This window comes from Enterocloster aldenensis, from assembly GCF_003434055.1.
Taxonomy (GTDB): Bacteria; Bacillota; Clostridia; order Lachnospirales; family Lachnospiraceae; genus Enterocloster; species Enterocloster aldenensis.
On sequence record NZ_QVEX01000016.1, the window covers coordinates 1 to 115,343 of the forward strand.

At 49.9% G+C, this 115,343-nt stretch carries 109 protein-coding genes and 4 tRNA genes (1 of these 113 running past the window's edge); 82 read left to right on the plus strand and 31 right to left on the minus strand.

Going from position 1 to position 115,343, the window contains the following annotated elements:
- Positions 1 to 128: 128 nt before the first annotated feature.
- From DWX59_RS22575 to DWX59_RS22600, 6 genes are all read left to right on the plus strand, one after another.
- Positions 129 to 202, plus strand: a tRNA-Met gene (locus DWX59_RS22575).
- A gap of 25 nt (positions 203 to 227) precedes the next feature.
- A tRNA-Lys gene (locus DWX59_RS22580) sits at positions 228 to 300 on the plus strand.
- Between the two features lie 6 nt (positions 301 to 306).
- Positions 307 to 379 (plus strand) — tRNA-Phe (locus DWX59_RS22585).
- Between the two features lie 66 nt (positions 380 to 445).
- Positions 446 to 601 carry a helix-turn-helix domain-containing protein gene (locus DWX59_RS22590; RefSeq protein ID WP_235845148.1) on the plus strand — a complete coding sequence of 52 codons (156 nt, stop codon included), beginning with the start codon at positions 446 to 448 and terminating at the stop codon, positions 599 to 601.
- Positions 602 to 941: 340 nt separating this feature from the next.
- A tRNA-Phe gene (locus DWX59_RS22595) sits at positions 942 to 1,014 on the plus strand.
- Between the two features lie 124 nt (positions 1,015 to 1,138).
- Positions 1,139 to 2,986 (plus strand): DUF5050 domain-containing protein, encoded by a 1,848-nt coding sequence (locus DWX59_RS22600; RefSeq protein ID WP_117561724.1) that lies wholly within the window; start codon positions 1,139 to 1,141, stop codon positions 2,984 to 2,986.
- Here DWX59_RS22600 and DWX59_RS22605 read toward each other — a convergent pair.
- The 7 genes from DWX59_RS22605 to DWX59_RS22635 all read right to left on the minus strand — a co-directional run bounded on the left by DWX59_RS22605 (position 2,905) and on the right by DWX59_RS22635 (position 7,868).
- Positions 2,905 to 3,996, minus strand: coding sequence for an alpha/beta hydrolase (locus DWX59_RS22605; protein WP_235845140.1), 1,092 nt, complete (start codon positions 3,994 to 3,996; stop codon positions 2,905 to 2,907). The genes DWX59_RS22600 and DWX59_RS22605 overlap by 82 nt on opposite strands.
- 40 nt (positions 3,997 to 4,036) lie before the next feature.
- Entirely contained in the window at positions 4,037 to 4,279 is a 243-nt protein-coding gene (locus DWX59_RS22610) for a hypothetical protein (protein ID WP_117561727.1), read from the minus strand.
- A complete protein-coding gene (locus tag DWX59_RS22615; RefSeq protein ID WP_117561730.1) occupies positions 4,276 to 4,689 on the minus strand; it encodes a DUF3842 family protein in 414 nt (137 codons plus the stop codon). The genes DWX59_RS22610 and DWX59_RS22615 overlap by 4 nt, the downstream gene beginning before the upstream one ends.
- Before the next feature lie 259 nt (positions 4,690 to 4,948).
- Positions 4,949 to 6,205 carry an FAD-dependent oxidoreductase gene (locus DWX59_RS22620; protein ID WP_353626783.1) on the minus strand — a complete coding sequence of 419 codons (1,257 nt, stop codon included), beginning with the start codon at positions 6,203 to 6,205 and terminating at the stop codon, positions 4,949 to 4,951.
- A 125-nt stretch (positions 6,206 to 6,330) separates the two neighbouring features.
- Entirely contained in the window at positions 6,331 to 6,879 is a 549-nt protein-coding gene (locus DWX59_RS22625; protein ID WP_117561735.1) for a YeeE/YedE thiosulfate transporter family protein, read from the minus strand.
- 18 nt (positions 6,880 to 6,897) lie between these two features.
- Complete coding sequence (locus tag DWX59_RS22630; RefSeq protein WP_007870707.1) at positions 6,898 to 7,125, minus strand: sulfurtransferase TusA family protein; 228 nt, start codon at positions 7,123 to 7,125, stop codon at positions 6,898 to 6,900.
- Between the two features lie 26 nt (positions 7,126 to 7,151).
- Positions 7,152 to 7,868: a YeeE/YedE thiosulfate transporter family protein gene (locus DWX59_RS22635; RefSeq protein WP_117561737.1), complete on the minus strand. Its 717-nt coding sequence runs from the start codon at positions 7,866 to 7,868 to the stop codon at positions 7,152 to 7,154.
- Between the two features lie 223 nt (positions 7,869 to 8,091).
- Between DWX59_RS22635 and DWX59_RS22640 the strand changes: the two genes are divergently transcribed.
- Positions 8,092 to 8,991, plus strand: coding sequence for a LysR family transcriptional regulator (locus DWX59_RS22640; RefSeq protein ID WP_117561740.1), 900 nt, complete (start codon positions 8,092 to 8,094; stop codon positions 8,989 to 8,991).
- A gap of 6 nt (positions 8,992 to 8,997) precedes the next feature.
- On the opposite strand, the gene DWX59_RS22645 is transcribed toward DWX59_RS22640, so the two are convergent.
- On the minus strand, positions 8,998 to 9,216 hold the full coding sequence (locus DWX59_RS22645; RefSeq protein ID WP_117561742.1) for a sulfurtransferase TusA family protein: 219 nt from the start codon (positions 9,214 to 9,216) through the stop codon (positions 8,998 to 9,000).
- 92 nt (positions 9,217 to 9,308) lie between these two features.
- On the opposite strand from DWX59_RS22645, the gene DWX59_RS22650 reads away from it, so the two are divergent.
- From DWX59_RS22650 to DWX59_RS22670, 5 genes are all read left to right on the plus strand, one after another.
- Positions 9,309 to 10,499 (plus strand): aminotransferase class V-fold PLP-dependent enzyme, encoded by a 1,191-nt coding sequence (locus DWX59_RS22650; RefSeq protein ID WP_117561745.1) that lies wholly within the window; start codon positions 9,309 to 9,311, stop codon positions 10,497 to 10,499.
- Between the two features lie 27 nt (positions 10,500 to 10,526).
- Complete coding sequence (locus DWX59_RS22655) at positions 10,527 to 12,503, plus strand: glycosyltransferase (RefSeq protein ID WP_117561747.1); 1,977 nt, start codon at positions 10,527 to 10,529, stop codon at positions 12,501 to 12,503.
- Between the two features lie 72 nt (positions 12,504 to 12,575).
- Positions 12,576 to 13,514, plus strand: a complete 939-nt coding sequence (locus DWX59_RS22660) for an ABC transporter substrate-binding protein (RefSeq protein ID WP_117561994.1) — start codon at positions 12,576 to 12,578, stop codon at positions 13,512 to 13,514.
- A gap of 61 nt (positions 13,515 to 13,575) precedes the next feature.
- On the plus strand, positions 13,576 to 14,349 hold the full coding sequence (locus DWX59_RS22665; RefSeq protein ID WP_227117213.1) for an ABC transporter permease: 774 nt from the start codon (positions 13,576 to 13,578) through the stop codon (positions 14,347 to 14,349).
- Positions 14,350 to 14,365: 16 nt separating this feature from the next.
- Positions 14,366 to 15,088, plus strand: a complete 723-nt coding sequence (locus tag DWX59_RS22670; protein WP_117561752.1) for an ABC transporter ATP-binding protein — start codon at positions 14,366 to 14,368, stop codon at positions 15,086 to 15,088.
- Here the strand turns inward: DWX59_RS22670 and DWX59_RS22675 are convergent.
- Positions 15,057 to 16,673 (minus strand): hypothetical protein, encoded by a 1,617-nt coding sequence (locus DWX59_RS22675; RefSeq protein ID WP_117561755.1) that lies wholly within the window; start codon positions 16,671 to 16,673, stop codon positions 15,057 to 15,059. The two genes, DWX59_RS22670 and DWX59_RS22675, sit on opposite strands and share 32 nt — an antisense overlap.
- 255 nt (positions 16,674 to 16,928) lie before the next feature.
- Between DWX59_RS22675 and DWX59_RS22680 the strand changes: the two genes are divergently transcribed.
- The 6 genes from DWX59_RS22680 to DWX59_RS22705 all read left to right on the plus strand — a co-directional run bounded on the left by DWX59_RS22680 (position 16,929) and on the right by DWX59_RS22705 (position 24,833).
- On the plus strand, positions 16,929 to 17,843 hold the full coding sequence (locus DWX59_RS22680; RefSeq protein ID WP_117561758.1) for a sulfurtransferase: 915 nt from the start codon (positions 16,929 to 16,931) through the stop codon (positions 17,841 to 17,843).
- A 78-nt stretch (positions 17,844 to 17,921) separates the two neighbouring features.
- Positions 17,922 to 18,929 carry a rhodanese-like domain-containing protein gene (locus DWX59_RS22685; protein ID WP_117561761.1) on the plus strand — a complete coding sequence of 336 codons (1,008 nt, stop codon included), beginning with the start codon at positions 17,922 to 17,924 and terminating at the stop codon, positions 18,927 to 18,929.
- A 481-nt stretch (positions 18,930 to 19,410) separates the two neighbouring features.
- Positions 19,411 to 21,165: a threonine--tRNA ligase gene (gene thrS / locus DWX59_RS22690; RefSeq protein WP_117561763.1), complete on the plus strand. Its 1,755-nt coding sequence runs from the start codon at positions 19,411 to 19,413 to the stop codon at positions 21,163 to 21,165.
- Positions 21,166 to 21,626: 461 nt separating this feature from the next.
- On the plus strand, positions 21,627 to 22,349 hold the full coding sequence (locus tag DWX59_RS22695; RefSeq protein WP_165641888.1) for a GntR family transcriptional regulator: 723 nt from the start codon (positions 21,627 to 21,629) through the stop codon (positions 22,347 to 22,349).
- Between the two features lie 160 nt (positions 22,350 to 22,509).
- The gene (locus DWX59_RS22700) at positions 22,510 to 23,874 is read left to right on the plus strand and encodes an MFS transporter (protein WP_235845142.1); all 1,365 of its coding nucleotides are present in this window, start codon (positions 22,510 to 22,512) and stop codon (positions 23,872 to 23,874) included.
- Complete coding sequence (locus tag DWX59_RS22705; RefSeq protein WP_117561768.1) at positions 23,871 to 24,833, plus strand: alpha/beta hydrolase; 963 nt, start codon at positions 23,871 to 23,873, stop codon at positions 24,831 to 24,833. Before DWX59_RS22700 ends, DWX59_RS22705 begins: the two co-directional genes overlap by 4 nt.
- Before the next feature lie 21 nt (positions 24,834 to 24,854).
- Here the strand turns inward: DWX59_RS22705 and DWX59_RS22710 are convergent, their stop codons facing one another.
- Positions 24,855 to 25,562, minus strand: a complete 708-nt coding sequence (locus DWX59_RS22710) for a Crp/Fnr family transcriptional regulator (RefSeq protein WP_117561771.1) — start codon at positions 25,560 to 25,562, stop codon at positions 24,855 to 24,857.
- Between the two features lie 122 nt (positions 25,563 to 25,684).
- Between DWX59_RS22710 and deoD the strand changes: the two genes are divergently transcribed.
- The 3 genes from deoD to DWX59_RS30120 all read left to right on the plus strand — a co-directional run bounded on the left by deoD (position 25,685) and on the right by DWX59_RS30120 (position 28,282).
- Positions 25,685 to 26,407 (plus strand): purine-nucleoside phosphorylase, encoded by a 723-nt coding sequence (deoD, locus tag DWX59_RS22715; protein WP_117561773.1) that lies wholly within the window; start codon positions 25,685 to 25,687, stop codon positions 26,405 to 26,407.
- Positions 26,408 to 26,413: 6 nt separating this feature from the next.
- Positions 26,414 to 27,607, plus strand: coding sequence for a phosphopentomutase (locus DWX59_RS22720; RefSeq protein WP_117561777.1), 1,194 nt, complete (start codon positions 26,414 to 26,416; stop codon positions 27,605 to 27,607).
- 495 nt (positions 27,608 to 28,102) lie between these two features.
- A complete protein-coding gene (locus DWX59_RS30120) occupies positions 28,103 to 28,282 on the plus strand; it encodes a DUF6783 domain-containing protein (protein ID WP_117561782.1) in 180 nt (59 codons plus the stop codon).
- A gap of 300 nt (positions 28,283 to 28,582) precedes the next feature.
- Here the strand turns inward: DWX59_RS30120 and DWX59_RS22735 are convergent, their stop codons facing one another.
- Positions 28,583 to 29,221, minus strand: a complete 639-nt coding sequence (locus DWX59_RS22735; protein WP_117561784.1) for a GntR family transcriptional regulator — start codon at positions 29,219 to 29,221, stop codon at positions 28,583 to 28,585.
- A 342-nt stretch (positions 29,222 to 29,563) separates the two neighbouring features.
- Here DWX59_RS22735 and DWX59_RS22740 point away from each other — a divergent pair, with 342 nt between their 5' ends.
- The 9 genes from DWX59_RS22740 (at position 29,564) to DWX59_RS22780 (ending at position 37,360) form a co-directional block, all read left to right on the plus strand.
- On the plus strand, positions 29,564 to 30,061 hold the full coding sequence (locus tag DWX59_RS22740) for an L-2-amino-thiazoline-4-carboxylic acid hydrolase (RefSeq protein WP_117561787.1): 498 nt from the start codon (positions 29,564 to 29,566) through the stop codon (positions 30,059 to 30,061).
- 29 nt (positions 30,062 to 30,090) lie between these two features.
- Positions 30,091 to 31,269, plus strand: a complete 1,179-nt coding sequence (locus DWX59_RS22745) for an ABC transporter substrate-binding protein (RefSeq protein WP_117561788.1) — start codon at positions 30,091 to 30,093, stop codon at positions 31,267 to 31,269.
- 112 nt (positions 31,270 to 31,381) lie between these two features.
- A complete protein-coding gene (locus DWX59_RS22750) occupies positions 31,382 to 32,269 on the plus strand; it encodes a branched-chain amino acid ABC transporter permease (RefSeq protein WP_117561791.1) in 888 nt (295 codons plus the stop codon).
- The gene (locus tag DWX59_RS22755; RefSeq protein WP_117561793.1) at positions 32,266 to 33,276 is read left to right on the plus strand and encodes a branched-chain amino acid ABC transporter permease; all 1,011 of its coding nucleotides are present in this window, start codon (positions 32,266 to 32,268) and stop codon (positions 33,274 to 33,276) included. Before DWX59_RS22750 ends, DWX59_RS22755 begins: the two co-directional genes overlap by 4 nt.
- Positions 33,273 to 34,094, plus strand: coding sequence for an ABC transporter ATP-binding protein (locus DWX59_RS22760; RefSeq protein ID WP_117561796.1), 822 nt, complete (start codon positions 33,273 to 33,275; stop codon positions 34,092 to 34,094). Before DWX59_RS22755 ends, DWX59_RS22760 begins: the two co-directional genes overlap by 4 nt.
- The gene (locus tag DWX59_RS22765; protein WP_117561799.1) at positions 34,087 to 34,797 is read left to right on the plus strand and encodes an ABC transporter ATP-binding protein; all 711 of its coding nucleotides are present in this window, start codon (positions 34,087 to 34,089) and stop codon (positions 34,795 to 34,797) included. Before DWX59_RS22760 ends, DWX59_RS22765 begins: the two co-directional genes overlap by 8 nt.
- Before the next feature lie 54 nt (positions 34,798 to 34,851).
- Positions 34,852 to 35,718 carry an SDR family NAD(P)-dependent oxidoreductase gene (locus DWX59_RS22770; protein WP_117561801.1) on the plus strand — a complete coding sequence of 289 codons (867 nt, stop codon included), beginning with the start codon at positions 34,852 to 34,854 and terminating at the stop codon, positions 35,716 to 35,718.
- Positions 35,715 to 36,722 carry a dihydroxyacetone kinase subunit DhaK gene (locus tag DWX59_RS22775; protein WP_117561803.1) on the plus strand — a complete coding sequence of 336 codons (1,008 nt, stop codon included), beginning with the start codon at positions 35,715 to 35,717 and terminating at the stop codon, positions 36,720 to 36,722. The genes DWX59_RS22770 and DWX59_RS22775 overlap by 4 nt, the downstream gene beginning before the upstream one ends.
- 29 nt (positions 36,723 to 36,751) lie before the next feature.
- Positions 36,752 to 37,360: a dihydroxyacetone kinase subunit L gene (locus tag DWX59_RS22780; protein WP_117561805.1), complete on the plus strand. Its 609-nt coding sequence runs from the start codon at positions 36,752 to 36,754 to the stop codon at positions 37,358 to 37,360.
- 108 nt (positions 37,361 to 37,468) lie between these two features.
- Here DWX59_RS22780 and DWX59_RS22785 read toward each other — a convergent pair whose 3' ends face one another.
- Positions 37,469 to 37,774, minus strand: a complete 306-nt coding sequence (locus tag DWX59_RS22785; RefSeq protein WP_117561808.1) for a helix-turn-helix domain-containing protein — start codon at positions 37,772 to 37,774, stop codon at positions 37,469 to 37,471.
- A 189-nt stretch (positions 37,775 to 37,963) separates the two neighbouring features.
- Between DWX59_RS22785 and DWX59_RS22790 the strand changes: the two genes are divergently transcribed.
- Together DWX59_RS22790 and DWX59_RS22795 are read left to right on the plus strand one after the other, a co-directional pair.
- A complete protein-coding gene (locus DWX59_RS22790) occupies positions 37,964 to 40,102 on the plus strand; it encodes a methyl-accepting chemotaxis protein (RefSeq protein WP_165641891.1) in 2,139 nt (712 codons plus the stop codon).
- A gap of 333 nt (positions 40,103 to 40,435) precedes the next feature.
- A complete protein-coding gene (locus DWX59_RS22795; RefSeq protein WP_117561812.1) occupies positions 40,436 to 41,473 on the plus strand; it encodes a DUF3829 domain-containing protein in 1,038 nt (345 codons plus the stop codon).
- 29 nt (positions 41,474 to 41,502) lie between these two features.
- On the opposite strand, the gene DWX59_RS22800 is transcribed toward DWX59_RS22795, so the two are convergent.
- Positions 41,503 to 42,231 (minus strand): 4Fe-4S binding protein, encoded by a 729-nt coding sequence (locus DWX59_RS22800; RefSeq protein WP_117561814.1) that lies wholly within the window; start codon positions 42,229 to 42,231, stop codon positions 41,503 to 41,505.
- Between the two features lie 319 nt (positions 42,232 to 42,550).
- Here DWX59_RS22800 and DWX59_RS22805 point away from each other — a divergent pair, with 319 nt between their 5' ends.
- The 11 genes from DWX59_RS22805 to DWX59_RS22855 all read left to right on the plus strand — a co-directional run bounded on the left by DWX59_RS22805 (position 42,551) and on the right by DWX59_RS22855 (position 54,509).
- Positions 42,551 to 42,997, plus strand: coding sequence for a DUF2975 domain-containing protein (locus tag DWX59_RS22805; protein ID WP_117561816.1), 447 nt, complete (start codon positions 42,551 to 42,553; stop codon positions 42,995 to 42,997).
- Between the two features lie 15 nt (positions 42,998 to 43,012).
- The gene (locus tag DWX59_RS22810; RefSeq protein ID WP_117561820.1) at positions 43,013 to 43,243 is read left to right on the plus strand and encodes a helix-turn-helix domain-containing protein; all 231 of its coding nucleotides are present in this window, start codon (positions 43,013 to 43,015) and stop codon (positions 43,241 to 43,243) included.
- Positions 43,206 to 44,987, plus strand: coding sequence for a DUF4153 domain-containing protein (locus tag DWX59_RS22815; protein ID WP_235845143.1), 1,782 nt, complete (start codon positions 43,206 to 43,208; stop codon positions 44,985 to 44,987). Before DWX59_RS22810 ends, DWX59_RS22815 begins: the two co-directional genes overlap by 38 nt.
- Positions 44,988 to 45,016: 29 nt before the next feature.
- The gene (gene add, locus DWX59_RS22820) at positions 45,017 to 45,991 is read left to right on the plus strand and encodes an adenosine deaminase (protein ID WP_117561822.1); all 975 of its coding nucleotides are present in this window, start codon (positions 45,017 to 45,019) and stop codon (positions 45,989 to 45,991) included.
- 310 nt (positions 45,992 to 46,301) lie between these two features.
- Positions 46,302 to 47,195, plus strand: coding sequence for a nucleoside hydrolase (locus DWX59_RS22825; protein ID WP_117561824.1), 894 nt, complete (start codon positions 46,302 to 46,304; stop codon positions 47,193 to 47,195).
- A gap of 107 nt (positions 47,196 to 47,302) precedes the next feature.
- Complete coding sequence (locus DWX59_RS22830) at positions 47,303 to 48,490, plus strand: BMP family ABC transporter substrate-binding protein (RefSeq protein ID WP_117561827.1); 1,188 nt, start codon at positions 47,303 to 47,305, stop codon at positions 48,488 to 48,490.
- An 18-nt stretch (positions 48,491 to 48,508) separates the two neighbouring features.
- On the plus strand, positions 48,509 to 50,059 hold the full coding sequence (locus DWX59_RS22835) for an ABC transporter ATP-binding protein (protein WP_117561829.1): 1,551 nt from the start codon (positions 48,509 to 48,511) through the stop codon (positions 50,057 to 50,059).
- A complete protein-coding gene (locus DWX59_RS22840; protein WP_117561832.1) occupies positions 50,056 to 51,099 on the plus strand; it encodes an ABC transporter permease in 1,044 nt (347 codons plus the stop codon). Before DWX59_RS22835 ends, DWX59_RS22840 begins: the two co-directional genes overlap by 4 nt.
- Positions 51,096 to 52,013, plus strand: coding sequence for an ABC transporter permease (locus DWX59_RS22845; RefSeq protein WP_117561835.1), 918 nt, complete (start codon positions 51,096 to 51,098; stop codon positions 52,011 to 52,013). Before DWX59_RS22840 ends, DWX59_RS22845 begins: the two co-directional genes overlap by 4 nt.
- An 88-nt stretch (positions 52,014 to 52,101) precedes the next feature.
- Positions 52,102 to 53,601: a YjjI family glycine radical enzyme gene (locus DWX59_RS22850; protein WP_117561838.1), complete on the plus strand. Its 1,500-nt coding sequence runs from the start codon at positions 52,102 to 52,104 to the stop codon at positions 53,599 to 53,601.
- The gene (locus tag DWX59_RS22855) at positions 53,598 to 54,509 is read left to right on the plus strand and encodes a YjjW family glycine radical enzyme activase (RefSeq protein WP_235845144.1); all 912 of its coding nucleotides are present in this window, start codon (positions 53,598 to 53,600) and stop codon (positions 54,507 to 54,509) included. Before DWX59_RS22850 ends, DWX59_RS22855 begins: the two co-directional genes overlap by 4 nt.
- On the opposite strand, the gene DWX59_RS22860 is transcribed toward DWX59_RS22855, so the two are convergent.
- A complete protein-coding gene (locus DWX59_RS22860; protein ID WP_117561841.1) occupies positions 54,502 to 54,876 on the minus strand; it encodes a hypothetical protein in 375 nt (124 codons plus the stop codon). The genes DWX59_RS22855 and DWX59_RS22860 overlap by 8 nt on opposite strands.
- Positions 54,877 to 54,882: 6 nt before the next feature.
- Entirely contained in the window at positions 54,883 to 55,584 is a 702-nt protein-coding gene (locus tag DWX59_RS22865) for a Crp/Fnr family transcriptional regulator (RefSeq protein WP_117561844.1), read from the minus strand.
- A gap of 199 nt (positions 55,585 to 55,783) precedes the next feature.
- On the opposite strand from DWX59_RS22865, the gene DWX59_RS22870 reads away from it, so the two are divergent.
- Entirely contained in the window at positions 55,784 to 57,298 is a 1,515-nt protein-coding gene (locus DWX59_RS22870; RefSeq protein WP_117561846.1) for an aminotransferase class I/II-fold pyridoxal phosphate-dependent enzyme, read from the plus strand.
- A 12-nt stretch (positions 57,299 to 57,310) separates the two neighbouring features.
- The gene (locus tag DWX59_RS22875; RefSeq protein WP_117561849.1) at positions 57,311 to 57,829 is read left to right on the plus strand and encodes a hypothetical protein; all 519 of its coding nucleotides are present in this window, start codon (positions 57,311 to 57,313) and stop codon (positions 57,827 to 57,829) included.
- 175 nt (positions 57,830 to 58,004) lie between these two features.
- Here the strand turns inward: DWX59_RS22875 and DWX59_RS22880 are convergent, their stop codons facing one another.
- From DWX59_RS22880 to DWX59_RS22940, 13 genes are all read right to left on the minus strand, one after another.
- On the minus strand, positions 58,005 to 58,820 hold the full coding sequence (locus DWX59_RS22880) for an HAD family hydrolase (RefSeq protein WP_117561851.1): 816 nt from the start codon (positions 58,818 to 58,820) through the stop codon (positions 58,005 to 58,007).
- A complete protein-coding gene (locus DWX59_RS22885; RefSeq protein ID WP_207660460.1) occupies positions 58,820 to 59,842 on the minus strand; it encodes a bifunctional heptose 7-phosphate kinase/heptose 1-phosphate adenyltransferase in 1,023 nt (340 codons plus the stop codon). The genes DWX59_RS22880 and DWX59_RS22885 overlap by 1 nt, the downstream gene beginning before the upstream one ends.
- Positions 59,843 to 59,858: 16 nt before the next feature.
- Positions 59,859 to 60,803 carry a GSU2086 family protein gene (locus tag DWX59_RS22890; protein WP_235845145.1) on the minus strand — a complete coding sequence of 315 codons (945 nt, stop codon included), beginning with the start codon at positions 60,801 to 60,803 and terminating at the stop codon, positions 59,859 to 59,861.
- A 56-nt stretch (positions 60,804 to 60,859) separates the two neighbouring features.
- Positions 60,860 to 62,017, minus strand: coding sequence for an ROK family protein (locus tag DWX59_RS22895; RefSeq protein WP_117561859.1), 1,158 nt, complete (start codon positions 62,015 to 62,017; stop codon positions 60,860 to 60,862).
- Positions 62,018 to 62,047: 30 nt separating this feature from the next.
- Positions 62,048 to 63,073 carry an ROK family protein gene (locus DWX59_RS22900; protein ID WP_117561861.1) on the minus strand — a complete coding sequence of 342 codons (1,026 nt, stop codon included), beginning with the start codon at positions 63,071 to 63,073 and terminating at the stop codon, positions 62,048 to 62,050.
- 13 nt (positions 63,074 to 63,086) lie between these two features.
- Positions 63,087 to 66,218, minus strand: a complete 3,132-nt coding sequence (locus DWX59_RS22905; protein ID WP_117561863.1) for an alpha-mannosidase — start codon at positions 66,216 to 66,218, stop codon at positions 63,087 to 63,089.
- A gap of 32 nt (positions 66,219 to 66,250) precedes the next feature.
- Positions 66,251 to 67,105 (minus strand): carbohydrate ABC transporter permease, encoded by an 855-nt coding sequence (locus DWX59_RS22910; protein WP_180215666.1) that lies wholly within the window; start codon positions 67,103 to 67,105, stop codon positions 66,251 to 66,253.
- A 14-nt stretch (positions 67,106 to 67,119) separates the two neighbouring features.
- Positions 67,120 to 68,028, minus strand: coding sequence for a carbohydrate ABC transporter permease (locus DWX59_RS22915; RefSeq protein WP_369911036.1), 909 nt, complete (start codon positions 68,026 to 68,028; stop codon positions 67,120 to 67,122).
- Positions 68,029 to 68,122: 94 nt separating this feature from the next.
- Positions 68,123 to 69,484: an ABC transporter substrate-binding protein gene (locus tag DWX59_RS22920; protein WP_117561866.1), complete on the minus strand. Its 1,362-nt coding sequence runs from the start codon at positions 69,482 to 69,484 to the stop codon at positions 68,123 to 68,125.
- A gap of 360 nt (positions 69,485 to 69,844) precedes the next feature.
- Positions 69,845 to 70,171 (minus strand): EthD family reductase, encoded by a 327-nt coding sequence (locus DWX59_RS22925; protein WP_117561868.1) that lies wholly within the window; start codon positions 70,169 to 70,171, stop codon positions 69,845 to 69,847.
- 4 nt (positions 70,172 to 70,175) lie between these two features.
- The gene (locus DWX59_RS22930) at positions 70,176 to 70,520 is read right to left on the minus strand and encodes an EthD family reductase (RefSeq protein ID WP_117561871.1); all 345 of its coding nucleotides are present in this window, start codon (positions 70,518 to 70,520) and stop codon (positions 70,176 to 70,178) included.
- Between the two features lie 15 nt (positions 70,521 to 70,535).
- On the minus strand, positions 70,536 to 71,513 hold the full coding sequence (locus DWX59_RS22935; protein ID WP_117561874.1) for an NADH:flavin oxidoreductase: 978 nt from the start codon (positions 71,511 to 71,513) through the stop codon (positions 70,536 to 70,538).
- Between the two features lie 18 nt (positions 71,514 to 71,531).
- A complete protein-coding gene (locus DWX59_RS22940; protein WP_117561878.1) occupies positions 71,532 to 72,653 on the minus strand; it encodes a Gfo/Idh/MocA family protein in 1,122 nt (373 codons plus the stop codon).
- A 358-nt stretch (positions 72,654 to 73,011) separates the two neighbouring features.
- Between DWX59_RS22940 and DWX59_RS22945 the strand changes: the two genes are divergently transcribed.
- From DWX59_RS22945 to rsmI, 11 genes are all read left to right on the plus strand, one after another.
- Positions 73,012 to 74,145, plus strand: a complete 1,134-nt coding sequence (locus DWX59_RS22945; RefSeq protein ID WP_165641898.1) for an ABC transporter substrate-binding protein — start codon at positions 73,012 to 73,014, stop codon at positions 74,143 to 74,145.
- Between the two features lie 90 nt (positions 74,146 to 74,235).
- Positions 74,236 to 75,051: an ABC transporter permease gene (locus tag DWX59_RS22950; protein ID WP_235845146.1), complete on the plus strand. Its 816-nt coding sequence runs from the start codon at positions 74,236 to 74,238 to the stop codon at positions 75,049 to 75,051.
- Positions 75,052 to 75,054: 3 nt separating this feature from the next.
- Complete coding sequence (locus DWX59_RS22955) at positions 75,055 to 75,831, plus strand: ABC transporter permease (protein ID WP_117561884.1); 777 nt, start codon at positions 75,055 to 75,057, stop codon at positions 75,829 to 75,831.
- Positions 75,804 to 76,580 (plus strand): ABC transporter ATP-binding protein, encoded by a 777-nt coding sequence (locus DWX59_RS22960; RefSeq protein WP_117561886.1) that lies wholly within the window; start codon positions 75,804 to 75,806, stop codon positions 76,578 to 76,580. Before DWX59_RS22955 ends, DWX59_RS22960 begins: the two co-directional genes overlap by 28 nt.
- 13 nt (positions 76,581 to 76,593) lie before the next feature.
- Entirely contained in the window at positions 76,594 to 77,340 is a 747-nt protein-coding gene (locus DWX59_RS22965) for an ABC transporter ATP-binding protein (protein ID WP_117561888.1), read from the plus strand.
- 4 nt (positions 77,341 to 77,344) lie between these two features.
- A complete protein-coding gene (locus DWX59_RS22970; protein WP_117561891.1) occupies positions 77,345 to 79,147 on the plus strand; it encodes a sensor histidine kinase in 1,803 nt (600 codons plus the stop codon).
- Positions 79,134 to 80,669, plus strand: coding sequence for a response regulator transcription factor (locus DWX59_RS22975; protein ID WP_117561894.1), 1,536 nt, complete (start codon positions 79,134 to 79,136; stop codon positions 80,667 to 80,669). Before DWX59_RS22970 ends, DWX59_RS22975 begins: the two co-directional genes overlap by 14 nt.
- Before the next feature lie 97 nt (positions 80,670 to 80,766).
- A complete protein-coding gene (holB, locus tag DWX59_RS22980; protein ID WP_117561896.1) occupies positions 80,767 to 81,756 on the plus strand; it encodes a DNA polymerase III subunit delta' in 990 nt (329 codons plus the stop codon).
- Between the two features lie 176 nt (positions 81,757 to 81,932).
- On the plus strand, positions 81,933 to 82,862 hold the full coding sequence (locus DWX59_RS22985; RefSeq protein ID WP_117561898.1) for a PSP1 domain-containing protein: 930 nt from the start codon (positions 81,933 to 81,935) through the stop codon (positions 82,860 to 82,862).
- Between the two features lie 48 nt (positions 82,863 to 82,910).
- A complete protein-coding gene (locus tag DWX59_RS22990) occupies positions 82,911 to 83,639 on the plus strand; it encodes a tRNA1(Val) (adenine(37)-N6)-methyltransferase (protein WP_173906040.1) in 729 nt (242 codons plus the stop codon).
- Positions 83,640 to 83,668: 29 nt separating this feature from the next.
- Positions 83,669 to 84,514 carry a 16S rRNA (cytidine(1402)-2'-O)-methyltransferase gene (gene rsmI / locus DWX59_RS22995; protein ID WP_117561903.1) on the plus strand — a complete coding sequence of 282 codons (846 nt, stop codon included), beginning with the start codon at positions 83,669 to 83,671 and terminating at the stop codon, positions 84,512 to 84,514.
- Positions 84,515 to 84,588: 74 nt separating this feature from the next.
- Here the strand turns inward: rsmI and DWX59_RS23000 are convergent, their stop codons facing one another.
- On the minus strand, positions 84,589 to 84,852 hold the full coding sequence (locus DWX59_RS23000; protein WP_008726624.1) for an AbrB/MazE/SpoVT family DNA-binding domain-containing protein: 264 nt from the start codon (positions 84,850 to 84,852) through the stop codon (positions 84,589 to 84,591).
- 276 nt (positions 84,853 to 85,128) lie between these two features.
- Between DWX59_RS23000 and DWX59_RS23005 the strand changes: the two genes are divergently transcribed.
- The 12 genes from DWX59_RS23005 (at position 85,129) to DWX59_RS23065 (ending at position 97,067) form a co-directional block, all read left to right on the plus strand.
- Positions 85,129 to 86,091, plus strand: a complete 963-nt coding sequence (locus DWX59_RS23005) for a beta-ketoacyl-ACP synthase III (RefSeq protein WP_117561906.1) — start codon at positions 85,129 to 85,131, stop codon at positions 86,089 to 86,091.
- 51 nt (positions 86,092 to 86,142) lie between these two features.
- Positions 86,143 to 86,376 (plus strand): acyl carrier protein, encoded by a 234-nt coding sequence (gene acpP, locus DWX59_RS23010; protein WP_008726620.1) that lies wholly within the window; start codon positions 86,143 to 86,145, stop codon positions 86,374 to 86,376.
- A 149-nt stretch (positions 86,377 to 86,525) separates the two neighbouring features.
- Positions 86,526 to 87,452 (plus strand): enoyl-[acyl-carrier-protein] reductase FabK, encoded by a 927-nt coding sequence (gene fabK, locus DWX59_RS23015; RefSeq protein ID WP_117561909.1) that lies wholly within the window; start codon positions 86,526 to 86,528, stop codon positions 87,450 to 87,452.
- A gap of 13 nt (positions 87,453 to 87,465) precedes the next feature.
- On the plus strand, positions 87,466 to 88,386 hold the full coding sequence (gene fabD / locus DWX59_RS23020) for an ACP S-malonyltransferase (RefSeq protein WP_117561911.1): 921 nt from the start codon (positions 87,466 to 87,468) through the stop codon (positions 88,384 to 88,386).
- A 48-nt stretch (positions 88,387 to 88,434) separates the two neighbouring features.
- Positions 88,435 to 89,175 carry a 3-oxoacyl-[acyl-carrier-protein] reductase gene (gene fabG / locus DWX59_RS23025; protein ID WP_117561914.1) on the plus strand — a complete coding sequence of 247 codons (741 nt, stop codon included), beginning with the start codon at positions 88,435 to 88,437 and terminating at the stop codon, positions 89,173 to 89,175.
- Between the two features lie 22 nt (positions 89,176 to 89,197).
- A complete protein-coding gene (fabF, locus tag DWX59_RS23030; protein WP_117561916.1) occupies positions 89,198 to 90,436 on the plus strand; it encodes a beta-ketoacyl-ACP synthase II in 1,239 nt (412 codons plus the stop codon).
- A 15-nt stretch (positions 90,437 to 90,451) separates the two neighbouring features.
- Positions 90,452 to 90,940, plus strand: coding sequence for an acetyl-CoA carboxylase biotin carboxyl carrier protein (gene accB, locus DWX59_RS23035; protein ID WP_117561918.1), 489 nt, complete (start codon positions 90,452 to 90,454; stop codon positions 90,938 to 90,940).
- A gap of 16 nt (positions 90,941 to 90,956) precedes the next feature.
- A complete protein-coding gene (fabZ, locus tag DWX59_RS23040) occupies positions 90,957 to 91,382 on the plus strand; it encodes a 3-hydroxyacyl-ACP dehydratase FabZ (RefSeq protein ID WP_117561921.1) in 426 nt (141 codons plus the stop codon).
- A 38-nt stretch (positions 91,383 to 91,420) separates the two neighbouring features.
- Complete coding sequence (locus DWX59_RS23045; protein ID WP_117561923.1) at positions 91,421 to 92,773, plus strand: acetyl-CoA carboxylase biotin carboxylase subunit; 1,353 nt, start codon at positions 91,421 to 91,423, stop codon at positions 92,771 to 92,773.
- 15 nt (positions 92,774 to 92,788) lie between these two features.
- Positions 92,789 to 94,570, plus strand: coding sequence for an acetyl-CoA carboxylase carboxyltransferase subunit alpha (locus tag DWX59_RS23050; RefSeq protein WP_117561925.1), 1,782 nt, complete (start codon positions 92,789 to 92,791; stop codon positions 94,568 to 94,570).
- A complete protein-coding gene (locus tag DWX59_RS23055; RefSeq protein WP_117561928.1) occupies positions 94,570 to 95,718 on the plus strand; it encodes an NAD(P)H-dependent flavin oxidoreductase in 1,149 nt (382 codons plus the stop codon). Before DWX59_RS23050 ends, DWX59_RS23055 begins: the two co-directional genes overlap by 1 nt.
- A gap of 512 nt (positions 95,719 to 96,230) precedes the next feature.
- The gene (locus DWX59_RS23065; RefSeq protein WP_117561934.1) at positions 96,231 to 97,067 is read left to right on the plus strand and encodes a MerR family transcriptional regulator; all 837 of its coding nucleotides are present in this window, start codon (positions 96,231 to 96,233) and stop codon (positions 97,065 to 97,067) included.
- Positions 97,068 to 97,082: 15 nt separating this feature from the next.
- Here the strand turns inward: DWX59_RS23065 and DWX59_RS23070 are convergent, their stop codons facing one another.
- Positions 97,083 to 97,763: a YitT family protein gene (locus DWX59_RS23070; protein ID WP_117561937.1), complete on the minus strand. Its 681-nt coding sequence runs from the start codon at positions 97,761 to 97,763 to the stop codon at positions 97,083 to 97,085.
- Positions 97,764 to 97,898: 135 nt separating this feature from the next.
- Positions 97,899 to 99,326, minus strand: coding sequence for a PspC-like choline-binding domain-containing protein (locus DWX59_RS23075; protein WP_117562007.1), 1,428 nt, complete (start codon positions 99,324 to 99,326; stop codon positions 97,899 to 97,901).
- Between the two features lie 93 nt (positions 99,327 to 99,419).
- Here DWX59_RS23075 and DWX59_RS29705 point away from each other — a divergent pair, with 93 nt between their 5' ends.
- The 14 genes from DWX59_RS29705 to DWX59_RS23140 all read left to right on the plus strand — a co-directional run.
- A complete protein-coding gene (locus tag DWX59_RS29705; RefSeq protein ID WP_268878123.1) occupies positions 99,420 to 99,548 on the plus strand; it encodes a hypothetical protein in 129 nt (42 codons plus the stop codon).
- Between the two features lie 147 nt (positions 99,549 to 99,695).
- The gene (locus DWX59_RS23080) at positions 99,696 to 100,334 is read left to right on the plus strand and encodes a nucleoside recognition protein (protein ID WP_117561939.1); all 639 of its coding nucleotides are present in this window, start codon (positions 99,696 to 99,698) and stop codon (positions 100,332 to 100,334) included.
- A 179-nt stretch (positions 100,335 to 100,513) separates the two neighbouring features.
- Complete coding sequence (locus tag DWX59_RS23085; RefSeq protein ID WP_117561942.1) at positions 100,514 to 101,203, plus strand: DUF554 domain-containing protein; 690 nt, start codon at positions 100,514 to 100,516, stop codon at positions 101,201 to 101,203.
- A 401-nt stretch (positions 101,204 to 101,604) separates the two neighbouring features.
- Entirely contained in the window at positions 101,605 to 102,774 is a 1,170-nt protein-coding gene (locus DWX59_RS23090; protein ID WP_117561943.1) for a MalY/PatB family protein, read from the plus strand.
- Positions 102,775 to 102,821: 47 nt separating this feature from the next.
- Positions 102,822 to 104,192 carry an APC family permease gene (locus tag DWX59_RS23095; RefSeq protein WP_117561946.1) on the plus strand — a complete coding sequence of 457 codons (1,371 nt, stop codon included), beginning with the start codon at positions 102,822 to 102,824 and terminating at the stop codon, positions 104,190 to 104,192.
- 199 nt (positions 104,193 to 104,391) lie between these two features.
- Entirely contained in the window at positions 104,392 to 105,672 is a 1,281-nt protein-coding gene (locus DWX59_RS23100; RefSeq protein ID WP_117561950.1) for an NAD(P)/FAD-dependent oxidoreductase, read from the plus strand.
- Positions 105,669 to 107,810, plus strand: coding sequence for a molybdopterin-containing oxidoreductase family protein (locus DWX59_RS23105; protein WP_117561952.1), 2,142 nt, complete (start codon positions 105,669 to 105,671; stop codon positions 107,808 to 107,810). Before DWX59_RS23100 ends, DWX59_RS23105 begins: the two co-directional genes overlap by 4 nt.
- Before the next feature lies 1 nt (position 107,811).
- Positions 107,812 to 108,324, plus strand: coding sequence for a 4Fe-4S dicluster domain-containing protein (locus DWX59_RS23110; RefSeq protein ID WP_117561953.1), 513 nt, complete (start codon positions 107,812 to 107,814; stop codon positions 108,322 to 108,324).
- A complete protein-coding gene (locus tag DWX59_RS23115; protein WP_235845147.1) occupies positions 108,321 to 109,229 on the plus strand; it encodes a DMT family transporter in 909 nt (302 codons plus the stop codon). The genes DWX59_RS23110 and DWX59_RS23115 overlap by 4 nt, the downstream gene beginning before the upstream one ends.
- A gap of 118 nt (positions 109,230 to 109,347) precedes the next feature.
- On the plus strand, positions 109,348 to 110,025 hold the full coding sequence (locus tag DWX59_RS23120; protein ID WP_227116662.1) for a FadR/GntR family transcriptional regulator: 678 nt from the start codon (positions 109,348 to 109,350) through the stop codon (positions 110,023 to 110,025).
- 172 nt (positions 110,026 to 110,197) lie between these two features.
- On the plus strand, positions 110,198 to 111,088 hold the full coding sequence (locus tag DWX59_RS23125) for a glycoside hydrolase family 25 protein (RefSeq protein WP_227116679.1): 891 nt from the start codon (positions 110,198 to 110,200) through the stop codon (positions 111,086 to 111,088).
- A gap of 122 nt (positions 111,089 to 111,210) precedes the next feature.
- Positions 111,211 to 112,143 (plus strand): cysteine synthase A, encoded by a 933-nt coding sequence (gene cysK / locus DWX59_RS23130; protein WP_117561958.1) that lies wholly within the window; start codon positions 111,211 to 111,213, stop codon positions 112,141 to 112,143.
- A gap of 15 nt (positions 112,144 to 112,158) precedes the next feature.
- Positions 112,159 to 114,267, plus strand: a complete 2,109-nt coding sequence (locus tag DWX59_RS30125; protein ID WP_117561960.1) for a sigma-54 interaction domain-containing protein — start codon at positions 112,159 to 112,161, stop codon at positions 114,265 to 114,267.
- Positions 114,268 to 114,566: 299 nt separating this feature from the next.
- Positions 114,567 to 115,343, plus strand: partial view of a dicarboxylate/amino acid:cation symporter gene (locus DWX59_RS23140; RefSeq protein WP_117561963.1) — the 5' portion only. It continues 480 nt past the right edge of the window; 777 of the gene's 1,257 nt are visible here — the first part of the coding sequence; the start codon lies at positions 114,567 to 114,569; the stop codon falls past the right edge of the window.

The window sequence follows — 115,343 nt, forward strand, 5'->3', positions numbered from 1 at the left end:
AATTCCCGAGTGGCCAAAGGGGACAGACTGTAAATCTGCTGGCAATGCCTTCGGTGGTTCGAATCCACCTTCGCCCATTAAAATGTTTATTGACAAAACATTTTAAAACATTTATAATTATATATTAGCGCGGGGTGGAGCAGTCTGGAAGCTCGTCGGGCTCATAACCCGAAGGTCGTAGGTTCAAATCCTGCCCCCGCAATTTTTTATGTAAAAACTTAAATCTTGGGTGTGTAGCTCAGTTGGTAGAGCACTTGACTTTTAATCAAGTTGTCCCGGGTTCGAACCCCGGCACGCTCATCAGATGCCCAGATAGCTCAGTTGGTAGAGCAGAGGACTGAAAATCCACGTGTCGCTGGTTCGATTCCGGCTCTGGGCACTAAGGCACTTATCTGTTATGGATAGGTGCCTTTTAAATGTTTGATTTTTGATAATACATTATCTAGTGATTTCTGGTTCATATAATTATGAAAATGGTACGCGTTCGTTGCCTTTAGAAGTTTTGATAAAATTAGCTGGGTTGTACAATGTCAGTACAGATTATATATTAGGGATAACGGATGAAAAAGACCCATATCCAAAACCTAAGAAAAGGAAGTAAATATAGTATAATAGGTTTGCTGTCTACCCTATACCGCACAGCGGAAAGGGGGTGTGCAACATGTCCGATGTATTAAACTTCCTGGTTTCGGTCATGGCAAGTGCAGCTGGTTACTACATATGCAAATGGTTAGACCGGAACCGTAAAGACAGCTAACCAAAAAGAAGCCCCAAAGACTGGTACTCTTTGGGGCTTTGTTTAGTGCAACATATGTATTAAACTTCCTGGTATTATTATATTATACCAATCCTGCAAATATGTCAAGTGGCGTTAAATGACTTAAATATACTGCCTTTTAATCAAGTTGTCCCAGGTTCGAACCCCGGCACGCTCATCAGATGCCCAGATAGCTCAGTTGGTAGAGCAGAGGACTGAAAATCCACGTGTCGCTGGTTCGATTCCGGCTCTGGGCACTAAGGCACTTATCAGTTATGGATAGGTGCTTTTTTATTTATTGTAAGATTTCCTCCATTGTAAAAACCAGGAAAGTCTGATACTATAAGTTATTATAGAAAAAGAGGTTCAGAGGAAAAGCAAATGAACAGACGCCGTAAAAAGAAAGAATCGCCCATAAAGATGGTATTTCTTATCATGATTGCCGTACTTGTGATGGTTGCAGCTATTTATGTGGTTATTTCCGTTTTTGGGAAAATAAGTTCGGATTATAAGCAGCTGGACTTTTCCAAGGAGGAGGAAACCATGGATCTGACCATTGACACAGATGAGGAGCCATCTGTGGGATGGAATGAGACAGACCAGGGATGGATGTATTATCTGGATGAGAAAAGTTTTGTTGAGGATCAGTGGAAGGATATCGATGGTTTCCTGTATTATTTTAATGACGACGGGTTTATGGTGACTGGGCAGTTAAAACAGGATGGGCAGATATATACCCTTCACGATACCAAGGGGTATCTTAAAAATATTGAGGTGGATTTGGATTATGTTCCTGAGAGTACAGGAGAGAACCTGGACAGCCTTGTAAGGACCAATGCGTTCTGGTGTTTTCTGAAAGAGGAGGAAGGAACAGGCCTGTTTAAGACAATCCTTTACAGGAAGACTGTGGAGAATAAAATCATGGTCCTAGGAGGGGAAACATCTCCAGAGAAGACCACAAGGAATTCTATGCGGGCTTATGGTGACTATGTATATTATCTGCCTAAGGTGAAGGAAAGCCAGCTGACGCGCCTTTCAGAGGCAGAGAAAGGACTTTGTGATAAACTGTTCCGCATGAGGCCGGGAAGTGATGTAAAGGAATTGATTGCCGAGCAGGTGGATGGTTATATGGTGCTTAATGATACTATTTACTATGCACAGGCAGGATCAATCCATTCTGCTGTATCCGGAGTGGAAATAGCGGCCGGGGAAGGTAAGTACACAGTTGAAATAAAGGATGACAGTTGTTATCTGGTGGATGAACTGGGAAATCCGGCTGTTTCTGATAATGGAGACAGTGTTGCTGTCGGTGACCGGATATACAGGATTGAGGAAGATGGGAAGATTAAATATGTGAAGCATGGGCAGCTTACCATTGATGGAAGCACATATTATCTCAGCGGCAGCGGTACAAAGGCAACTGTTAATTCAAAAAAGGACAGCAATGATACGGTTCTTATCAGGGAAACGTACGGTGTACAAAGTTACTGTATTGTGGATAATCAGATTTATTATAGCAGTTATGTGGATAAAGGATCTGGCGGTGAATGGTACAGCAGGATATTCAGGACGGATTTAAACGGACAGAATAAACAGGTCTTGTCAGAGCCCTTCCCCGGTGTTATTCAGAACATGTATTATTATGAAGACGAAGGAGAGATATTTGGGGAGTACCATCCTTCCATATGGAGTAGTTCTTATGGAGTTGCAGCTGTTATATCAAGGGATGGGACTATTTATAAGATAAATGATGAATCGGCCAGGACAGGTAAGCATGTGGATGGGAATGATATGCTGGAGATTGTGATGGCAAAGGACGGAAAGGTCATCTGCCTGTGGCATGACTGTGAATGGAATAAGGGCAGCGGTGTAACAAAGGTGCTTTGGAGTAAGGCGGTTGAATTAAATGGGTCTGACAGAAGTCTGATTGATATGGCGTCTGTAGATGCATCAAATGAGGAAGAGGGCAGTCAGGACGGGAATGAGGTGATTGTACCGATAGAGACACTGCCTGGAGAGGTACCTGCACCGACAATGGCACCAGGAAGTCCGGCTGGGAATCCAAGCAGCCCGGTCATGAATCCGGGTGGTCCGGTTTCAGATCCGGCCACTCCAGGCGGCACGGTGACCGGAACCGATAAACCGGGTCAGGAGGTTACGGTTCCGGTACCCACAAACCCGCCGGCGGCAGAACCTACATCTGAAATCAGGATTGTACCAATTGGATAGGATGATAAACCAATGAATCGGAATACCTTATCCCAGTAGGCTGGGCCGTACACCATGGCAGATTTTACATGGGCCGCGCCTTTTACTGCAAGGTATTCCTTTTTGCTGTTACAGGCATTATAGAGTGTCCATAACATCTCAAAGGGGACGAACCTGTCTTCTGTGCCATGGATGAAGAGAATGGGGATTTTTGCCCTTGAGACACATTTGACGGCATCGGCGTCTTTTAACCAATATCTGTTTTTGAGGAAATTGACCAGACCGGCACAGGTAAGCGCTGGAAATGCAGGCAGATGGAACTGTTTTTTCAGCTGGTATTTCAGTACATCCCATGCAGATGTGTATCCGCAGTCTTCCACGGCTGCTTTTACATTAGACGGCAGAGATTCACCTGCAGCCATCATGACGGTGGCTGCTCCCATGGAAACACCGTATAGGATGATTTCTGCCTGGGAATCATTTTCAATAATCCAGTGAATCCAGCTTATGATATCCAGGCGGTCATGCCAACCCATTCCAATATAGGTGCCCTGGCTTTTGCCATGTCCCCTGGCATCGGGAAGCAGCAGATGGAAGCCCTGTCGGTAAAAGGCCAGGGCCTCTTCATGGAACCACAGGCCAGAATCTGCGTAACCGTGTACCAGGATTACCCAATGGCTTCCTGTGCCGGTCTGGCTTCCTGTGCCGGTCTGGCTTCCTGTGCCGATATGGGTATCTGTCTGCTTTGGATTGCCTGATTTCCCATTCATGCACAGATAAGCATGGAGTTTTAGATTGTCAAAGGAATACAGATACCGGTCCTGGTATTGGCGGGTCAGACGGCTGCTTTCCTCAAGGGCCTTCCTGTGCCGCAGAAGGGCCTGATTGTCAGGCTGTATATGGTCTGGAGATGGTTTTAACAGGGATGATTTGTCTGTTTTGGCATCCAGGGCCATGTGGTACAGATATCCGCCGGTTAAAAGACATGCGGCACCTGCAGCAGCTGGAATCGCCTTTAGATATGATTTCATTTGACATGTCTCCTTACTGTCTTTTGGCTGGAAGATCCAATCAGGTTGGTTCATCCTCATCAAAATCCACAATTACATAAAATCCCCTGGAATTTTCCCGGATTTCCTTTATAATGCCATATTCGGATCTGATGCGGTACCTGGAAGGAAAGCAGCCGGACATGGCTACAGCTGGTTCAATAATATAACTGTAGCTGCTGGTTCCTTCCCGTTCAATGATTTTGACTTTGTCGCCTTCCTGTACAAGGCCCTGGCGCTCCATTTTAAATTCTATGGTCCTCAAATGGATTTCACTTCCTTCCCTACTTCATCACATACCATGTTGATATAATCGGATAAGGTATTGTTCTGGCAGCCCACGATATAATGATTGCAGCGGTTTACCGGAATCAGTATCTTATATGCTTTGCTGGATCCTATGGAGGCTGCCATGGCCGGGGTGATTTCTCCCAACAGGGAATTGGCCATGACAATACCGATGGGGCCTATGATGATATCCGCGTCCTGGGCATTGACAATGACAGGATTCTCGCCGGTTGCCCCATAGGTTGCCCCTGCCTTTAACATGGCGGAGGTGGCAATGCTGTTGGTCCCGATTGCATATGTCTCCAGTTCAGGAAAACGTTTCTTCAGCTGTTCAATTACAGATTTGCCCATCTTGCCGCCCTGACCGTCAATAATAACGATTTTCATTAATTCACCTTCTTTAATGTCTTATGTGATTGTATCTTGTGACCTGCCATATTATCGCCTATATAAGTGTGACATATATCTTTGTACATGGTCCTGATGATATATTTTAACAGAAATGATGTGGAAAGTAAATGTTATCCACATTTTGATGGATGAATATGTGGCATGGGTGGATAACTTTCATCAGGCATCGTGGGAGGTAAAATAAAAAATCCCCCGGTCCTATGTTGAAAGGAAGGATCAGGGGACTGAGGGGGATTTACATATGGATTAAACCGTCTTCCAGGGCCTGTCTGGTGATTTGTCCGGTCAATACGCCGGCAAGCTTACCGTTTTGTATGAATGCAACGCTTGGGACAGCACTGATGCCCAAACGGCTGGCAATGCCTGTGGATTTGTAGATATCTACCTTGGATACCTTAATATTACTGCCGTGTTCTTTTTCAAAATCCTCGATTACAGGTAACAGGTCGCGGCTGGCTGTATCAACTGCATTCCAGATATAAACAACACCTGGAACGGAGGCGTCCATGATTTGATTTTCGAAGACTTCGCTTTCTGCCAGATATTTTTCTGCTGCGTATCCGGCAATGGCCCCATCCCCAACTGCAGTTGCTACCTGCTTTAAAAATTTATCCCGGACATCGCCGGCTGCAAATACGCCGGGGATGTTGGTTTCCATCTTCTCGTTGGTAAGTACATAGCCGGCGCGGGTCATATTGATGATGCCTTTAAATATCTCTGTGTTCGGTACATAACCAATAAACAGGAAACAGGTATCCACAGGTATATCCAATATTTCATTGGTCTTTAGGTTCTTGAGCGCAACACTGCGCAGATGTTCCTCATCGCCCCTGAACTCAGCCGGAAGTGTGTTCCAGATAAATTCCATTTTGGGGTTGGCCATGGCTTCTTCCCTGGCTATTTCGTTGCAGTCCATCTTGCCTTCCTCATGCATGACACTGACGATGACCTTGCTGGCAAACTTGGTTAAGAACATGCCTTCCTCTATAGCGGCGTCCCCGGAACCGATAACCATGACAGTCTTGCCTGTATTAGCTGCGGCATCGCAGGTGGCGCAGAATGAGATTCCTTTGTCATAGAGGAAGTTTTCCTCGCCGGGCGCTCCTGTCAGCCTTGGCTTGCCGCCGCTGGCAATGATGACACTCCTGCATTCATAGTTGGTGCGGAAGGTTTCCACTACCTTTGTGTCGCCTTCCAGCTGAACGGCGCGTACATCGGTGAGTTTGAATTTAACGCCGAATTTTTTGGCCTGCTTGTGGAACAGTTCCATCAGTCCAAGGCCTGTGCTGCCCTCCGGAAAGCCCGGATAGTTTTCTATTTCATTTGTATAGGTTGCAAGGCCGCCTACCAGGGCCTTTTCAATCACCAGGGTCTTTAAGCGGGCGCGTCCGCAGTAGATGGCGGATGTAAGGCCGGCGGCGCCTCCGCCTATGATGACAACGTCATATTGTTCTGTCTTTTTTTCCAATTTAAGAACCTGCCTTTCAATTATTTTCCACTAAAACCGTATAACGCGTAATGAAATACAGACACAAAATATAGCGTTTACGTCCTATATCCTGTGTCTGCATGGTAATCCCAATATCACAAAGCATGGACCGCTGCGGTCCGGAATATTTACATGAAGAATTTCGCCAGAAGTTTGCTTCCTATGAATGCTCCTATAAAGAGAAAGAAGGCAAAGACCCAGCCGGATACGGACATGGATGAAATGGCTGAGAACAGCGCGCCTATATTACAGCCGCCGGCAAGCCTGGCGCCGTATCCCATGAGCAGGCCCCCAAGGGTTGCGGCAACTACCTGCTTTAAGGATTTTATTTTCTTGAATTTAAACTGGGAAGCCAGCAGCGCTGCCACAAGGGCTCCTGCAATGATTCCAAAGTTCTGCCAGGAACCCGGATGGTTCATGATTCCTGCATTCAGTGTGGCCTGTGCGCCTTCAGAGGAGAAGTAGTACCATTTATCCACATTGCCTCCTACCAGACGGTACAGCCATGCCCCCCAGTTTGCAAAGATTCCGGAAACACCCCATGGGGAACCGGAGGAGGCAAATAAGGCTATCTGGAGAATAGATAAGAGCACAGCTCCGGTAACATATGTAAATGGATTTTTGAAAATTTGTTTGTAATATGGGTTAGAGCTTAATTTATCCCAAAAAGCTTTCAAAATACCACCTGCGCCTTTCTACTTTGTCTTTTCGATAACAATCTCCCATTCGCCGTCGTCTACTTCTTCGATTTCAACGTTATAACCCTGGTTCCTTGCCCATTCCGGAACATTTTTCATTGCACAGCTATGGTCAATCTGAGCTACCAGTACATCGCCAACCGCCATTTTTTCTATCTGCTTCTGTACTTTCATTAACGGTACCGGGCAAGCCTCGCCTAAACAATCAATTGTAAATTCTGCCATGATAATCTCCTTTCATGATCACAGGGTTAATCCTCTGTGATTCCCATACGTTTTTTTTCATATAAATCAGCAGCAATATATAACATGCCGATAATTAATAGCTGCAGTATGACTGCGCCGGCCCAGCCGAATATATCGGGCAGGAAAATCCTAGGGGCGGTTGCTATGAAGTTTTCTGTCCACCATCCCATGTGGTTTGCACCAATCAGGGACCCGATGACAAAAAATAACAGGCTTAACATCTGCATGGCAAAACCTTCGCCCACACGCATCAGGGTTCCGGATGCACATCCGCCGGCAATAACCATGCCGATACCGAACATGATGCCGCCCACTGCCGTGGCAAGGCTGATTGGCATGATGTAGCTTTGTCCGGGAATTTCCTGCCCGTTGACGTAAGCGCCGTATTTGATAGCTGTAAAGCCTATGGTGGTAATGGCAAACGCAATAAGCACTGCCCTGGTGATGGATGTGGATCCGGTTATACAGGGGTCCCTTAACGAGGCGGTAAAACAAAAACGGGACTTCTGCAGGGTAAAACCGAAGCAACAGCCAAATGCCCAATAAAGCGCAAGTGTGCCATTCTTGAGACCCAGAAGCACGCCGATGATAATCATGGCGGTCAGTACGCCGAATCCAATGGGAAGCTGGTTTTTCTTTTTCTTCCTTGGACGGGAGCCGCCGGAACCGGAACTGCGCCGGATGCTGCTGCCTCCAGTTGTCTCAGTTGCATTATTCTGCATTCAATGCACCTCCTTTTTATACAGAATTGAGGATTAGAACGCTTAACTACAGATTTCATTATAACACATTGATAAAAATTTCACTATTTTAAATGCTTATGCTGTATAAGATTTTGCTATAAGCAGACGCAATAGCAAATATTGTTTTTTTTTTAACATTTATATATAATAGAGTATAACAGGCAACTTTAGTGGGTATTTGATTGGGGAGTGAGGGAGTGTCATGTTAATAGAACAGATATATATGTTTGACCGGATTGCCAGGGAAAAAAGTATTTCCAAAGCAGCGTCTGCCAGTCATATATCCCAACCGGCATTGAGCCAGCAGATGCAGAGGCTGGAGGAGGAACTGGGAGTGAAACTGTTTGAGCGTTCCAACCGTGGGATATCGCTTACGAAAGCAGGGGAAGTGATGCAGAAATATTCGGAACAGTTTTTGGAAACCTACTCGGACCTGAAGGAGGAGCTGGATAATCTGCAGACATATAATGGCACGTTCAGGATTGCAGCCACGCCTGTGGCATGTAATTATGCCCTTCCATGCTGTCTGTATAAGGTAAATCATAAATACCCATCTTATTCCTTCAGCCTTAATTCCATTCCGTCCAAAGAGGTAATCCATAGGATTGAACGTGGGCAGGCAGATTTGGGATTCATTGTGGGAAATATACAGTCGGACAAACTTGTATGCAGCCCGGCCTTCAGCGATAAAATATGTCTGGTTGCCAGCAATGGGTTCCATATACCAGACAAGGTCACCATAGATAAGCTGAAACGGATTCCCATGGTCATGCTTAACGAACAGTTCAGTTCCTACCGCATGCTTGTCCAATATCTGGACCAGCAGGGATATCCCATAGAGAAATTTAAAATCATGTTCCAGCTGGATTCCACGGAATCCGTAAAAAGTACGGTAATGGCAGGGCATGGGGTTGCATTCCTTCCCTACATAACAATTAAAAAGGAAGTGTATCAGAAGCAGATTAAAATCATTCATGTGACGGATTTTGACCTGAATTATGATGTATATTCCATTTACCGCAACCATGATGCAAAGGAAAATCAGGTCATGGAGGAGATTGTAAAGTATTTCATATCCATTGTCAGTAAAAGTATCTGCTGACAGGCTTTACTGGTTTTCTATGTACAGCTCCCAGATTCCGTTCATGGGTTCTTCAATGTGAATCTGAAGTTTTTGTTTTTTGCAGTAGCCGGAGATGGATTCCACCACACAGCTGTGGTCGGTAACCAGCTTCAGCTGGCCGCCCTTTTCCTTAATCTGCTTACATTGCTTTAGTTTCATGATAGGGATGGGACACATATCGCCCAGGCAGTCCAGTTCGTACATATGGAAATCCTCCTTTGGTGTGCGTCAGGTAATCTGGCTGGCTGTTTTTAACAGTTTATCATATTTTTTAATAATGCGGAAGGGGGATTGCCATGAGGGTTTCTTTCTATGGACGGTGCCGTGGGGAATCGGAAAGCAGATATGTGAATGACTGTTTGTATTCTGGATTGGAGACAGATGGTTTTTTTATGAAAATGCTTGTAAAAAAATGGAAAAATTATATTCCGGGCACAGAACCTCTTTTTACTACCAGCTGTACATCGGCCCTGGAAATGGCAGTGGCCTGCCTGGATATGGAACCAGGGGATGAGGTGATTATTCCTTCCTATAACTTTCCCTCAGCCGCCAACGCAGTGCTCCTGCATGGAGGGGTGCCTGTGCTATGTGATATTGATGGGGATACCCAGAATATCTCAGTGGAGGATATGCTGGGAAGGATTGGGCCGCGGACCAGGGCGGTGGTGGCGGTCCACTATGGGGGTGTATCCTGCCCCATGATGGAACTGAAGGAAGCTTTAAGGGCGGCCGGGATTGCACTGATTGAAGATGCGGCCCAGGGAATTGGTGCATTTTATGTTGGGATGGGGATGGATGGAACCGGTTTATGGAATGGCAGGCAGGACGGGGACGGGCCGCACAGGTTTCCTTTGGGGAGCATGGGGGATTTTGGCGCCTTGAGTTTCCACCATACAAAGAACATTACATGCGGGGAAGGCGGTATCCTTATTGCCAGGAGCAGGAAGGATTACAGAACGGCGTGCCAGTACCGTCTCCACGGAACGGACCGGGCCATGTACCTGGCTGGTGAGGTGGACCGGTATACATGGAACATGCCGGGATCATGTACGGCCATGAGCGAGCTTCAGGCGGCTGTCCTTGCTTCACAGATGGAACTGCTGGAGGATGTGACATCCAGGCGCAGGGCCATTGTGGATGGATACAGGGACAGGCTGCGTGTATTGGAAGAAAAAGGAATTGCAAGACTTATGGGGATTCCGGGATATGCAGAGCCAAATGGACATATTTTTTACCTGCGGTTTGAAACTGGGGCACAAAGGGATTATGTAAAGGACTTTCTGGCTCATAGGGAGATTGAGAGCAAGACCCATTATGTTCCGCTTCATATGTCTCCCCAGGGACAGCGCCTGGGGTATAGGGCGGATGATCTGATGGAAGCTTCAAAATGTTTTGAAACGCTTCTGCGTCTGCCCGTGCACGGACAGATGGTTGGGGAACAGATGGAATTTGTGGCCGGCATGGTACTTAAGGCATGCGGCCTGTGATTGACTGAATAGGGATGGGCATGAAGGATGGCATATGATTTAGGGATAGTTATCCCTGTTTATAAATCCAGGGAATCGGTAAAGAAACTGGTCTGCCAGCTGAATCAGGTTTTCCTGCCGGATATTAAAATCAGGATATGTCTGGTAGATGACAGCAATGACGGGGAGACTGCCAGGTATCTGAAGGAAAATTGTTTAAGGCCGGAAGTAATGCTGGTTGTGCTGGATGGGAATTATGGACAGCAGGCCGCTATCCTATGCGGCCTGGAGCATATAGGCCCATGCAGGGTGTATGGGACCATTGACGATGATTTGGAACAGCCGCCGCATATGCTGAAAGAACTGTACGGCTGTGTCATGGACGGATGCGACCTGGCCTATGGGATTGCGGATTATGGCGGGAAAAGACGCCCTGCATACCGAAGGCTGGGAAGCCGGATGCGGGATATGTTGTTTTCTTATATCATTGGGGCGCCTTGGGGAATTAAGGTGAGCAGCCTGAGGGCCATGAAGGCGTGGGTGGTGGCGGATGTCATGGGAAACGGTTTTTTCTATCTGTCGGCTGCCGTCCTGAAGAGTGCAAAAAAAAAGGGCAGGAACCTGAGGGCAGAGAACCTGCCTTATCAGCCGTCAGTAAGACACGATGGTAAAAGCGGGTACAGCATTGCCAGCCTTCTAAGGTTGTATGGCAATATCATCTGGTATTATGGATTGAATCTGGGCGGATGGGGAAAGAAAAGGGAGGTGTACGGTATAAAGGAAATAATACAGAGTCCAAAACTTCTAGTCCTGGGCGGATCTAACTGCCAGCTCCATGGCGCGCAGCGGGCCAGGGCAATGGGGGTGGATACGGTGCTTGCTGATTATACGCAGAATCCTCCTGGGGCAGCCATATGCGGTGTCCATGAGAGAATCAGCACGTTTGATGTGACAGCCTGCATCCGGGCCGCCAGAGAATATAAGGTGACAGGGGTCATGACCATGGGGACGGACCAGCCGGTCTATACGGCTGCCGTTATATGTGAGGAACTGGGGCTTCCTTCCCTGCTGTCAGTGGAACAGGCATTGTCGGTGACCAATAAAAAGCATATGAAACAGATATTGTCCAGGGCCGGTATCCCCACTGCCAGATATAGGATAGTGGATGGCAATACCAAGGCCAGGGAACTGTCGGACATGAAGGCCCCTTTTGTGATTAAACCGTTGGATTCCCAGGGGCAGAGGGGGATTTATAAGGTGTGGGAACCGGGGCAGCTGCTGGGACATCTTGAGGACACGCTTTCATTTTCAAGGTGTGAGGAAGCGCTGGCAGAGGAATTTTATGACAGTGAAGAGGTGACGGTCAGCGGATGGATTAAGGACAGGGTCCTTTATATACTGACAGTGACAGACCGTCTGCTGTATCCGGACCAGACCCATATAGGCGTTTGTACAGGTCATAGGTTTCCATCGGTACATATGGACATGTACGGGGAAATAAAAGACATTAGTTTCAGGGTGGCAGAGGCATTTGGGTTAAAGGACGGGCCATTTTATCTCCAGCTTTTGATTGGTAAGGAAGGAATCAAGGTCAATGAGCTGGCATCCAGGATTGGAGGCGCCTTTGAGGATGTGTTCATTCCCTGGATATCCGGATTTGATATCCTGGGGGCGGTAATAGACAGCGCCCTGGGGAAAACGGTGGATACAGGTTCACTGGAAGGCTACCGTGCGGACGGTTCGGAAAAATGTGCGGCAGTGCAGTTATTGTTCTGTAATCCCGGAAAAATAGGGTTCATAACTCCGCTGGAGGAACTTTTAAGCCTGCCTTATGTCATGGATGCAGGATATAATTATAAGGAAAGCCAGGAGATTCCTGTCGTGAATAATGCCACGGCCCGGTTTGGCCATGCGGTCATCTGCGGCACAAAAGACAGGATTGATGGATATGTGGATGATTTTTACCGCAGGATTTCCGTGCGGTCGGTTCAGGGAGAAGAGATGGTGACGCGGTTTTACCCATAGTTTAACCGTCATCTGATATTGAAAGGAAGGACATCATTGGACAGATATAACAGAAGGAAACATTTTCAATATATGGCATTCGTGTTATGCCTGACAGGGGTTATGATGGCGGGAACAGGATGTGCAAAATCAGGACAGGAGACCATCGGTATCGCAGAACAATATGGGATTGCTTATGCGCCTCTTCAGATAATGAAGGAGAAACGGTTCCTGGAAGAAAAGCTGCCCGGTGTTACGATTAACTGGAAGCAGTTTGGCGGCCCGACAGGTATCAGGGAAGGAATGCTAAGCGGTGAGATTGATTTTGGTTTCATGGGCGTGGCGCCGGTGCTGATAGGCATTGACAACGGAATGGAGTGGCGTTATGCAGCCGGTCTTAGTTCCAACGAGGTGGCGGTGGTGACTTCCAGGGAGGATATGAAATCCCTTAAGGATGTGACGGATAAGGACAGGATAGCCATCCTGTCGCCTGCCTGTACCCAGCATGTATTACTCTGTATGCTGGCAGAGGAACAGCTTGGGGACGCACATGCGCTGGATAATCAGCTGGTGTCCATGAGCCACCCGGATTCTGTCAATGCCCTGCTTTCAGGTACGGAAATAACGGCCCATGTGTCCACGCCTCCTTATATTTTCCAGGAGACAGAGGGAGGCGCCAGCGTGGTGGCAACAGGAGAAGAGATTATGGGAGGACCATTTACCTTTATTACCTGCGTGGCCATGGAAAAATTTTATGAGGAACACAGGGAGTATTATGATGCGTTTGAAGAAGCGCTCCGGGAATCAGTGGATTATATCAATGAAAACCGTGAGGAGGCGGTCCGCCTGCTGGCTCCTGTGTATGGAATCACGGAGGCAGAGTTAGAGGCGCAGATGGGATACAACGGAACCATTTATTCAACTGAACTGGATGGGATTGGGGAGTTTAGCAGGCGGATGCATGAGATGGGCTTCCTTAAAATGGACAGGCCAGTGGATCAGCTGGTGTTTGACAATGTGGTATATGAATGATTGACGGTATGATGAAATCTGCGGGATTAAACATCCCTGGTAAAGGAGTTTTAAAATGCATATGAGAATGAAATGGATGGAACGCCTGGGATGGATCCTTCTGTTCCTGGTCCTTTGGGAGGGGAGTGTAAAGCTGCTGCATGTATCGTCCCTGTTGTTTCCTTCGGTGGAAGAGGTGGTCATGACAATCTATGACGGCGTGGTCCACGGGGACCTGATATGGCAGAGCCTTTATTCGGTGGGTATGATTGGGGTGTCCCTGGCCATAAGCGGAGGGCTGGCTGTGGCTCTGGCCCTTCTTTCCACCTGGTCTAAGGTGTTCGAAAGCCTGATTGATACGCTGACAGCCCTGGCTCATCCGCTTCCCGGCCTGGCCCTGCTTCCGCTCATCATCATGTGGTTTGGGACAGGAAGCGGCGCTGTGGCTGCTATTGTTGTCCATTCCGCATTGTGGCCTGTATTGGTAAACCTTATAAGCGGCTTTAAGTCCATGCCTGCCATCTATGAAGATATCGGAAAGAGCCTGTCCATGTCCCCGGCAGCAATTACACTGGAGATACGGCTTAGGGCATCGCTGGCATATCTTGTATCGGGGCTGAAGATTGGCTGGGCCAGGGGCTGGAGGGCGTTCATCAGTGCGGAAATGGTCTTTGGGGCCGTTGGAGCCAAGGGAGGGATTGGCTGGTATATCCTGACCCAGCGGACATTCATGAATACGGCTGGATTGTTTGCCGGCATTATCCTGGTAATCCTGATTGGCATGCTGGTGGAGGACGTGCTGTTTGCATCTATTGAAAAACATACCCTGGAAAAATGGGGAATGAAGGCAGTTTAAGAGGAGCGTGGGAAATATGCTGGAAGTCAGGAATCTTTATAAATCATTTGATGTGGCGGGGAAAAGGCAGAGGGTGATTGAAGATTTGAGTTTTGTTGTGCAGGACCGTGATTTTTATATGATACTGGGACAGAGCGGGTGCGGGAAAAGTACGCTGCTAAGAATGTTGGGAGGTTTTGCTGCACCGGATAAGGGGGACATACTTCTGGATGGTCAGAGGGTGATACGGCCGTCCAGGAATATGATGATGGTTTTTCAGGACTTTAACCAGCTGTTTCCATGGTTCACCCTGAAAGGAAACATGATTTACGCGTTAAAGAAGGCAAAGATACGGGTGGAAGGAGATGATTATGGGGCATATGCCCTTGCGTATTTAAGGATGGCTGGTCTGGAAGGATGTATGGACAGTTATCCGCACCAGCTTTCCGGTGGGATGAAGCAGAGAGGGGCTCTGGCCAGGGCCTTGTGCCTGAGGCCGGGGGTGCTGCTTATGGATGAGCCATTTTCCAGTCTGGATTATATGACGAAACATGGATTGTATAAAAGTATAAAGGAAATGGTGGAACAGACAGGGGCCACCGTAGTTATGGTGACCCATGATATTGAGGAAGCGCTGTGTCTTGGCACATCCATCCGGGTGCTGTCAAAGGAGAGCGGCAGGTTCTCGGGCATGTATGACCAGGGTGGGGATGGGTTTTCAGCAGGGGTCAGGGAACAGATGGAAGGTTGTCTTGCATGACCTTATATACGCTGACGGTCCCGTATTGTGGATTGCCAATCAGGGAAATGATTCTGGGGCCGTACAGGGGATTCTCAAACGTGCCTGCCAGGATACAGTCTGATGCACAGTAGGCACCCAGATCCTGGATAAAGGAAGAATTTCCGTAAATCACATTGTAATAAGGGCGGTTTTCATAGATGTAGTCCAGTTCATCTGTCATGAGGATGTACTGGATTTTGTTATTCCGGATATAGTCATCCAGGCTGTATCCCTGTTCCAGATAGGGGAGGTTCCTGTAATCCAGCAGCATTCCCTGGTCAAAATAAAACCCGGTGTTCAGGTTGGCCAGGACCTTGGAATCCTTTGGAACCAGCTGACCCAGCTGTTCCAGATAATGGGTATAGGAAGGACTGTGGAGGAAGGGGGTTATCTGGACACGGCTGTTTAATACCAACAGGATGAAGGTCAGGCCAATAGTCAGGGAACGTCCTGCCTGTCCGGCCAGGAGCATCAGCTGGAACATGGATATCCATCCCAGCAGCAGGAAAAAGATAACCGAGGTCTGGTTATACCTGCCTACTATGACCATGCCCAGGGAAAGCCCGGTCATGGAGGACAGAAGTACCAGGGTATGGCTCCGCCAGACGGATACCTGGTCTTCGCGGACATTTTTTAGGAACAGCCATATCAGGAGGAAGAGCACCATCAGGACAGGTATGAGGATGAGTTCCAGACGCTGGTCCGGAATGTAATAGGTGCCGCTTTCCTGTGCGTATATGCTTTTAAAATAGTACAGGAACTGTATAAGACGGCTGGATGCTGTCTGTCCAAGTTCAAATTCCTGTTCCCCATAGCGGAAATAGTCAGGGATGAAGGCGGCATCAAACAAAAAGCTGATTCCCACGAAGATGGAGGCTAAGGCTCCGGTGACAGCGGTATAGATGGCCAGAGAGAGAATTTGTTTGTGCCAATGGCGGGCAGTCATATTGAATCCGCAGGCAGCCATGACAGATCCGCAGATGGATGCGCACAGGAAGCTGTTGGGATGGATGCCCACAGACAGTCCGGTTATGGATGCCAGATACAGGGCCTGCCTGGTTGAGGGGCATCCCTGGCACCGGATCAGAATCAGGATACAGGACAGCAGGCTGATACACAGGATGATTTCCTGGCGCCCAAAATGAGAGGCATAGATAAATGGGACATCCAGACTGACCAGGACCATCAGACCAAAGCCCATCCATCTGCCGCCCAGTTCCTTTCCAATGTAATAAAGAAGGATAAGGCAGATAAGGCCGGATGTGAGGGATAAAAGCCTTACTGACAGGATATTGTATCCAAACACATGAATATATCCCATTTGGAGGGCATGGAACAGAAGCTTAAGGGCGTGGGGAACCCGGGGTTTTAAATCAAAGAATTGTTCGGTCACGCCAAAGCTTCCTACTGCCTGCATATCCCGGCTGAGTCCTGCCAGCCACGCTTCATCGGAGTGGACAAAGGGAAAACGGGTCAGGAAGGAAGCGGAATACAGTGCGTAAATAATGATGTAAATGATAACTGGCAGGATGAACCAGTTGTGTAAGCCGTGCTTTCTCTCCATATGCAGCTCCCTTCGGCGATGGGATTTATCCCCCTAACATTGTTATTATTTTACCATAAGATTCGCACGGAAAGAAGCTACTATCCAATTAAATAATGCAATATAACAAAATCTTATGCCGCATTTTTACAAATATCAGGTATAATGATAAATGAAATCTGTGCGAAATAAGATTGAGGCCCTTATTTTGTTCTTCAGATGGAATGCTAACTACAAATATAACTAGAAACTATCCGCTTAGAGAGGGAGGATTTTATGGGCTTGATTGCTAAAAAATTAACAATCTTTTCCTTCTTGGCAGTGCTGGCGGCCATGATTACGGGCTGCAGTTCCCACACATTCGTACTGGGTGAATCACTGATACTGCCCACAGAGGAACTGTCTTCCTATACGGGGCAGGAAAAGGTGGTAATCGTAGACACGCGTACGGCGGAGGAGTATGCTGCCGGGCATGTGGACGGGGCAGTGAATATCCCCACTGAGGAGATTGTCATCAATGTCCCGGTGAAGAATATGCTCACCAGTAAAAAGAAGATTGAAAAGGTGATGGGCGGCAGCGGCATTGGCAATGATACTCTCGTACTTGCTTATGACGCCAACAAGATGGGCGCGTCCCGTCTGTTGTGGTCTTTATTCATGTATGGACACCAGAATGTCAAGGTGATTGACGGAGGATTTGATGCAATCCAGAAATCAGGGATTGCACTGAATACGGATGTACCGGAACCAAAACCGGCTGTGTTTACGGCTAAGGAACCCACACGGAACTGGCTGGCCAAGATGGATGATGTCAGAAAGCAGGTTGAGAAGCCGGATTCCCATGTGATACTGTTGGATGTGCGTACATTGGAGGAATTTGCTGAAAAAGGAAAGGTTCCCGGTTCTGTGATAATACCTTATGAGACGAATTTCTTCTCAGACGGAACCTTTAAGACAACACAGATTACCAGAATCAATTATCTGGAGGATAAGATTAATCCGGAAGATGAGATTATTGTATACTGTCAGACTTCCATGAGGGCGGCCCCTGTATTTGTCCAGCTTTATGAGGCTGGATACCGCAATATCCGCGTGTATGACGGAGCTTACCTGGAGTGGTCCTCCAACAGTGATAATCCTGTGGAGATGCCGGCGGGAGGAGCAGCGCCTGTCAAGAAGAATGCATCATAGAAACAGACAGAATGACGGAATCACAGAATGACGGATGACAGAATGACGGAAGTAGTAATATTGTAGAAAGGGATTATTATGAGAAAATACATACCTGTTTTGCTATGCACCATGCTGGCTGTATCTTTAAGCGCATGTGCCACAAAGACTGTGACCGAGACAGCCACGGCTGCCCCGGCAGCTACAGAGGCTCCTGCTGAGACTTCTGCCGAGGCTCCTGCCGAGACTTCTAAGGAGACAGGGACAGCTGCCCAGGAAACCATGGCTGGACCGGCAAATGAGGAAACGGTAAAGGAAGCCGCCATGGCATACTTTGCAGCGTTTCCTGATGATAAGCACATGATTGTTGTGCCGGACCTGTTTAAAAAAATAGACGCAGGCGAGGATATGTTCATTATTGATATCAGGAGGGCGGAGGATTACGCACAGGGTCATTTAAAGGGCGCTGTAAATATTCCTTACGGACCTGAGGTTGCAGAGGCGCTGGATAGGATACCGGATGATACGCCTGTCTATGTTAACTGCTATACAGGACAGACATCTTCCCAGACCGTGGCGCTGCTTAATGTGGCGGGCAAATATGCCACCAATATCCAGAGCGGCTGGAATAACGGCATTTCCCAGACAGAAGGATATGAGGCTTATATTGATACTGAGGAAACGGCCATTCCGCAAGATACATATGAGGTGGATCCTGCTATTGCAGCAGCAATTGCTGACTATTACAAGGAAGCATCCAGTAATGCCATTGCATCCTTTAACTTTAAGCCGGAGGCCCTGATGGAATTAGTGGACGCGGAGAGTGAGGATTACACCATCCTGTCCATACGTCAGGCAGAGGATTATGCAAAGGGACATATTGCAGGCGCAATAAATATCCCGTTTGCTAAAGGAATGCAGGAACAGTTTAGCCAGATCCCAATGGATAAACCAGTGGTTGTGTATTGCTACACAGGCCAGACATCTTCACAGACAACAGCAATCCTGCGCCTTCTTGGATATGAGGCATACTCACTTTCGGGCGGCATGGGCAAGGAAGGCGGGGCCGGATGGCTTGGCGGCGGTTATCCGGTTGTAACGGAGTAATGCCATCTTGTGCCGGAGCAGCATTTTTTATAACGGAGCATCATTATAAGCCTTGACAAATCATGGCCAAATGCTATAATCAAAACTAGCAGAAATGCAGTTAATGGCGTTGAAGGAATCAGTAGTCAATGGGAAGTATCCAGAGAGCAGCCCCTTTGGTGGAAGGGTTGTATACCGAATATTGATGAAGACCGGTCCTGAGCCGTGTCAAGGATACCCAGCCGCTGATTCCTTATGGATGACAGTGGCAGGAACCCAATGTATGTTAAGGATTCCCGGGAGGAAATGACACCGTATCCCGCGTTAAGGGACCAATGAGTGAAAATCAAGGTGGAACCGTGTATATGCACCCTTGGACATAGGAATATGTCCAGGGGTTTTTATTTACCCAATCCGGCGGATGGACATATACTGAGTGAAAAAATGATAATCATGAAGGATGCCGGGATTAGTTCCTAAAGAGGATGAAAGGAGTAATAGTATGAAGATTATTTTACCGGACGGAAGCGTACAGGAAGCAGAGGATGAGTTAAGGGCCATCCGCCACACAGCATCCCACGTGCTGGCACAGGCAGTGAAGAGGCTGTATCCGGAGACAAAGCTGGCAATCGGACCAGCCATTGACGACGGGTTTTACTATGATTTTGACAGGGAGGGCGGATTCACCCCTGAGGATTTGGAGAAGCTGGAAGCTGAGATGACAAAGATTGTAAAGGAAAATCTTCCGGTTAAGCCATTTGTGCTGCCAAGGGATGAGGCGGTCAGGTTCATGGAGGAAAAGGCCGAGCCGTATAAGGTGGAGCTGATTGAAGACCTGCCTGACGAGGAGACCATCAGCTTCTACCAGCAGGGCGAGTTTGTGGACCTGTGCGCAGGACCCCATATCATGTATACAAAGGGTGTAAAGGCATTTAAGCTTACCAGTATTGCAGGCGCTTACTGGAGAGGAAGCGAGAAGAATAAGATGCTTACCAGGATTTACGGTACTGCATTTGCCAATAAGACGGATTTAGAGAATTATCTTACCATGATGGAAGAGGCTAAAAAGCGCGACCACAGGAAGCTGGGTAAGGAACTGGGCCTGTTCATGTTTGCTGAGGAAGGACCAGGTTTCCCCTTTTTCCTGCCAAAGGGTATGACTCTTAAGAATACACTGATTGACTACTGGCGTGAGATCCATCTGAGGGAAGGATACCAGGAGGTTTCCACCCCCATTATCCTGAGCCGTAAGCTGTGGGAGAATTCCGGCCACTGGGATCATTACAAGGATAATATGTACACAACCGTCATTGATGAGGAGGATTATGCGGTTAAGCCCATGAACTGTCCGGGCGGCATGCTGGTGTATAAGAACCAGCCCCACTCTTACCGCGACCTGCCCCTGCGCGTAGGCGAACTGGGCCTGGTCCACCGTCATGAGAAGAGTGGCCAGCTTCATGGACTGATGCGTGTGCGCTGCTTTACCCAGGACGATGCCCATATCTTTATGAGGGATGACCAGATTGAGGATGAGATCAAGGGTGTTACCAGACTGATTAATGAAGTGTATACACAGTTTGGATTCGAATATTTTGTGGAACTGTCCACAAGGCCAGAGGATTCCATGGGATCTGACGAGGATTGGGAGATGGCTACAAACGGCCTTAAAAAGGCGCTGGAGGATATGGGCCTTGAGTATATTGTCAACGAAGGCGACGGCGCGTTCTACGGCCCTAAGATTGACTTCCACCTGAGGGATTCCCTGGGCAGGACATGGCAGTGCGGCACTATCCAGCTGGATTTCCAGATGCCTCAGAGGTTCAATCTGGAGTATACGGCGGAGGACGGTTCCAAGAAGCGTCCGATTATGATTCACCGCGTATGCTTTGGCTCCATCGAGCGCTTTATCGGTATCCTGATTGAGCATTTTGCAGGTAAGTTCCCGGTATGGCTGGCTCCTGTACAGGTTAAGGTCATTCCTGTTTCTGAAAAGTCCATGGAGTATGCAGCAGGCGTATATGAGAAGCTGAAGGCAGCCGGTATCCGTACCGAGTTAGACCACAAGGATGAGAAGGTTGGATATAAAATCCGCCAGGCCCAGCTTGAAAAGGTTCCTTATATGCTGGTGCTGGGTGAGAAGGAAGCGGCAGAGGGCGCCATCACGGTCAGAAGCCGGGATAAGGGAGATTTAGGCGCTGCCGGACTTGAGGATTTCATTGCTGATATCAAGAAGATGGTTGCGGCAAAGGAGAAATAAGGTATTGCAGCGGATGGCTGACAGGCAGCGGTAAAGTTTCATGTTAAAAAGGGCTGGGCTTATGTTTTTAGCTCAGCCCTATTCATACCATGATATAAGTGTTAAAATAGGGTTGTATAATTAAATAGGGGATAGAGGATAGTCTGGTGGTTTCCTTCGGAAATAAATCCGGGAGGAAATGTAATATGGATACACTTGAGGTGTTGACATTGGTGCTGGTTATATTTGCAGCATTGGCTTACATAGATAATCATCAGAATAGAAAATAGCTATCCTCTACCAGCACGTAGAGGATAGCCTGTAACTGAAAATTACGCCATATCCGAAGCGCAATCATCAGACGCGGAAAGTCTTTTGATTACTTCTATGTTAATTATACACAGGGTGCTTGGAATTTTCAAGTACCCTTTTGAATCCTGGTTATGAGATAGCGGCAGCCGGCGATAAAAGGAGGCGGACAGGTGTCAGGTGAAAAGAAAGCATTTCCCAAATTTGTAATTACATATAATGAGATATTAGGACTGATACAGCAGGGGCTTTATCCGGAGGAAAGCAAACTGCCGCCTGAGGAAGAGCTGGCGCTGCAGATGAATGTGAGCAGGATGACCCTTCGGAAATCCCTGAACCTGTTAAAAGAGGATGGTATCATTGAAGCCAGGCATGGCATGGGCAATTATGTCAGGAAACAGACCGCGAAGGCTGAGATAGGTATGGAGAAGCCGGGCAGTCCGGTAAGGAAAGTAGTGAAGCATCAGCCGGACCAGATGGATTTTTCCATGGAATTAAGGCCGGCCAATGAATATATACAACATATCTTTAAGCGGAAAGGGTCGGTTTCACTGGAGGCCAGGCGCAGGTACCGGTTCCAGGGATTGATGGTAGGTTATTCTTATTCCGCAATCCTGGGGGATGTGCTGGATGGTTATGAATTGGATTTAAACAAAGAGGAACAGGTCCGGAGGTTCCTGGAATTAGATATCTATGAGCATTTCCACCGGGTGAGGATGGAGATGAAGGTAACCGCGCAGGGACAGAGCATTGAAGAGGAGGAATTTTACCGCCCGGACCGCCTGTTTCTGATGATTTTTGAGGAAATATATAACCAGAAGGGTGAAATGCTGGTATTTACAAAGCATTTCATCCCCTATGAGGAAGTGGATTTGCTGCTGAACTGGTATCATTAGGATTATAGGAAAAAAGCCCAAAAAACATGGGCTTTTTTTGTTTGTTCTGATGAAAATAATGAGGGAGGCTGATATATAGTTGACAAATATTGATGATAGAAGTATATTTTATACAATTAAGTATACTACATAAACAAAAATTTAATAGGAGGTATAGTAAATGGACTATGAAAACAATGTCAAACGGGTGATTCCCATGATTATGCTGGTGTTTATTTCAAGCGCCACCATGATTAGCGTCATCAACATCATCTCCCCGCAGCTGACAGTGGATTTTGGAATCAGCCCTACCACGGTAAGTCTTCTCAGCATGACGGTCATGCTGATGATGGGGGTTGCATCGGTTGCCTACTCCACCCTGTCGGATTACCTGAGCATCCGCAGGCTGATGTTATTTGGGGTGTGCCTGATGGATGTGGGGGCAGTTATGGGATTTCTGGCAGCGGGAAGGAGTTTTTACATGCTGTTGGCAGCGTCCGCCCTGATGATTACGGGAGGGACCTGCGGTTCCGGGCTGATGATTATCCTGGTGAGCAGGTACATAGGGGAGCGGGAGCATGCCAGATATTATGGGTTCAATACTGCCTGCGTGTCCATTTCACAGGCATCCGGTATCCTGCTGGGAGGTTTTTTTGCAACGTACATCGGGTGGAGGTATGCGTTCCTGATTCCGCTGGTCTCACTGGCAGCCCTTCCGTCCATATGCAGGTATGTGCCGGATGAAAGGCTGAATCAGGAGGGCAGGCTGGATATTGTGGGGCTGATGCTGCTGGTGGGATTCACATTCCTCATATCCATGTATTTTAATATGGGCAGCACGGGATATCTGCTTCTGTCAATGGTGGTGCTGGCGGTGTTTTTTATCTATATCTCCAAGAGCGGGCGGGCATTCATCCATATGGATTTTTTCAGGAACAGGAATTATGTGACGGCTATCCTGCTGGTGGCCCTGACATTTGGAATACAGAATTCATTTTCATTCCTGTTCCCCTTCATGGCCCAGGGAGTATATATGGTCACGCTGGATAAGGTATCCCTGATTCTGCTGCCAAGCTATGTATTTGCAGCAGCCATAGCAATGAACAGCGGCAGGATTGTAACACGGTTTAAAAGCTTTCGTACCTTATGCGGGGCCCTGGTCCTGGTAATGGCTGCCCTTGCCTTCGGGGCATTGGGCACGGACAGGGGGATGTTGGTTCTGGGGACCTGCGCATGTCTGTTTGCAGGCGGTTTTGCACTGGTATACGCGCCATTTATGGAAATCGTAATTTCCACGCTGGCGCCGGAACAGGTGGGGGTGGGAATCGGGTTCTTTAACCTGATGACCAGTATCGGCCCCTCGCTCCTGATTACACTTACAGGCAGGATGATGTCTGCCAGGGAACTGGCTGGCGGTCCTTCACTGGTAAAAGGAAATGCAGGGCTTTACAGCAACATCCTTATGGTGTTCGCGGCAGTGCTGCTGGTTGTATTTATTATTTTGAGAATGAAAAAAAGCTGTTATTTAAGGGAGGATCATAAATGAGCGTAAGATTGTGGAGAAAGAATGGACCCATGATTTCAGTGGAAGGAAGAAAGGGGTATTTTGATGTGGCGTACGGGCAGGATTCACCGTCTCAGAAGCTGGATGTATTCCTGCCTGGGGGACAGGGGCCGTTCCCGGCCATCATCAGTATCCACGGCGGCGGGTATGTGGCCTGCGATAAACGCCAGAAGGAGATGATAGAGCCAATGCTTGCAGGGCTGAATCGGGGATTTGCAGTGATTGGGCTGAATTACAGGCTTGCAGGCGAATCCGGTTTTCCGGAACCGGTCAGGGATATTAAGAGGGCTGTGCGTTTCATAAAGGCCAATGCAAAGGAATGGGACATCTGCCCGGACCGGCTGGCCGCATGGGGCGGAAGCGCAGGAGGATATATGACGCTGATGGGATGTCTGTGTGCACAGGACAGGTATTTTGACAGCGAAGCGGACCCGTACAGGGAAATGGACGCGGGCCTGGCAGCCGGGGTGGCCTGGTATCCCCAGACTGACTTTCTGACGGCTGACGAGGAACTGGAAACAAATAGTATCATAGGGCGTTTTCTTGGACCGTATGACACGGATTGGAATGAGCGTGAGTACGAACCTGCGTTTCCGGTGATGGAGGACAGCGCTTTCCCGTTCCATAATCAGGAGAATGGGGTCTGCGCCCTGTTCCTGGGTGCAAATCCGGGAAGCGGGGAAGAGGTGGTAAGGATTGCCAGCCCTATCCATCATATTCATAGGAATATGCCGCCTTTATTCATCCAGCATGGAAGCGGGGACCAGATACTGCCCATGCAGCAGTCTGTCCGGTTTGCCATGAAGGCAAACCGGGTCTGCGGGGAGGAACGGGTGAAGCTTCAGATCCTTCCGGGAGCCATCCACTCCTCCGTGTTTTTTGAGACAGAGGAAAATATTAATCAAGTGCTGGATTTCATCGGGGCTGTGGTTGGTGAATAGGAAACAGGCTTTGGGATGAAACTAGGAATACGGTTCCAGTCCATGGGCCATATCCTCCAGCTGCCTTGTGGTCAGCAGGAGTTTGCCGCCGCACAGGGCCAGCATGTGATTCTGTTCCATATCCTTGAGAATACGGTGGACGGTACGAAGGGAGCAGCCGGTTTTGGCAGCCAGGAACTCGCGGTTCAGTTTGAGGCTGCAGATTCCGTTTACTGGGGTGACCTTGCCGGCTTCCTGGCTGATGACGTACATGCACCGCTGTCCATAGGACATCAATAGGTAACGGCGGCTGGAATTCAGCTGCAGGGACAGCTTTTTCATCAATAGCCTGGTGCGGAAGAAAAGGGCGGTGCTGTCCGTACTGAGCCACTGGAGGTAGAAACCGGGGGGAATGGTAAGGCAGGCAGAGGGTTCCCAGGCCCGCACCGTCACATAGCTTTCCGCATCTTCTGAAAAGAGTTCATAGTCACCCACAATATCAAAGGGTGACAGGTCAAAGAAACTATAGGGAATCTCGCCTGCCTTTTCCTCAATGGCCTGAAGCCTGCCAGACACAAGGATATAGACCGTGCCGCAGGGAGCGCCGGCCTGGATGAGAAGCTGGCCCGCCGGAATGGTCTGGAGGGTCAGATAGTTTCGGATTAAGGGCGGGCAGGTGGAAAAGAATGTCTCAATGGTCGGATAGCAGTCATACTTCCTGCAGTTTTTTAGTATGCGTTCCCAGGTCATGATGGATTCCTCAATAAAAAAGTGATATAATTGAAAAAAAGTGACATTTGGCATTTTTTATTCTTTACATTGAGTTTAAAATAAAAACAGATGAATTGCAATAGAAAGAGGAGGTTTATATTATGGGAACACCACACAACAGCGCTGCACCAGGGGAAATCGCAAAAACCGTATTGATGCCGGGAGATCCGCTGAGGGCGGAATTCATTGCCAAGAACTGGCTGACCGATGTGAAGTTAGTGAATCAGGTGCGCAACATTTATGCATTTACAGGTAAATACCAGGGCAAAGAGGTTACTGTCATGGCCAGCGGAATGGGTATGCCAAGTATCGGTATCTATTCCTATGAGCTGTTCACACAGTATGGGGTGGAGCGGATCATCCGTATCGGTTCCGCGGGCGCATATACGGAAAGGCTTAAACTGTATGATGTTGTCCTGGCAGAGGAATGCTGGAGCGAGTCCAGCTTTGGGAAGACCCAGAACGGCGATGCGGCAGATGTCAAATATCCGGATTCAGACCTTAACAAGGTGATAATGGAAGCCGGAAAGGAATGCGGGATTGAGGTAAAGCCTGCAAAGATTCACTCCAGCGATGTTTTCTACAGTGAGCCTGGAATGGATGGCTTTAGGGAAATTTATGAAAAGCATGGCTGTGAATGTGTGGAGATGGAGAGCTTTGCACTGTTCCACAATGCCAGAGTACTGGGAAAGAAGGCTGCCTGCCTGCTTACCATTTCAGATTCCATGGTGACCGGGGAAAAGACAAGCGCAAAGGAGCGTCAGGAGGCATTTGGCAATATGATGGAAGTTGCGCTTAAGGCAGCTGCCATGATGGAGGATTAAGACAGGATGGAAAAATTCAAACGTGTATTTGTGATTGTGGTGGATTCATTCGGAGCCGGCAATGGTAAGGATGCAAAGGATTACGGTGACCAGGGAGCGGATACCATGGGACATATCGCTGACAGCGTGGACCATTGGGAGATTCCTAATCTACAGCGCCTGGGGCTTGCCAACCTGCACCCGTTAAAGGGGGTGTGGCCTGTTTCACAGCCAGCCGGATATTATACTGTCATGAACGAGGAGAGCTGCGGCAAGGATACCATGACAGGGCATTGGGAACTGATGGGGATTAAGACCGTGAAGCCCTTTGTGACATTTACGGAAACCGGATTCCCGCGGGAGCTGATTGAGGAACTGGAGAAGCGCACGGGACACAAGGTAATCGGCAATAAGAGTTCCAGCGGAACCGAGATACTGGATGAACTGGCTGAGGAGGAGATTGCCACCGGTCATATGATTGTTTATACGTCCGCGGACTCCGTACTGCAGATATGCGGCAATGAGGAGACCTTTGGCCTGGATGAGCTGTACCGCTGCTGTGAGATTGCAAGGGAACTGACCATGAAGGATGAGTGGAGGGTGGGACGTATTATCGCCAGGCCTTATGTGGGGAAGAAAAAGGGCGAATTCAAACGCACCAGCAACCGCCACGACTATGCCCTTAAGCCGACCGGGAAGACGGCATTGGACGCGCTGAAGGAAAATGGATATGAGGTCATTTCCGTTGGCAAGATAAGGGATATCTTTGACGGCGAAGGCATTACCAAGGCATATAAGTCCAAAAGTTCTGTCCATGGCATGGAACAGACCGTGGATATCATAAGGGATGAGGAGTTTGAAGGCCTTTGTTTTGTGAACCTGGTGGACTTTGATGCTTTATGGGGACACCGCAGGAATCCGGAAGGATATGCCAGGGAAGTTGAGATGTTTGATGTGAAGCTGGGGGAGGCCCTGGCTGATTTGAGGGAGGATGACCTTCTGATGATTACGGCCGATCATGGCAACGACCCCACCTACTCAGGCACGGACCACACCAGGGAACAGGTTCCCCTTCTGATTTACTCAAAGAAGTTTGAGGGAGCAGGCAGGCTGGAGGAGACAGATACATTCGCAGCTGTTGGGGCTACCATTGCGGAGAATTTTGGCGTGAAGATGCCGGAGGGGACCATTGGGAGGAGTATATTGGGGACGTTAGTGTGATGGATGGAGGTTTGGCTGTGTGGGTACGTCCGCGAAGCGGGCCAGGGCGGGCCTTTCCTTGAGGGGGCGGGGGAGGACGGGGGATTCATTCGGGCGGCGGGCCATAGGACGCTAAGTTCCGGAGGGGCAGCTTCTAAGGCCCTGACAACAAAAAAGACGGAGGATCGGTGCTATTCACGTAGAAATCCTGAAGGACTTTCTACGTTCAGAGCACCTTGGATTCTGGCTTTGATGCCAGAATCCACCTCCGTCTTTTTTGTTGCCGGAACCTAAGAAGCTGCGGCCTCCTCCACTATGCGTCCTATGGCCCGCCGCCCGAATGAATCCCCCGGCTGCGTACGCCCACCTCAAGATAAGACCCGCCCTGGCCCCCTTCGCGGACTGGGGGATTCCGGGAATGACAGAAGAAAAATATAAATTAAAGAGAGGGGAAAGGCCTCTTGAATCATTTATTTGAGGAGAGAATAAAAAGGCAATATCTGGGCTAGGGCGTGTTTGAAAATTTATTCCCGCCATCTGCACGCCCCACTTCGCGGCATATTTGGCCCCAATTCAGTCAGCGTAGCCCACTACGCCTCCTTCATCGGGGCCAAATCTCCCACAAAGTGTGACGCACAGCTGACGGAAAGCAACTTTCAAACACGCCCTAGGAAATATATATTCTTTTTCATTTAAGCGGTGAGGAGACATTAATATGTAGTGGGTGAGTGGAATGGGGATGGGGGGGATGGATGCATCTACAGGGGCGTGTGGGTCTTAGGCTGAGGAAAGCGGCGCTAAGAGGCTGGCGCCTTTGTCTGAGCACAATACCAAGATAGTTGGTAATATTCAAGGCGCGAGTTTGGCAGCCAGCCTCTTGTCCAGCGCTGTTTTCCTCAGCCTTAGAGCCACTAGCCCCGCAGCCGTATCCATCCCCCCATCCCCATTCCGCTCACGGACGGATGCACCTCCCGCCCCTTAAACCCCTTCTTTTTTTCACATCGTCGTACTATCTTCAATATCCGCCTTCAGGATATTAGACGCCATACTATAATTTTTCTGCTTCAGGTAATCCACGATTGCCACATGGAGCCCGTCCGCATCGTAGAAGATGGGGGAGTGCCATTGGCGGGAGCGCTTCTGTGCATAGAAGCGTGTCTGGGTGGCCATGGATTCCTGGAGTCTTTTGTAGGCATAGTCATTCCGGTAATTGGAGAATAAAAGCAGGTGGAAGTAAATGTTATCCTGCCAGTGTTCCAGGGCAGTCAGGCCCTCGCCCTGGCGCTGCTGGTGGTTCAGGTTGTGCTGTTCCAGCTTTTCTATAAGGGCATCGTCTATATAGCCGCCGTACTGCTGCATGAAGCCGCACTCAAGGGAGATACGGTAGCGTATGATGTTCTGTATCTCTTCCGCACTGATTTTAGTTACCTCATAACCGCGCTTGGGAAGGTTGCGCAGTACGCCCTCACTGCATAGCTGTATCAGGGCTTCACGGATAGGGGCGCGGCTGACGCCGTATTTTTCCATCAGGTTTTTTTCGTGAAGAATGCTTCCTGGCGTGTAGACACCGTTGACTATATCAGAAAACAGATGGTGATGTATCTGTTCTTTCAGGTTCATTTCCTGGCTAATCATATTAGATATATCCTTTCTTGGGGAATGTCATACTATCATGTTTATGCAATCAGTATAGAATATATTGGAAGCAAAATCAATACCAAACAAAATAAATAAAAAAGCCTTAAAATCCATTATAATCCCCCCTTGTCAAAAATGTAAATAGTCATATTAGATTTTAGGGTGATACTGCAAAATGGTGGGCAATATATATGTTTTTATTGGATTTGGTTAAAAAATCATAGAAATATTAACTAAAAATGCTTGACATTTATATAAAAACTGATATGATTAGTTTTGTGAGATACAGCAAATCACAGAAGATAAAGCTGTATATAATGAAAGGAGATAAGAGATATCATGGGAGAAATCAAGAATGTAGCAACACTTACAAACGACGAGCAGGCAAATATTAACAGGGCGGCAATTGAGCACAGGGCAACCTGGATGGGCCTTATCTATGATGAACTGAAAAAGGACGGCATTGATCCGGAGCCGGCATTCAGAAGAGCCATCAAGAGATGCGGAAACATCCACGGTGCAAACTTTAAGGCTGCCTGTTCCAATCCGGATGACTGCAGGGATTTCGCTGAGGTATTCTTAAATGAACTGGGAAGAAAGACATTTGAGCAGGAAGTACATGAAGTGACAGAGTCAGAGGTTCCTGTTGATTTCCACTACTGCGCACTGTTAAATGCATGGAAGAAGCTGGGCTTTGATGATGAGACATGCGCTAAGCTTTGCGACATTGCCATGGACGGGGACCGCGGGATTGCAGAGGCCATGGGACTGACACTGGAACTGACCGACACACTGGCTAAGGGCTGCGCTACATGTAAGCTTTGTTTCCACAAATAACCAGGAGAGATACAAGGAGGAGTTTTCTTATGAAAAGGTTTAAGACAATGGCAGCGCTGGCACTTTCAGCTGCAATGGCGGCAGGATTACTGACAGGATGTTCAGGCGGGACCAAGACAGAAGCAGCCCCGGGAGATAAATCAGTGATTAAGCTGGGAGGTCTGGCGCCTCTTACCGGCAATTATGCTGAGTACGGAAAAGGGTTCCAGATAGGATTCCAGAAGGCAATTAATGAAATCAATGAAAAGGGCGGCATTAACGGACATAAGTTTGAGATTGAGATTAAGGATACACAGGGCGATGCAGTGGTATCTTCCAACATGGCAACCAACTTTGCTGAAGATGAAAGTGTCCTGGCTATCCTGGGTGACTTTACCTCCGGCGCCTGCAAGGCCAATGCTGAGATTGTGGACCGTTATGGAATCGTACAGTTAAGCCCTACCGCATCCGCACCTGATTATGCCAACATGAGCAAATACTGCTTCAGTATCATGGGCCGTCAGGACGTGGAAGCTCCTTACCTTGCAAAGTACATACTTAAAAAATATCTGGGCGCACAGAAAATAGCCGTTATCCGTGTGGACAGTGACTGGGGCCTTTCCTGTTATGACAACTTCATGGTCCAGGCTGAGAAGGAAGGCCTGGATGTGACGGTTGAGAAATACGCCACAGGCGAAAAGGATTTCAGCTCCCTGATTACAAAGATGAGATCCATTGACCCGGACTGCCTGGTGGTCATGGACCAGGGCGACTCCGTGGCAGCTATCTTCAACCAGGCAGATGCGGCGGGATGGGATATCCAGCACGTTGCTTTAGGGCCTGGTACCTCCGAGCAGCTGATCAGCCAGCTGACCACTCCGGATAACCTGATTGTAACCTCTCCTTTCTTCTTTGATGAAAATGATGAAGAGCTTTCCAGCTGGGCAAAGTGGTTTGAGGAGGAGGCCGGATTCGCGCCAACCATCCATCCGGCATGTGCTTATGACTGTGTGTATCTGATTGCCAACGCAGTGGAAAAAATTGGTGACGGCGAAGTTACACGTGATGCAATCCAGCAGGCTTTGGCTGAGAGCCAGAACCAGGGTGTTACAGGAGCCCTTAACTTTACACCGGACGGCGATATCGAGCGTCAGTATATGATCTGCGGTGTTAAGGATGCCAAGTGGGTTGTTCTTGAAGGATTTGAATACGGCGCAGAAGGCCTTTAATTCGCCATAGCGTATAGAAAGGCAGCAAGGGGGCGGCATGTCAGGGCGTGTTTGATGATTTATCCCGCCCGGGCACTGCCGCCCCTTAAAAAAACTTCGCGGAGGTATGGAGATGGAATATGTATTAAATCAGCTGGTTAACGGCTTGTGCCAGGGCGCGATTTACGCACTCATGGCAATCGGCTATTCTGTTATAGTCGGTGTAGTAGGAATGGTTACATTTACATATGGCGAGATCATGATGATTGGGGCATTCTCGTCCTATTATATTTTCCTTTTATTTGGAAACAACCTGCCCCTTGCAATCCTTGCGGCATTTACGGGTTCATTCCTGATCGGTATTGTTGTTTATAAGCTTTGTTATGAGAAATTCTTTAACGCACCCAGGCATATTTCCCTGCTGTGCACCATCGGCATCAGTATGCTGATAAAAAACCTGGCCCAGATCGTATTCGGACCTGAGACCAAACCTGTGTTAGATATTGTTGAAAATAAAACATTTACCTTAATGTTAGGTAGTGTTCGACTGGATATTAAGCTTCTCCAGATTGTGGTGATTGTTCTTGTGGTGGTGCTGGCGTCCGCACTGACCCTGTTCTTTAACAAGACCAAGTGGGGCATTGCCCTCAGGGCCGTAAGCCAGAACAAGGATGCCGCTTATCTGGTGGGCATTAACGTAAAACGTACGGCCATGATCGGTAACTGTATTGGTTCCGGTTTTGGCGGAATTGCAGGTATCCTGCTCTGCATCTATTATTATTCCGTATCAGCTACCATGGGCGGTATCTACAGCATGAAGGCATTTGCGGCCAGTGTGCTGGGAGGTCTGGTGGATATCCGGTTCTCTGCCCTGGGCGGTCTGTGTATCGGTGTGATTGAGAACCTGGGTATTGCAATCTCAGCTGCAACCTTCCGCGACGTATTTGCATTCGGCTTCCTGATCCTTGTACTTTTAATCAGGCCTCAGGGATTTGTCAGCAAGAAAGGAGTAAGGGTATGATAGACAAGGCAAAAGCATTTTTTTGGAAACATAAGCTGCCCGTGCTGCTGGTTCTTCTTGTTATATCCATCGTGCTTCCGTTTGTGATTAAGCAGGCTTTGATACTGAGATATATCTGTACCATCATGATGTATGCCACATTGGCCGGTTCCCTGAACGTAATCAACGGCTACAGCGGCCAGACCTGTCTGGGCCAGGCCGGATTCTTTGCAATCGGCGCCTATACATGCGCGGCCCTGTCCAAGAACGTGGGCGTGGATTTCTGGATTGCCCTTCCCATCGCAGGTATCCTGGCATCTCTTGTGGGACTGATTGTCAGCCTTCCAACCCTTAAGCTGTCCGGCATTTATCTGTCCATCGTTACCCTGGGCGCATCTGAAATCATAAGGATCATTGCCCAGACATGGACGCCTGTGACAGGAGGCGCCCTGGGCATCAAACAGATTCCTTATCCAAACTTCTTTGGCCTGGAAATGTTCAAGCCCAAATATTACTATTTCATTTTCCTTATCATCGGCGTGGTGTTCCTGTTCATTACGGACAGGGTATTACGGTCCAGGGTAGGCCGTTCCTGGCTGGCAATCCGTGAGGACCAGGTGGCTGCCAAGTCCCTGGGCGTTGAAACCAGTAAGTGTAAGTGCATGAACTTCATGTATGGGGCATTCTGGGCAGGAATCATCGGGGCTGCCTACGCTCCGTTTGTCAACTATATTGAGTCTTCACAGTTTACGACAGATACAGGTTTTAATGTACTGGCCATGGTTGTCATCGGAGGCCAGGGAACCCTGCTTGGGCCAATCCTTGGTTCCACGATTGTTACAATCCTGACTGAGGCCCTGCGTTTCCTGGAGAACTGGAGATATGTAATCTATGCAATCATCATCATCCTGATGATGTGGGTACGTCCTCAGGGACTTATGGGTGCATCTGATTCCATTCTTGCCGGCGGCGAGATCCAGAAAAAGGATGGGTCTAAGAAAAAGACTCCGGAGGTGAAGAAGGCATGATAGATTTTGATAAGATTGACAGAAGCGTACCGATTCTTGAATCAAAAGGCTTATGTAAATACTTTGGCGGTCTGAAGGCAGTTGAAAACGTGGATATGAAGGTAATGGCAGGCGACATTTTCGGTATCATCGGACCAAATGGAGCCGGGAAAACCACATTCTTCAATATGTGCACCGGTATGTACACCCCTACCAAGGGAAAGGTATACCTGATGGGGGAGGATGTGACCGGATTCTCATCTGAAAGGGTTGCAAGGAAACGTATGGCAAGGACCTTCCAGAACCTGCAGCTGTTTAAGTTCATGAGCGTCCTGGACAATGTTAAGATCGGATGCCATATCAGGACCAAGAGCAACATGCTGGATGCAATTGTCCATACCAGGACATACAGGCAGGATGAGGAGTATGCAATCAGCAAGAGTGAGGAGATATTAAAGGCCATCGGCCTGTTCGAATACAGGGACACCATGGCGGGAAACCTGGCATATGGCATGCAGCGCAAGGTTGAGATTGCCAGGGCACTGGCCCTTGAGCCATACATCCTTTTGCTGGATGAGCCTGCGGCGGGCATGAATCCTCTGGAGACACAGGAGCTGATGGAATTTATTAAAATGCTCAATGAAGGCGGATACACCATTGCTGTTATTGAACATGACATGAAGTTTGTGATGAATTCCTGCAACCGCATCCTGGTCCTGAACTTCGGGCAGAAGATATGCGAGGGCACGCCGGATGAGGTCAAGGCGAACAAGGAAGTGCAGGAAGCATATTTCGGCAAGGGTATCATTGCAGGAGAGGCGGTGAAGGTTCATGCTTAATGTGGAACATCTTTCAGTCAATTACGGATATATCACAGCGCTTACAGACATCAGCTTCCACGTGGAGGAGGGTGAGATTATCACACTAATCGGCTCCAACGGCGCAGGTAAGACAACGACCCTGGGCGCCATATCGGGCCTGGTCCCCAAGGTAAGCGGCAGGATTACGTTTAAGGGACATGACATCACAAAGATGCCGCCGGACAAAGTGGTAAAAATGGGGATGTGCCATGTGCCTGAGGGAAGGAAAATATTCCCTGCCCTGACCGTGTATGAGAACCTGATTGCAGGTTCCCTGGGCAACCCAAAACTTACCAAGGCCAGGATTAATGAGCTGGTGGAGGAGCAGTATACCCTGTTCCCGCGTTTGAAGGAGCGTATCGGCCAGGCAGGAGGAAGCCTGTCAGGCGGCGAGCAGCAGATGCTTGCCATATCAAGGGGACTTATGATGGACCCGGATATCGTGATGCTGGATGAGCCGTCCCTGGGACTGGCGCCTATTATCGTTGAAGACATATTTGAACTGATATTAAAAATCAGGGACATGGGCAAGACCATTCTTCTGATTGAGCAGAATGCGTCCATGGCATTGTCCATTGCGGACAGGGGGTATGTGCTGGAGACAGGCAAGATTATCATGGAGGGTAAAGGCAAGGAGCTCCTTGTGGACCCGAGGGTGAAAGCAGCCTATCTGGGCGCGTAAAAAGACGTATGCCGGGCAGCGCCGGTATTTCAAGGAAAGTGAAGGAAGTCAGATATGGACTTAGGACTGAAAGGAAAAACCGCTGTCGTGACAGGCGGCAGCAAGGGCATTGGATACGCAGTTGCAAAGACCTTCCTGGAAGAGGGAGCCAATGTTTTTATCTGTGCCAGGAATGCGGAGGAAGTGGACGCAGCGGTCCGTTCGTTAAGCAGGGCAACGGCACCGTCCGGTACAGCGGTCTCGGATGGAATGGCAATGCCGGCCGCCACATCAGCCCATACGGTGTATGGAGCGGTATACGGAACCGCGGCAGACATGACGGTGGAGGAAGACGTTTACAGGGCTGCAAAAGAGGCGTATGACCGGTTCGGCTCCCTGGACTGCTGGATTAATAACGTGGGGGCCAGTTTTCCCAAGGAAGGGGAAGAGTACAGGGAACAGGACATTGAGAAAATCACAAAGGTATGTTTCTTCAGTACAATATACGGCACCCAGGCAGCATTCCGCTATATGAAGAAAACCGGGGGAAGCATTATCAATATCAGCTCCCTGGCAGCCCGATGCGGTACCGTAGGCGCAAGCACACTGTACGGGCCCCTGAAGTCCGCGGTAATCAAGCTGGCGGTTTCCTTTGCAGGGGAATATGCGGCTTATGGGGTCCGGGTTAATTCCGTACTTCCGGGCTTTACGGCAACTCCGGCAGTGGCAGCTAATATTAAACCGGATTATCTGAAACGGAATGCAGACGACACCCTTTTGCGGCGGGTGGCCGTACCGGAGGAAATAGCTGCTCCGGTGGTATTTCTCTGCAGCAGCCGGGCCTCCTACATAACAGGCACCAGCCTGGAGGTTTCCGGCGGGAGGAGTATTGTGTTGAATCCGGAATATTCATATGTAAAAAAGGAAGGGGAACAAGCATGAAAAAATTAATCAACAGACCTGAAAATTTTGTAAAAGAAACAATGGAAGGCATTATCTATGCCTATGGGGACAAAGTTAAATTATTGGACGGGGATGAGAGGATACTTCTCACCAATTATCCGGTTGAAAAGGGCAAGGTTGGAATCGTGACAGCCGGAGGAAGCGGGCATCTTCCTGTATTCCTTGGATATGTTGGCCAGGGCATGCTGGACGGATGCGCGGTAGGCAATGTGTTTGCGTCCCCGTCCGCAAAGAAAATGGCTGACATGATTAAGGCCTGTGACTATGGCAGCGGCGTACTCTGCCTGTACGGGAACTACGGCGGCGATAATATGAACTTTGATATGGCCTGCGAGATGGTGGAAATGGATGACGTGGAAACCATGACAGTGCGTGTTAAGGATGATGTTGCCAGCAGTCCCAAGGAGACAATGGAAAAACGCCGCGGCGTTGCGGGAATGGTTTATGCCTTTAAGGCCGCAGGCGCTGCCGCGGAGCGGATGATGAGCCTGGAGGAAGTGGCAGGCGTTGCCCAGAAGGCGCTGGACAATATCCGCACCATGGGCGTTGCCCTGTCACCATGTATTGTTCCTCAGGTAGGGGAGCCCACCTTCCAGATAGAAGATGACGAGATTGAAATTGGTATGGGCATCCACGGGGAAAAGGGAATTGAAGTCAGGAAAATGATGACGGCGGATGAGGTTGCGGAGACCCTGGTTGGCAGGATTACGGAGGATATGCCTCTGGCAGAGGGGGATGAAGTGTCTGTTCTGGTCAACGGCCTGGGCGCAACCCCTATGGAAGAGCAGCTGATTGTGTACCGCCGTGTCCATGAGCTGTTAAATGACATGGGCGTCAAGGTTGTGATGCCTCATGTGGGAGAATATGCAACCTCCATGGAGATGGCAGGACTTTCCGTTACCATCTTCAAGCTGGATGAGCAGTTAAAGGAACTGCTGCTTTCCCCGGCAAAAACACCTTTCTACACCAACTTGAACAAATAAGACCCTTTAACTAATAGGAGGATAGGACAATGAATGCAGCATCTGTTAAAACGGGTATCAGGAAAATAAGCCGGATTATGGCTGAGAATAAAGATTATCTGATTAAACTGGACCAGCAGAACGGGGACGGGGATCTGGGCGTTTCCATGAGCGAGGGATTTGAGGCGGCGGCCGTGTTTGTTGAAGGCACGTCTGAGACGGACCTGGGCAAGATACTGATGCAGACAGGCGGCGTATTTAACGAGGCAGCTCCCTCAAGCCTTGGCACCATTATCTCATTTGCATTTATGGGAATGGCAAAGTCCTTAAAAGGTAAGACCGAAGCAGGTCTTCCTGAATTTGCAGAGGCAGTGATGGCAGGAGTGCAGAAAATCATGGATAAGGCCGGTTCAAAGCCTGGTGAGAAGACAATCCTGGACTCCATTTATCCGGCAGCGGAAAGCCTGCTGGCAGATAGGGACGGGGACTTTAAGGAAGCCCTGAGGAATGCGGCTGAAAAAGCGGCAGAAGGTTCAGAATCAACCAGATCCATGAAGTCGGTCCATGGACGGGCCGCTTACTATGGTGAGAAATCCATCGGGCTCCTGGACGGTGGGTCTGTAGTGGGCAGGCTGATATTTGAGGCATTGTCTGAATAAAAAGATTCTGGCCGGAAAGGCCTGATATATCAAGGTTAATGGAATAATAGCCGATATCACAACGGGAACTGCTGCACAAGTGCGGCAGTTCCTTTTTAAACCGTGTATTCATGAATTTCTTTCCCTGATATCATCTACAATTAATTGGATGTGTTTAATCTGAAGGGGGCTTAGGCCTGTTACGTCCAACGTATTGACCCCGCCAAGTCCCTTCCCCTTTTCCTCCCTGCCCAGCAGATAATCCGTACTCACGTCGAAGAAATCAGCAATTTTCTCCAGCATTTCTACAGATGGTCTGATATTATCATTTTCCCAGTTGCTGATACTCTGTTTTTTAACCCCCAGTTTGTCCGCTAATTGTACCTGGCTCAGAGCCCGGGACTGGCGCAAATATTTGATTTGTTTTGGAAACATACCTCACCTCGCCTGCTATTTAATAAAGCTTATTATGTGCGATTATTAAAAAGTTTAAAAATACTAGTATTGAAAAATCGGACTTTGTCGATATATATAACTAGAGGGGTACTGTGTTTGGTATATTTGTTGTTTTTACAAAAATATACCTGTATGATTCCATTTCCAGGTATGACAAGGAGGACAAAAATGTTAAACAAAATGAAGTTAGCGCCAAAACTGGCGCTGGTTATTGGCAGTGTTCTGTCGTTGGTTCTGATCGTCCTGATTTCCATCACGGCAGTGATGTCAAAATCAGCCATCTCTGCTTCTACATACAGCGAGCTGGCCGCTATTTCGGAAACCAACGGGCTGGAAATCCAACAGATTTTTGACGCTGCCGAAACAGTGGCAGTCAATATTGAGTATTATATGGAACGGGCCTACAAGACGGTCCAGGCGGATCCATCCCAAAATGTAAAACCCACCGACCCGGCGGCAATGGAGCTGTGCAAAAGTGAAATCTATGGAAATACGCTGACTTCCCTTAATTATGATGTGGAAGTTTTTCTGCGGGAGAATGCCCGCAACACCGCAAAATACAACAAAGACATCGCGGGAGTGGGAGTGATGTTTGAGCCGTACGCATTCCAGCAGGATATCCGGGATTACGCCTTTTATGTGAATGAGGCGGCCGCGGACCAGGATATCGCGCCCTTTGGTTCCTATGAGTCATATTCCCAGGAGGATTATTATAAAAACGCGCTGACCACAAAGACATCCAACGTGTCCGATCCCTATGAATATAACGGCGCCACATTGGTTACATATGCGAGCCCGATTTTAAATAACGGTAAGGTACAGGGCGTTGTGATGGCGGACATCAATGTGGCAAATTTCAGCAAGGTAGATTCCTCCAACGAGAACTACCCCAGCATGTATTCAACCATTTACGATGATAATGGGAAGATTATATATGACAGTGAGAGCCTGGAGGATATTGGAAAATATCTGGCGGATTTTACGCCAAATCAATCGGAACTCTCCCTTATGCAGACAAACATGGCAAAAAAGCAGCCGTTCCGTGTGGAGACCACCAGGGAAGACGGCCGGAAAGTGACGCGCTTTTTTACCCCAATCAAGGCGGCCGGCGAGACGTGGTGGTCCCTGACAGCAGTCAATTCCAGCGATGTGGACGCAGCTGTTAAAACCACGGTCATCTCAATGGTCCTGCTCTCCGCCTGTGCCCTGATCCTGATTATCGCGGTCATTTTTCTGCTTCTCCACCGCCTTCTGCGTCCGATTAAATCAATTGTATCCGCCGCCGCAGAGATTGCGGATGGAAATCTGAATGTACAGATTGCAGCAGAATCAGAGGATGAAGTAGGCAGGCTGGCCAGGACTTTTCTTAAAATGGTACAGAATTTAAACGTGATAGTGTCAGACGTGGATTATATTCTGGGGAAAATGGCCGAGGGTGACTTTGATGTCAGGACGAATTCGGAAGAAAGCTATGTGGGGAACTTTCGGGGTATTCTGTCGTCAATGCGGACGCTGAATATAAAACTGAGCAATGTCCTGATGCAGATTAATACAGCCGCGGATCAGGTTTCTGACGGAAGTGAACAGGTCTCCTCCGGCGCCCAGGCCCTCTCCCAGGGAACTACAGAACAGGCCTCCTCCATAGAGGAGCTGGCAGCCACCATCAACGAGATTTCACTGCATGTGAAACAAACCGCGGAGAATGCGGTGCAGGCGCGGGAGCAGACCATACATGCAGGATGCGAAGTAGACAGCTGTAATCACCAGATGCAGGAAATGATAGCTGCTATGGATGAAATAGGAGAAATGTCAGGACAGATCAGCAAGATCATTAAGACAATAGAGGATATTGCTTTCCAGACCAATATCCTTGCCCTGAACGCTGCGGTAGAAGCCGCGCGGGCCGGGGAGGCCGGAAAAGGGTTTGCCGTTGTGGCGGACGAGGTAAGAAACCTGGCCAGCAAGTCGGCTGAAGCGTCCAAAAACACGTCTGCCCTCATCGAAGGCGCTGTCCGCGCCGTTGAAAAGGGTACCAACATTGCCAATGAGACAGCGCATATGCTGAACAAAGTAGTTGAAAGCGCCCAGGCAGTCTCTGAAACCGTGGACAAGATTGCGGATGCCACCAAAGAGCAATCCAGTGCCATCGGGCAGATTACAGTTGGCGTAGACCAGATTTCCAGCGTGATCCAGACCAACTCCGCAACCGCTGAGGAGAGTGCGGCTGCCAGTGAAGAGCTCTCCGGCCAGGCCCAGATGCTTAAAGCTCTTGTAAACCAGTTTAATCTTAGAAACTCCAAACAATGATCTGGTCCGTCTGATGGGTCAGTTCAGGGAAAGGATGTTTTTAAGGGATTTATACCGAATTTACTGCGGTAAAGGCTTACTATTCCAGCCCAGGATTTCCCCTGGACAAAGCTTCATCTGGTCGGCCTTCGCCGACGATACGCAGACATCCCCATCAGGGCTTGGGACGCTGAAAGGGCGATGTGAAATACTGATTTTTTGGAGAGTCCTGGTATTTGCAAAAGCGATATGTAATCATATGGTCAGGTGACTGGGCGGTGCCTTTATATATCCTCTGTACGGAACCGGTTATATCTGGTAGAATAAAGGGATAACAATATCTGGAGGTACGGTATGAGAAAGGTAATCATTGGCACTGCACTTGCATCGGTATGCGCTGCAGTGCTGGTAGTATCGGGCTGCAGTGAAAACATCAATGAACTGAAGGAGAATGCCAGGGCAAAGGCCTTAAGCGAGCCTGTGATGGCTGCGGAGGAAACAGAAGAAGAGGAAACAGAGGAGGAAAGCGTTTCCCCGGAGCAGATGGATTTAATAAAGTATAATTACTATGTTGAGCTGAATAATGAGATAGTTAAGCTCATGGACGACATTGATTATTATTATGAAGTGGTGGAATATGATGAGGAGTTTGCCCTGATTCCTGACAGTGGATATACATACGGTTACCGTATCAGGGGATTTGGCAAGGACCTTGCAGATGACTGTATACAGCTGGCAGACATGGAGCCTGCATATGAGACATTGGATCCGCTAATAAAGGAGATGGCTGAACCCCTAAAGGAGCTTATGGCTGCATTCTCAGAGGTAAGCAGGAGCAATGACTATGCGGCAAACCAGTACCAGAAAGCAAAGGAGCTTCACGCTGTCATCTATCCGGCTGCCGATGAATTTGAGCCTATGGGATATGAATTCATACACGCAGTAAGCGCGGTGGCTGATGAGAGGATTGCAGCGGAAGAAGAGGAGATGAAGGCTGAGGGAAGGCTGATAGCGTATAATGCCAGCCGCGGCATCAGTATTGCAGGACAGATTATGGATGAATGTACGCTTCAGGGTGTGACGGATGACAATATCACGGACCTGGATTTGACAAAGATTAAGCCATTATACGAGGAACTGACTTTGATTGTGGAGGATTTGAATGCCGCAACCGCTGACAGTAACCAGATGATGAAGGAGTCCATGAGCAATTCAAAACCATTTGACCAGCTGTATGAGAGGATGCTCCAGGCCCTGGAGTGGATGATAAAACAGGTGGAAAGCGGAAAACCCATTGAAGACCCGGGCCTGGAGCCATTGGGATCCATTGCACATTTTTCCAATACGCTGAGTGATTGTGTTGACCGGTATAATACGGTGTTTGTGGATTAAGGAAGGGGGGATACCCCTTCCCGCCCGGATTAAACTAGACTGCCGTCCGTCCTGACCGTCACCACCTGCCACGGGATGAATTTGCCGCTGGCCTTAAGCGCGTTTTTTACAGCGGTTTCAATGCCGCCGCAGCATGGTACTTCCATGCGGACAATGGTGACATCTTTAATATCGTTAAGGCGGATGATTTCTGTCAGTTTTTCGGAATAGTCCGCCATATCCAGCTTTGGACACCCAATCAGGGTGACGCGTCCCGCGATGAAGTCATTGTGGAAGCTGCCATAGGCAAAAGCAGTGCAGTCAGCTGCTATGAGCAGCCGGGCATCCTGAAAGTAAGGCGCCTGTACAGGAACCAGCTTAATCTGGACCGGCCATTGGGACAGCCGGCTTTCCATGGAGGGGATGGGGGCTGCCTGGTGATAAGGCGCGGATTGGGTATCGGCCAGGGGTCTGGCAATGGACCTGGCCAGGGAACCTGGACATCCGCAGGGAGAGGGCTTAGTGCCCTCCTTTTTTGTTTTACCTGACATGCGGGCTTTGACAGCGGCTTCATCATAGGCCGCTGCTTCTCTTTCTTCAAAGGTAATGGCTCCGGTGGGGCAGGTTGGAAGACAGTCCCCCAGTCCATCGCAATAATCATCTTTTAACAGCACTGCCTTACCGTCCACCATGCCAATGGCGCCTTCGTGACAGGCAGCGGCACATGCGCCGCATCCGTTGCAGAGTTCTTCATTTATCTTAATGATTCTTCTTATCATTTATATCTCCTCCTGAGGTTAGGGTGTGTTGATGGTATATTGATGTTTCTGTGATAAGTATACAGCAGGCAGATGGTATTGTATGTTGTCATGACAACGTAATTACAATTCGTTGCTGCCTGTGGGTATATGGGTTCCTATCTCGTCTTATATGTGACTTACATGTGGCCCCATACCATTACAAAAATCTTAATATTTATCTATTATCAATATTAAATTATCGATAATCGATAAAAATAGATTGAAAAATGGAAAAAACCGTGGTATGTTCTGGATAGAGGAATTTTAAGGAAAGCGATAAGGGAAAGGTGGATATGCAATGGATAATCGGCTTGTACGGTTTACAAAATGGCTTCTGGACGCCATGTTTTATGGAGGATTGGTGATTACGCTGGGAATTCCTGTGATATTCCGGTATGTGGGAAGATATATACAATCCTTCAGGGTGCATTATATACCCCAGTGCGTGCTTTATATCGGTTCCGGGATCCTGGCCCTTATGATTGTGCGGGAGCTTAGACGGATGTTTGGAACCGTGCTGGAAGATAATGCATTTATAATGGAAAATGCAGATTCTTTAAAACGTATGGGGAAATTCAGTTTTTTCCTGGCTTTTCTCTCCCTTATCCGGCTGCCCCTTGCATCCACGCCCGCAACCGTGGTTGTTATTATTGTGTTTTCCATTGCAGGTCTGTTCTGCTTTGTATTGTGCCAGGTGTTTGAACAGGCTGTGCGGTACAAAGAGGAAAATGACCTGACCATTTAGGAAGGAAGGTATGGCATGGGAATTGTGGTTAATCTGGATGTGATGATGGCCAGACGGAAAAAAGGCCTGAAGGAACTTGCCGCAGAGGTGGATATCACCATGGCAAACCTGTCCATCCTTAAGAATAATAAGGCAAAGGCAATCAGGTTCTCTACCCTGGAGGCAATCTGCAGGGCCCTGGACTGCCAGCCAGGCGATATATTGATTTATGAACCGGATGAGGATGGAGGGGATGGGGATGTATGACGATAGGAGACTGACGGGCGGATTGGGCGCTGATGGGCGGGACGAGGCCGTGGGGAAGGAAGAAGCAATGCAAAAGGAAACCGTGTACGAGGCCGTGGGGAAGGAAGAGGCAATGCAAAAGGAAGCCATGCCGGAGGAAACGGTGAGGGGAGAAGCTGCACGGAAAGAGATGGTGTTGGAAGAGATTGGGTCAGAAGAATCCGTGCCGGGAGAATCGCCATCGGAAAGAACAAAACAGAAAGAATCCATGAATAGAATCCCGCCCCTGATGAATGAAGGGGCGGAAGGAAAGAGGGCAGAAAGCGTTTCCAGGAGGAATCATAAACTGGAAGCCATAAGCCGGGATTTTGGCTTCCTGGGAACATTAAGCATAGCCTATGGAGCGGCAGCCAGTTTCTGTCTGTATTATAACCCCCTGGGAATAACGGTCCCCCTCTTTGTGGCAGTGACATATGGGGTCATGTTCCTTGTTTTCAAACGTATGGGGACTGCGATTAAGAAGGGGTCCGTGTATCTTGCAGTCCTGTCATTTTTCATAGGGCTTTCCACGTGTTTTACATCCAATATGACGGTTGGATATAATATGAACAGGCTTGCCCTGGTGCTTCTGTTCTGCATTTTCGTCCTGCATCAGTTCCATCAGGACAACCGATGGAACATTGGTAAATATGTGGCTTCCATAGCCATATACCTGGCTCAGGCCATTGGGATGATATACTGTCCGTTTGTCCATGGAAGGCAATATATAAAGTCCATTAAGAGCAGGAAGTACAGGAACGTATTAAGGCTTTTGGCCGGTATGTGCGCGGCTGTTCCCGCCATGGTCATACTCTGCCTTTTATTGGGCAGCGCGGATAAGGTATTTCAGAACATGCTGGATGTGGTATTGAGGAAAATACTGGATCCTGTTACCATTTTCCTTGTACTGCTTCAGACCGGGGCATGGGCCCTGGCTATGTATTGCCTTATATGCAGCGCATGGGCCGGGGATATCAGCGATGATACGGCTGACCGGCGCGTATGTTCCCCGTTTGCAGCAATCAGTTTCATGTCCATGATTGCCATTATCTATGTGGTATTCTGCGCCATCCAGATTGTGTATCTGTTTATGGGGAAGGGAAGCCTGCCATGGGGGATGACGTATTCAGATTATGCAAGACAGGGGTTCTTCCAGCTGCTGTTCGTAGCGCTGCTCAACCTTGTCATGGTGCTTATGTGCCTGAAGTATTGTCAGGAAAATGTGCTGTTAAATGGAGTCCTTCTGGTAATCAGCATGTGCACCTATGTGATGATTGCATCAGCCATATATAGGATGCTTCTGTATGTGGGGCAGTATCATCTTACATTTTTAAGGGTACTGGTGCTCTGGTTCCTGGCTATGATGGTAATACTGATGGCTGGTGTGGTGGCCCTTATATTTAATCATGGGTTTTTGCTGTTCAGGTATTGCCTGGTGACGGTATCTGTATTCTATCTGGGGTTTGCCTGGATGAGGCCGGATTATGTAATTGCGAAATACAATGTGGAACACGGCACAGGTATTGATATGTTTGTATTGGATGATTTTTCCCTGCTTTCAGCGGATGCGGCCCCGGCGGTTTTAGGGATAGAGGATGCAGAAGCGAGAAACTATCTTCTCAATCTCTATGCCAGGCAGTATAATAGGGTGGACGGTGGTTCCATGAGCATCCGCACCTGTAATTTTTCGGCGCTGAAAGCCAGGAGCCTTTTAAACAATGACTGACAGACAGATAAATAAAGGAGAAAGCGGATATGATTGAACTTCATGTACATCTGGACGGCTCGTTAAGGCCAAAAACAATATGGGAGTTGGCAGCCATACAGGATGGGCAGCAGCCGGCAGCTGATTTGGCAGGGCTGGGGACCTTGATGCAGGCGCCTGTGCCATGCAGCAGCCTGTCGGAGTACCTGTCGCGTTTTGCACTTCCCCTGAAATATCTCCAGACAGGCGCGGCACTGGAGCGGGTGGCGTTTGAGTTGACGGAGGACCTGGCCGGGGAGGGCGTGGGATATGCGGAAATCCGCTTTGCGCCGCAGCTTTCCACTGAACGGGGATTAAGCCAGATGGAGGTGACAGAGGCTGTGGCCGCAGGCGTTAAACGTGGGATGGCCGCATACCCCGGAATAAAGATCGGTCTTCTGCTCTGCTGTATGAGGGGCATTGATGACAGCACATACAGGGCCAATATGGAAACCCTGAAGATTGCGGCTGACTGTATGGAGGACGGGGAAAAGGGAAGGATTGTCTGCGGGGTGGATCTGGCAGGCGCTGAGGAAGTGTATGATACCGGATTATTCAGGAGCCTTTTTGAAGAAGCGGACCGGTATGGGTTAAAGCGGACCATCCATGCAGGCGAGGCCGCTGGCCCGGACAGTATGTGGAAGGCCCTTGAAATGGGTGCCCTCAGGATTGGCCATGGTATTGCGGCAATTCAGGATGAATCCCTTATTAAAGAACTGGTGACGCAAAAAACTGCGCTGGAAGTCTGTGTAACCAGTAATGTGCAGACAAAAGGGGTCCGGTCACTGGAAGAACACCCTGTTAAGAGACTTTATGATGCAGGCGTCCATGTGACCTTGAACACGGATAACAGGACAGTGTCAGGCACCACACTGTTAAAGGAAATAGACCTGGTAAAAAATACATTTGGCTTTACGGACGAAGACATAAAAAGGATGGAAGGATATGCGGCAGAGGCGGCATTTCTGGACACGGTGTCAGGGTGAGCATACAGATGCAGTCCATATAGCAGGGACAGCGCTGTGATGGAGGGTGTACGGAATGGACAGGGGCACGATGGTGTCCCTGTTTTTTTGAACTTTTTTTCATAGCAAAGGACATGTGTCCTTTACTCCCGGGGTAAGTATGTTTATAATGCAAATTACAAGAAGAGTATTAAAAATAAGATATACTTATAAATAAATATACAAACTGCTTATTTATTTGTAAATGAATAAAAAAAACTAGTGAAAGTTACCAGGGCGCAGGGTAAATGGGCATAAACTGCAGACATGCGTCCGAAGAAGGGGGAAACCAATGGATAAGGTCAGGGTTTTAATTGACACGGACCTGGGAGATGATGTGGATGATGCCGCGGCATTCATGCTGGCCCTCTCCTGGGGAGCCATAGAGATAGCCGGAGTGACAACTGTGTTTAAAGATACAAAAAAGCGTGCGGGGATGGTAAAGGATCTGCTGGCGCTTTATGGCAGGGATGATATTCCGGTATGCGCCGGATATGGGAATCCAATCGTGGGGGACAGCAGGACTGGGTTTGAAGAGCCAATCCAATACGGGCTGCTCAAGGGACGTGTGGAGCCGGAAGAGCACTCAATGGTACATGCGGAAGATTTTATCATCCAAAAAGTAAAAGAAGACAGGAATCTGATCATCCTGGCCATGGGAGCCATGACCAACCTGGCCATGGCATTCTTAAAGGAACCAGCGCTGATGCGTGAGGTACGGATTATCGGAATGGGCGGCACTTTTTTGAACTCCAGTCCGGAGTGGAACATACTCTGCGACCCGGAGGCGGCGTCCATTGTCATGGAACGGTCGGGCCGGCTTATAATGATGGGGCTGGATGTGACCAAATTCCTGAGAATGGATGAAAAGCGGCTGAAGGCATGGAAGGACAGGAAGGATAAAAGAATGGATTATTTCCTGGAAGGGGTCAGGCTGTTTCAGGAAGCCACCGGATACCCGGTTACATTTCACGATGTACTGTTGGTGGCATACCTGATTGACCGCCGGGTGGTAACGCTGAAAAAGGGGCATTTTGCAGTGGAGCTTTCCGGCAGGCTGACCAGGGGGACCATGGTGGACATGACCAATTATTATGAAATCAACCCGGAAGTGGATACGGATTTCCAGTTCGCCCAGTCCGTGGACCTGGAACGGTTTTACCGTATTGTAGACACATATTTTTAGGGCGCGCCTGGACATGTTTCAGACAGATGTGCGTCCTGCCTAATGGGAGATTTACAGCCGAAACGGCCTGTGATAAATAATGAAAGAACGAATGGAGGATTTTAATTATGAAGAAACTGACAGCAGGATTCCTTGCAGTGTGTATGGCAGCCGGCCTGATGACCGGATGTGGGGCGCCGGAGCCGGAGGATGAAGGGACAACCGTAAAGACAGAGGCTGCCAAGGCGGTATCCGGGGATACCTTAAAGGCAGAGGAGGAAGGGACCGCGGACACAAGCGGCAGCGTGGATGGCGGGACCGTATCCCCCCAGGATTATAAAGTGGGTCTGATGATTCCGGGCAACCTGGGGGACAAATCCTTTTTTGACGCTTCTTTCCGCTCCATTGAGCCAATCAAGGAGCAGCTGGGCGTGGATGTGGATTACGTTGAGGCTGGTGTGGATACTTCCAAATATTATCCGGCTCTTGTGGATATGTGCGAAAAAGGATACGACCTGATTCTCACCATTTCCAGCAACAATGACGATGCCCTTGTACAGGTGGCGGAGGAGTATCCGGACCAGAAGTTCATCAACCTGGATGATGAGATGGCGGAACCGCCGGCCAATGTGTATATCATGGGTACAAAAAACAATGAGATGAGCTTCCTGGCAGGAGCAGCCGGAGCGCTAAAGGCCGGTGAACTGGGCGAGGACAAGATTGGATTTGTGGGCGGCATGGATATCCCTGGAATCAATGAGTTCCTGGTGGGATACATCGAAGGCGCCCAGGCAGTGAACCCCGATATCAAGGTGGCGACCTCTTATGTGGGCAGCTTTACCGACACTGCAAAGGGCAAGGAAAATGCCCTCCTCCTTTATAACTCCGGTTTATCCGTTATCTTTGCGGCAGCCGGTCAGTCCGGCCTTGGCGTAATTGATGCGGCAGTGGCCCAGGGCAAGTTTGTAATCGGCGTTGACTCTGACCAGGCAGAAGCCTTAAAGGATTCCAAACCGGAGATGGCTAATGTGGTAATCACCTCAGCCATCAAGAACATTCCTGAAAATGCCGTCAAGGCAGTGGACAGGGCCATGAAGGGTGAGATACCTTACGGCACCAGGGAAGTATTTGGTATTGCAGAGGGCGCGGTAGGTATTGCGGAAAATGAATTTTATGAAAAGCTTCTCAGCGAAGAGGATAGGAAACAGGTGGAGGAGCTGAAGGGACAGGTAGTGGCAGGAGAAGTGGAGATGACCCCCACCACCGGCATTACCACGGACAAGGTAAATGAAATCCGCGAGGCAGTACGCCCATAATATAGGGGAGGTATAGGGATGCAAGACTATATTTTGGAGATGAAGGACATTTCAAAAATTTACGGCAATGGAATTGCTGCCAATAAGGATGTGGACTTCAATCTGAAAAAGGGGGAAATCCATGCGCTGGTAGGAGAAAACGGCGCCGGGAAATCCACCTTGATGAAAGTGCTGTTCGGAATGGAACCGCCGTCCTCAGGAGAAATCATCCTGCGGGGGGAGAACGTGAAGTTCTCCTCCTCCAAGGATGCCATTGCCCACGGAATCGGGATGGTCCACCAGCATTTCATGCTGGTGGAATCTTTTACGGCGGCACAGAACATCATCCTTGGCATGGAGCCGAAGAAAGGGCTGTTTGTAAGCGAGGAAGAAGCAGTGCGCTTCACAAAGGAACTGAGCAGCAAATATAACCTGGAAGTGGAGGCAAAAGCCGTTACAAGAACCCTCCCCGTGGGTGTGAAACAGAAAATTGAAATATTGAAGGCGCTGGCAAGGGGGGCTGAAATCCTGATTCTGGACGAACCCACGGCCGTACTGGCGCCCCAGGAAACAGACCAGCTGTTTGAGGAGCTGATTCATCTGAAGGAACAGGGACATACCATTGTGTTCATTTCCCACAAAATCCCTGAAATCAAGAGGATATCGGACCGCATCACCGTCATGAGGGCGGGCTGCTTCGTGGGCTGCTGTGAGACAAAGGATGTGACGGAAAAGGAAATCTCCAGCATGATCATGGGATGCGAGATGGACACATCCATTGAGAAGAGCCAGCCAAAGGCAGGGGATATTAAGATTGAGGTAGAACATGTTTCCTACACGGACAGGAATAAGGTACAGATCCTTAAGGACTTAAACTTCGGGGTCAGGGGCGGCATGATATTCGGCATAGCCGGTGTCCAGGGCAACGGACAGGTGGAGCTGGTTGACCTGATGACCAAAAAGAGGGGGCTGAAGCAGGGGGATATCCGGCTGAACGGGAAATCCGTTGCCAGGCTGAGCCTTCAGGAAATCCGCGGGATGCAGTTCGGTTATGTGCCCGAGGACCGGATGGACCAGGGAATCGCTGGCCAGGAATCCATAGCTGAGAACATGGTTTCCAACCGGTATGCCAGCCGGGAATTCTGCAGGGGCGGACTGCTGGATTATAAAAAAATAGATACATTTGCAGATGAAAACATCCGTTCCTATGAGATACGCTGTTTTGGCAACAGCCAGAATGTGGGGATGCTTTCCGGCGGAAACATGCAGAAGGTGGTGGTTGCCAGGGAATGCAGCCATGATCCCAAAGTCCTGATTGCGGAACAGCCCACCAGAGGCGTGGATATAGGGGCAGCCCATATCATCCACAAGAAAATCATGGAGTTAAGGGATAATGGGTGTGCGGTCCTCCTTATATCCGCTGATTTAAGCGAAGCCCTGAAACTGTCTGATGTGATTGCAGTTATGTATGAAGGGGAAATTGTAGCTTATTTTGACAATACCGAAGGACTGAACGAGGAAAAACTGGGGCTTTACATGCTGGGGCTTGAAAGGCATGGCGAGGAACAGATAAGGAGGGCCAGGGGATGAGCAGGGAACAGTCATTTAACATCATAAGAACCGTGGTTTCCATGGGTGTTGCCATAGCTGTGGCGTTTATCATCATCCTGCTGGTCAGCGACCAGCCCGTGGAATCCATCCGCATATTCCTTCTGGCCCCGCTGTCCTCCAAGCGTTATCTGGGCAACATTGTGGAGACGGCAGTGCCCCTGATCTTTTCCGGGCTTTCCATGGCCCTGATGTTCAAGGCCAGCCTGTTTAACCTTGGCGGCGAAGGCATTTTCTTCATCTCAGGCATCACCGGTTCCATCCTGGCCATATGGCTGAAAATGCCTCCTGTCATATTCCCGGCTGTCTGCATTGCGGTGGGCGCTGTGACAGGAATGGTCATCATGCTGGTACCCGGGGTCCTGAAGGCAAAGTACGGGGCCAATGAGATGGTAACGTCCCTGATGATGAACAACATCCTGCTGGGAGTCGGCCTTTATCTTTTGAATAATATGATGCGGGACCCCAAGGTAGCATCCCTGGTGTCATACAAATACAGGAAAAATGCACTGCTTGCCAACCTGGTACCCGGCACCAGGATCCATGTGGGATTCCTGATTGCGCTGGCATGTGCGGTGCTTGTTTATATATTCATGTTCAAGAGCAAATGGGGATATGAAATCAGGATGACGGGAAACAATGCTAAGTTTGCCAGCTATTCCGGCATCAACGTGACAAGGGTAATCATCATCGTGCATGTGGTGGCAGGGGCCGTGGCAGGGGCCGGAGGCCTGATTGAGTGTATCGGCATGCATAAAAGGTTTGAGTGGACCGCGCTGCCCGGATATGGCTTTGACGGCGCCATGATAGCCATGCTGGCAGGTAACCATCCCATAGGTGTGATCGGGGCAGCCTTTTTTGTAAGCTATCTCAGGATCGGCGCCGACCTGGTGAACCGTTCATCGGATATTCCCACGGAAATGATTGCCATATTACAGAGTATCATCATCCTGCTGATTTCTGCGGAGCGTTTCCTGCATAAGTACAGGCAGAACTGGATAGAGAAGGAGGCCAAGGCATGAAGGCATTGACAGATTTAATATTTACCAGTGACTTTTTCTACTCCATCCTCCGGGTGACCACTCCTCTTCTGTTTGCATCCATGGGAGCGGTTGTCTCCGATGTGGCTGGGGTACCCAATATTGCCCTGGAGGGAATGATGCTGATGGCAGCCTTTGCAGGCATGTTTTTCAGCTACCTCTTTGGGAGCGCATGGGCCGGACTGGCATTTGCCATCCTGACAGCAGTAATAGCAGCCAGCGTGCTGGCCTTTTTCACCCTTTATTATAAGACCAACATCATCCTGGGAGGGATTGCCATCAACAGCCTTGCCAGCGGAGGGACCATCTTCTTCCTCTACCTGGCGGCCCATGATAAAGGAACCAGCGTGTCCCTGGACAGCAAGGTGCTTCCCAATATCAACATCCCCTTCATCGAGGATATCCCGGTGCTGGGGCCTGCTGTCTCCGGACATAACATCCTGACTTACCTGTCCATCCTGGCAGTGGTATTTACCTTCTATCTGTTAAAAAGGACAGCGCTGGGCTATCACATCAGGGCGGTGGGCGAGAAAAAGGAAGCGGCTGATTCCGTGGGAATCAGTGTGGTCAGGACACAGGCCATTGCCCTGGTCATCAGCGGCGTCATGAGCGGACTGGGCGGGGCCTTCATGTCCATGGGATATGTGTCCTGGTTCTCCAGGGACATGGTAAGCGGCCGCGGCTGGATTGCGCTTGCAGCAGAGGCCATGGGACAGAGGGGCGCCATCGGGACCGCCGCCACATCGCTGCTGTTCGGCGTCACGGACGCCCTGTCAAACGCAGTGGCCACTCTTGGCTGGCCCTCGGACCTTGTTAAGACCATTCCCTACTGCGCCACCCTGGCCGGACTTGCTATTTTCTCCATCAGGGCGTTTAGAAGGGTGAGAAATGCATGATTGGGGTAAATGTGCGGCAGTTTAAGATGTATGACAGATGGAAATGCAGACTAGAAATATGATATAGTAAGTACAGGGAGGTACGCGTATGCCAACAAATGACATGACACAAGACATTATCTATACAATCACAAATCCAAAAGTAACATTCAACCAGCGCCTCAAGGACATGGCCAAGATTGCAGAGAATTCCATAGAATTGGTCAACTATACGGAATTATCCAGGAAATATTTTGAGAACGGCGCCATGATGGATATGTTCGAGGGCAAAACCCCTTACCGCACAAGGTATTGCCTGCCGGATTATGAGCTGTTCCTGAAACAGGGAAGTGAGTTTTTAATGCTGGAACCGCCAAAGGATATCTGGGATGCAGTGGGAAACCTGCTCTGCCTCTATCATAATATTCCGGCGGACGGCGGACTGGCGGTTTACATCGGATGCCTGGACCGCCTGCTGGAGCCTTTTGTGGAGGATGAGGCGGAGGCCAGGAAGGCCATACGTTTCCTGCTGACCCACGTGGACCGCACCATATCCAACGCATTCTGCCACGCCGACCTGGGGCCGGAGGATACAAGGGCGGGCCGTATCATCCTTGAACTTACAAAGGAAATGCAGCGTCCCTGCCCCAACATGACCCTGATGTACCGGGAAGATACGCCGGATGATTATATGAAGGCGGCCCTTGAGACAGCCATGGTTTCATCCAAGCCAAGCTTTGCTAATGACGCGCTCTACAGAAGGGACATGGGAGACTATGCTGTTGTCAGCTGCTACAACACGCTGCCGATTGGCGGGTGCGGGCTGACCCTGGTACGCCTGAACATGAATTGTCTGCCCCAGCTTGCCACGGACCCGGAAGACTTATTAAACCGGGTGATACCGGAAGCAGTCACTGCTGTATGCGATGCCATTGACAGCCGCTGTGAGTTCATTGTGGATTACTGCCATTATTATGAGAACACATTCCTGTACAGGGAAGGCCTGATTAAAAAGGACCGGGACCACATGGTGGGCATGTTCGGTTTTGTGGGCCTGGCCGAATGCGTCAACGGGATTCTGGGCCTGACAGATGAAAAAGAGCGGTTTGGGCATGGTGAAAAAGCCGATGCCTTAGGCGAGGCAATTATGGAACGGATCCGTCAGGAGATAGACAAGAGGCCTGCAAAGTATGGAAAGTACGGTCTTCACGCCCAGGTGGGAGTGATGGAGGATACGGCTTTAACGCCAGGCGGAAGGATTCCCATTGGGGAAGAGCCGGAACTGCCGTACCAGATCATGAACTTCATCCGTATGCACAAAGGCTGTGATGCGGGCTGCGGAGAACTGTTCCCCTTTGATGACACGGTTAAGAACAATCCCCAGTATCTTCTGGACATTTTAAAAGGCGCCTTTCAATCCGGCGCAAGATACCTGTCCTTTTACTCCGGCAATTCTGACCTTGTAAGGGTAACGGGATACTTGGTTAAGAAATCTGATATTGAGAAATTCGACCAGGAGGAAATGACCCTGAATGAAGCAACGGTCAACGGTTCAGGTGTGGATAAGAACCTTCATCTGTTGGATAGAAAGGTGCGTGGGGACAAATGACGGAGAAGGATTTTGGCGGCATGGGATTAGCTGGAACCAGTCCGTCCATGACCAGTGCATCCACAGACGATACATCCATAACTGCCCCGGTCAATAAAATCATCCCCTTCAGCTGCGTGGATGGGCCGGGCAACCGTACGGCGGTATTCCTTCAGGGCTGCAACCAGAACTGCCTGTACTGCCATAATCCGGAGACAATCAACCTTTGCAGGAACTGCGGGGCATGTGTAAACACATGTCCTGCAGGCGCTCTTTCCCTGGTGGACGGCATTGTGTCCTATGATTATAAGGCATGCTGTAATTGCGACACCTGCCTTAAAACCTGCACCTTTGACGCTTCCCCTAAAATCAGGAACATGACCCCGGCCCAGCTTTACGATGAGGTAAAAGCATATTTTCCTTTCATCAGCGGTATCACCACTTCCGGCGGGGAGTGTTCCCTGTACCTGGACTTCCTGAGGGAGTTTTATACCCTGGTCAAAAATGCAGGAAAGACCACCTATATGGATACCAATGGGCAGGTACCCCTTTGGGACAGGATGGATTTACTGGAAGTAACAGATAAAACCATGATTGACCTGAAGGCCGGAAGTACAAAAGACCACATGAAACTCACCGGCAGGGAGCTGGAAGTGCCGGTAGAAAACATACGCCGGATGGCTGCCATGGGTAAGCTTTATGAAATCCGAACCGTAGTGGTCCCGGATGCCGTAGACAACCTGCGGACCATCGAACTGGGAAGCAGCCTCATAGCCCCGTATCCCCAGGTCCGGTATAAATTGATTAAATTCCGCCACTATGGGGTAAGGCCCTCCTTTTCCGCAGCAAAGGAACCATCAGATGAGATGATGGAGAAGCTGAAGGAGAGGGTGAAGGAGCTGGGTATAAAAGAAATTGTGGTTACATAATGAGGGAGCAGCTTCTGCCGGTATAGGCGGCGTATGCCCGGGAAGCTGCTTCTGTCAGTAAAAGCGGCGTATGCCCGGGAAGCTGCTTCTGCCAGTAAAAGAGGCGTATGCCCAGGAAGCTGCTTCTGCCGGTAAAAGCGGCGTATGTCCGGGAAGCTGCTTCTGCCAGTAAAAGAGGCGTATGCCCAGGAAGCTGCTTCTGCCGGTAAAAGCGGCGTATGTCCGGGAAGCTGCTTCTGCCAGTATAAGCGGCGGTTGCCTGGGAAGATGTTTCTGCCAGTATAAGCCGCGGGTGTCTGGGAAGCTGCTCCTGCCGGTATAGGCGGCAGGTGCCCGGGAAGCCACATCCGTCGCATCGGATGGACATGCATCCTTACCTTTGAACCAATTGTTCTATTTCTTCTAACATGATTAATTGTTGTCTTTCAGATATATAAATCTTTTTCCTGACAGAGGTAATCTCCCCTAATTCCTTTAATTTCTGGATACTTCTTACAACCGTGCGCACACTGACACCGATATTGCTGGCAATGGTCTGGTAATCAGGCTCCACAAGGATTTTCTGTCCTTTTGAGGCGTGAAGCATGTAGTACTGGACCAGATAGAAGCGTACCCGGTCAATCCCCCTTTGATAGTAGAGGATACCATCATTCCCAGAGCGCTGGTACAGGTCGTGGGCAACGATATAGGTGCAGTTGTAGAGCATGTCCAGGTGGGTCATCAGGTATTCGTAAATAACAGCGGAACTAATCCTAAGGACCGTGACCCTGGTGCTGGCGACCACGGTTGCAATGGTCTGCGGTTCATGGGCCAGCACTTCTAAAAGTCCCACGGAACCGGTTTTACTGGTAATCCGGAAATAATAATAATTGTTGCCGTCCTTATAATCCCTGGTGCCCAGTGCTGTTCCGGATTCAATGAAATAGATATATTTGGGAAATTCCCCGCGGCTGATGATGACTGAGTGGGGTTCATAGGTCAGCCTGACACCCTGGGACTTTATTTCCTCCGGAAGGACAGATAGATTGAATTGGTTATAAGGGCTGTATTTCTTCCAAAGTTCCTCTAAGCGCACGTATACCTCCTTGCTGACTAGGGCAGTGTTGCATCAATCACTGTGTAATTACTAGGGTGTTACTGCATACTTTGCTTCAGTATATCATGGGAATATAGAGGATTCAACATTGCTTTTTTGTGTACAGTGCTTGATTCTGCAGGATTTCTGTAGTACTATGAAAACCAAACTAACTGTGGGGAACAGGAGCCGTATGGAAATGAGACAGCAGGATTTACTGATACACAAGCTTAAGGAATATGCAGGGTCGGATATGTATCCATTTCACATGCCCGGCCATAAGCGGACCGGGGACATGGGATTCCCGGACCCGTTCACAATGGATATAACGGAGGTTGACGGATTTGACAATCTCCATCACCCGGAAGGTATCCTTAAGTCCTCCATGGACTGGGCCGCACAGGTATACGGTGCGGACCAGACATATTATCTGGTTAATGGAAGCAGCAGCGGGATACTCTCAGCCGTGTGCGGGGCAGTGCCCCGGGGCGGGCGTATCCTGGTCAGCAGGAACTGCCACAAGTCCGTGTATCATGGAATCTGTCTGAACCAGCTTAAGGCCTCCTATGTTTATCCACAGGAGATAGACGGTTTGGGGATACAGGGCGGGATTCTGCCGTCGGATGTGGATATGATGCTGAAACGATACATGGATACCCAGGCAGTGCTTATCGTGTCCCCCACGTATGACGGTGTGGTGTCGGATATTAAGGGAATTGCCCAGGTGGTCCACAGGGCAGGGCTTCCGCTGATTGTGGACGAGGCTCACGGCGCACATTTCCGTTATGGGGAAATGTTCCCTGTGTCCGCCTTGGACCTGGGCGCGGATGTTGTCATCCAGAGTGTGCATAAGACCATGCCAAGCCTGACCCAGACAGCCCTTTTGCACATCAGGAACAACCGGCCGGACAGAGGGTGTTATGCGGACCAGGAGCGGATTGACCGTTATATCCATATGGTGCAGAGCAGCAGTCCCTCCTATGTGCTCATGGCCAGCATTGAGAACAGCATATACCAGATGGAACGTATGGATATGGAGCCATACCGCAGGGAAATCATGAAGCTGCGGGAACGGCTTAAGGGGATGGGTTGCCTGCGTCTTGTGGATACGAATATAATAGGACAGTATGGAATCCATGATCTGGATGTATCCAAGATTGTGGTATCAACCAGAAAGAGCAGCCTTACCGGGGCAGACCTGGACCGTGTCCTCAGGCGGGAATATCACCTGGAGATGGAGATGTGCGGGGCAGACTATGTAACCGCCATAACAACCCCCATGGACCGGGATGAGGGGTTAAGGCGTCTGGGGGATGCGATGACGGAGGTTGATGCAAGAATGGAATTTAGCAATAATAGTACTGGGGATACGGCATTGGTGGGACTGAAAACATCAGACCGGGAATCTGGAAATCAGAATCCTGCGGATCCGCAGCCAGTAAGTATATACAGTATGCGCAGCGACACTGCAATGACTATTGCGGATGCCATGGATGGAACCATGCATCCTGTGAAGCTGGAGGATAGCGCGGGATGTATTTCAGGGGAGTTTGTGTATATCTATCCGCCGGGTATCCCTATTGTGGCGCCGGGGGAGTGGATCAGCAAAAAGGCCCTGGATGTAATCAGGGAATACATTGAAAAAAAACTGCCTGTACAGGGACCAAAGGATACGTCTTTAACATATATACAGATAATACAAAGAGAAGCGTGAAAGAGGTTTAATATGAATAAGATTGTAATTATAATAAATGGAAGAGGAGGGGTTGGGAAGGATACCCTCTGTGATTTCGCCGCAAAGCATTATAAGGTGGAGAATATCTCATCAATAACACCAATTAAGGATTTGGCTAAGTTATGTGGGTGGGGTGGAGAAAAAAATGAGAAATCCAGAAAGTTCCTTTCAGACTTAAAACAGCTGCTCATAGATTATAATGAATATCCGACCCAGTATCTAATGGAGAAATATCATGAATTCCTGGATAATGATAAGGAAATAATGTTTGTACACATAAGGGAATGTCAGGAAATCGATAAATTTAAGACTCTCATTCAAATACCGTGTGTTACTTTATTGGTAGAAAGAGTGAATGGAACGTTGGTTCAGTGGGGAAATACGTCTGATGATGAAGTTGGAAACTATAGGTATGATTATGTTTTTGATAATAATGGACCGTTGAAAACAGCAGAGGATAAGTTTGTGAAATTTTTGGAAGGGGTACTGCTGGAGCATTTGACTTGTTAATTGAACTTAAGCGTCAGGAATTATCAAATATTGAATATCATGCCATGGATTTTATTGTGGTTGAGGTATGCGCATTAGAGTGGGCAATATCCAATGAATGATGATTCTGGCATATTTCCTAACAGCCGGATCCGGCAGGCTGTCTGCCAATCCGGCTGATTCTCAGAATCCCATCTTACATTCCATAATACTCATAAATCACCTGTGGATCCAGGTAATCCCCCACAATGGCCTGCGCCCCGGCCTGTATCAGTCTGACCCGTTTTTCGGGATTGACCCCGCAGCGTGGGCCTTCCAGGCTGGCAACGCCCAGGGTACAGGTCTGATTCTTAACGCCAAGGGCAATCTCCACCTTGCCATCGCCGCAAAGAAGAAGCTGCGGTCCCTGCAGTGCTTTCTCCTGAAGAATCATCTGGATGACTGCTTCCTTGGGGCAGGAAATCATGTGTTCCGGGGCTCCGCGTACCAGGGCAAAATCACCGCTGAGTTTCAGGATTTCGGCTTCCCTGACCACATCCCTATGGTCCGTGCCGCTGGCAATATAGATGGTAATCCCACGGTCTTTCAGGCCCTGGAGGAATTGACGCGCACCTGCAATCAGAAAGTCATCTGGTTTTTTCTGCCCGCTTTCCACATCTGCAATACGCTGGCTGACCTGTTTCATAAGGCGTGTATTATACTCATTCTTGTACCACCAGCCATCATGGCGTTCCTGGTGGAAGTGGAAGTGCTCCACCTGTCTGGCAAGCCAGTTCATCTGGTGTATGGTCTGGATTCCTGTGGATTCCTTAATATATTCCTGGACTGATTTACGGACGGTACCGTCATCTTTGTGGTCTGGGCCGCATATCATTTCCACCATCAGGGGTTCCATGACGTCTTCCCAGCCATGGCGCAGGGTGGAAAGCGTGCCGTCAAAATCCAGTATGGCAGCCTTTATCTGCCCTGGGTCGGGTCGGGTTGATGTTATGATTTCTATACTATGTTCCATTACGTTGTCTGCTCCTGTCTTTTTGCCCGGATTTCTTCGGGTGTGGCTGTCCCTGTCTGATGGATTTTCTTAACCGTGACCCCGGAAGCCAGGTTGGCAAATGCCGCTGCCTGTCCTATGCCGCATCCTGTGGCTGCTGCCGCACAGAACGCGGATAAGAAGGTGTCTCCCGCGCCCACGATATCGATGGGACCTGCGGCCGGGACAGAGGGGGCGAAACCAGTATCATGCCCGTCTGCCCAGACAGAACCCAGGGCGCCCAGTGTCACAACAACAGGCGCGCCTGTGAGTTTTGTCAGTTCCCCGGCAATGGGGATGTAGTTTTCCACGGTACATCCTACCTGCCGGCCCAGGGCTGCTGCTGATTCGTATTCATTTGGTTTAATGATGACATTGCGGTAGGTATGGATCTGGTCCCGGCTGTCAACAACAATCTTAAGTCCCTGTTTTCCAAGATCCTCAAGTGCCCGGCGGACACGTCCTGTTACCACGCCCCAGGGAAGCTGGTCTGACACAGCCAGAATATCCACACGTCCGGCCATGGCCATAAGGGTTTCAATCACCTGCTGTTCTGTTTCACGGGATATGGGCTCATAATTTACAAAATCAATGCGCGGATCTTCATAAACAATGTCAGAGATGCCCATCCGGTTGGGTTTTATATAGGCCGGGGTGACCCGGGAACCGTCCCGGATAAGGCTGTCCGTTGGAAGGCCAAGGTCCCTAAAGCCGGTATCCAGGAGATTTCCCCTCCAATCATTGCCAACTATGGACAGGATTTCAACCTGGGCCAGGCCAAGGGCACTTAGGTTCTGCACCACGTTGCCGGCGGCTCCGGGAGCCCAGCGTTCAGTAACAACAGGCAGGTTATAATGCGGCGTTTCACGTGACAGGGTACTGAGCTTCATATCCGCGAACCAATACAGATCCAGGCATACATCCCCCACCACGCCTATCCTGACCTCAGGCAGTTTCTTGAGGATGGAATCCAGGTCTGATTCTGTTAAAAATAGCTGTTCCATATAAATCTCCATTCCATCACACCGTATTTTTAAGACGTTCATACAAATTAGGAATCGTACACAAGTGGTTGCCTTCAATGTACAGGCCTGTCCCGCCAAGGGATACCGGACGGTTGATTACGTTCTTCCTGGGGCGGTAGTAATAGTGGAAATGTTCCTTGCTTACATCTGTCCGGTAATCACCCAGGGGGATGATATCAAAGTTGGCAGTGGTAATCTGTCTGAGTCCATGGCCCTGGTTGCGGCAGATGGAGAGAGCCTTTAAGAACACCTCCGGTCCCGTGATGGCGGAGCCTATATTTAGGAACACGCCGCCTTCCAGTCCGGATAGGGATTGACAGAAATAGCCAAAGTCCCTTCCGCTGGCTTTGCCCAATGCCTCAAAATTACAGATTGGATGCTCATGGATGATGTCGGTTCCCATGGTCACATGGTAGGTGGCTGGCACATTGTTAAGGTAGGCCTGGTAGAAAACGCATTGGTCCCTGTAAGGGAACTGGTTGGGGTGTTCATCTATATAATGCGCCAGGCTTTCGCCATAACCGTAATTTTGGGATGCACCGGCAATGATTGCCTCGTTCATCCAGCGTCCGGTTTCCTCCCACATACCGAAAGTACCGTCCTCTATGGCGGTGGGGACATGCTCCGAGGTCCCGCCAAGATAGGACAGTTCAAAGTCATGGATGCTGCACGCACCGTTCCCTGCAAGATGGGTAATGTATCCATTCCTAAGGAACCATAAAAGGTACTTGGACAGGCCGCATTTTATCACATGGGCTCCAAAGAAGCAGACCACAGGTCTTTGGTTTCTGCGGGCTTCTTTCATTTTTTCACAGAGTATTGTAAATTCCTTGGAATCAAAAGGCTCCGGCCTGTATTCTCCAGGAACAAGCAGATTGTCTACGGTTACCAGATTCGTGCGGTTTTTTGTTGTAGATGTTCTGGTTTTTGTTAAATCCATAATTTTAGGCTGATATGTAATCATATGACATAACACTCCCTTATGTAATAGTATGTTTAGCAGCTGTGCTCCATCCAATGGGAGAATATGAGGGTGGCGCCGGAGAGGATATAATAATGCTCCGGCAGCTGGGAGGCAATGACCTCCACGGTCCGCTCATTGCTGTTAAATGTTCTTTGATTTACCAGGCCCTGAATCTGTTCGGATAAAAGCCTGGAACGGTAGGCTAGGTTGCCGGAGAGAACCACTGCGTCAAAGTCCACAATATTAGCAGCGGTGGTGATGGCTGCAGCCAGATATCCGGCTTCTTTTTCCAGCACATGCATGGCAGCCGGTTCCCGGCTGTAAGCCCGGTCCACGATGATGGACCAGTCCCTGAGACTGGGGTCCTGTGTCCTGGCCCATTCAACAATCCTGCTTATGGTGGCAAATATCTCCACACATCCATAGTTGCCGCATTGGCACCGGGGACCATGGATGTCCAGGGAGATATGTCCCAGTCCGCGCATTCCCTGGGACAGTTTCCCGTCCTGGATCAGACCGCCGCCAATACCCGCGTCAGCGACCAGCTCCAGGAAGTTTGCATATTTTCCCCTTATACCATAAACATTTTCAGCCAGGGCCAGGGCCATGATATCATTTTCCAGCAAGGCGGTACATTGGAATTGGCTGGCCAGCAGCGGTGCGATGGGCGTATTGCTGAAACGTGCGAAGTTGGGGGGCTTTAGGATATATCCCGTCGTTCTGTCCAGGGGGCCGGGGGAGGATATACCGATACCCAGCAGCCTGCCTGGGGCAGGATGCTGGGCCAGCATCCTGTGGATGCGGCCGATGACAGCAGCAACCGCGTCCTGTGGGTCATCCGGCAGGTTATCAATGGGTTCCCTGTGGTTGTACAGGATATTGCCGCACAAATCCACAATGCCCATATGCATGTAGTCACGCTTCAGGCACAGGCCTACGGCGTGATATGCCTCAGGATTCAGTTCCAGGTTGACCGAAGGCCTGCCGCTGCCCCCTTCCTGCCGCTGTCCTTCTAAAATCACACCTTCTGAAGACAGCTGGTCCACGATATTGGTGATGGCCGCCCGGGTCAGACCTGTAAGTCTGGCTAAATCAGCCCTGGAGCGGGGGTGGAGCTGGAGCTGTTGAAGAAGCAGTGTCCTGTTATTCTGTTTTAAGCCAGCTGCATTAAGACCGGAATTTGGATTCATAGTGATATAGGTTTCCTTCCTTCTTCGTATTTAATCCCTGATGTGGTTTTCTGACCCGGCAAGGTCCTGATTATTGCCAAGGACCTGGCCATTGCCAAGGCCCATATAACCCACGGCTGCGGCCGCATAATCGCCAATTCCATCCCCAAGGGCGCTGGGAAGTATGCGGCACCGTGCTGCGGAGGCCGGGAGGGCTTCCTGGGCAATGGTCTGCTCTATTGTGGGCAGGAATAAATCGATATTGCGCTCATAGATACTTCCGATGACAATCGCATCCGGATTTAGAAGATCAATGAGCATTGCCAGGCACTGCCCCAGCTTTGCGGCGCAGACGTTTATGATATGCAGGCAGAAAGGGTCTCCTTTATCTGCCAGGCGGCATATTTCCTTGGCATTTATTTCCTCAGAAGCAGCCAGAAGCTGCCTGGGGGACTCATGAAACAACTGTTTTTCAATGGCATCCCTGGCAAAGCGGGCTATTCCGCCGCCGCTGCAGAATCCCTCATAACTTCCTTCCTTCCCATAGCCCACAGGTCCTGTCTGTTCTGCGCGGACATGTCCGATTTCACCTGCCAGGCCGCAGCTTCCTCCATATAGTCTGCCCCCCAGGATCAGACCGGCGCCAAAACCAGTGCCAAAGGTGAGGAATATCATGTTTTGCGTACCCATGCCCGCGCCGAACTGCCATTCGGCCAGGGCGCAGGCGTTGGCGTCATTTTCCAGATAGGCTGGAACCTTGAATTCTTCTGAAAACCAGCGGCATACCTGGATATGGTCCCAGGCTGGGAGGTTGGGGGGTGACAGGATGACTCCCCTGGCCGCGTCCAGGGGGCCTCCGCAGGAAATACCAATGGCCTTAAGGTTCCCGGATTCAATCCCGCAGTCTGACAGAAGGCTTCGCAGAAGCGAATTAAGCGTTAGCAGGGTGGCCTGGGGACTGTGGTCAATGGTTGGGAATTTGGATTTTTTCAGGATACGGATATCCCCGCCGCGGATTTCTGCAATACAGGCAGCTGATTTTGTGCCGCCCAGATCGATTCCTGCGTAGTATGGCATAGTTATGCTCCTCTCAGCTTAGCTGGAACAACAGTGTGTTAATTTCAAAGGGATGCATTGTTAATTCCACGCATCCGCTGCCGTGAAAGTCCTCAATGGGATCTTCTAACAGGCTGCCTATTGTCCAGGCCGTGTAATTAAATCCAGGTGTTATGGTCAGAGGGGTCTGTGCCCCGGCAAATTCATGGAACCGGACAACCAGATACTTCTGGTCTTCCGAGCATTTTACCGCGTCCATCATGATGTTTTCCGCGCTGAAACGGAGGAAGCTGTCAGTCTGGATGGTTCCGGCGCAGGTCCTGACCGGATTATTAAGGTAGTATGCCGTCTGTTCCGTATGGCTGTGAGCCACATCCCCTGTATGTGGATACAGGGAATAGGTAAACTGATGCATGCCCTGGTCCTGAAGATAGTCAGGATTTGTGGCTGTCTTGATCAGGGTCAGCCTCAGCAGGTTACCCTTTACATCGCAGCCGTATTTTGAATCATTCATCAGGCTGACGCCGTAGCCGCTGTCGGAAAGGTCCACCCATTTGTGCAGTACCATTTCAAACTTGGCAATATCCCAGCTGGTATTCCAGTTATTAGGCCGCCTCACATTGCCATACTGTATATCATAGGTGGCATATGTGGTGCGGATGTCAACCGGGAATGCCGCTTTCATCAGCTGATGGGTTTCATGCATATCGACCTGGGTCTTAAAATCAATGCGGCGCTCGCCGGCATATACGCAGAGGTCCTGCCAGATATAGGACTTGCTGTATTTCCATTCCAGGTGGACCACCGCGTACAGAGGGCCGTTTTCCGTAAGCTCCATGGTTACCAGGTCCTCGGCTTCCCACATTTTCTCCTGATAGAACAGATTGATATTCCAGGCATCACACATATTGGGTCTGTCCTCAAAGAACTGCAGGACATTGCCCCTCTCACCGGGAGCCAGTACCTGTCGTCTGTTCTCCTTATCATAAAGGCTGGTAAGCTGTCCTTTTTCATTGAATGCAATCTCGTAGTATGGTGTGGAGAGGACGTGTCCGTCAAAGGTAAAGACGGTTTTAACGTCTGGCGCCTGTTCTTTAGGGGCAGAGGCTTTAACGGCTGTCAGGGACTTTATGCTCATTGGCGGGACCGTGCAGCTGATATAGGCCTTTCCTTTGCAACGCTGCATGGGGCAGGGCCTGCCGTCCGGATCAAGATAGGTGGTGTCCGGTAAATCCGGCAGTTCCACCAGTCCCTCATAGGTCCAGCTGCCGCTGTTGATGACGGACAGTCCGTCCCTGCCCTGCGCCAGGATATGGCAGGCGTCACCGCTGATTTTTTCTCCGATGCCCCACGCTTCTTTGTATTCCTGGAACGAGTCTTCATAGACCTCACGGATGGCCGAGCCTGGGATTACATCATGGAACTGGTTGCGGAGGATGATTTTCCATCCTTCTGTAAGGGTTTCCTGCTCCTTGCCGGACAGACGCCCCTGACTGCAGGCAGCCATTGTGGCAAGCCACTCCGTATCCCGGTACAGGTATTCCAGGCGGCGGTTCATCCACTTATTATAGGCGTGGCTGGTGTATGTCCCACGGTGGTTTTCCAGATACAGCTCGCCATCCCATTCCGGGAAATATGCAGATGCAGAGTCCGCCTTGTCCTGCAGTTCTTTAAAATACCGGGCTCCGTTGCCATGCCGGATACGCGGCAGGCCGGGCAGACGGTCAATGATGCGCCTTTGCTCCAGTTCCTCCCGGTTGACACCGCCCCCGCCGTCACCGTAGCCGTAAGCCATCAGCAGTTTGGAGGTCAGGTCCTTGTTCCTGTAGTTATTCCAGATACCGGCAGCGGCCCCGGGAACCATCTCGCCGTTATAAGTATAGTACCAGGTTCCCTGTTCTTCCGATGCAGCAGGCGTTGTGATGAAATGGGTCAGGATTTTTGTTCCGTCAATCCCTACCCAGTAAAAGGTGTCATGGGGCATCTGGTTGCATTCATTCCAACTGATTTTTGTGGTTATGAATGTATCCAGGCCGGACTTCTTCAGTATTTGTGGCAGGGCCCATGAGTATCCAAACACATCCGGCAGCCACAGGTAGTGCATCCTGGTGCCGAATTCTTTTTCCGTGAATCTGGTTCCCACCAGGATCTGGCGGGTAAGGGACTCGCCGCTGGGAATGTTGCAGTCTGCCTCAATCCACATGCCGCCGTCCACTTCCCAACGCCCTTCCCGGATTTTCTGGCGGATTCCCTCATAGATTTCAGGAAAGTCATTTTTAATGTACTCATAAAGCTGGGGCTGGGACTGCAGGAACGTATATTCCGGATATTGTTCCATTAACCGCAGCACGGTTGAGAAGGAGCGTGCAGACTTCTCGCGGGTGTGCTTATAACGCCATAGCCAGGCCACGTCAATGTGGGTGTGTCCAACACACACCAGGTCCACCACGGACTGCTTATCCATGGAATTCAGGAGCCTGTCCAGGGTCCCCCACGCTGTTTGGACGGAAGCATGGAAGGATGTGCTTCCCTCGTCCCGCCAGTCCACTTCCAAAAGCGCCTGGTTAAGGGCATTCCTCAGGGCTGTGCGGACAGGGTCATTATCAGAGAGCAGGGGAAGTGTTTCCAGAATCATCCGTCCGGCATAATACAGCTGGTCCACGGATTCGTCCAGCCATGCGGTCTCAGCCTGTCTGAAAACATGGGTCATAATCCGGGGAACTCCCCCGCCTTCCAGCCCGGACCAGAGACGGAATACCACAGGAACGGTACGCCCTGCAAAATGTTCCGGGAAATACACTTCCTGGTGGTGGGTATCCACACCCTGGAAGGGAACCCCATCCACATACAAAAGCGCCTCGAATCCATAAGTGGAGCAGCTGCCCGTGACACCGAAATCAAACAGGCCCACCAGCTGTCTGCCGTTCCACTGGACCGGGAATTCCAAATCACAGGTCAGCCATAGATATTTGTCACGTCCGGACCATTCCTGTCCCAAAACAGCCTCTGTCCATTCGCTGTCCATGGGAGGCGGGGATGGATTGACCTCCTCGGGGGGACACTCCATCATCCGCAGGCCATGGGCTTTTATGGCATCCCTCATGCGCCATGGGGCCAGGGCATCAATCCTGCAGGCCAGTTTCTCCTCGGTAAAAAAGATATCCATATTTATATTCCTCCATCAATTGTCAATCTGCATCAACCCTTAACAGCGCCGGCGCTCAGGCCTTCTACCATATACTTCTGGGCAAATGCGAATAAGAAGATGGTGGGCAGCAGCGCAAGGATTGAACCCGCTGCCATCTCCCCCCATTTTACATCATATTTGAGAATAAGGGAATTAAGTCCTACCGTAATTGTCTTATAAGTTTCCTCATCAATAAAATAAGTTGCCATGAAAAGCTCATTCCAGCTGTTGATAAAATCAAAAATCAATGTAGCCGCAATACCAGGCTTCATGATAGGCAGGGAAATATGCCAGATGGCCTTTAAGCGGCTGCATCCGTCAATCCGCGCAGCTTCCTCAAGGGAAACCGGCACGCCTGCATAGAAGCCGCGCAGGGTTACCACGGAAAATGGGATGCACATATTGAAATACAACAGAGGAAGGGTAAAAAAGGTATTGCGCAGGTGCAGCCTTGCAAGAATCTGGTACATTGGCGCCAGTATTGTAAATACAGGAACCATCTGGGTGACCAGGAAAAAAATCAACACTGCCTTCTTTCCTCTGAATTTAAACCGCGATAATACATAAGAGGCGCACAGGCCTACAATTACAGCGGCCACGCTGGCAATCATGGAGTAGAAAAAGGAATTGCGCACATAGGTGGTGAAATTGCCCTTCCACAGGATTTCCAGATAATTGACAAGGCTTGGCTGTTCCGGCCAATAGGTTACCGGGAATGCGTAAATATCCGTCATGGATGATTTCAGCGACGTATTTAACATCCAGTAAAATGGGAACATGACAATAATCAGATATAGTATCAGGAATATCCCTTTTACGGATTTGGCCATATTTCTTTTGGTCCGGCGCGATATCTGGTGTTTCATATATATTCCCCCTCTCATTCCGCGTCTTCCATTTTCAGCATACCCACATAGGAGGATGCAAAAATAGTCAGGATGATGATACATACAACTCCGGTTGCGCTGGCCATGCCATAGTCAAAGGAATCGATGAACTTCATCATCAGGGTTGTAATGATTTCGGTTGAGCCGGAGGGGCCGCCCTTTGTCATGGTGTAGATAATCTCTGCAAAGTTGAAAATCCAGATTACACGCAAAAGCAGGGTGAGTTTTAACACCGGGCTGATGCTGGGTACAGTGATGGCCCAGAATCTCTGTAAGGGATTGGCGCCGTCCACCTCGGCTGCTTCATAGAGACCTGGGTCAATGCCGCGCAGTGCAGCGGAAATCATGATGGTAAAGAATGGGACGCCGTACCAGATGTTGGTTATGACGCAGCAAAGCATGGCCGTGTTCTTGCCGGCCAGCCATCCTACCGGTTCTCCAATCAGGCCCATGCGCATCAGCATATCATTAAACACACCGGAGGTCCCATTAAACATCCACCGCCATATCAAAGCAATGACAAAGCCGGAGACAGCCCATGGGAAAAATACAAGACCCTGGTACAGGGAGCTTCCGCGGAACTTCTTTTTAAGGACCAGCGCCAGCCCAAATCCAACCAGGAACTGGAATGCCAGGGATACCACCACCCATATCAATGTGTTTTTCATGGTGCCATAGAACTCGTTTGTGATGGAACGGGTAAAAAGCTGTTTGAAATTAGCAAAGTTGTTCCAGTAAATGTTGTTGATGTTTGTCAGCTTATAGTTTTGGAACGCCATGACAATGCCCTTGAACATGGGATAGTAGGTCATACAGATAGGGACCAACAGCGCGGGGAAAAGCATAAGGAATATAAATCGTGCGTCATGCTGCTCTTTCTTGGTGCGTTTCAATGCATTCACTCCTTTCAGGATGCCGGTAGTGTTTGGGGCACGGAGCATTTGACTGCTCCGTGCCCCAGGATATTGCAATATCTGCACTGTTTTGTGCTGCAGGTTACCAGAGTTTACCCTCTGTCTTAAATGCCTCGGTCCAGAAACCGTCCAGCCAGGTCAGCAGGTCGTCAACCGTGACCTCATCGCTGAGGTACTTCTGGAAGACCTCATCAACCTGGGATTTATAGGTGGCGTATGATTCATACATCATACATGGATATACAAAGTGGTAATTGTCATCTTCCGCATAAGTGAGATAGGTCTGGTATTCATCGCCCTTGAAGTACTCAGACTCAAAAGCAGTGGTGTGGACAGGCAGGGTTCCGTTCTGGGCGGCAAAAACAGTGTTGTTTTCTTCCTTGCTAAGGAACAGAAGGAAATCAGCAGCCTGGTCCGGATGCTCACTGAGCGTGGTCAGGCCCCAGCCGCCATATCCATTTGGCAGACATACGGAACCGGCATCTCCTGTCGGAAGGGGGATGACATCCCACTGGTCATCACTTAAATCACTGGTCATGGTAGGAACCGCATCAGAGTCCTGAAGCAGGATTGCAGCGGTACCGCTTATGAAGCCCTGAACCTGTTCTGAGAATCCCCATGCAATGGAGTCCGCGGGGGAAGCCTTTTGGAACAGCTCCTTGAAATCCAGCAGGGCCTGGCGCGTCTCCGGCAGCGTGAAGATGGTGGTTCCATTATCATCAATAAAATAACCTGCGTTATCATCTGCCAGCTTGTCATAACCCACTGCTGCATAAATCATAAGGTTGGCGTTTTCATAGCATCCGTTAACGCCGCGGAAGGAAAAACCGTATTTGCTGCTGGCAGGGTCTGTCAGCTGGGCGGCCCTGTCTATCAGTTCCCTCCAGGTTGTGGGATATTCAAGGCCTGCTTCCTTAAAGATGTCTTCACGGATAAAGACCGCCCTTTCATAAAATCCAAAAGGCATGTAATAAGGCAGGCCGTCACAGATACGCATGGCGGCTTCGGCAGCGCCGCTGAGGGTATCTTTTTCATCCCAGTTATCAATATAGGGCTGCATGTTGACCAGCCAGTTATTGGTGACATAGGTCCTCAGGGTGTGGTCACGGATTTCAATGATGTCAATCTTTTCACCGCCCTGCATCATCTGGGCAATTTTGGCATCCGCGGATTCCTGGGCAGGGGATATGATGTTGATTTTTACATCGGAATGATCAGCCTCATATTTATCAGCCATGGAACGCAGCAGTTTGGTACGTTCGGGACTGGTCAGGGATTCAACCATGGTGATGGTAATTCCTCCGTCTGTCTTTGGGGCCTCTGTGTCCTTTGCGGTATTGGCGCTGTCCGCTTTATTATCTGCGGCAGGTTTGGAGCAGCCGGACAGGCCTCCGGCCAGCATGGCGGCAGATAGGAGAACAGCAAGGGTCTTTTTGATTTTCATAATATACCTCCTTATAATGTTTGGTTTATATCAATGTGAAGGCGGTTCCGGCCCTTCACATTTGCCATTGATAAAACTTATACAATTTAAACAACAAAAAAAGGTGGGGGTTGGATTGAAATTGTATAAAATAGTAAAATATAACTAATATAACCCAGATATAATAACTATACTTTAGCAAAATTATTTATATTTGTCAATTCATTTAACAAAGTTTTGGTAAAAAATTGAGTAATCACCTGTATGTTACCATCGGTACGGCGGCAGGTTAACTGGAAATTTGAAATATGAAACGGAAAAAGGCAGCGCCTGGCGTGTAAGACTTTACACAGCCGTGGCACTGCCATATTTTATGAGTTGTCATGTTTCCTGTAGATTCAAGAATTCTATTTCGCTGATCTGGTCGATTGGCGTGATATTAGTAAAATTAGGTATATCGGCCAGTTGGCGCGCCCCCTTTTCGGGGGTCCTGCTTTCATTCAAAGTTCCGATTGACTCATAGAAAAAATGTGCGGCGCAGACAAGTCCGGGAGTACCGCCTCCACGGAATGCGTTACACCCCTTTTCAACAATAATGCCAAGGACGTTGGGGTCGGCTTTATGAATGACAATATGATGATTGATATAGTAGTCGAAATCAAAGGTGAAATCTTCTTGGTATGGATACATTACGGTTAATTTTACCATTTTTTTACTCCTGTCCCGCGGATTCTAATTTTGTTATATTATAGTAAGGAATCTGGCTGACCAGATTAGTAGCAGTGATGTTAGTGAAATTAACATTGTCCTTTATCTGGCTGGCCACCCGCTCCGGCGACCTGCTCAGATACAGGTCCTCCATGGAATCGTAGAAGAAATGAGCGATGCACATGTATTGGGGCGGATTTTGGAAATCCCGGGAATAGTCCCCGGATTCTACAATGATTCCCTTTACAAGCGGATCATTGCGGTATGGAGCAATATGGTGTTTACTGTAGTACTTGGAATCGAACCACGCTCCTTTTTTGTATGGATACAGTACAGAAAATTTAATCATGATTGCGTCCTTTCACTATTTGTCATAAAAAGTACGGGCCCATCGCGGGTTTTTCAGTACGGCGCGGCATACGCCTGCTAAATCAGCTTTATTATCAGTCAGCAGTTGTTGGGCGTGGGGAAATTCTGTTATGCCGCCGGTAACCAGGACTGGAATCTGGATGGACCGGCGTATGATTGCAGCATCATCCCCAAACCAGCCGGGGGTTTGGATGAATGGATGGAAATACCTGTATTTTGGTCCTCCGGACAAGTCCAGGAAGGAAGCGCCGTTTTCCTGTATCAGCTGGGCAGCGCGGATTCCTTCCTCCAGGGAACTTCCCGCCGGGTCGTAATCCTGTACAGGAAAACGGACAGAGACAGGGTAATCCATGCCCACGGCATCCCGGACAGACCGGAGCACATCCAGGGTAAGCCGGATGCGGCCGTCAAAGGAAGTGCCGGTGTATTTGCCGCGGGTCCGGTGGTTGGTTAAGGGGGAGTAGAACTGGCTCAGCAGATACACATGGCAAGCCTTAATCTGCACCCCGTCAAAACCTGCTTCTTTTGCACGTACGGCGGCTGAAGCGAACGCCTGTATGATCTGCTCCAGTTCCTCATCGCTCAAATAATCAGTTATCTGTTTTCCCTCAGGATTTTTTTCGGGGTTCAGGCAGTTTTGCAGGTCTGGTATTGTCCATCCGCCTCCATGATCCAGCTGGATGTGGATCTGACAGTCATTGTCATGAACCAGGCGTACCAGCCGGGCAAGTCCTTCTTTGTCAGAATCACTGCTGATGGATAACATGTGAGGCCCGGCCTTGCCGGAACTGCTTACATAGGAATGTTCCAGGATAGTAAGGCCGAATCCCTTGGTCCGTTCCCGGAAAAAGTTTAGGGTAGCTTCAGTCACTTTTCCTTCTTCATCGGCCGTGGATGTGGAGACAGAAGGGAGCACCAGCCGGTTTCTTAGATTCAGGCTGCCTGAATGCAGGGGGTCGGTTAATAAAGGCATGATGAATCCTCCTTGGGATTATTTCCGTCTTGTAAAATCTGGAAGGGATATCTTCTGTCCATCCCTCATGGCAGATTCATGGGCACAGATACCGGCGCAAGTGATATTGGCAGCCCTGACCGCGCCCACCGCGGGCTGCCTGCCTTCGGTTATGGCGCTGACGAATTCGTGGACCAGGTGCGGGTGGGAACCGCCGTGTCCGGCGCCCTGGATGAAGGAGACGTGATTGGCATCTATAATCTGTTCCCTCTTTGTAAAGCACTGGATGGATTCTGGAAGACCTGCCAATACATCCGGGACCTGGATCCTGCGTGCCTGTTCGCCGCCCTCAAACAGACAGATGCCTTCATCCTCAATCTGCGCCCATTCACAGGCCAGCTTATCACCGTAGATATCAAAGCTTTCCCGGTACTGACGGACCGTGTCGTAGAGGGACCGCGTTGTCTCGGCCCGGACATGGCTGTCCGTGAAGGTCATGGTACATGTCTCAACTGCAAAAGGAGATCCATATCTGCCGGCAAGTGATTCCTGTACCCTTCCGGAGCCGTGGCAGACGACCGTGTCAATATCCTTGTCGAGTATGTAGCTTAAGGGGGCAATTGCATGGGTCCCATAGTGGAAGGGAGGCAGTCCGAGCCAGTACTGGGGCCAGCCCTCCAGCCCCATATTCTGCATATGGGAACCACGGATGAACTGCATGCGGCCTAGTTTCCCGCTTTTTACCAGTTCCTGTACGTAGAGGTATTCCCGTGTATAGACAGCGGTTTCCATCATCATATAATAGGTTTTGTTTTTCTGGGAAGCCTCGACAATTGCTTGGCATTCTTCAAGGGTGGTTGCCATAGGAACGGTGCAGGCAACGTGTTTTCCCGCATTTAATGCTTTCAGGGTCTGGGGCGCATGGTCATGAATGGGAGTGACGATGTGGATCGCATCCAGTGCATCGCAGGCAATCATGGCGTCAATGTCGGTGAAACGCAATGATTCCTCAATATGGAATTCGTTTCCCACCTGGTCCAGGGTTTCAGGGGTCCGTGCACAAATCGCAACCTTATCCACATTTGGATGGCGTTGATATATCTGGATGAATTCCTTTCCAAATCCAAGGCCTGCAATACCTATATTTATTTTTTTATTCATGGTAACCCTCCGTAATCTAATAATGGTTTTTTGTTATAAAGCAAAAATCCATGCAAAACAGGGTGGAATCGGTATTTGTATTTATTATATGGAAAAATATATTCAATAAAAATGAAGAAAACAGGGAAAATATATACGAAATAGACTAAAATAAAAAGGTGAATGAACAAAACGCATAAAAAAATAGAATAATCTGGAATAAAATATAGGAATATAACAAAAAGTCTAGCTTTTTTTCATAGAAAGTGCCGCAAATGTGATAGTATAATTTATTTATCAAAGCAGTCGTGCAGAGATGGAGATGGAATACGGTATCAGAAACAGGAATCACGATTATTTGGGAATAAGGAGATTATTTATGAAAAACATGAATTGGAAGAAAGCAGTGTCTTTACTGATGGCAGCCGTTCTTGTGGGTTCCCTTACCGCCTGTTCAGGCGGACAGGGGCAGAAGGAAGCATCCACGGAACTCCAAAAGGCAGAGGAAAAGGAATCAGCAGAATCAACGCAGGCAAAAGGAAATGAGGAACTTCCGGTCCTCCGGGTATCCCTTCATCCTGCTTACATTTCAACACCGGTTGCATATGCGATTGCCAATGATATGGCGAAGGATTATGGATTTCAGATGGAAGTGCAGGTATATGCCAGCGGGGCACCCCAGAATGAAGCATTGGGCTCCGGGCTGTGGGATGTAGGAGTTATCGGGGGTGCATTCGTAAACAGCGTAAATACATATGGCGCATATGTAATCGGGGATTTCATCGACGGACGCGATGGAAATGCAATATTTGTGAGAAAGGATTCTGATATTGCGAAAGCAACCGGATCCAACCCGACCTATCCGGACATTCTGGGAAATGCTGAGACGGTAAAGGGTAAAACCCTGATTACAAACCTTGGGACCACAGGCCATGTACAGGTACAGAAATGGCTGGAGGCCTTGGGGCTGACCGAGGATGATATTGAAATCGTACAGATGGATTATGCTTCCGGATATCAGGCATTTGAGTCAGGAGAAGGCGATATTCTGGCAACCATAGGGCCTTACAGTACCCGTGCACGTATTGCCCACCAAGATGACTGGGCCATTGCCGGAGGGTTTATATCGCTGGATTTATTGCAGTATGAGAATATTGTCTGTTCAGAAAGTGCAATGAAGGAAAAACGTGATTTACTGGTGTCGTTCATCCGCATGGTAGCTGATGCCAATGATGTCCTGGCAAAAGATGAAGATCTTCTGGTGGATACCTATATGAACTGGATGATTGAAAATGGAAAAGAGGTTGATAAAGAAGAAGCCAGTATGGAGTGCATCCAGAAGCCGGTTATGACAAAAGAACAGATTGGCAGCCTGATTGAGACTGATTTCGGGGCTTATGAGAGGATGGTATGGGAAATGAATATTGAATCCGGCAATATCAGTGCGGATTCCATTTCAAAGCTTGATACCAATATCACGGCGGAACTGATGCGGGAAGCGCTGAAGCAGTGATTCTTTTGAGAATGGCATGAACCGCAGCACCCTGCGGTATATGCCGGGGCATGTCCGGTCAGGCACATGCCCCGCGAAAGGAGTGTCCATATGGAAAATCGTTCGTTAACTGAACAATTTAAGAAGAGGGAAAAGGAACAGCAGAGAAAGTATCTGGCTGTCAGTGTCACCTCCATGCTGCTGTTCCTTATTATATGGGAAGTGTGTTCAGATGGTCTGCGCCTGCTTCCGGTGTACTCACTTCCCAGTCCGGTGGCATCGGCGGAGGCATTTTTCAGGAAATTTTATGACCGTTCCCCAGACCGGGCCTATATCTGGCAGCATGCCTTGGCCAGTCTGAAGGTAGTCCTGATTGGAGGGGGGCTGGGGGTGGCAGTTGGAATCCCCCTGGGAATCCTGATGGGCTGGTATACCAGGTTTGACCTGTTTTTTAAAGGGATTTTTGACGTAATCCGTCCAATCCCTCCCATTGCCTGGATTCCCATCATGGTAGTGCTTCTGGGAATTGGTGTGAAGGCAAAGGCTGCTGTTATTTTCCTGGCCTCGGTGGTGCCGTGTGTGATTAACACGTACGCCGGAATCAAGCAGGTCAATCCGGTCCATATATGGGTGGCCCAGATTTTTGGGGCAACGAATCTGCAGATGCTGCGCACCATCGGTATACCTACAGCCATGCCCATGATATTTACCGGGGTAAGGGTGGCTCTTAATGCGGCCTGGATGGCGCTTGTGGCTGCCGAACTTCTGGCGTCCACCCAGGGGCTGGGGTATATGATACAGATTTCCAGGACATTTGGACGTCCGGATATCATTATAGCAGGAATGTTTGCAATCGGTGTTCTGAGCATGCTGTTTAACCTGGCACTGAGTTTTTTGGAAAAAGCCTTTGTGAAGGGGGGAATCTAAACCATGAAGAGTCAGAAAGTTTCGGTTTTTCTCTACAGTGCCGCGGGTCTGGCTGTGTTTATCCTGTGCTGGCACCTGTTGGTATGCTTTACCGGGGTGGGACAGATATTCCCCTCCCCGTTCGCTGTGCTGAGGCGGTTTGTGGATGTATCCGGCAGGAAGATAGGAAAGTGTATGCTTTATTCCCATCTGGGCTTTAGCCTACTGCGGGTAACCATGGGATATCTGATAGCGGCCGCAATGGGAATCCTGGTGGGTCTTATCATGGCAGGGTCCAAGATGGGAAATGCCATCATACGGCCCCTGTTCGCCATGATACGCCCGATTCCGGGCATTACATGGATGCCGTTATTTATTCTCTGGTTCGGCACTGGCTGGGTTACCCAGATTGGAATCATCTTTGTGGCAGGTTTTTCACACATGGTTCTAAACACTTATGCAGGGGCGACCCGGGTGGACCCCAAACTGGTGGGCGCGGCGCGGATGCTGGGAGCGAACAATACCCAGGTATTTTATAAGGTAATACTGCCATCATCCGTACCCTATATTTTCTCAGGGCTTCAGGTTGCGCTGTCCTCCTGCTGGATGGCTGTGCTGGCTGCGGAAATGATGAGCGCCACCGAGGGGATTGGCTGGATGATTGTTTCCGGGCAGGATAACGGGGACATTGAGCAGGTCCTTGTAGGGGTTATCATTATTTCGATTATCGGTTTGGTGCTGGCCAATACAATGAGAGGAGTGGAAACAAAATTATGTGCGTGGTCGGTTCGGGGAAGATAGACGGGATTATCCGGTGTGAGAATGTGAATAAAACATTCATCAGTGGAAACGGTGTATATGAAGTGGTGAGGAACCTGAATCTGAGTATCAGGGAAAATGAATTCGTGGTACTGTTCGGACCCGGGCAGTGCGGTAAGACAACGGTGCTTAACTTGATAGCGGGTCTGGAGGCTGCTTCTGATGGGGAGGTAAGGGTGGATGGCAAAAAAGTGGTGGGACCAGATCCTTCCAGGGGAATGGTATATCAGACCACCGCGCTGTTTCCGTGGCTTACCGTGATGGAAAACGTGGAATTTGGCCCTAAGGCACGGGGAGTCGGGAAAGAGGAACGCAGAAAGATTGCCCGGAAATACATTGATATGGTTGGCCTTGAGGGATTTGAAAAAAGCTATCCCGTTAAACTGTCCGGAGGTATGCAGCAGCGGGTGGGCATTGCAAGGGCCTACAGTAACAATCCGGTGGTAATCCTGATGGACGAACCGTTTGGGCATCTGGATGCCCAGACCCGCTACATGATGGAGGAGGAGCTGGAAAAAATTGTATCTGCAGAGAAGCGTACAGTAGTGTTTGTTACCAATAACATAGAGGAGGCCGTCTATCTGGCGGACCGGATCCTGCTTCTTAGCAACTGTCCTACCCATGTGGTAAAGGAATACAGCGTGGACCTGCCAAGGCCGCGGGATTATGTGTCAGAAGAATTTCTTGCATTGAGAGAGAAAATCATGCAGGAAATGGAAGAAACCTTGTAAGGAGGAAACTGGGATGGAACAAAAAGTACCGAAAGTCCAGGTAAGCCATCTGACAAAAAAGTTTGGCAGCCTTCTGGTCCTGGATAATATATCCTTCCAGGTGGACGATGGAGAATTTCTCTGTATTGTAGGGCCCACAGGATGCGGGAAAACAACCTTTTTAAACAGCTTAACTAAGTTATATGATGTGACGGATGGGGAAATGCTGATTGATAATGAACCCATCAACCTTCAGAAACATAATGTGGCTTATATTTTCCAGGAGTATTCCACAATGCCTTGGCTGGATATAGAGGAAAATATCGCATATGGCCTTAAGATTAAGGGAATACCACAGGAAGAGATGCGGTCCCGTGTGGATGAGGTAATCCGTATGGTAGGATTGGAGGAATTCCGGCATTACTATCCCAGGCAGATGTCGGCCAGTATGCTTCAGCGTGTAGTGATTGCAAGGGCCTTTGCCACGAAACCGGAACTGCTTTTAATGGATGAGCCTTACGGGCAGCTGGACCTGATGCTGAAATATAAACTGGAAGATGAATTGCTTAAATTATGGAAGAAAATCCATACAACAGTAATATTCATCACCCATAATATTGAGGAGGCCGTGTATCTGAGTGATAAAATCATGGTGTTAAGCAACAAGCCCACAAAGATAAAAACCGTGATTGAGAATCGCCTGCCCAGGCCAAGAAAGGTAACTGACAGGGAGTTCATTGAACTGCGCAATGAAGTCACGGAACTGATTAAGTGGTGGTAAGAGATTGAAAGATAATAAAGATAACAAGAAAATCCATATGAGACTGCAGACCATCCTGTTTTTGCTGATTACCCTTGTGGTGGTGATATCTGTTTCTACGACCGCTTTTTTTTCTTACCGTACCTATAAACAGGGGCTGATTGACCGGGTTGCGGCTTCCAGGAATGATGTCCTGATGCAGGTTTCGGCAAAGGTGGATTTGCTTCAGGCAAATATGACATCTTTGTCGAAGCTGTATTTTAATCTGGTAAGCGATTTTGCCCAGAATGATATTCAGGCCCTGTTTCATGGGGATAATCCGCAAGGCAGCATTACCGCGGGACAGCTGATGGATGCATATCAGGATGTGATGAACTCCATGGACGTGGAGTATTCGGTCACCATGCTGGATAATGAGGGATTATCCTATACATCCACAAAAGCAGAGCAGGACCATGACCTTACCGGATTTCAGAATGAACTGTGGTATATTTATATTCCGCATAGTCTGGATAAAGGGGAGGTATACTGGACCCAATCCCATAAGGACCCGTCCATCGGGGATGGTTTCTTCTTTTCCGCTGTGAAAAGGACTAAGAATCATGAGGGGAAGGAGATAACAATCCTGATTAATGTGTCAGAACGCGTACTATATCAGACATATCAGAATATCATGAGCGACAATACGATTTATATAGTGGATAAAAGCGGAAGGATCATCTCTTCCAATACGGAGCGCATGGTTAGCCTGAATTATTTTAATATGCACCGCCTGGACCAGCTGGTAGTTTCAGGTGGTTATTCGATTGTGGAAAAATCAGGGGTGAAATATCTGCTGTCCAGATATGACAACCCTAAATATGATCTGGTGTACCTGGAGGAAATACCATTAGAGAACCTGCTGGTACCGCTTAGGAGAATGCAGCGGGATACAATCCTGGCAACGATTTTCATTATTTTCTTGTCCAGTATTGTCATACTGATAGTGGTCCGTACCTTCACCCTGCCTATACTCAGGTTATGTCAAAAGCTCAAGCGGGTAAGTGACGGGGATTTTGATACAAGGTTTGATATCCAGAGCTGGTCGGAGATAACACTTATCAATGATGTATCCGGGGAAATGGTAAGGAAGATATCCAGCCTGTTTGAGGATTTAAAAGAAGAGGAAAAACAGAAGCGGCTGGCGGAACTGGAATTTCTCCAGGCCCAGATTAATCCTCACTTTATATATAATACTTTATTTTCCGTAAAATGTCTGGTAAGTCTCGGGGAAAATGACACGGCGGAGCGCATGCTGGAAAATTTCACAGCTATGCTGCGCACAATCCTTGGTCAGAAGGATGAGATGATTTCCCTGCAGGAGGAATTGGTAATCCTTCATCAGTATTTTGTCGTCCTTCAGTGCAAGTATGGGGATGAGATATTGCTGGATGTAGATATTCCTGAGGATTTGCTGAAACAGCGTGTCCTTAAGTTTGTCCTGCAGCCGATTGTGGAAAACAGCATTTTCCATGGACTGGAACCGGCGGGCAGCAAGGGGCATGTTGTTGTGAGGGCTTGGGAGCGGGGGGCCAGACTTTACCTGTCGGTGGAAGACGACGGGGCGGGAATGGACTGTAACAGACTTAAGGAGGTACAGGGAACCATTGGGTCAGACAACAGTACAATGGTCGGCATCAACAATACTGTAAAGCGCATTAAGCTGCATTTTGGGGCGCAATACGGGGTGGAAATCAGCAGCGAAAAAGATGTGGGAACAAAAGTGGTATTGATTCTGCCAAGCATAAAGGCGGAGGGGCAGGCAGCAAAGGGGGATGGAGCATATTAACACCTTGAAAGTGATGATTGTGGATGATGAGTTTCCTATACGTAAATGGTTCAGCCGTGCCATAAAAAACCTTCCTGACATAAAGGTGGATTTTGCGGGAGCAGCTTCGAATGGAGAGGAGGCCCTGCAGATTTTCCGCGAGAAAAGGCCGGATGTGGTTTTTACCGACATAAAAATGCCGATTATGGACGGCCTGTCCCTTCTGAGACAGATTAAAAAGGAACGACCGGAAACAGATGTCATCATCATTACCAGTTATGATGAATTTGCATATGCCAAGGAAGCAATCGCCCAGGATGCATATGACTATATCCTAAAGACCGAAGCCAATCCCAGGATGTTAAGTGACCTTTTGCAGAAAATCCAGGGGGATAGGAAAAGTACCATTCATAAAGACCAGCTGGCGCTTCGGTTTGAACAGGAGATTTATTTGAATGGCCTGTTGAAGGAGGAGAATCCGGATTGTTCGGGAGAGCAGATGGCAAGTCATGGAATCTATCTGAACGAGCACGGGATGTTTGCAGCGGCTTTCTGTACCAACAGTTTTGTGCCGGAAAAGATGATGGAAATATTTGTAAATTCCGGCATAGAGAACGTACTCTACTATCCGTACAGGAAAAATGTACTGATAGCCATAGGCAATACGGCATGTATTGACCAGCTGGCATACCAGAACCAGGTGATATACCAGTTTGCGGATAAAATCAGCATTTGCTTTGATTCGGCGGTGGGGGTGAGCGGGCCATATTATAAGTACGGGCATCTGGTTACCATGATTATGAAGAGCATCATGGCATTGGAACAGTCCTTTTACCGGCAGAATGCAAAACGGATATATTTCGCGCGGGATATCTGTGGGTTTGAGGGCGTGAGGGAACAGCTGGATTTGTGGGAGCAAAGGATTGCAGGGGAAATGAAGAATGGAAACATGGAACAGGTGCCAGTTATCTTTGAGGAAATATTCAGTTTTCTGGAAGAGCGGGAACCTGGAGATGTGAACGCGGTGAAACGGTTTATTTTCCGAATACTGGCGAATATATACCAGGTATATACCAGCGACAGGTTTGGATTCGCAGAAAAGATGGGGGAGATATACAGGGGGATAGAACAGTGTACGGATTTTGACCGGATGAAGGAATGCGTATATGCAGCGCTGGAGGAGGCGGAGGACAGCCGTTCAGGAAACCAGGCTCATTATACATCCTATGTTGCCAAGGCAGTGCGCTACATTGAGAAAAATTACAGGCAGATAGGCTCAGTGTCTGAGGTAGCCGGAGAAGTGGGACTGAACCAGGATTATCTGTTCCATCTGTTTAAGAATGAGACAGGGGTGACATTCAGCGAATTTTTGAACAGTACGCGTATGAACCGGGCCATATGGCTTTTGAATAATACCCAGCTAAAATCATACGAGATTGCTGAACAGGTGGGATACTCGAACCAGGCGTATTTTTCAAGGCTCTTTAAACAGAAATTCCAGATGACTCCCTATGAATTCCGCAATATGAGGGGAAAACAATAGACCCCGGCCCCACCGCTGGAAAAAACTTAAGGGTATACATTGAAAATTTCTTATGATATACTATTTTAGTATATTTGCGCCAAGGGGGACCATCACAATGCTGGGTTTTAACGATATATTAGGTCATGAACAGATAAAGGAGCATTTCCGCAACGCGGTGCAGACAGGGAAGATATCCCATGCTTATATTTTAAGCGGGGAGGCGGGAATGGGGCGTAAGTCCCTTGCCAATGCATTTGCACTGGAACTGCTCTGCGAAAAGGGCCTGCCGGACCCGTGTATGGCCTGCCATGCGTGTAAGCAGGTGCTTTCGGGAAACCACCCGGATCTGATTTATGTGACCCATGAAAAACCGGCCAGCATCGGCGTTGACGATATAAGGGAACAGATTAACGATACCATCATGGTGCGGCCTTACAGCAGCTATTATAAGGTATATATTGTGGACGAGGCTGAGAAGATGACGGTCCAGGCACAGAATGCCCTGTTAAAAACCATTGAGGAGCCGCCGTCCTATGCGGTCATCCTGCTGCTGACAACCAACCAGGACGCATTCCTCCCGACCATCCTGTCGCGCTGCGTGCAGCTGAAGCTGAAGCCGCTGCGGGACGAGGTAGTAAGGGAATATCTGGTACAGTCCCTGGGGGTTGAGGAAAGCCAGGCCGAGATTTATGCGGCATTTGCAAGGGGGAACCTGGGCAAGGCCATCCACCTGGTTGAGTCTGAGGAATTCAGGGTCATGTATGATGCCCTTATCCTTATGCTGAAGCATTTGAAGGATGCGGATATATCTGAACTTCTGGAGTATATCCGTAAGCTGAAGGAGGAGAACCTGGATATCCGCGGATGCCTGGACTTCATGCAGATGTGGTACAGGGATGTGCTGATGTATAAGACCACCAAGGACATAAACCTTCTGATTTTCAAGGATGAGTTTTCTACCATCAAGGCCATGAGTACGGTCAGCGGTTATGACGGACTGGAAAGGATACTGCAGGCCATTGAAAAGGCAAGGGTGCGCCTGGATGCCAATGTGAATATGGAACTTGTCATGGAACTGATGTTCCTGACCATGAAGGAAAACTAGTACAGCATTACTTAGGAATTTAAGCAGCTCCTCCTCCGGATCCATGTATGGAGGACGGACTGTTAAATGTCCCGGAAGGCCGCAGGCCTGAGGGGTTAAGCGCTAAATTGAGATGGATAGATTGCCATGGGCATACGGCAATGCCATGCACAGGCCGGCAGTTAAAGGAGAATTGAATGATTACAGTGATTGGAGTGCGTTTCCGCACAGCAGGCAAGATTTACTATTTTGACCCGGCGGGCCGTAAGGTAAAGACCGGGGACCACGTGATTGTGGAGACGGCCAGGGGAATTGAATACGGATATGTGGTACTTGGCAACCGTGAAGTGGATGAGTCCAAAGTGGTGCCGCCCTTAAAGCCGGTCATCCGTATGGCCACTGCTGAGGATGAGGCGGTGGAGACAAAGAATAAGAATAAGGAAAAAGAGGCATTTAAGATCTGCCAGGACAAAATTAAGAAGCATAACCTGGAGATGAAGCTGATTGATGCTGAATATACATTTGACAATAATAAAGTCCTGTTTTACTTTACCGCGGACGGACGCATTGACTTCCGCGAACTGGTAAAGGACCTGGCCAGCGTGTTTAAGACCAGGATTGAACTGCGCCAGGTGGGCGTAAGGGATGAGACAAAGATAATGGGAGGAATCGGCATATGCGGCAGGGCGCTGTGCTGCCACTCCTATCTGTCCGAGTTCATACCTGTTTCAATTAAGATGGCAAAGGAACAGAACCTGTCCCTGAATCCCACCAAGATATCCGGTGTCTGCGGAAGGCTGATGTGCTGTCTTAAGAATGAGGAAGAAACATACGAGGTCCTTAACAGCAAGCTCCCCAATACAGGGGATTATGTGACCACCAATGACGGGTTAAAGGGAGAGGTCCAGAGCGTCAACGTCCTGCGCCAGCTGGTCAAGGTGATTGTGACCGTGGACAAGGATGAAAAGGAAATCCGGGAGTATAAGGTGGAAAACCTCAGGTTCAAGCCCAGGAAGAAAAAGGGCAAGGGCGGGGACAAGCAGGCCCAGGATACGCCGGATGCAGAGTTAAAACATCTGGAGGCACTGGAGAAAAAAGAAGGCAAGTCAAAGCTGGATGATAATTAAAACGGAGGTAGTCCAATGGAACATACCTGGCGCCAGGCAGGTCCTGTGATGTTGCGCGATGACGAGCGCATTGACGACCTGCAGCGGAATCAATATGGTATCATCCAGAGAAAGGGTGCTTTCTGCTTTGGGATGGACGCGGTCCTTCTTTCAGGATTTGCAGTGGTGAAAAAGGGGGAGAGGATGCTGGACCTGGGCACAGGCACGGGCATCATCCCAATCCTTCTGACTGCAAAGACAGAAGGGGAGCATTTTACCGGCCTTGAGATTCAGGAAGAGTCGGCGGATATGGCAAGACGCAGCGTCCGATATAACCATCTGGAAGAAAAGGTGGATATTGTCACAGGTGATATTGTGGAGGCCGGTCAGCTCTTTGCCCTGGCCTCTTTTGATGTGGTCACGTCCAACCCTCCTTATATGAATGATGCCCATGGGCTAAAGAACCCGGGGGATGCAAAAGCCATTGCCCGCCATGAGGTTAAGTGCACACTGGAGGATGTTGTGCGGGAAGGGACCAGGGTCTTAAAGCCTGGAGGCCGTTTCTATATGGTCCACAGGCCAAGGCGGCTCATCGAGATTATCCAGACCATGAAAAAGCATGGACTGGAGCCAAAGCGTATGAAGATGGTCCACCCCTATGTTGACAGGGAGGCCAACATGGTACTGATTGAAGCGGTACGCGGCGGCGGCGCCCTGCTTAAGATGGAGGCGCCTGTGATTGTATTTAATGAACAGGGTGGGTATACGGAACAGATTAGGGTTACGTATGGATATTAGTACTGCGCTGTATTGGAAAGGAGGGACTCATGGCTGGCAAATTATATCTGTGTGCAACGCCAATCGGCAATCTGGAGGATATCACCTTCAGGGTCCTCAGGACATTAAAGGAAGTGGATCTGATAGCGGCAGAGGATACCCGACACAGTATCAAGCTTCTGAACCACTTTGGGATTAAGACGCCCATGACCAGTTATCATGAATATAATAAGGTGGATAAGGCCAGGTACCTGGTGGAGCAGATGAAGGACGGGGCTGACATCGCCCTTATAACAGATGCAGGGACCCCGGGCATCTCAGACCCCGGGGAGGAATTGGTGCGCCAGTGCTATGAGGCCGGACTTGAGGTGACGTCCCTTCCTGGCCCTGCAGCCTGCATCACTGCCCTTACCATGTCCGGGCTGTCCACACGGAGGTTTTGTTTTGAGGCGTTCCTGCCCTCTGAGAAAGGTGATAAAAAGGAGCGGGCCAGGATTTTGGGTGAGCTTAAGGATGAGACAAGGACCATCATAGTATATGAAGCGCCCCACCACCTGGTCAAAACCCTGGAAGATCTATATGGGGCGCTGGGAAACCGCAGGATTACCATATTAAGGGAGCTGACCAAGAAGTTTGAGACAGCCTTTAGGAGCACTTTTGAAGACGCGCTGGCTGCCTATGGACAGGAGGAGCCAAAGGGCGAATGTGTGATTGTGATTGAAGGCAGGTCCCCCCAGGAGCTTCGGGAGGAACAGATCCGCACTTGGGAGGAGATGGGGCTTGAGGAACACCTGGAACACTACATGTCCATGGGACAGGATAAGAAGGAAGCCATGAAGTCCGTTGCCAAGGACAGGGGCATCAGCAAGAGGGATGTGTACCAGCAGCTTCTATAGATATAGAAAGAACCCAGGCACTCAGCCGCCTTGTCAAAGGCAGCAACCCGGGTTCTTTCTATGTACATGTGCGTTTACTCAGTTACATTCAATCCGGCCAGTTTGGCCAGGGCAATGACAGACTGTTTGGAAACCTTCTTACCTTCAAATTCCAGCAGTTCATCCGTGCTGCCTGTGAAGATATCCGCGCACTCTGCTTTCTTGAGGATGATGCAGTCGTCCTGAACCGTAATCTCCAGTCCGTCCTTAACGTCCAGATCAAGGCTCCTTCTCAGTTCAATGGGAAGCGTGATCCTTCCAAGCTCATCCAGTTTACGAATTACACCTGTTGTCTTCATGGTTTTCAACCCCCTTATCATGATTTTATCCCCTTTTACAAATTAAACTTACCAAATTTAGGGTTCCAAGTCAATATATGTAAATGATAGAAATGGTAAGAAATGTCAAAAAGCAGTAAACTTGACAAAAAAGCACAAAAACACGCTAAAAATATTTCTTGACAAATACTTATCTTTCCTGTAGTATTACTTTGATGTTCAAAGTATTTCCCTAAAGGATACAAAAATGGAAGGCATGAGTCCTCTTGCAGAACGGATTCGGGACGGGTAAGAAGAATGACAACAAGAATCATAGGAACCGGTTCATATGTGCCGGAGCAGATAGTGACCAACAATGACCTTGCTCAGATTGTGGATACCAATGATGAGTGGATCCGCAGCCGGACGGGAATCGGTGAAAGAAGGATTGCCACAACCGAAAGCACCTCCTACATGGCGGCTAAAGCTGCAATGGGGGCGCTGGAACAGTCAGGCTTAAAGCCTGAGGAGATTGACCTTATCCTTCTTGGGACTTCCTCACCGGATTATTGTTTTCCAAACGGGGCGTGCGAGGTGCAGGGCATGATTGGCGCGGTCAATGCGGCCTGCTATGACATCAGCGCTGCATGTACAGGGTTTGTATATGCGCTGAACACAGCCCATGCATTTATAAGCAGCGGGTTATATAAGACAGCCTTAATAATCGGATCTGATGTATTAAGCAAACTGATTGACTGGACAGACAGAGGAACCTGCGTGCTCTTTGGGGATGGCGCGGGCGCCGTGGCCGTAAGGGCGGATGACACAGGAATCCTTGGTATCAACATGAAATCCGACGGCACCAAGGGCAATGTACTGACCTGCGGTTCCAGGACCAACGGGAATTTCCTTCTGGGCAAGAAGCCGGAACTGGGTTATATGACCATGGACGGACAGGAAGTGTTCAAGTTTGCAGTGAGGAAAGTACCGGAATGCATTACCCAGGTATTGGACCATGCAGGCGTTGCAGCGGAAGAAATCAAGTATTTTGTCATACACCAGGCTAACTACAGGATCATAGAGTCCATTGCAAAGCGCTTAAAGGTAAGCGTGGAATGTTTCCCGGTTAATATGGAGCATTACGGCAACACCAGCGCCGCGTCCATTCCCCTTCTTCTGGATGAGATAAACCGGAAGGGAATGCTTAAGTCCGGGGACAAGATCGTGTTCTCAGGTTTTGGCGCAGGCCTTACTTGGGGAGCTGCCCTGTTAGAATGGTAAAAATTAAATTAAAATTAAAAACTATGAAAATGTAAAAGGAGAACAACAATCATGTTAGAGAAAATGAAAGAAATCATTGCAGAGCAGTTAAGTGTGGAGGCTGACACCGTAACAGAGGCATCTTCCTTCAAGGAAGACCTGGGAGCTGATTCCCTGGACCTGTTTGAACTGGTCATGGCACTGGAGGATGAGTACTCTGTAGAGATTCCTGCCGAGGACCTGGAGCAGTTAACCACGGTTGGCGATGTGATGAACTACTTAAAGAATAAAGGCGTAGAAGCGTAAAAACTAGAGATATGCAAACAACAACGGCGTGTGGATACTACTGAAGCACGCTGTTATTCATAAGGCAGCTTTCCGATGCCAGGCACGGGAAAACCGCAAGGTATGGTGAAGCGCTTTTGCTCAGGAATGTACAACTTGGAGGTAGAATAATGAAAACAAGAATTACAGAAATGTTAGGAATTGAATATCCTATTATTCAGGGCGGCATGGCCTGGGTAGCAGAACATAATCTGGCAGCAGCCGTGTCCGAAGCAGGCGGTTTTGGCGTAATCGGCGGGGCCAATGCGCCTGGAGAGGTGGTCCGCGATGAAATCCGCAAGGCAAGGGAGCTGACAAAGAAACCATTTGGCATCAATGTGATGCTTTTAAGCCCTCATGCGGATGATGTTGCAAAGGTAGTTGTGGAGGAAGGCATCAAGGTTGTGATAACCGGAGCCGGCAATCCTGAAAAGTATATGGAAATGTGGAAGTCAGCCGGGATTAAGGTGATTCCGGTGGTGGCATCCGTGGCCCAGGCACGCCGCATGGAGAAGTACGGGGCTGACGCGGTTGTGGCAGAGGGAATGGAGTCCGGCGGACATATCGGCGAGGAGACGACCATGACCCTGGTGCCCCAGGTAGTGGATGCGGTGTCCATTCCGGTCATTGCGGCAGGCGGCATCGGCGATGGAAGAGGAATCGCGGCAGCCTTCATGCTGGGCGCGGAGGCCGTACAGATGGGAACCAGGTTTGTGGTGGCAGATGAATGTACGGTACATGAGAATTACAAACAGCGCATCATCAAGGCAAAGGACATTGACTCAACGGTTACGGGCCGCAGCCACGGACATCCTGTCAGGGGCCTCAGGAACCAGATGACAAGGGAGTACATTAAGCTGGAGCAGGAAGGCAAATCCTTTGAGGAACTGGAATACCTGACACTGGGCAAGCTGCGAGAGGCTGTCCAGGAAGGCGATGTGATGAATGGCACCGTCATGGCGGGCCAGATTGCAGGCATGATTTCCAAAAAGCAGTCCTGCAAGGAAATGATTGAAGAGATGATGGAACAGGCATCCGGCCTTATGCACTGGAATTAAGAGGGGGAAGAGGATGAGCAGGATTGCATTTATTTTCCCGGGACAGGGAGCACAGGTCTGCGGGATGGGCCAGGATTTCTATGAGCAGACAGAGACAGGCAAAAAAATCTTTGACAAAGCAAGCGGGCTCCTGGGCTTCTCCATGCCGGAGCTGTGTTTTGAGAAGAATGACAGGCTGGATATAACGGAATATACCCAGGCCGCCATGGTCACTGCCGGCATTGCCATGATGCGGGTGCTGGAGGAAAAAGGGATTAAGCCGGATGTGGCCGCCGGACTGAGTCTGGGGGAATACTGTGCCCTGGCAGCAGCCGGCGTCATGAGTGACGAGGACGCCATCTGCACGGTGCGCCAGAGGGGAATCCTGATGCAGGAAGCAGTTCCTGTGGGAGAAGGAGCCATGGCAGCCATCCTGGCCCTGGACGCAGCGGCCATTGAAGCTGTCACGGGGGCCATGGAAGGCGTGTGGATTGCCAATTACAACTGCCCGGGGCAGATTGTGATTTCCGGTAAGAAGGCTGCCGTGGAAGAGGCCTGTGAAAAGCTTAAGGCTGCCGGTGCAAAGCGGGCCCTGTTGCTGAACGTAAGCGGTCCCTTCCATTCCGGCATGCTTACGGTTGCAGGTGAGAAGCTGGCGCAGGTACTGGCGGATGTGGAGATACATACGCCCCGGATTCCTTATGTGGCAAATGTCAATGCGCAGTTCGTCACCACGGCAGAGCCTGTAAAAGACCTGCTGACCAGGCAGGTATCCTCATCCGTGCGCTGGCAGCAGAGTGTGGAAGCCATGATAAATGACGGGGTAGACACCTTTATTGAGATTGGACCAGGCAGGACGCTGGCCGGATTCATGAAGAAGATCAGCAAAGAAGTAAAAACCATGAACGTGGAAAAACTGGAAGATATAGAAAAGGTAGCGGAGGCATTGAAGTAAGCGTCTGGGAACGGCGCTGCTATTCAATGCAGGGAAAGGAGATTTAGTATGCTGGAAGGAAAGATTGCACTGGTAACAGGCGCCAGCCGTGGAATTGGCCGTCAGATAGCCCTGACACTGGGAGCAAAGGGCGCTGCGGTGATTGTAAACTATAATGGCTCTGCCCAAAAGGCAGAGGAAGTGGTAAAAGAGATAGAGGCCGCAGGAGGCAGGGCAGAGGCGCTGCAGTGCAATGTTTCCGATTTCGAGGCCTGCGGACAGATGATGGCAGACATTGTGGCCAGGTACGGACGTCTGGATATCCTGGTTAACAACGCGGGAATCACCAGGGATAACCTGTTGATGAAGATGTCCGAGGAGGATTTTGATGCGGTCATAAACACCAACTTAAAGGGTGTGTTCAACTGTATCAAACATATTTCACGCCAGATGTTAAAGCAGAAGGCAGGGAGGATCATCAATATCTCTTCCGTATCCGGCGTACTGGGCAATGCGGGCCAGGCCAACTACTGCGCGGCCAAGGCAGGCGTGATTGGAATCACCAAATCCGCTGCAAGGGAGCTTGCAAGCAGGGGGATCACGGTAAATGCAGTGGCTCCCGGTTTTATTTCAACGGAAATGACAGATGTGCTCAGTGACAGCATTAAATCTTCTGTTACGGAGCAGATTCCCATGAAGAAGTTCGGCGAGACCCAGGATATTGCGGGTGCAGTGGCGTTCCTGGCTTCCGAAGATGCAAAATATATAACAGGCCAGGTTCTCTGTGTAGACGGCGGCATGGCAATGTAGAGAAGGACAGGAGTGTGAGCGTATGAAAACAAGAGTGGTAATTACCGGTATGGGCGCCATTACCCCCATTGGCAATGACGTGGAAAGTTTCTGGCAGGGACTGAAGGACAAGAAAGTGGGAATCGCCCCCATCACATATTTTGATACAACCGATTATAAATGTAAGCTGGCAGCCGAGGTAAAGGGATTCAATGCCAGGGATTACATGGACCCCAAGGCAGCGCGCCGCATGGAGGCATTTTCCCAGTTCGCGGTAGCAGCGTCAAAGGAGGCCCTGGAGCATTCTGGCATTGACATGGAGAAGGAAGATCCCTACCGCGTGGGTGTGTGCGTGGGTTCTGGAATCGGTTCCCTCCAGGCCATGGAAAAGGATGTGCAGAAGCTTCTGGAAAAGGGACCCAGCCGTGTGAACCCGCTGCTGGTACCTCTTATGATCAGCAATATGGCGGCGGGCAATGTTGCCATCCAGTTCGGGCTGAAGGGCAAATGTTTTAACGTGGTTACGGCCTGCGCCACAGGCACCCATTCCATCGGCGAGGCATTCCGTTCCATCCAGTACGGAGAAGCGGATGTGATGGTGGCAGGCGGGGCAGAGGCCAGCATTACCCCTATCGGTATTGCAGGATTCACCTCACTGACCGCGCTGAACACAACCGATGACCCTGCCCGCGCATCCATTCCTTTTGACGAGGACCGCAACGGATTTGTCATGGGCGAGGGCGCCGGCGTGGTTGTGCTTGAATCCTTAGACCACGCAAAGGCCCGCGGGGCCAATATCCTGGCTGAGATAGTGGGTTACGGCGCCACCTGCGACGCATTCCACATCACATCCCCGGCAGAAGACGGAAGCGGGGCTGCACGTGCCATGGAGAATGCTATTAAGGATGCCGGCCTTAAGCCGGAGGACATTGATTATGTAAATGCACACGGAACCAGCACCCATCACAACGACCTGTTTGAGACAAAGGCCATTAAGCTGGCCCTGGGAGACCATGCCGGGAAGGTGAAGATCAACTCCACCAAGTCCATGATCGGTCATCTTTTAGGCGCTGCAGGCGGTGTGGAATTCATAACCTGCGTCAAGTCCATTGAAGACGGATACGTACACGCAACCGTTGGTCTTGAGAAACCGGGCGAGGGCTGTGACCTGGACTACACACAGGGGGACGGCGTTGCCATGGATGTCAATGTTGCCATCAGCAATTCCCTTGGCTTCGGCGGCCACAATGCCAGCCTGATTGTCAGGAAATTCAGCGAATAACAGGAGGAGAATGTGATGAGTATAGAGGAAATCATTCAGCTGATCCAGGCGGTATCTGAGAACAAGCTGACCAGTTTTGAATTGGAAGAAGGCAATATGAAGCTCTCCTTAAAGTGCAAGAAGGAGCAGCCGCAGATTGTCACGGTGGCAGCAGCTTCCATGGACCAGGCAGCTGTCCAGATGCTGAATACGGCCGCGGCCGGCGCAGGCGTTTCCGTGGCCCAGGTGCAGGACCAGCCGGCCCAGACAGCGGGCGTTGACATTGGCTCTGATAAAGTGGTCACCTCTCCCCTGGTTGGAACCTTTTACGCTTCCTCCTCGCCGGATGCAGATGCATTCGTAAAGGTGGGGGACACCGTGAAAAAGGGCCAGGTGCTGGGAATCATAGAGGCCATGAAGCTGATGAACGAGATAGAAAGCGAATATGACGGCGTGGTGGAAGCCATCCTTGTGAACAACGAGGAAGTGGTGGAATACGGACAGCCGCTGTTCCGGATTAAATAGCGGGGAGGGAAAAAACATGTTGATGGGAGTAAAAGAAATCCAGGAAATCATACCTCACAGGCATCCCTTCCTCTTGATTGACTGTATTGAAGAGCTGGAACCGGGCCTGCGCGCGGTTGGGTACAAGTGCGTGACTTATGACGAGTCCTTTTTCAAGGGCCATTTCCCGCAGGAGCCGGTGATGCCGGGAGTCCTTCTGGTGGAAGCCCTGGCCCAGACAGGCGCGGTAGCCATCCTGTCCCAGGAAGGCTTTAAGGGAAAGGTAGCTTACTTTGGCGGGATTGACAAGGCTAAATTCAAGCGCAAGGTGGTGCCCGGGGACAAAGTAAAGCTGGAGTGTGAGATTATTAAGCAGAAGGGCCCTGTGGGCGTGGGCAAAGCCACTGCCACGGTGGACGGCAGGCTGGCTGTAAGCGCGGAGCTTACCTTCATGGTTGGATAGTACAGACTAAATAGTTTGGGAATCGAGGGAGAATACCGATGTTTAACAAGATTTTGATTGCCAATAGAGGTGAAATCGCGGTCCGCATCATCCGCGCCTGCCGTGAGATGGGCATACAGACCGTGGCCGTGTATTCTGAGGCGGATAAAGACTGCCTTCACACATTGCTGGCTGATGAAGCCATCTGTATCGGGCCTGCTGTCTCTGGCCAGAGCTATCTGAATATGGAGCGGATCCTGGCTGCAACCGTTGCCATGAAGGCCGATGCCATCCATCCGGGATTTGGTTTCCTTTCAGAGAATGCCAAGTTTGCCAAGCTGTGTGCGGAATGCAACATTACCTTTATCGGACCGTCCGCTGAAATCATAAGCAAGATGGGCAACAAGTCGGAAGCCCGCAAAACCATGATGGAGGCAGGAGTGCCCGTGGTACCGGGCAGCAAGGAACCCGTGCACACCGCCCAGGACGGCCTTGAGATGGCAAAGACAATCGGCTTCCCGGTTATGATTAAGGCGTCCTCGGGCGGCGGCGGAAAGGGCATGCGTATATCCAGAAGCGCGGAGGATTTTACGGAGCTATTCAATGCGGCCCAGATGGAATCCGTCAAGGGTTTTTCCGATGACACCATGTATATTGAGAAATACATTGAAAAGCCAAGGCATGTGGAATTCCAGATCATGGCGGATAAGCACGGCAGCGTGGTCCACCTGGGAGAACGTGACTGTTCCATCCAGAGACGCCACCAGAAGGTGCTGGAGGAAGCGCCCTGCGACGTCATTTCCCCTGAGCTCAGGCGCAGGATGGGCGATACCGCGGTGCGGGCGGCCAAGGCCGTTGGTTATGAGAATGCGGGCACCATTGAATTCCTTTTAGACAAGGACAGGAATTTCTACTTCATGGAGATGAACACCAGGATCCAGGTGGAGCACCCCGTGACCGAGATGGTTACCGGAATGGACCTGATCAAGGAGCAGATCCGTGTGGCAGCAGGGGAACCCTTAAGCGTGACCCAGGAAGACGTGACCATTAAGGGCCATGCCATTGAGTGCCGTATCAATGCCGAGAACCCCTCAAAGAACTTCATGCCGTGTCCGGGCCTGATTACCAACGTCCATATACCCGGGGGCAACGGGGTCAGGGTGGATACCCATATCTACAGCGATTATAAGGTTCCGGCCAACTATGATTCCATGCTGATGAAGCTGATTGTGTATGATAAAGACAGGGAGTCGGCCATTGCCAAGATGCGCAGCGCCCTGGGCGAGGTTGTTATTGAGGGAATTGAAACCAATATTAACTTCCAGTACGAGATTCTGGAAAACGATGCATTCCAGGAAGGCGATACGGATACAAGCTTTATTGAGAAGTACTTCCCGGATTATGTGAAATAGTGAAAGGAAATGCCTATGTTGCGGAACATGTTTAAAAAAACGTATACAAAGATAGATACGAAATACAAGCCGCCAAAAGGTGACGCAGAGGAGCCGGGCATCCCGGAAGGGCTGTGGCGCAAATGTAACAAATGCGGCCAGCCCATCTATGTGGAGGACGTAAAGAATAATTATTACGTGTGTCCAAAATGCAGCGGCTATTTCCGTGTCCACGCATACCGCAGGATTGAGATGATTGTAGACGAGGGAACCTTCGAGGAGTGGAACAAGGAGATGCCTTTCTCCAACCCCCTGGATTTCCCGGGCTATGAGAAGAAGGTCCTGGCTGCCAGGGAAAAGAGTCATCTGAATGAAGCCATTGTAACAGGAAAAGGCATGATTGACGGAAATCCCGCGGTGGTAGGCGTTTGTGACGCGCGTTTTATCATGAGCAGCATGGGCCATGTGGTGGGTGAGAAGATAACGGATGCAGTGGAGCGGGCCACAAAGGAAAAGCTTCCTGTGATTATCTTTGCCTGCTCCGGGGGCGCCAGGATGCAGGAGGGAATCGTATCCCTGATGCAGATGGCAAAAACCTCAGCTGCCTTAAAGCGTCATCATGAGGCCGGGCAGCTGTTTATCAGCGTGCTTACGGATCCCACAACGGGCGGCGTTACGGCAAGCTTTGCCATGCTGGGGGATATCATCCTTGCAGAGCCCCACGCCCTTATCGGTTTTGCAGGCCCCAGGGTCATTGAACAGACCATCGGGCAGAAGCTGCCGGAAGGCTTCCAGCGCGCCGAGTTCCTTTTGGAACATGGTTTTGTTGACAAGATTGTTGAGCGCAAAGACCAGAAAAAGGTGATTGGACAGATTCTTTACATGCACCGCAACCACAGGATGAATGTGGACCTGCCGGTGGGTAAGACAGCGGCCGCTGTGGATAACCTTGGGAAGATGGCGCAGTCCGGTGGAAAAACATCCGATGGGAAGATATCCGGCAAAGGAACATCCGGCAAAAAGACCGGCGGTACGTCAAAGACAGCCTGGGACACGGTCCTGCTCTCAAGGAAATCAGACCGTCCCGTTGCGGCGGATTATATCAACGCCATATTTGATGAGTTCATCGAGTTCCATGGAGACCGGTATTTTGGCGACGACGGCGCCATTGTGGGCGGGATAGCCATGTTCCACGGCATGCCCGTGACTGTGATCGGACAGCAGAAGGGCAAGAACACCAAGGATAACCTGAAGCGCAACTTCGGCATGCCGTCGCCGGACGGATACCGCAAGGCCCTGCGTCTGATGAAGCAGGCGGAAAGCTTTGGACGTCCGGTGGTGTGTTTTGTGGATACACCGGGAGCGTTCTGCGGACTGGAGGCAGAGGAACGGGGACAGGGAGAGGCCATTGCCCGCAGCCTGTTTGAGATGTCAGACCTGAAGGTCCCTGTGCTTTCTGTTGTGATTGGAGAAGGCGGAAGCGGCGGCGCCCTTGCCATGGCCGTGGCCAACGAGGTGTGGATGCTGGAAAATGCAATCTACTCCATCCTTTCACCGGAAGGATTCGCATCCATTCTGTATAAGGACAGCAAGAAGGCGCCGGATGCAGCCAAGGTCATGAAGGTAACGGCCCAGGACCTTAAGAAGCTGGGGCTGATTGAACGGATTGTACCGGAAGAAGAACCCGTATGCACGGATAACCTTTACCAAGTTGCTGAATACATGGACAGCGCCATGGCAGGATTTTTTGAACGCTGTCTTTCCATGACAAAGGAAGAACTGGCAGAACAAAGGTATCTTAGATTTAGGAGAATGTAATGAACGAATTAAAACCATTGGTAATTGGGGATTTAGTAGTTAAAAAACCTGTTATTCAGGGAGGCATGGGCGTTGGCATCAGTCTTCATAAGCTGGCAGGCGCGGTTGCGCAGGCCGGAGGAGTGGGAATTATATCGTCAGCCCAGATTGGTTTCAGGGAACCTGATTTTACTACGAATTTTGTGGAAGCCAACCTAAGGGCTATCCGCCGGGAGATGAAATCCGCCAGGGAGATTTCTCCGGACGGTGCCATTGGTTTTAATATCATGGTTGCCACCAAACATTATGATATGTGGGTCAAGGAAGCGGTCAAGGCAGGCGCTGACATCATCATCTCCGGCGCCGGGCTTCCGGTTTCCCTTCCGGAGCATGTGGAAGCCGCTTACGCGGAAATGAAGGAGGACGGACAGGAGATGCCCGCCCGCCGGATTAAGCTGGCTCCCATTGTATCTTCCGCCAAGTCCGCCATGGTAATCTGTAAGATGTGGGACAGGAAATGTCATGTGGCGCCGGACCTGGTGGTGATAGAGGGACCGCTGGCAGGCGGCCACCTGGGGTTCTCGCTGGACCAGCTTACTGCCTACGGGGCCGACACCGGGGATGTGCCTGCAACCTATGACCAGGCTGCTTATGATGAAGAGGTGAAGGCAATCATAAAGGTGGTTGGGGAATACGGCGACAAGTATGGCCGCCATATCCCGGTGGTCACGGCCGGAGGGATTTACACCCACGAGGATGTGCTGCACCAGCTGGAGCTGGGAGCGGACGGAGTCCAGGTGGGCACCAGGTTTGTCACCACCAGGGAGTGCGATGCATCAGAAGCATATAAGCAGGAATACATCAAGGCCAGGAAGGAAGATATCGTGATTACCAAGAGCCCGGTAGGAATGCCGGGAAGGGCCATCATGAATCCCTTCTTAAGGCAGATTAAGTCCGGGGACCGCCCGGCCATCAAATCCTGTTTCCAGTGCCTGGAGCACTGCGATATAAGGACTATCCCATACTGCATCACCATGGCTCTTGTGAAGGCGGCTGAGGGGGATACGGAGCATGCGCTCCTGTTCTGCGGAAGCAATGCCTACCGGGCCGGGAAGATTGACACGGTGAAGCATGTGATGGATGATTTGATGGGGGAAGGACAGGAATGATGTCCTGTTCAGGAGTTTTTCATAGAAAATAAAAATCGGGCAGATAAGACGGGGTGTTGTTTTGGACAAAACCATAACCAGCTTATCTGCCTGATTTTTTTACTGTATTTCAGTTTAATGGCGGTAAAAATCCTTTTGGCTGCATCCGGCCCGCCCGCCGCCTGCACAGGCTCACTTTTCCACAACATACATGCCCCTTTCCTGCATCAGATGCAGTATACGCTGAAATCCCCGGTTTACAAGGATATATGGTAAATTTTATCACACATTTCCTAGAAAATCCACATAGGAAAACCTCTTATCCCCAGCATTTTAACAGAGATATCCACAAGTTATCCACATTATCCACTATCGGACTGCCCGGACTGGCGGATATGGTGGATAGAGGGCGGTATGTTCAGAATCTGTCATTTTTATTACGGTTATCTTGCACTTTCCCGGAACCCATTGACCAATCCGCCGGAATATTTTAATCTATTGGGAGGGAATATGAAAAACAGAGGGTGAAGAATATGCAGAAAACAAATGTCCAGGAAAAAGCTGAGTATCTGATTGGAGATGTGGCCCGTATGGTGGGGCTCAGCAGGGACGCCCTGCGGTTTTATGAGAAAAAGGGCATTATCAATGCCAGGAAAAAAGATAACGGATACCGGTATTATTCGGAAGATGACATCTATAAGCTGATGTATATCCTGTACCAGAGAAAGATGAACACCAGCCTGGAAGAAATAGAGGGCCTTATGAGCGGCGGACGGTCCATGGAATCCAGAAGGAAACGGATTAAGCAGCGTATGGCTGAGGAAGAGGAGACCATACGCATGCACCAGCAGGCCATTGCCAGGCTGAAGCTGGTACAAAGGGATATGGACCATATTGAGGAGAGCCTGAACCGGTATTCCCTTAGGCGGTTCCCCAAAGCATATATCATGGGACAGTGCCGGGACCTTCACCATGGCCTGAGGGAGTGGTTCCGGCTGGCCTCCACCATATCAGGGCTGGATATGACATATTTTTATAATGAGCTTACCTATAATGGAAGGGAGCTGACCCAGCATGGCACCCAGCTCCTGTTTTATAAAGAACTGGAGGACCAGCTGGGGGATGCTTTTGATTCCTCCCGTTATGCGCTCACAGAGGAAAAGATGTGCATCTATACAGTCCTTACATCCAGGGAAACCCTTCCCAGCCCGGAAATGGTCAGCCGTATGGTCGGCTGGGGCCGGAAGCATGGGATTGAGGCCGGGGGACGGGTGTATGCCAATGACATGACCTCCTTTTTTGATGAGGACGGGGCTACGTTCTGCCTGGAGTTATATATGCCGGTCAGGAAGATTGTATCGCAGATATAGACACATGATTTATCATCAGGTTACTGTACTGCATTCCCCGCCGTCTTCATCATCATCCTTATCAAGCCCATGGTTCTGAATGAAATCAATGAGAAAGGATGATACCGTGACCGTGATGAGTGAATACACAATGCGCTGTGCAGGGATGTAGGACAGGGATAAAACAAGTACCGTAACATCCGTAAGCAGATAGGCCCTGGAAATACGGCAGCCTGTAATCTTGGAAATGACCAGGGCCAGGGCATCATCGCCTGCGCAGGAAGCGCCCTGGCGCACCACAAGGCCGCAGCCTGTCCCGATGAAGCATCCTCCCACCAGGGCGGCTGTAAACGGCGCGCCTGCCAGGCTGGGAAGGAGCGGCGGGAACATTTCCCATAAACGGAAGAATCCGGCCATACATATGGTTGCAAAGATGGATGTCTTAAGGAACTCCCTGCCCAGGTATTTGAACCCCAGGGCATAACTTAAGGCATCCAGTACGGGTGACAGTATGGAAGATGACATGCCTATCCAGAAATTGAACAGGAGGATCAATCCCAGGATACCTCCCTCCGTGATATCTGCCTGTCGGTGTACATTGTAGATCCCGAAGGTGGTGATGGCTGTACCGAGGATGATGGATAACACGGTCTTTGGGGGAAAGGTCATCCGTAAGTCCAGGACAGTCCGGCAAGCCAGCTTCTTCAGCTGCTTCATAATAAAACTTCCTTTCTAAAAAAATACTTATGGGCGGCAATGGGACCTGTTTTGGTCCCGCTGCCGCCCTGTCTGCTATATTATACCCCATGTACCCGGGGGAAAGTCAAGTTAATTCGGCGTATATAAGCCTCATCAGTCCAGTTTTTCACTTCCAGAATCGACAATAATTCCCTTATTGTTAGTCTTATAGTAAGTATCGTCGGAATCCTTTATGTTTTTCTTGTTTTTCATCAGTTTGCCTGATGTGCTGATCAGGTAGGTTTCATCCTTGTAGGTAAATGGCTGGTATTTGGTGCCTTCCTCGGCATCGATCCTTCTGCCCTTGACATAGATGGAGTCACCGTCAATGCCGTCAATGCCCGCGCCCTTTCTGCTTCCGGATTTCTGGAAGCTGTAGGCGTATTTGTCGCCGTCCAGTTCTATGGTAACCGTACCTGTCTTCATGGCGCCTTCCTTGGGTGAATCCGCGAAGTAGTATACAAATACGCCTTCTTCGTCCTCATCCGGCAGGTCGTCAAAGGATTCGATTTCCTCAGCCGTGCGGATGGTCTTTCCGTTTTCCTCGAACTCTATTTTATAAAGTCCGTGGAGCATTTTGCCGTACTGGTCAAATCCATAGGACTGGCCGTTGATTTTCTTGATTTCTGCCATTGCCAGGTCGCCGCTGGAATCAGCATAGTACCAATGCTCGTCACCGTCATCGTAGCCCTCAGGGTCTATATCCTCATTGGGGATGGCCTTGAACCAGCCCGTGGACATCCAGCACTGGTCCTCTGAGCTGTAGAATTTATTCACTGCATTGGATCCGGAAGCAGTACCCGGGTCATTGTACCATTCAAAGTGGGCGGCGCCGTTTTCATCAAAGCGGTATTTGCGCCCATTGATTTTCTTGTTGTCATTGTCCTTGGTCTTTTTGCCGTTGGTGGCAAAGTAGAACCAGTAGCCGTCGCCGTCGCGTTCCGTATCCTCGTCGTTTTCCGCGGTAATGTATTGCCAGCCAGTGGCCATACGGCCGTCGCCGTTTTCCCCGCAGTAGTACATCCCGCTTTTCCAGGCATCTTCATCCGTCAGCATTTCCCCGTTCTCATCAATCCAGCCAAAGAGCATGCGGCCTTCTTCATCAAATGCATATCTGCCCTGTCCTGAGGCGTTTGGAAGGGTTACGAACTTGACATTGTCGCTGCTGCCGGATTTCTTCACGGCCTTGCCGTTGGATTGAAGGTAATACCAGTAGGTATCCGGCTCATCACCGCCAGCGTCCTCATTTTCAATTTCCCTCCATTCGTTGGTTACCATGGCTCCTGCTGAGTTTACATAATAGTAATTATCATCCTTCTCAATCAGCTGGCTTTTGGCCATGGTCCCGTCTGAATCAAGGTAGAACCAGTTGCTGCCGGATTTGGCAAACACATCCGCTGCCTTGCTGCCGTCCTTCTGATAATACACCCATTCCCCATTCTCTTCCGCCCATCCGGTTGCTGCATATGATACAAGGGCGCTTCCAAGGGTAAGCCCCAATGCCGCGCAGGGTATGATAAACCATTTTGTCTTTTTTCCCATCATTTCATTCTCTCCTTTCAATCTATCGGGGGGTGGTGCCCAGGGCCTGCCTCATAGGGCATACGGCCCTGCTGCACCGGCGTCATATCTGACATGGTAGAGAATATACTATGGAGCCGCTCCAAGGTCAACCAAAGTCAGGGAACCGTAAAGAACCGTAATATTTTGCGTAAACCGTGTAAGCTTTCTTACGGAATCATTGACTCCCCGGACAGGCCGTAACAGGGCCGTTTAAGCCATTATGCGGTGCGGGAAAATATTACGGGGCATGATTAAGGAGGCAGAAGCCCTGGGACCGTATGGCATACGGCATGGCGTCCCGGAATACATATAGAATAGAATGAACAATGCAGACAGGATGGTTTACATATGCTTAATTATCTTTGGGCAGGAATGATGATAACAGGTATTTTGTGGGGGGCTTTGCACGGTCAGCTGTCAGCTGTGACCGAGGGGGCCCTTCAGTCGTCAAAGGAGGCGGTAACCCTCTGTATCACCATGCTGGGCGTCATGTCCCTGTGGACCGGGGTGTTGGAAATCGGCCATCGGTCCGGCCTGGTGGACCAGCTGGCCAGAAGGATGTCCCCTCTCCTGACCTTCCTTTTTCCGCGTCTTGCCCCGGAAGGCGGGGCAAGGAAACAGATTGCCGTAAACATGATTGCCAACATACTGGGACTTGGCTGGGCCGCGACCCCGGCAGGCATTAAGGCCATGGAAGAGCTTAAGGCAGTGGAGGAGGAACGCAGGCGCGCGCAGGACGCGGGAGCAGCGGTGGGGAAAGGGCATGGGCCTGTTCCCGAGGGCACGGCCAGCAATGAGATGTGTACCTTCCTTATCATCAATATCTCATCCCTGCAGCTGATACCCATGAACATGATAGCATACCGCAGCCAGTACGGCAGCGTGAACCCGGCCGCCATTGTGGGTCCGTCGCTGGTGGCTACCTTCATATCCACGGTAGCGGCGGTCATATTCTGCAGGGTGATGGACAGAAGGCGGGGGACATAAACCGGGGGACATAAAGCCCTCCGCCTTCCGGCCGCGGATGATTGTAAAAATTATTTGCAATTCCTCTTTACTTCGCCGTCAAACATGATATAATACATAATAAGTCAAAATCGTATAACGTATAACGTACAACGGATAACTGAAGTTATTTAAATACAGATAAAGGGGATAACAGGACCATGATTGGAACAATAGCCAATACAAGCACAATACTCATAGGCAGTGTGGTGGGAAGCACGTTAAAAAAGGGAATCGGGGAAAAATATAAAACAGTTATGATGGATGCCATGGGCCTGGCGGCCACCGGGCTGGGAATCAACTCCATTGTCCAGGCCATGCCGGAGTCCAGGTATCATGTATTATTTATTGTGAGCCTGGCCCTGGGCGGACTGATCGGGACAAGGCTGGACCTGGCGTCAGCCTTTGACCGGGTGGTTTCTAAGATATCAAGGGGTTCCAACCTTGCCCAGGGACTGTCAACAGCCATCCTGTTGTTCTGCGCAGGCACCCTTTCCATCCTGGGGCCCATGCAGAGTGCCCTGCAGGGGGATAATACCTTCCTGTTTACCAATGCCATCCTGGACGGGATTACCTCCATTGTACTGAGTTCAACCTTTGGATTCGGGGTTGCCATTTCTGCGGGCGTCCTGTTCTGCTGGCAGGGAAGCATCTATATGCTTGCCAGGGTAATCGAACCGTTCATCACGGACCCGCTTATGACGGAAATCAGCCTGGTGGGCGGTATATTGATCCTCAGCAGCGGACTGGGCATCCTGAATATCAAGCAGATCAAGACATTGAACCTGCTTCCGGCCCTTCTGGTGCCGCCCGTGGCAGTTACCATCCTGACAGCGCTTGGTATCGGCTGACGTATGCCGGGAGCGCGGCCCATATCCGGTATGGGTCAGCAGGATTCATATATGCAAGATAAGCAAAGAAAATAATAAGAAAATAGAGGGAAACGCTGAAAAGACACCTAATCTTGTCATGTGGCAGGATAGGTGTCTTTTGCTTGATAAGTAATTAACAGTCAAACATATACTATATAATAACAAGATAAAACAGTAATAATGCATAAAATATTCATGATAAGTTTGTGCAATAGTGAAAAACAAACAATATCTTACAAAAGAATAACGGTAAATGGTTGCCAATCCACATGTAACTTGTTATAATACATAACATGAGTAGACGATAGCGCCATATAAACTTGTCATAAACATAACAGGAATGGCTGCCGCCAATACCAGTAAAGAAAGGATATGTGGTTATGTACGATTTTGACAAAGCGATTGACCGCAGAGGAACAACCAGCATTAAGTGGAACAAGCAGTATGCATTTGGACAGAAGGACGGGCTGCTGCCGTTCTGGATAGCAGATACGGATTTTGCGTCTGTACCGGAAATCCTGGATGCCATCAAGGAACGCTGCAATCATCCGGTCATCGGGTACAGCGAGCCGTTGGACAGCGTGTACACGGCAATCCAGGGATGGTGGGAGCGCCGCCACCAATGGAAGCCCCAAACGGACTGGATGCTGCTGAGCTACGGCGTGGTCACAGGTATTTATTTTACCCTGAACGCAGTGGTGCCAAAGGGAGGGAAGGTCCTGGTATTTACACCGGTATATGATCCCTTTTTTGCAGCTGTTAAGAACAGCGGCCACACATTGGTGGACTGTCCTCTGGACCATAAGGATAATTATTACAGCATAAACTTCCAGGCCTTTGAGGAAGAACTGAAGAATGGCGTGGAGGCGGTGGTCATCTGCAATCCCCACAACCCCATCGGCCGGGTTTGGACAGACGGGGAGATGGAGCACATTGTGGATTTGTGCGTGGAGTACGGCGTATACCTGTTAAGCGATGAAATCCATGCTGACTTTGGGATGACGCGCCCTTATACAACAGCTGGAAGATTCGAAAAAATCCATGACAGGCTGGTGGTTTACACAGCTATCAGCAAGACCTTTAACATGGCCGGGCTGGGGTCCTCCTGTATGATGATACCCAACCCTGAGTTAAAGCAGAAGATATCCGACAGCTATGATGCGTGCTGGATGTTCGGTCCCTGCGACCTTGCGTTCACGGCCATGGAGGCTGCCTACACACACGGGGATGCATGGGTGGACCAGCAGCTGGCCTATCTTGAGGGTAATGTTGAAACCGTCAATACATTTGTGGCGGAGCACATGCCGGGGGTACAGGTCACAAAACATGAGGGTACCTTCCTTATGTGGCTGGATATGACCTGCTTTGGAAAAAGCAGCCGGGAGCTGACATCCATCCTTGCAAAAGAATACGGGCTGGCCCTGGGGGACGGAAGCCATTACGGTACACAGGCAGAGGGATTCATGCGGCTTAATATCGGCTGTACCAGGGACACGCTTATAAAGGGGCTGGAACAGATGGCGGTGATGTATGACAAGTATGTAAAGTAAGAAATGCTATCAACGTAAGACTCTACTAATAAGGGGGAAAATTTAGAATGAGTAATACCAATGAAAACACCCACAAGAAGATAGGCTTCAGCGACTGTATGGGGCTGGCTGTCGGACAGATCATCGGTTCAGGCATCATGGTGCTGACCGGCGTTGTAATCGGCCTTACGGGCCATGGCACACCGCTTGCGTTCATCCTGGGCGCGCTTCTGGCAATCGTGACATGCGTTCCGTTTATTATCCTGACCTCCACCATACCCGCATCCGGCGCAGGTTATACCTATGTGAAACGTCTGATGGGAGACAAGGCCGGCTTCATGTACATCGGCATGTTCGTGCTGAGCCAGGTACTGATTGCAACATTTGCAAAAGGCTTTGCAAGCTACTTCTGTTCCATTTTCACCGGCTTTAACGAATCGCTCATAGCCATGTTTGCGCTGGTTGTCTGTACCGGGGTTAATATGATAGGGCTCCAGTCCAGCGCCAAGGTCCAGAAATGCATGGTTGCATTCCTGATGGTCAGCCTGTTTACATTTATCGTGTTCGGTCTTCCTAAGGTAAACTGGGGAACCTTAAGCCTGGCAACAAAGAACATCATGCCCAACGGACCCAAGAACTTCTTTACCGGTGTTGCACTTTTAAGCTTTGCCTGCGGCGGCGCTAAGTTCGTTGCTGAGAACGGCGACGATATCATCGAACCGTCCAGGACCATACCGAAAGTAATCATCCTGTCTACTTCCATCGTAGCTGTTTTCTATGCGCTGATCGGTATCGTGGCAGCCGGGGTGCTGCCCATTGAAGATGTGGCGTTCCAGAACCTGACCCTGGTTGCACAGGAGATTTTCCCGACCTGGCTGTATCTTTTCTTTGTGTTCGGCGGCGCCATGTTCGCACTGCTGACCACCCTGAACGGAACGCTGAGCTGGGTGACCCGCGGACTTCAGGCAGCGGCCAAAGAGGGCTGGCTTCCTGAGAAATGTGCCGAGGAAAACAAAAACGGTGTCCCGGTCATCATCCTGGGCGTGTTCTTTATCATGGGTGCGCTTCCGCTTATAACGGGAATGGACCTGACGCTGATTTCCAACATGGGCGTTGGAACCGATATGATTACAGAATTCATGGTTCTGCTGGCATGCTGGAACCTGCCCGGGCATCTTCCGGAGGAATATAAGAAATCCGCATTTTATATGAAGGACAGCACCTTACATACAATCCTGCTTTTCATCGGATTCCTGATGCTGGGTACATCTTACGTTAATCTGTCAGACCTGACGGTGCCGGCAGCCATCTGCTGTGTGGTCTATATCGTAATCCTGTTTGTCTATACACAGGTACGTTATAAATACGTGGCATCCAAGAAGGCGGAGGGCGCCAGGAGCGCGGTCCGCATGGAGGCAGCCGCATCAAAAGAGAAATAACCGTACTGATTCAACAATACGAAGATTAAGGGGTTGCTGTGGCACAGGACCCTGGGCCGTGTTTGAAAATCCATTCCCGCGCAGCTGGAAGAAAGCGGTTTTCAAACACGCCCCGGGTAAAAAGGGATGCCGTATGCATCCTTTTTTGCCGCTTTATGGATTAAAAAACAACGATATGGAAAGGGGCTGATACGCAGTCATGGAACGTTTTGCAATTATAGGATTTGGGTGTGCGGGTTATCATGGGCTGGCCGCCATCCGGGAAGCTGGCTGTGATGCTGCCATTGATATATACAGCGATACGGCTCTGCCGCCCTACAACCCCATGCTTACCACTTATTATACGGCAGGGCGCCTGCCTTTTGAAGGGATGTTCCCTTTTGGTACCATGGAAGAAATCGCGGCCCGCTATAAGGCTGATTTCATCACCCATACAAAGGTGAAGGCTGTCCATGCAAAGGAAAAGACAGTTGAGACCTGGGACGGGCACAAAGAACCATACGACAGGATACTGGTTGCAACCGGGGCCTCAGCCTTTGTGCCCGGCTCATTCGCAGGCCTTAAAGGGGCATTCTGCATGAGGACGGTGGAGGACGCGGTCCGTCTCCACGATGCCCTTGAGGCCGGGGATTATAAAGACGCAGTGGTGGTAGGCGCTTCCATGGTGGGAATCAAGGTGGCGGAACTTCTGCACAAGAAGGGGATCCATGTGACCCTGGCCGACATGGCCTCCCATATATTCGCACTGGCAGCATATCCGCAGGTATCGGAGATTATAGAGGACCGTATCCGGGCCATGGGCATGGACACTGCCTTTGGACAGGCCATCACATCCGCAGAGGAACACCTGGACGGACAGGGAAATGTCACGGGCTATACGGTCCATCTGGGGGACGGCAGCTGTCTTGAGACGGAAATGCTCATACTAAACATAGGAACCAGGGCATGCACCGGGATATTGGACCCGGACGAGATTGCCATTGACAGGGGAATCGTGGTGGATGAGCGCATGCATACCAGCGCCCCGGATATTTTCGCTGCCGGCGACTGCTGCCAGGGCAACAACATGCAGTCCGGCCAGACCCAGATCATCGGGCTGTGGGCCAACGCAGGGGTCCAGGGCCGCGTTGCCGGCCGCAACATGGCCGGTGCGGCAGATGAGACGGACGGCAACATCCTGCACAACATCACCCATTTCCTGGACATGGATTTCATCGGCCTGGGAGATAACCGCCTGACCGGGGACACATATACATACACTAGCAGAAACAAAGGTTTTTACCTGCAGGCCGTCATCAGGGACGGGAAACCGGTGGGATTTAACATACTGGATAACCACGGTATATCCGGAATCCTCAAAGCACATCTGATTAAGCTCCTCAGAGGGGAGCCCTGCCGTTTTACCCCGGAGCAGAGGGGGCAGCTGGTGCGCTATGGGCTGGAACAAAGTTTTATGGATTATTTGGAGGCATCGATATGACTGAATTGGAACGTAGGATAAAAGCAAAGATTCCAGGACCTGACACAGGGATTGAGGTCCGCCACACCATGTGTGATATCTGTTCTCCAGGTATGCACTGCGGCATCAATGCCTACATAAAGGACGGAAAAGTAATTAAGATTGAGGGTATTGACGGCCATCCGTCCAATGACGGACGCCTCTGTACCAAGGGAATGGCCAACCGCGAATACATATACAGGGAAGACAGGATCAAGACGCCTTTAAGGCGGGTTGGAAAACGCGGTGAAGGCAGGTTTGAACCAATCTCATGGGAAGAGGCATATGCGGAAATCGCAAAGGGCTTAAACCGCTGCAAGGAAAAATATGGGGCTGAGAGCGTGGCCTTTTATTCCGGATATTCCAAGTGGTACCGCCAGATGTTAAGACGCCTGGCCTATGCCTTTGGAAGCCCCAACTATGGCTGTGAATCCAGCGCCTGTTATACGGCTGCTTTCATGGCATGGAAGGTAGCTGCAGGAGAGCAGGGAAATCCTGACATGGGCCATTCAGACCTGTTCCTGGGCTGGGCATTTAACCCCTTCTATTCCAGCTACATGGGCGCCCACAGCGCCATGAAATTAAAGGAAAAAGGCCTCAAGTTCCTGATTGTGGACACCCGGCGCACGCCGGCCACTGAAAAACTGGCGGATTTATTCCTCCAGCCAAAAACCGGCACGGACGGCGCGCTGGCCCATGCAATTGCCAATGTGCTCATTGAAAATGATTGGATTGACAGGCCCTACATAGACCGGTACGTGTACGGGTTTGAAGAGTACGCAGCATATGTAAAGCAGTTCAATGAAGAAAATATCCAGTCCATTACAGGCGTTCCTTACTCCCGGGTTGTGGCGGCGGCCAGGCTGATCCATGAGAATCCGCGGATGAGCTGCAATGAGTCCTCGGCCCCGCTGTGCCATCACCGCAATGGGCTTCAGAATTACCGTTCGGTCATGGCCCTGCTGGCGATTACGGGAAACTTTGACAGGACAGGGGGACAGAAGCTGTCCGTACACAGCTACATGCATGTGCCCTGCGGGTTTGAGACAAGGGAACACCAGTATCTGTATGAGAACAGGCCCAGGGATGTTAAGGAGCCGGTGGGGGCTGTCCGGTTCCCGCTGTGGAATTACCTGGAGGGGGAGATGCAGGCCATGGATATGCCCCGCCAGATCCTGGAAGGCAAGCCATATCCCTTAAGGGCCATCTTCGCCCTGGGGCTGAATGGGCGTATGTTCCCGGATTCCGGACGCATGTTTAAAGCCCTTGAAAGCCTGGATTTCTTTGTTGATACAGACCTCTTCATGACAGACACGGCCATGTGGGCGGATATCGTGCTTCCGGCCTGTTCCTCCTTTGAGAGAGGGGAGTTCAAGCCATATCCGGGCGGCGTTGCCTGGTACACCAGCCCGGTAATCCGGCACATCGGGGAAGCAAAGAGCGATGTGGAAATCTGTACTGAGCTTGCAAGGGTCATGGACCTGCCGGATGAGGTGCTTAAGAATGGATATGAATATTTTATCCAGCACTATATACTGGATGATTTCGGCGTGACGGTGGAAGAACTGAAAAAAGCAGACCTTCCCGTTAAGATTGCAGAAGTAAGCACACATAAGGACCTGGAAATGCTGGAAAAGGGCCTGAACACGCCAACCGGGAAGTTTGAGCTTAAGAGCGCTGTCATTGAACAGCATCCTGAGTGGGGGCTGGACCCGCTGCCAACCTATAAAGAACCCCTGGACGATGCGGACCCGGAGGAATACCCCTTTGTATTCACCTCCGGATCACGGATACCGGGGGCCATCCACAGCCGTCTGCATAAGGTTCCGAGAAACCGTTCCCTGCAGCCTGACCCAACAGCGGATATGAATCAGGCGGATTGTGACCGCCTGGGGGTCAAAGAAGGGGATGAGATTGAGATATCCACGGCCCGCGGCCTTATCCGGGTAAAAGTCCATCCCACCTTATCCGTACCTGAGAAACTCGTGAACCTGTTCCACGGGTATTCGGAGGCTGATGCCGAGAGTATCATGGACGGGGACCATCTGGACCCGTACTCAGGATTCCCGGCTTACCGCTCCACCAGGTGCGCGGTTAAGAAAGCAGGAGGTAATGAATAAGATGAAACGGTATTTATATTTTGATTCGGAAAAGTGTTCTGCCTGCGGCGCCTGCGCCCTGGCCTGTATGGACCAGAATGATATTGATATCCCGGCAGGGGAGCAGCCCTTCCGCCATACCTTTACCTTGGAAGGAAAGACCGGGGACCTGCATTTTTATTCGGTAAGCTGCATGCACTGCGCGGACGCGCCCTGTGTCATGGGATGCCCCTGCGGCTGCCTTACCAAGGACGCTGAGTCAGGATTCACGCTTTACGATACCACCAACTGTATTGGCTGCCATTCCTGCGCAATGGCATGCCCTTACGGGGTTCCGGCCTTTGGCCCTGACGGGAAAATGCGCAAATGCGACGCATGCATCGAGCGTCAGAAGGCAGGAATGGCGCCGGCCTGCGTCAAGGTCTGCCCCACCGGCGCCCTGACCCTGCTGACAGAAGAGGATTTTAAAGCCAGACAGATGGAGGAGCAGAAGAAAAAGGCTGCGGAAATGATGAAGAAACAGCTTGAGAGGTGAAAGACAGGAATATGTTAATCGGAATAATTGCTGTGGCAGGAGCAGCCACTTTATTAGGAATCATGCCAAGCATGCAGAAGACGCTGCTGGTAAACGGACTTCCCATGAACAGCCTGATGTTTTTTACGAACCTTACAATCAGCCTTGTGTGCCTGATCATGGCCCGCCTGAAGGGGCGAAGCTTAAAGGCGTCCAGGATACAGCTTATCCAGGCGCTTATCATGGGAGCCAGCGGGATGATGTTCACAGCGCTGCTGCTGAATACCAGCTACCTGTATCTTCCGGTGGGGACAGCCATCATGCTGAATTTCCTGTACCCCACCGTGGTGTGTATTGTTATGGGAACCGTGTTCAGGGAGGGATTTACCAAACTCCAGGTAGCTGCAATCATCGTATCCATAACCGGCATGGCCTTCCTGACAGGGGCAGGCGGGAAGATGCCGCTCATCGGGATTGTGACAGCCATTGCATCCTCCCTTACCTATGGGGGATATCTGGTTGCCAATGAAAAGGGGCCTGCCAACGAGCTGCCCATTGAGGCAAAACTGTTCTACGTATCCCTTCCCGGAACCGTGATATTCGCAGTGCTGTCGGCAGCCACAGGAACCCTCCAGGCCCCGGCCGGGGGCTTAAGCGGCTGGGCCCTCCTGATTGGCGGATCCGGACTTTTCACGGTAAGCGGATACTTCCTCATGATGTATGGGGTCAGCAGGCTTGGCGCGTCCACAGCTGCATTTGTCTCCATGCTGGAACCCATTGTCAGCGTGGTGTTCGGAACCATCTGGTTTGATGATCCGGTGACCCTGGGGATTGTGGCGGGAGGATGCCTTGTGATTACCAGTATCCTGTTTATCACATTTGATGGGTTTTTAAAGAGCAGGGAACAGACGGCCGGGCAGCCGTGAGATGTGGCCCGGGTCTTTCCTGCTGCGGCTTCTATCTGGGCCCTTCAAGGGCTTGCACCTTAGGAACCCCTTGTGTTATAATACTTTCACATTATTTTATAGGGGTGGAGGTAACAGCATGTTTCAGGTAGTAGACAGGCCCAAACTGTACGAGCAGGTGGTTGAGCAGATAAAGAACATGATTGTGCAGGGGATATACAAAAAAGGCGACCTGCTGCCAAGTGAAAAAGAACTGATTGAGATGACCGGGGTCAGCAGGATTACGGTCCGTGAGGCCCTGCGCCTCCTCAATGAAGCCGGCGTCATAGAAACCCACAAGGGCAAGGGAAGCTTTGTGGTGGTTGACGGCAGTGAACTTGAGAGCGGGGAAGAGGAGACTGAGGCATATAACGAACAGTTCATCAACTCCACCAACGCCCGTATCCTTCTGGAACCCTCTGTGGTAAAGGAAATTGCTGTCACTGCCACGGATGAGGAGCTAAAGGCGATTGCCGGGTGCATCGGCTCAAAGGGCTATGAGGACGGGGAATTCCACCGGTCCATCATAGCGGCCACCCACAACCCGGTGCTTCTTCAGTGGTTTGACCAGCTCAACAGCATGGAGACATCCCCTGCCATCCGCAGCCTTGTGCCTCCGGTGCGCCAGAAAAGCGTGGCCGCCAAGATTGCGCAGCAGCATCAGGATATCAGCGATGCACTGATGGCAAGGAACGGGGAGTTTGCTTATTTTTATATGAAGGAACACCTGGTATTCATACGTGATACGTATCAGGAATATTTTAAGGTATTTTATTAACATGAAAGACAGACTGATGGAACCTGTGGGATTGCGGGAAAGGACGGCCTGTCTTTTCTGCATGTCCCAGAGCGTGTTTGAGATGAGGTGACAATGTATGGAAATGAGAGTTAGGAAAACATCACACGGGCCGGTCATCCGGCCGGTATTAAGGATAGCCGTGCTGGCATGCATGCTGGGAGCCGCAATGACAGTCACATCCCTGGGAGCCCAGCCGTGGACCATGGAAAACGGCCAGTATGTGGACGCCGCGGGCGCTCCCATAGCCGGGGCCCTGGCAAAGGGGATTACGGTAACAAAGTATCAGAACAGGGCCAATGCTGAAAATGGCATTGACTGGGCAAAGGCGGCTGCGGACGGGGTATCCTTTGCAATGATACGTGTTGGCTATTACAGGGATAAGGACCCTTATTTTGACCGGAATGTAATGGAAGCCGATGCCAATGGAATCAAGGCCGGCGTATTTTTCTACACCCAGGCCCTGGATGTCCGGACCGCCATTGACGAGGCAGAATACGTACTTAAGGTGATAAAGGATTTTCCCATCTCCTATCCCATTGCCTATGATGTGGAATCCCAGCACCTTCTGGACAGCGGCCTGACCAGACAGCAGATCACGGATAATGTAAATGCATTCTGCAGGACCATAACAGATGCAGGCTACCGCCCCGTGGTTTATGCCAACCACGAGTGGCTGACAAAGAATATGGACACCAGCCAGATTCCCTATGACATCTGGTATGCCAGGTATGGAACCATAAACAGCTATCCCAACCGTACCATCTGGCAATGCACGGACACCGGAACCGTGGACGGGATCAATGGAAATGTGACCATTGAGCTTGCCTTTGCGGATTACGCATCCCTGATACCCGCGGACGGCTGGAGGCATGTGGATGGCAGCTGGTATTATATGAAGGATTACAGGAAGCAGACTGGCTGGGTCCAGGCGGACGGGTTGTGGTATTATCTGGATCCCAACGGATGTATGATAAGCAACACCACCATGGACATAGACGGGGTATCCTATACCTTCGGAAGCAGCGGGGCAATGGTCCGGTAACGTAAATACCAGTAAATTCAGGGGACATACATAATACATACTTGACAAATGTGTGTCCCCGCCCTATAATCCTACTAAACCTAGTATTTAACTATGAATATAGAAAGGAAACGGTGGAGTCTATGGAAAAGATTTACAAAGGCGTGATGGAACTGGTAGGGAACACCCCCCTGGTAGAGGCGTCTAACATTGAGCAGCAGGAGAACCTGAAGGCGCGGCTGTTGGTTAAGCTGGAATATCTGAATCCCGCAGGCAGTGTAAAGGACCGGGTGGGGAAAGCCATGATTGAGGATGCGGAACAGACCGGCAGGCTGAAACCAGGCTCTGTGATTATTGAACCCACCTCAGGCAATACGGGAATCGGCCTGGCGTCCATTGCAGCTGCAAAAGGGTACAGGATGATACTGACCATGCCTGACACCATGAGCATGGAGCGGCGCAACATACTGAAGGCATATGGGGCAGAGATTGTGCTGACACCGGGTGAGCTTGGCATGACAGGCGCCATTGAGAAGGCGGAAGAACTTGCAAAGGAGATTCCGGACAGCTTCATTCCAGGACAATTTGTAAATCCCGTGAACCCCAAAGCCCATATGGGCACAACCGGGCCGGAAATCTGGAATGACACAGATGGCAAGGTGGATATTTTCGTGGCAAGCGTGGGAACCGGGGGCACCATCACAGGAACCGGCGCCTACTTAAAACAGCAGAACCCGCACATCCAGGTAATTGCCGTGGAACCGTCCACCTCGGCCGTTCTGTCGGGAAAGGCTGCCGGCCCCCACAAGATTCAGGGAATCGGCGCCGGTTTTATCCCCGAAGTGCTGGACACAGGCATATATGATGAAATCATTGCGGTTGACAATGAAGTGCCTTTTGCAGCTGCAAAACTGCTGGCAAGAAAGGAAGGCATACTGGTGGGGATATCCTCAGGCGCGGCCCTGTACGCAGCCATCCAGGTGGCAAAACGCCCTGAAAATCAGGGAAAGACCATTGTGGCCCTGCTGCCGGACAGCGGGGACAGGTATTATTCCACGCCTTTGTTTGTGGAGTAGAGGGGAAGGTTATTTTTGAAACGTGTAGCAGTGATTTCTTATGATGAAAGGGCCGGTGTTTTTCATGCGGAACAGATGGAGTTCCTCTTTGACAACCGGATAAAGGCATTTTCAATGGATGTGCCGTCCATCAGGAAACATGGACTGGAAAAAGCAGACCTATACTGCATTACCACGGATGCCCTTGAAAACCTTCCTGATTTTCATACCCAGGTGGAAGGCGGCATTCCCATTGTCATGCTCTGTGTCACATTTTCCCATGATATATTACAGCGCCTCAGCCTGATTCCCTCAGGCACAGAGGCGCTGCTGGTCAATCTGAATGAGCCCATGGCCCAGGAGGCGGTTACAAAGCTGATCCAGCTGGGGGCCAGCCATATTAATTACATACCTTTTTATCCGGGGGCGTCCCCAAAACTGGCAGATGGAATACAGTATGCAATCACACCGGATGAGGCCCGGTATGTGCCGGAGGGCATCCCCCATATCGTAGATGTGGGACAGCGGCAGATGGACAGCGGTACCCTGGTGGAGATTGCCCTGAAGCTTAAGATGTATGATTTATGGGAGAACCGTAAATGGAAGGCACATCTTGCTTCCATTGCATCCAATAATTATAATTTCGACGAGCTGTTCGGAAGGGCCCTGCGTCTGGAATCCAGTTTCCAGAGCCTGATTGACATCATGGAAATCGGCATACTGGGCATCAATGAACAGGGCGCGGTCTTTATCTGCAATAAAAAGGCTGAGACGATTGTGGGAAGGAACCTTACGGATGCCATTGGGCAGCAGGCCGGGGAGCTGTTTCCCTACCTGCCTCTTGAGGAGTGCCGCCGGACCCACAGGAAAATTGATGCAAAACTGGTTAAAATCAATCAGAACCCAGTCACGGTGGGCATATACCCCATCAGCCACAACCAGAAGAACATGGGGTTCCTTGTGATGCTCCAGCATTTTGGCGAGGAGGAGGAGAAGCAGCATAAGATACGTAACCAGCTGTTGAATAAGGGCCATACGGCAAAATATACATTTGATCATATCATTGGGATCAGCCCGTCCATTGAACGGGTCAGGGAGATAGCAAAAAAGATGGCGGGCACCAGGGCCTCCATCCTGATTACAGGGGAAAGCGGCACTGGGAAGGAACTGTTTGCCCAGGCCATCCATAACGCATCGGACCGGAGGCTTGAGCCCTTTATCGCATTAAACTGCGGGGCGCTGCCTGAGAACCTTCTGGAGAGTGAACTGTTCGGTTATGTGGACGGCGCATTTACAGGAGCAAAGAAGGGCGGCAGGCTGGGATTATTTGAGTTTGCGCATAAGGGCACCCTGTTTTTGGACGAGGTGGAGGGCATGAGCCCCATGCTTCAGGTAAAACTTCTGAGGGTGATCCAGGAGCATGAGGTGATGCGGCTGGGGGATACCAGACTGATATCCATAGATGTGAGAATCATAGCAGCCACCAACCGTGACCTGGAACAGCTGGTGCAGAAGGGGGAATTCAGGGAAGATTTATATTACAGGCTTAATACGCTTCCCATTAACCTTCCGCCCCTCAGGGAGCGCATTGAGGATATCATACCCTTAATCCACACGTTTGCAGAGGAAAATGGGTCCAGGTTCCAGCTTTCCGGGCCGGTGTGCGAGGCGCTGAAGGGACATTACTGGAGGGGGAATGTAAGGGAACTGAAGAATTGCGCGGATTATTTTTCTTTTCTGGATAAGAAGGTCATTGAGTATGAGGACCTGCCTCCCGGGTTCTTCCACGGCAGGGCCAAACCGGAGAAGGAACCGGTCCATGACTGCCAGGACAATACAATCCTGGAATTCAGGCAGATGACGTCCCCCAGGCAGGAAGCGTATCTCTTTGTCCTGAGCAAGATCCTGGAAAGCAATAAGGGCAGGGTTTCCATCAGCCGTGAAAGGCTTTCCGGATGCAGCTGCGAGAAAGGGCTTGATTTATCTGTCTATGAGGTAAGGGAGATTCTATCTGACCTTGATTCCATGGGATATATCATGGTCCGGAAAGGACGGGGCGGGAGCAGGATTACGGATAAGGGTAAACATGTCCTGCATTACAGCGGCCTGAATCCTGATGGGAAATGCGGACAAAGCGGCTGGTAAAACGGCTGAATTAACGGGTTAATAACGGCAGTAAAACGGCTCAAAAAGCAGCCGTTTTACTGCCGTTATTTATTCCCTTTCTTTTAATGGCGCGGGGAGGGGGAGCAAAGGCCTGATCCGGTGAAAATTTGTTTTTTATTGATATACCATGGATAACACAACCGATTCACAGGATTCAGGTAAAATATCAGAAAATTGGCACGGTAATTGCATGATAAATATGGTACAAAGCGTTTCATACGTTATCCGGAGAATGTATAAGCAGCGAAAATGAGAGGTATATACAAAGGAGGTTCTACATGACTGAACAGAAAAAGACGCAGAGCGTCTGGAAGAGTTACAGATTTCCTATTTTGCTGATTTCTTCGATTATCATTGGTTCAATTATCGGTCTGGTTATGGGGGAAAAGGCCACGGTCCTAAAGCCATTTGGTGATATCTTCCTGAATCTGATGTTTACGGCCATTGTCCCGCTTGTGTTTGCAACCATTGCCAGCGCCATTGGCAATATGCTGAACATGAAGCGTCTGGGAAAGATACTGGGCAGCTTACTGGCAGTGTTTGTGGTCACCGGCCTGATTGCAGGCGTCATCATCATATTCATCGTGACCATATATCCGCCTGCGGCCGGCGTACATATTACCATGGAGGCAGCCGGTGATATGGAGGCGGTTAAGCTGTCGGATGCAATTGTCAATGCGCTGACGGTCAGTGATTTCTCTGCCCTGCTTTCACGCCAGAACATGCTGCCGCTGATTATATTTTCCATTATGTTCGGCTTTTGCATCAGCGCCTGCGGCGGTAAGGAAAGCGCGGTTGGCCAGGTTGTGAATAATCTGGCTGATATCATGATGAAGATTGTTAACATCATCATGGTGTATGCTCCCATTGGATTGGGCGCGTATTTTGCAAACCTGGTTGGAGAATTCGGACCCAACCTGCTGGGGGCTTACGGAAGGGCAATGCTGGTATATTATCCGGTATGTGCGGCTTACTTTGTCATATTCTTTTCACTGTACGCCTACTGGGCAGCCGGAAAGGACGGCTTTAGAAGGATGTGGAAATTCATACTTCCT

Coding starts and splice junctions, on each gene's coding strand:
- DWX59_RS22750 (WP_117561791.1), top strand. CDS start 31,382: ATGGAATATGTATTAAATCAGCTGGTTAACGGCTTGTGCCAGGGCGCG.
- DWX59_RS22685 (WP_117561761.1), top strand. CDS start 17,922: ATGAGAAAATACATACCTGTTTTGCTATGCACCATGCTGGCTGTATCT.
- DWX59_RS23105 (WP_117561952.1), top strand. CDS start 105,669: ATGACTGAATTGGAACGTAGGATAAAAGCAAAGATTCCAGGACCTGAC.
- DWX59_RS22650 (WP_117561745.1), top strand. CDS start 9,309: ATGAGGGTTTCTTTCTATGGACGGTGCCGTGGGGAATCGGAAAGCAGA.
- DWX59_RS22960 (WP_117561886.1), top strand. CDS start 75,804: ATGTGCGTGGTCGGTTCGGGGAAGATAGACGGGATTATCCGGTGTGAG.
- DWX59_RS22910 (WP_180215666.1), bottom strand. CDS start 67,105: ATGAAACACCAGATATCGCGCCGGACCAAAAGAAATATGGCCAAATCC.
- DWX59_RS22745 (WP_117561788.1), top strand. CDS start 30,091: ATGAAAAGGTTTAAGACAATGGCAGCGCTGGCACTTTCAGCTGCAATG.
- DWX59_RS22605 (WP_235845140.1), bottom strand. CDS start 3,996: ATGAAATCATATCTAAAGGCGATTCCAGCTGCTGCAGGTGCCGCATGT.
- DWX59_RS22850 (WP_117561838.1), top strand. CDS start 52,102: ATGCCAACAAATGACATGACACAAGACATTATCTATACAATCACAAAT.
- DWX59_RS22765 (WP_117561799.1), top strand. CDS start 34,087: ATGCTTAATGTGGAACATCTTTCAGTCAATTACGGATATATCACAGCG.
- DWX59_RS22925 (WP_117561868.1), bottom strand. CDS start 70,171: ATGGTAAAATTAACCGTAATGTATCCATACCAAGAAGATTTCACCTTT.
- DWX59_RS22785 (WP_117561808.1), bottom strand. CDS start 37,774: ATGTTTCCAAAACAAATCAAATATTTGCGCCAGTCCCGGGCTCTGAGC.
- DWX59_RS23005 (WP_117561906.1), top strand. CDS start 85,129: ATGACAACAAGAATCATAGGAACCGGTTCATATGTGCCGGAGCAGATA.
- DWX59_RS22670 (WP_117561752.1), top strand. CDS start 14,366: ATGCTGGAAGTCAGGAATCTTTATAAATCATTTGATGTGGCGGGGAAA.
- DWX59_RS22895 (WP_117561859.1), bottom strand. CDS start 62,017: ATGAATCCAAATTCCGGTCTTAATGCAGCTGGCTTAAAACAGAATAAC.
- DWX59_RS22920 (WP_117561866.1), bottom strand. CDS start 69,484: ATGAAAATCAAAAAGACCCTTGCTGTTCTCCTATCTGCCGCCATGCTG.
- DWX59_RS22935 (WP_117561874.1), bottom strand. CDS start 71,513: ATGCCTTTATTAACCGACCCCCTGCATTCAGGCAGCCTGAATCTAAGA.
- DWX59_RS22975 (WP_117561894.1), top strand. CDS start 79,134: ATGGAGCATATTAACACCTTGAAAGTGATGATTGTGGATGATGAGTTT.
- fabZ (WP_117561921.1), top strand. CDS start 90,957: ATGTTGATGGGAGTAAAAGAAATCCAGGAAATCATACCTCACAGGCAT.
- DWX59_RS22735 (WP_117561784.1), bottom strand. CDS start 29,221: ATGATTAGCCAGGAAATGAACCTGAAAGAACAGATACATCACCATCTG.
- DWX59_RS22600 (WP_117561724.1), top strand. CDS start 1,139: ATGAACAGACGCCGTAAAAAGAAAGAATCGCCCATAAAGATGGTATTT.
- DWX59_RS29705 (WP_268878123.1), top strand. CDS start 99,420: ATGGTAGAGAATATACTATGGAGCCGCTCCAAGGTCAACCAAAGTCAG.
- DWX59_RS22885 (WP_207660460.1), bottom strand. CDS start 59,842: ATGGAACAGCTATTTTTAACAGAATCAGACCTGGATTCCATCCTCAAG.
- DWX59_RS22955 (WP_117561884.1), top strand. CDS start 75,055: ATGAAGAGTCAGAAAGTTTCGGTTTTTCTCTACAGTGCCGCGGGTCTG.
- DWX59_RS22615 (WP_117561730.1), bottom strand. CDS start 4,689: ATGAAAATCGTTATTATTGACGGTCAGGGCGGCAAGATGGGCAAATCT.
- DWX59_RS22860 (WP_117561841.1), bottom strand. CDS start 54,876: ATGTCCATCCGATGCGACGGATGTGGCTTCCCGGGCACCTGCCGCCTA.
- DWX59_RS23110 (WP_117561953.1), top strand. CDS start 107,812: ATGAAACGGTATTTATATTTTGATTCGGAAAAGTGTTCTGCCTGCGGC.
- DWX59_RS22655 (WP_117561747.1), top strand. CDS start 10,527: ATGGCATATGATTTAGGGATAGTTATCCCTGTTTATAAATCCAGGGAA.
- accB (WP_117561918.1), top strand. CDS start 90,452: ATGAGTATAGAGGAAATCATTCAGCTGATCCAGGCGGTATCTGAGAAC.
- acpP (WP_008726620.1), top strand. CDS start 86,143: ATGTTAGAGAAAATGAAAGAAATCATTGCAGAGCAGTTAAGTGTGGAG.
- DWX59_RS22825 (WP_117561824.1), top strand. CDS start 46,302: ATGGATAAGGTCAGGGTTTTAATTGACACGGACCTGGGAGATGATGTG.
- DWX59_RS22635 (WP_117561737.1), bottom strand. CDS start 7,868: ATGCAGAATAATGCAACTGAGACAACTGGAGGCAGCAGCATCCGGCGC.
- DWX59_RS22630 (WP_007870707.1), bottom strand. CDS start 7,125: ATGGCAGAATTTACAATTGATTGTTTAGGCGAGGCTTGCCCGGTACCG.
- DWX59_RS22705 (WP_117561768.1), top strand. CDS start 23,871: ATGAGCGTAAGATTGTGGAGAAAGAATGGACCCATGATTTCAGTGGAA.
- fabG (WP_117561914.1), top strand. CDS start 88,435: ATGCTGGAAGGAAAGATTGCACTGGTAACAGGCGCCAGCCGTGGAATT.
- DWX59_RS23090 (WP_117561943.1), top strand. CDS start 101,605: ATGTACGATTTTGACAAAGCGATTGACCGCAGAGGAACAACCAGCATT.
- DWX59_RS22830 (WP_117561827.1), top strand. CDS start 47,303: ATGAAGAAACTGACAGCAGGATTCCTTGCAGTGTGTATGGCAGCCGGC.
- DWX59_RS22945 (WP_165641898.1), top strand. CDS start 73,012: ATGAAAAACATGAATTGGAAGAAAGCAGTGTCTTTACTGATGGCAGCC.
- DWX59_RS22870 (WP_117561846.1), top strand. CDS start 55,784: ATGAGACAGCAGGATTTACTGATACACAAGCTTAAGGAATATGCAGGG.
- DWX59_RS22790 (WP_165641891.1), top strand. CDS start 37,964: ATGTTAAACAAAATGAAGTTAGCGCCAAAACTGGCGCTGGTTATTGGC.
- DWX59_RS22880 (WP_117561851.1), bottom strand. CDS start 58,820: ATGGAACATAGTATAGAAATCATAACATCAACCCGACCCGACCCAGGG.
- DWX59_RS22840 (WP_117561832.1), top strand. CDS start 50,056: ATGAGCAGGGAACAGTCATTTAACATCATAAGAACCGTGGTTTCCATG.
- DWX59_RS22680 (WP_117561758.1), top strand. CDS start 16,929: ATGGGCTTGATTGCTAAAAAATTAACAATCTTTTCCTTCTTGGCAGTG.
- fabD (WP_117561911.1), top strand. CDS start 87,466: ATGAGCAGGATTGCATTTATTTTCCCGGGACAGGGAGCACAGGTCTGC.
- DWX59_RS23085 (WP_117561942.1), top strand. CDS start 100,514: ATGATTGGAACAATAGCCAATACAAGCACAATACTCATAGGCAGTGTG.
- DWX59_RS22770 (WP_117561801.1), top strand. CDS start 34,852: ATGGACTTAGGACTGAAAGGAAAAACCGCTGTCGTGACAGGCGGCAGC.
- rsmI (WP_117561903.1), top strand. CDS start 83,669: ATGGCTGGCAAATTATATCTGTGTGCAACGCCAATCGGCAATCTGGAG.
- DWX59_RS22875 (WP_117561849.1), top strand. CDS start 57,311: ATGAATAAGATTGTAATTATAATAAATGGAAGAGGAGGGGTTGGGAAG.
- DWX59_RS22985 (WP_117561898.1), top strand. CDS start 81,933: ATGATTACAGTGATTGGAGTGCGTTTCCGCACAGCAGGCAAGATTTAC.
- DWX59_RS22940 (WP_117561878.1), bottom strand. CDS start 72,653: ATGAATAAAAAAATAAATATAGGTATTGCAGGCCTTGGATTTGGAAAG.
- DWX59_RS22775 (WP_117561803.1), top strand. CDS start 35,715: ATGAAAAAATTAATCAACAGACCTGAAAATTTTGTAAAAGAAACAATG.
- DWX59_RS22760 (WP_117561796.1), top strand. CDS start 33,273: ATGATAGATTTTGATAAGATTGACAGAAGCGTACCGATTCTTGAATCA.
- holB (WP_117561896.1), top strand. CDS start 80,767: ATGCTGGGTTTTAACGATATATTAGGTCATGAACAGATAAAGGAGCAT.
- DWX59_RS22795 (WP_117561812.1), top strand. CDS start 40,436: ATGAGAAAGGTAATCATTGGCACTGCACTTGCATCGGTATGCGCTGCA.
- DWX59_RS22805 (WP_117561816.1), top strand. CDS start 42,551: ATGGATAATCGGCTTGTACGGTTTACAAAATGGCTTCTGGACGCCATG.
- fabK (WP_117561909.1), top strand. CDS start 86,526: ATGAAAACAAGAATTACAGAAATGTTAGGAATTGAATATCCTATTATT.
- DWX59_RS23065 (WP_117561934.1), top strand. CDS start 96,231: ATGCAGAAAACAAATGTCCAGGAAAAAGCTGAGTATCTGATTGGAGAT.
- DWX59_RS22900 (WP_117561861.1), bottom strand. CDS start 63,073: ATGCCATACTACGCAGGAATCGATCTGGGCGGCACAAAATCAGCTGCC.
- cysK (WP_117561958.1), top strand. CDS start 111,211: ATGGAAAAGATTTACAAAGGCGTGATGGAACTGGTAGGGAACACCCCC.
- DWX59_RS23050 (WP_117561925.1), top strand. CDS start 92,789: ATGTTGCGGAACATGTTTAAAAAAACGTATACAAAGATAGATACGAAA.
- DWX59_RS22710 (WP_117561771.1), bottom strand. CDS start 25,562: ATGACCTGGGAACGCATACTAAAAAACTGCAGGAAGTATGACTGCTAT.
- DWX59_RS22835 (WP_117561829.1), top strand. CDS start 48,509: ATGCAAGACTATATTTTGGAGATGAAGGACATTTCAAAAATTTACGGC.
- DWX59_RS23045 (WP_117561923.1), top strand. CDS start 91,421: ATGTTTAACAAGATTTTGATTGCCAATAGAGGTGAAATCGCGGTCCGC.
- DWX59_RS22740 (WP_117561787.1), top strand. CDS start 29,564: ATGGGAGAAATCAAGAATGTAGCAACACTTACAAACGACGAGCAGGCA.
- DWX59_RS22665 (WP_227117213.1), top strand. CDS start 13,576: ATGAGAATGAAATGGATGGAACGCCTGGGATGGATCCTTCTGTTCCTG.
- DWX59_RS22965 (WP_117561888.1), top strand. CDS start 76,594: ATGGAACAAAAAGTACCGAAAGTCCAGGTAAGCCATCTGACAAAAAAG.
- DWX59_RS22845 (WP_117561835.1), top strand. CDS start 51,096: ATGAAGGCATTGACAGATTTAATATTTACCAGTGACTTTTTCTACTCC.
- DWX59_RS23080 (WP_117561939.1), top strand. CDS start 99,696: ATGCTTAATTATCTTTGGGCAGGAATGATGATAACAGGTATTTTGTGG.
- DWX59_RS23125 (WP_227116679.1), top strand. CDS start 110,198: ATGCTGGGAGCCGCAATGACAGTCACATCCCTGGGAGCCCAGCCGTGG.
- deoD (WP_117561773.1), top strand. CDS start 25,685: ATGGGAACACCACACAACAGCGCTGCACCAGGGGAAATCGCAAAAACC.
- DWX59_RS22810 (WP_117561820.1), top strand. CDS start 43,013: ATGGGAATTGTGGTTAATCTGGATGTGATGATGGCCAGACGGAAAAAA.
- DWX59_RS22640 (WP_117561740.1), top strand. CDS start 8,092: ATGTTAATAGAACAGATATATATGTTTGACCGGATTGCCAGGGAAAAA.
- DWX59_RS22990 (WP_173906040.1), top strand. CDS start 82,911: ATGTTGCGCGATGACGAGCGCATTGACGACCTGCAGCGGAATCAATAT.
- DWX59_RS23120 (WP_227116662.1), top strand. CDS start 109,348: ATGTTTCAGGTAGTAGACAGGCCCAAACTGTACGAGCAGGTGGTTGAG.
- fabF (WP_117561916.1), top strand. CDS start 89,198: ATGAAAACAAGAGTGGTAATTACCGGTATGGGCGCCATTACCCCCATT.
- DWX59_RS22645 (WP_117561742.1), bottom strand. CDS start 9,216: ATGTACGAACTGGACTGCCTGGGCGATATGTGTCCCATCCCTATCATG.
- DWX59_RS22815 (WP_235845143.1), top strand. CDS start 43,206: ATGAACCGGATGAGGATGGAGGGGATGGGGATGTATGACGATAGGAGA.
- DWX59_RS23070 (WP_117561937.1), bottom strand. CDS start 97,763: ATGAAGCAGCTGAAGAAGCTGGCTTGCCGGACTGTCCTGGACTTACGG.
- thrS (WP_117561763.1), top strand. CDS start 19,411: ATGAAGATTATTTTACCGGACGGAAGCGTACAGGAAGCAGAGGATGAG.
- DWX59_RS22675 (WP_117561755.1), bottom strand. CDS start 16,673: ATGGAGAGAAAGCACGGCTTACACAACTGGTTCATCCTGCCAGTTATC.
- DWX59_RS22930 (WP_117561871.1), bottom strand. CDS start 70,520: ATGATTAAATTTTCTGTACTGTATCCATACAAAAAAGGAGCGTGGTTC.
- DWX59_RS22800 (WP_117561814.1), bottom strand. CDS start 42,231: ATGATAAGAAGAATCATTAAGATAAATGAAGAACTCTGCAACGGATGC.
- DWX59_RS23075 (WP_117562007.1), bottom strand. CDS start 99,326: ATGGGAAAAAAGACAAAATGGTTTATCATACCCTGCGCGGCATTGGGG.
- DWX59_RS22720 (WP_117561777.1), top strand. CDS start 26,414: ATGGAAAAATTCAAACGTGTATTTGTGATTGTGGTGGATTCATTCGGA.
- DWX59_RS23055 (WP_117561928.1), top strand. CDS start 94,570: ATGAACGAATTAAAACCATTGGTAATTGGGGATTTAGTAGTTAAAAAA.
- DWX59_RS22890 (WP_235845145.1), bottom strand. CDS start 60,803: ATGGATTTAACAAAAACCAGAACATCTACAACAAAAAACCGCACGAAT.
- DWX59_RS22660 (WP_117561994.1), top strand. CDS start 12,576: ATGGCATTCGTGTTATGCCTGACAGGGGTTATGATGGCGGGAACAGGA.
- DWX59_RS22780 (WP_117561805.1), top strand. CDS start 36,752: ATGAATGCAGCATCTGTTAAAACGGGTATCAGGAAAATAAGCCGGATT.
- DWX59_RS23000 (WP_008726624.1), bottom strand. CDS start 84,852: ATGAAGACAACAGGTGTAATTCGTAAACTGGATGAGCTTGGAAGGATC.
- DWX59_RS23100 (WP_117561950.1), top strand. CDS start 104,392: ATGGAACGTTTTGCAATTATAGGATTTGGGTGTGCGGGTTATCATGGG.
- DWX59_RS22905 (WP_117561863.1), bottom strand. CDS start 66,218: ATGGATATCTTTTTTACCGAGGAGAAACTGGCCTGCAGGATTGATGCC.
- DWX59_RS22855 (WP_235845144.1), top strand. CDS start 53,598: ATGACGGAGAAGGATTTTGGCGGCATGGGATTAGCTGGAACCAGTCCG.
- DWX59_RS22700 (WP_235845142.1), top strand. CDS start 22,510: ATGGACTATGAAAACAATGTCAAACGGGTGATTCCCATGATTATGCTG.
- DWX59_RS22755 (WP_117561793.1), top strand. CDS start 32,266: ATGATAGACAAGGCAAAAGCATTTTTTTGGAAACATAAGCTGCCCGTG.
- DWX59_RS22950 (WP_235845146.1), top strand. CDS start 74,236: ATGGAAAATCGTTCGTTAACTGAACAATTTAAGAAGAGGGAAAAGGAA.
- DWX59_RS23095 (WP_117561946.1), top strand. CDS start 102,822: ATGAGTAATACCAATGAAAACACCCACAAGAAGATAGGCTTCAGCGAC.
- add (WP_117561822.1), top strand. CDS start 45,017: ATGATTGAACTTCATGTACATCTGGACGGCTCGTTAAGGCCAAAAACA.